Origin of the sequence: Proteus sp. GOKU (assembly GCF_015475555.1) — a bacterium.
Lineage (GTDB): Bacteria > Pseudomonadota > Gammaproteobacteria > Enterobacterales > Enterobacteriaceae > Proteus > Proteus mirabilis_B.
Genome location: NZ_CP034105.1, coordinates 1153427 through 1268769, shown reverse-complemented (window position 1 = coordinate 1268769; position 115343 = coordinate 1153427). Strand labels below are relative to the sequence as shown.

Genomic DNA, 115343 nt, shown 5'->3' with positions numbered 1-115343 from the left:
CCAAAAGTAGATTTTTAGCATCAGGCAATACAGATTCACTTTCCATTGCCGCCATCACTAAAGCGTGATTGGTAATAACCACATCCACTTCATCAATTTCACGACGAGCAATAAAGAAAGGACAGCGATGATAATATTGGCAATTTCGCCCTAAACAGTTCATTTTATCCGTGCTGATCTTGCGCCATAAACTATCGGTTAGTGCACGTTTATGGTGATCACGCAAACCATCCCAGCCAAAACTAGTGAAATCATTTTTAAGCTCTTGGCAAATTTCTCTTTCTGCACTCGTCGCCACATCAACTTTATCTTCAAGCAAAAACATTAAGTCAATCTGCTCGCCTTCTGTTGCACAAATCGCATCTAAATTGCGGGGGCATAAATAACGTCCACGACCAAAAGCGCCAGTAAACGTGAGATCAGGAATGATTTTTTTAAGTAATGGAAGATCTTTGCTATAAATTTGATCTTGCAGTGCCACATTTGCCGTACTGATTATCAGTGGTTTTTTCTCATCGCGGCTAATAGCAATACCTGGAATAAGATAAGAGAGTGTTTTACCCACACCAGTCGGGGCTTCTATCACTAAATGACGTCCCATTTCATCAGAAAAAGTCTTAGCCACCTCAGCGATCATTTCACGCTGTGGCGCACGCGGAATAAACCCTTCGATATGCTCTGGTAGGGCTTTATACCACTGACTTATTTGATTTTTAACTGATTGAGAAAGGGACATAACCACTCTGTAACTGATTTTAAGAAAGGCGCTATTGTCTCATAACACTGTATAAAAATCAGTAGTTACCTTCATTTGCTCTTCTTTTTCATCAAAGAATGGATAACACCTCGAAATTATTGAGCTTTGTTATAGATTATTAATTCAACTCTTCATAGTATGAGTATTCATTACGTAACATCTAAAATAGTCTTATAAAAAATATGATTTATTGGTTTTATTAAACACAACACCAGTTAAGAGATATCTATAATGACCTCCGCAAAACGCCCTATTTTTAACTTAGAACTTGATTTGCTCCGAACCTTTGTTGCTGTTGTCGATGGAAATACCTTTGCAGCGGCAGCTGAATCTGTTTGTCGTACACAATCTGCCGTAAGCCAGCAAATGCAACGACTTGAATCGTTGATAGGCAAAGAGCTGTTTGCTCGCCAAGGGCGAAACAAAACACTGACAGAAGCGGGTACACAACTGCTTAATTACGCTCGCCGTATTTTGCGTCTGAATGATGAAGCCTGTCTTTCATTGATGCATGAAGAAATTGATGGGATCTTAAAAATTGGCTCTCCAGATGATACGGCAAACACGATTTTACCTGATCTTCTCGCGCGTTTTTCTGGAGCCTATCCTCGCCTTATCATGGAAATTATTGTTAAACGTAGTCCGTTTTTAATGTCTATGTTAGAAAATAACGAGCTTGATTTAGCCATTTCCACTGAAGAACATGTGGGTTATCCCAAAATTGTATTACGTGTTTCTCCCTCTTTATGGTATTGCGGAAAACATTTCAGATTTGATCTTGATGAGCCCTTACCATTAGTTGTATTAGATGAACCCAGCACATACCGCGATATGATGATAAATCACCTTGATCAACAAGGCATTCGTTGGCGAATCGCTTATGTTGCTACAACACTTTCAGGCGCCAGAGCCGCAGTACGAGCAGGCTTAGGCATTATGGCGCGTTCAATTGAGCTTTCAGGTGATGATTTGCGTATTTTAGGCGAAAAAGAAGGCTTACCGGCTTTACCTGCTATTAGTTATAACCTATATCTCAATGCCAACAGCCCTGGAAAAGCAGCCCAAATACTGTTTGATTCATTAAAAAATGAACAAAATGAAGTGATTAATCATGCCGACATAACACTTCAACAAGAGTAGAGATTTTAAAGCCCTTAAATCGTGTAGATAACCAAAGTAATAAAAGATTAAAACCATAAAACAGGACACCGATTATGACCCAATTTCATGGCATTTTTCCTTACCTTGTTTCACCTGTTGATCAAACTAAAGGTACTATCCTTGAAGCTTCATTACGTCGATTAGTCGAACATTTAATTTCGTGTGGAGTTCATGGTTTAAGTCCATTAGGTAGCACAGGTGAATACGCGTATCTCTCTCAAGCGCAACGCAATGAAATTGTGCGTATAACGGTTGATCAAACCGCAGGTCGTGTTCCTGTTATTGCGGGTGTTGCAGGCTTTTCAACCGCAGATGCCTGTCATCAAGCTGAACAATTCGCTCAATTAGGCGTAGATGGCATGGTATTGATTTCACAAAAAATGTACCCGTTAAGCGAAACCGCACAAGCTGGCTATTTCCGAACTATCGCCGAAGCGTTTCCTGAAAAATCCATGACAATTTATACCAATCCGGGGCTTTTGGGCGATGTTCTTCCTATCTCTTTATTCAATGAACTTAGCTATATCCCGAATATTGAATATATTAAAGATGCCTCAAGCAATACAGGTCGCCTACTCACCATGATCAATACGTTTGGTGAGCGCGTTAAAATCTTTAGTGCTTCAGCTCATATTCCATTGTTAGTGCTAAAACTTGGTGGTGTAGGTTGGATGGCAGGTCCTGCATGTGTGTTGCCAAAGCAATGTGTTGAACTGTATGAGCTAGCAACAAAAGGCGATTTTGATACAGCTTTAGCAAAACAAAAAGAGATGTGGCAAATCAATGAAGCGTTTACAAAGTACTCGCTCGCATCATGTATTAAAGCATCCCTAAATATTCAAGGCTTCGAAGTGGGCTCTCCTATTTTACCGCAAGAGCCTCTAAATGAAGCAGCAATGAACGATCTACGCCAAATTATTGCTCGCCTTGATTAATAAACGATTCTTATTTAGAAATAACAAAGGCTAGATTTTTCCTATTCTGGTCTTTGTTATCTGTTTAACTCAATTTTCTCATCTAAAATACAGGTCAATGCTGTACGATCTTGAATAAGAATGAAATAATAACCGCCGTTGTTGTAAAACGAGTCTGCCCTATCACCATAACGAGGAGAAAATAGATGCCCATTTCCGTCAGTGAAATAATGGAAATATTGCCTCATCGTTATCCATTCTTATTAATTGATCGCGTTATTTCTGAGCCAGATGAACTTGCCAGTGGCAAATTAACCGCTATTAAAAATGTCACAACCAATGATACGGTTATTTTTGGTGAGTTCTATCCACCTTTATTACTACTTGAAAGTATGGCTCAAGCTTCAGGCGTTCTTGCACACTATTATCTTTCACCAATGGGTGAAGATCAGCAATGTTATTTTGCCAGTATAAAAAATGCGCGTTTTTATGATGTGGTAAAAGCAGGCGATCAGCTACATATTGAGATCCAATTTCGCCGACAACGACGCACCATTGTTAGCTTTTCGGGTACGGTGAGAATTGGTGAGAAGATAGTTTGTACATCTGAATTTATGTGTGCGAGACAATAAGTAAAGGATTGGTAGTTAAAACCAATCCTTCACAATCATCTTGTTTATAATATTTCAGCCTAACCTTCTATTTCTTTAATACGTAATAATTGTGTTACTTCTGAAATAGTGACACTGTCGAAATGCAGTATTTTTTCAACTAATTGTGCTGATTGTTCTGCTTCTATCGCCAACGATGCATTATCGTAAAACTTACTGATCACATCTTTATCTGTCATTGGTTTTTTCGGATTACCATATTGAATATCTAATCTCTCTGTGATCTTCTCGCCATTTTTTAATGTCACGAAAATTAATCCAGGAAAATAGGTAGGAAATGGGATCTCCCCTTTTTCGGGATAACGATAACTTACACGCTTCGCAAGTGACTGAATATCTTCCCGTTGTAGGTTTTCAGGTAATAATGAAGAGAGCGTTAAAGCATTATCTAGAAAACCCGCAGCAAATAACCACGGTAAACTAAATTTAGCGCCATACGCGGTTTGAGGCGCCCATTTTGTTTCAGGTGGCTCGCAAATCAAAGCAGCCGCTACTGGATCGACAACGCACTCAACACTATCGATATCATCAGCCGTGATCCCTTTTTTCAGCAAATTACGCCCACAATCCACAGTCGCATGAGCAAAATGGCACACCGGATAAGGCTTAATGGAAACATTTAAAAATTCCCATACATCACCTAATCCTGATGCCACTTGTTCTGGTTGTGCTTGCTCTTTAATACCATGTGTTTGATAAAGGCTATAACGACCTTCAAATATTGTTTCAGGGCCTGTCATTCCGCCTTTTGCTAATGATGCTGCGATAATACCTGATTGTGCAGCCCATCCCGCATGAAAGCATTTAGAAGATGAACTGTTAGTAAGATATTCTGCCACGCCTCCTGCTTGGCTTCCTGTTAGGCCTATTGCATTCACAGTTTGTTTTGGCGTTAACTTTAATAGTGAAGCGGCACAAGCCGTAGCGCCAAAAATTCCTGCAATTGCTGTGGCATGAAAACCTCGCTGATGAAATCCACTATGGCTTGCTAAGCCGACTCTAGCGGCAACTTCCCAGCCAATCACCCACGCCGTTAGAATATCTTTTGATGACGCACCAATTGACTCACCCAATGCAAAAGCAATCGGCGTTAATACTGCGCTACCATGTGCAATCGAATCAGTGTGTGTATCATCAAAATCCAAGGCATGTGATGCAATACCATTTGTAAGTGCCGCCACCGTAGTACTTACTGTGAGCGAACTTCCCCAAATCGGAATGTTGCCTTGGCTATCAGGTAAAAAAGCCACACCTTGACGGCTTTGAATAGCACTTTGTTGCACACTGCCAGCAAGTGCGACACCTAATGTATCTAATAAATGAATTTTGGCTCGGCTAACAACTTGAGCAGGTAAATCAGAGAAAGTGGTTGTCGTAATAAATTGGGCTAACTGCTGACTCAATGTCATAAACACCTCGAAATAGATAAGAAAAAGCCAGTAATATCACCGGCTTTTAGATAATAAGAAGGTTGGATGTAATTAAGTCACTTAGTCATTTAACCAGCCAGAGGCTTTGGTTTGTGCGACAACACGATCAACTTGGGCAGGTGCATTACCGACATATGTCGTTGGATCTAAAAGTGCATCAAGCTCTTCTTGAGTAATGTGATCACGAATACGGGTATCACGGTTAATCGCTTCAACGAAAGTTATGCCTTCTTCTTGTCCAGACATTGATGCTTCATACACAATTTCATGCGCGGTTTGTTTACCTGCTTTATCAGATAATGCAAACATCACACGCTCTGCCAGCATAAAGCCACCCAGAATATCCATATTTTTGCGCATTTTCTCAACATGCACATTTAGCCCGCCTATTACTGTTTTCATATTGTCGAAGATAACAGACAACATCAGGCACATTTCTGGCATGATCTTCCATTCCATTTTCCAGATTGCACCATCGCGCTCATGTTGGTGTTTCATCATATCCGTTAAAACAGAAAGATTCGCTTTTAGGGTATTACTCACACAGGCCGCATTTTCAACAATGGCAGGGTTACGCTTATGTGGCATAGTCGAAGAACCCACTTGTCCTTTGCTGAAAGGCTCAGATAGCTCATCAATTTCGTTATGCGCTAACAATAGGATTTCATTGGCAATTTTACCTAAAGTTCCGCTGATTAAGCCCATTAGCATGCCATACTCACTGAATCTATCACGCGCAGGTTGCCATGAAATTTCAGGTACACCTAAGCCTAAGCGTTTTAATACACGGGCTTCTAATTCATCAGCTTTATCACTTAAAGAGGCTTTTGTCCCCACAGCACCAACAACACTACCCACAAATAAGCGAGGTTCGATCTCTTTAAGACGTTGATAATGACGCGCTAACTCAGTTAGCCAAATTGCGGTTTTATGACCAAATGTAATTGGCAGAGCTTGTAAGGCTAATGTACGTCCAACCATTGGTGTGTTGCGATGTTGTTCACTTAATGAAAGCAATGCACGACCTAATACTTTGATATCACGTAAAAAAGTATGATGAGCATCTTTTAGTTGTAGTACAAGGCCTGTATCAATAACATCTTGTGTTGTTGGACCAAAGTGAACATATTCCCCATAGTGTTCTGGGCAAGCATGTTCTAAGCCACGAATTGTTGGCACTAATGGATGGCGAGTAAGACGCACTTGTTCTAATACATAATCCATATCGAGCTTTTCAAGTTTCGCAGTATCTGCAATCACTTTTGCAGCCTCTTTTGGGATCAAACCTAATTCGGCTTGTTCAATCGCTAATGCCGCTTCATAATCAAGCCAATTTTGCATTCTGGTTTTATCAGAAAAAATAGTTCTCATCTCTTCTGTTGACCATAAATTCTTTAATAAAACCGAATCAAAAACGCTGGTTCCCATAATTATTTCCCCTGTTCAAAAAATAATAAAAAAATCGTTTTCTTAATCAAACGACTTGTTAGATTGTTATTTTATTTATGCAATATAATCTCAAAAAAAACACTTTGATAATTTTAATCTAATTTCAAATATTTCTAATCAATTAAAAAATAACATTAATTCAATATGTTATAAATAACTCTTTATTTATTAGTTATAACTTTTGAATCTTAAATAACATTTAAGATTTAATTAGAATAATTAATGCTAAAAAGTTAGAGGAAGATCATCATTTTTAGAAAATAGCTATTTTAAAAATAAATAAGTTTGTTATAAATAATAGAAACAAAATAAGCGCAAACAGTAATTAATCCTTTTATTTAATTACCGGGGAACTCTATTTCTATATTTGGAGATATTAATAATGAAACAAAATAAACAAACAAAACTGATACACAGTGGACGCCAAGAAATCAAAACGTCAGGTCCCATTAATCCACCCGTAATGAGAGCCAGCACCATCGTTTTTGATTCTATTAAAAGTTGGCGTGATGTTCGTGATCGTCGTGCAACAGAGCGTGTTTTAAGCTACGGCGCACGTGGTACAGAAACCGCATTTGCCCTTGAAGCTTTAGTAACCGAATTAGAAGGCGGTCATCGTGCGCAGTTATTCCCTACCGGATTAGCGGCTATTGCGGTCACTATTATGGGATATGCCCGCAGTGGTGGACATGTTTTATTTGCTGATTCTGTTTATGAGCCTGTTCGTAAAATCGCATCAGCTTTTCTTGAGCCTAATAACATTGCTTATAGTTTCTTTAAAACCGATGGTTCTGATTTTGAACAAAAAATTCAACAAAATACACAGCTTATTTTTGTCGAATCACCGGGCTCATTACTTTATGAAATGCTCGATTTACCTGAAATTTGCCGTATTGCTCATGAGAGAGATATTCCTGTTGGTGTTGATAATACTTGGGGCTCTGCATGGCTTTATAACCCGCTGGAATTAGGCGCAGATGTCTCTGTTATCGCGGCAACTAAATATTTATGCGGTCACTCTGATGTGATGATGGGCATTATGGTTGCGAATGAAAAAGCATGGAAAAAAATTGGTGCTTTACCTGAAGCATTAGGTCAAGCCAGTAGCCCAGATGATGCAGCATTAGTTCTTCGTGGTATGAGAACCTTAGGCCAACGCATCGCAGCACATGGTAAATCAGCACTCGCTATTGCACAGTGGTTAGAGACTCGCCCTGAAGTTGAAAAAGTCTGGTTCCCTGAATTACCTAATCACCCTCGTCATGATTTATGGAAACGTGACTGCAAAGGCAGTAACGGTCTATTAACCATTGAATTTAAACAAGAATACACCACTAAACAATCAGAACAATTTATTGATGCGCTTGAACTTTTTGGTATCGGTGCTTCTTGGGGGGGATTTGAAAGCCTCGCTTTACCTGCCAATGTTGTCGGTGCGAGAACAGCATCTGATTGGCGTGAAGGTCATGGTCCTTTTGTCCGTTTACATGTTGGTCTTGAAGCAACGGATGATCTTATTGCAGATATTACACAAGCTTTTTCAGCATTAAACCAATAACAAAAAATATTGCATCATTACCGGGGAATTCACTATGACAGGTTTAATCATTGCCGCGCTGGTAACAGCGTTGGTGGTTTATTTACTGGCGCGAGGTTATAAACCTCAGCCAGTATTATTACTCGGCGGATTATTGCTATTGCTCTTAACAGCATCTCTCGACCTTAATCCGTTATTGCCAGAAAATAAGTCTACTCAATTTAAATATTTTGATATTTTCCAAATCTTTACGGATATTATGAGTTCTCGCCTAGCGGGTCTTGGTTTAACATTAATGGCAATTGCGGGTTTCTCTCGTTATATGGAACACGTTGGCGCAAGCCGTGCTTTATTCGCTATTTTTGAAAAACCATTAAAAGCGATAAAATCGCCTTACTTATTATTAGTGATCTCATTTCTAGTTACTCAAATCTTGGTTATCTTTATTCCTAGCCATGCAGGTTTAGGTATGCTGTTAATGGTCACCATGTATCCGATATTAATTCGTTCTGGTATTAGCCCACTTTCTGCTTTAGCCGTTATTGGATGCTGCCAATTTATCGACCATGGTCCCGGCTCTGGTAACGTGATTATGGCGGCAAAAACAGCAGATATTGAACCGGCAGTCTATTTTGTTCAGCACCAGCTACCGATCACAATTCCTATTATTATTGCCGTTGCGATCACTCATTTCTTTATTCAACGCTGGTGGGATAAACGTGAAGGATTTGTTTTTGACCCAACAACCATCGATGCAGTAAAAGAAGAAGGCAATAAAATTCCACTGTCTTATGCCTTATTACCGGTGATCCCTTTAATTCTGATTATTGGCTTCAGCCCTTTGCTACACCCGTATATTAAATTAGAAGTCACCACAGCAATGATTATTAGTACCGTGATTGCACTTCTTTTTGAATATGTTCGCTTACGCGATGCAAAAGCCGTAATGAATAGCTTTATGTTGTTCTTTGAAGGAATGGGTAAGCAATTTGTCTTAGTGGTATCGTTAATTGTGTCTGGTGAGTTCTTTGCCAATGGTTTACTTAAAAGTGGTGCCGTCGATACGCTAATTAGCTCCGCTCAAGACGCAGGTTTTGGTATTGCAGCGATGATCATTGTAATGAGTGCCATTCTTGCATTAGCGGCATTTTTAATGGGTTCAGGTAATGCGGCGTTCTTCTCATTTGCTGCCTTAACACCCAAAATTGCCGCCTTCTTAAAAGTCGATGTCATTACTTTAATTTTACCAATGCAAATAATGACCAGCTTTGGTCGTACTGTTTCACCCATTACCGCAGCCATTGTCGCCATTGCAGGTATTGCGAATGTCTCTCCTTTCCAAATAGTTAAACGTACCGCCATTCCTATGGCTGTCGCGGCTATTGTGAACTTAGCAATGACATTCTGGTTTTTATATTCCTAATTAAGTTGCGTTACCCTTACCCTTAAACTCATTTACTCCTGAGTTTAAGGGATTTTTTCTTATCATTGACTGTAACCTTTGATTGAAATAATTAACGTCAACATTAACTCTACTCAGGCTATTTATAAAAAGTAAATAGCCTGTTTATTTATCTATCCACCCCTTTTTTTGCCTAAAAATAAGACGTTCTAGCTACTATCATTTGCTGATTAAACCGACTTAGTACTTGTTTCAACTTCATATCTCGATATACTTTTGCGCAACATTCATCTGCAAATGAACATTATGAAAAAAATAATTATTGTGATTATCGCGCTACTTGCCTTTGGTTCTATCGGTGGTGTTTTCCTTGCGGGCTTAAATATCTATACACGCTCCACGACACCAATAGAAACAGAGCAGACTCAACCTGAAACATCACCTACACAGCAATTTCCGGCTATCCCAGACAGCTCACCTTCTGCTAAATAAATGAGGTCGCACCGTGGAATACGATTACTTTGTTACTCCCCAATGGTTATTTGAACATCAAAATGATGCTGATCTTGTGATCCTTGATGTAAGCGCACCAATGCCAACTCAACAGATTGACTATCAAGCGCTTTACCTTGAACGTCATATTCCACATGCCCATTTTTTTGATCTTGATGAAGTCGCAGATAAAACCACGCCACTACCACATATGCTCCCTTCTGATGCACTGTTTTCAGAAACACTGACGCAATTAGGGATCTCCAATACTTCGACCGTAATTATTTACGATCAAGGTAACTTATTTTCAGCACCAAGAGGTTGGTGGACATTAACAACACTAGGTTGTCGTAATGTGCGTATTCTTGCTGGAGGTTTACAAGCATGGATTGATGCTGGATTTACAACAGAACAAGATGAGGCAATAAAAGTACCTGCTCAGTCTCCTTTTGTGGTTGAACGTCACGCACAACGTTATGCCAATAAACAGCAACTTCTTGATAATTTAGAGACTAAGCAAAAACAGATGATCGATGCTCGCTCTGCTGATCGTTTTTATGGTAGAGCGCCGGAGCCTCGCCCGGGCTTGCGCAGTGGACATATTCCCGGCAGTAAAAACGTTCCGTGGAATGAGTTAGTCATTAATGGGCAATTAAAACAAAAAATTGAATTAAAGCAGATATTTGAACAAGCTGGTGTTGATTTATCACAGCCTATTATTGTTACCTGTGGCTCAGGTATGACTGCGGCAATTTTATTTTTAGCGTTAACTGTATTGGGTTGCCAATCTATTGCACTCTATGACGGCTCTTGGGCGCAATGGGGTGCTGAAAGTGCCCTTCCTTGTGAATGCTAATTAATCTGTTGATGCTTTAAAAAAGTAAACCCGCATTATGCGGGTTTATTATCAATATCTATTGGGTGTGAAGGTATTAACTTGCGAAGATTTTTGCAAGATAGAGCACGACAATGGCACCGATGATAGCAACCACAAAGCTACCAAAGTTAAACCCATCAACTTTACCTTTGCCAAAAAAGTTACTAATCGCACCACCAACAACAGCACCCACAATACCCAGAATACAAGTCCATATCAGACCAATATCATAAGAGCCTGGCATTAAGAATTTCGCCAAAATACCTGCGATCAGACCAAAGATGATCCAAGCAATAATTCCCATATTTCCCCCTAAAAATAGTCATGATATAAACAACATATCCAAAAATGTCACTTATTGAGTGTAAGTCGAAAGAGTGATTTTTTCCAATTATTAGGAATGAATTACATAATATTTAGGATAAATAGATGGATTATTTCTTAATAAACAAAAATAGCGCTGATTAATTAGCGCTATTTTTTATCGGATAAGATTATTTTTAAACTATAACGCTTCTATTGCCACAGCGATTTCTGGTGAGGTTTTTAGTGTCCTAATTTGCCTAAATAACTCATCTGCTTCTGGATACTCTTTTCGTAAATAGCTAAACCACTGCTTAATACGTGATGCATGATAAATCGTCGTATCTCCACGCTTTTCTAATCGAACATAGCGCTTTAATAATTCAATAACCTCTTGCCAAGGCATTCTCGCTTCTATGCCTTTTACGACACGGCTTAAATTAGGGGTATTCATCGCACCGCGACCAATCATTATCGCATCGCAACCTGTTGTGGCTAAGCAGGCTAATGCATCTTCACGGTTCCAAATTTCGCCATTAGCAATCACTGGTATTGAAAGTCTTTGGCGTATATCACCAATTGCCTGCCAGTTAATTTTTTCGGCATTATAGCCATCTTCTTTTGTTCTGCCATGTATGGTGATTTCCGTAGCACCACCTTGCACCACTGCATCCGCAATCTCATGGCTATACGCAGAAGAATCCCAGCCAAGTCTCACTTTAACAGACACAGGTAACTCTAAAGGCACGGCATCACGCATTGCTTTTGTTGCTTGATAAATCGTTTCTGGCTGTTTTAGAAGTGAAGCACCACCACCGCTGCCATTAACTGTTTTTGAAGGGCAACCGCAGTTTAAATCAACTCCCCAAGAGCCCAAAGAAACGGCTCTAAAGGCATTTTCAGCCAACCATTGCGGATGTTGTCCTAATAATTGCACTCGCACCAGTGTTCCACTTTTAGTACGGCTTTCTGTCTGCAATTCAGGACATAAGCGGTAAAAGGCTTTCGTGGGCAGCAATGAATCTACAACTCGTACAAACTCTGTAATACAGAGATCGTAATCGTTAATCGAGGTGAGTAATTCTCTCACAAGGGGGTCTAAAACCCCCTCCATTGGCGCTAATAGAACTCGCACTTTTTAACCTCAAAACTCTTTTCTAGCTTTCGACCAAGGGCTTTGATTATCACTACTTTCATCACTTTTACGTGAACGACGAGGCCCTAATTTTCCGGTACGAGAACCATCTTTATTACGGTAGTTTTCTTTGCTTTTATTACGTCCAGACTCTTTACCTTCGCTATCGCCGTCTTTACGACTGTTGTTGCGATTGTCTTTACCACGAATATCTGCACGACCACCACTTCTACGCGGTGCATTATTCTTTGGTTTTTTATGCAAAGGTGCTGCTTTAATTGAAGGATCAGGATCGTAACCTTCTAATGCTAAACGTGGAATTTCGCGTTTTAATAAACGTTCAATATCAGCTAATAAACCATGTTCATCAACGCAAACAAGTGAAATAGCCTTACCCGTTGCGGCAGCGCGACCTGTTCTACCAATACGGTGAACATAATCTTCTGCGACTTGCGGTAATTCAAAATTGACAACATACGGCAGTTGGTCGATATCAAGACCACGAGCGGCAATATCTGTTGCAACTAATGCTTTTAATTTACCATCTTTAAAATCAGCTAATGCGCGAGTTCTTGCACCTTGGCTTTTATTTCCGTGAATAGCGGCTGATTTAATACCATCTGCATTTAAATGTTCAGCAAGTTTATTCGCACCATGTTTAGTACGGGTAAAAATCAGCACTTGAGACCAATTTTCTAAACCAATTAAATGTGATAACAGCTCGGTTTTACGCTTTTTATCAACTAAATGCACATGTTGATCAACAGATTCAGCAGCTGAATTTCTTGGTGCAACAGAAATACTCACCGGATCATTTAATAGCGAATTGGCAAGACCAGTGATCTCTTTAGAGAATGTCGCTGAAAATAGTAAATTTTGACGTTTTTTCGGTAATTTATTAATTACACGGCGAATATCGTGGATAAAGCCCATATCTAACATGCGGTCAGCTTCATCAAGCACTAAAACTTCAACGCGAGAAAGATCAACCGCATTTTGATGTTCAAGATCGAGTAAACGTCCCGGTGTTGCAATCAGTACATCAACACCGCCGCGTAATTTCATCATTTGTGGATTGATGCTTACTCCACCAAAAACGACTAACGAACGAATTGGAATATAACGGCTATACGCTTTTACGTTTTCAGCAATTTGAGCCGCTAACTCACGCGTTGGTGTCAAAATCAGCGCTTTAACGGGTTGACGGCCTTTTGTTTTTTCTGCTGATTGAGACAACTTTTCCAATATTGGTAATGTAAAAGCTGCTGTTTTACCTGTGCCCGTTTGTGCACTCGCTAATACGTCTTTACCCGCCAAAATCGGCTCAATCGCCTGCTGTTGAATAGGGGTTGGGGTTTTATACCCTTGTTCATCAATAGCGCGGAGAAGCGCCTCACTTAAACCAAGCGATGTAAAATCGGTCAAAACAGTAGTCTCCTACAACCAGAACGTATAACACGGTGATTGAAATTAAAATGACGGGCTTTCATACTGTCAATCTATAGGTAATATTACTCTATAGGTACTATCATTTCTCGATATAGACAGTGATGAAAGAGAATGAACCTTGTTAGGTTAACCTAATAACCCCTATTCTAACAGTTTTTGCTGTATTCAGAATACAAAAATAATTTTCAATAATAGATTGCACTTTTTTTATTACACATCACCTTTATTCGATTATTTATCACAAATTTTCCCTATTGTTCAATATCATCTAATATAATACGCCTTGTTATCGCTGTTTTTAATATCATTGGTTTTGTTACATTTTACTTAAGTAAGGTATCTTCTATTATGTCAGACACCCAACAGAAGACGACGCGCGGTGAACTAGCAAAACGACAATTATTGGAAGCGGCATGTGAGATCTTTGGTAAAAATGGGCCAGATGCCGCCACAACACGCCAAATTGCACAAGCTGCTCAACAAAATATTGCCGCTATCGCTTATTATTTTGGTTCCAAAGAAGGGTTGTATCTCGCCGTTGCACAACATATTGCTGATCTTATTCGCCTTGATTTTGAGCCTACCGTTGCCATTCTTGACGAATTTCTTGAGCGGCCCAATCCCACAGAGCATCTACCATTGCTACAAACGCTGATCACAGATAGCTTTTTACAATATGCTCAACTGGTACTTGATAAAGCCAATATTCATCTTAGCCGCATTATGGCAAGAGAACAGCTTGTTCCAACCGAAGCATATTCCTTGATCCACCAGCAAGCGTTATCGCCTCTTTTAACGCGTGTAAACAAACTATTAGCTATCTATATTGGCTTAGATGCCACACTACCTACAACAATGTTACATACTCACGCTATATTGGGAGAAGTGTTATCATTTCGTTTAGTTAGGGAAACTATCCTAAGACAAACTGGATGGGATAGGATTGGTAAAAATGAGTATCAGATTATCTCCAACACCTTAAAAACTCATATTACTTTATTACTCAATGGATTAAGAGAGATTTACACTAACACTCATCACGCATAAATAGAGTTATTATGAAAACTAAAAAAGTCAGTTTCTTTATTATCTTAATGATTATTATCGGTATTGTTGCAGGTATCTATTATTACGAAGAAAACAAAGAGTCTGAATTAGTACTCTATGGCAATGTCGATATACGTACAGTCAACCTTAGTTTTCGTGTTGCTGGAAGATTAGACACATTACAAGTTGATGAAGGTGCTCCTGTCCAAAAAGGGCAATTATTAGGCAAGCTTGATGATGCGCCCTATCGCAATGCACTAAATAAAGCTTATGGTGAGCGTGATAGTGCCATTGCCTCGCTATCTTTAATGGAAGCGGGATATCGCACTGAGGAAATCGCACAAGCTCAATCTGATGTGTCATTAAAACAAGCCGCTTGGCAATACGCGGATAACTTTTATAAACGCCAGCAAGATCTTGCTAACCGAAAAGTAATCTCAGCCAATGATTTAGATAGCGCAAGAAATAACCGCAATCAAGCAGCAGCCGCATTGAAGGCGGCACAAGATAAGCTAAATCAGTATCAAAATGGTTATCGAAAAGAAGACATTGATGCAGCGAGAGGACAAGTTATGCAAGCTAAAGCCGCTGTTGCTCAAGCTGAATTAAACCTCCAAGACACGCAATTAATCTCTCCATCACAAGGTACTGTATTAACTCGAGCAGTGGAGCCAGGGACGATATTATCCGCTGGAAGCCCTGTATTTACGGTGTCATTAACTAACCCTGTTTGGGTCAGAGCTTATATCAGCGAAACTCATTTAAGCGAAGCCGTTCCTAATCGAGAAGTTTATCTATACACCGATGGGCGTAAAGATAAGCCTTATCACGGTACAATTGGATTTGTTTCACCAACAGCTGAATTTACCCCAAAAAGTGTTGAAACACCGGAGTTAAGAACGGATTTAGTTTATCGTCTCAGAGTAGTTGTAACGGATGCTGATGACGCTCTGCGCCAAGGTATGCCTGTCACCTTAAAATTTGCCTCCTCTCATTAAGTGTGGGGGGAAAAATGGAACACACTGATTACACTATTGAGCTTCAAGGCGTTGAGAAATGCTTTGCAGGACTGGAAAGCCCCGCAGTTTCGTCATTAACAGCCACCATTACCGGTGGCTCTGTGACGGGGTTAGTTGGTCCTGATGGTGCAGGAAAAACAACCTTAATCCGTATGCTTGCAGGTTTATTAAAGCCTGATGCGGGTGATATTCATATTTTAGGAATGGACCCGCAAAAGCAGAGTATTGATGTCAGAGCTATTCTTGGCTATATGCCGCAAAAATTTGGTCTTTATGAAGATTTAACGGTATTAGAAAACCTCAATCTTTATGCTGACTTGAAAAATGTTATCGGTGATGAGCGCGAAAAAATTTATCACCAACTGCTCACCTTCACCGATCTCACTCGCTTTACCTCTCGTCTTGCAGGAAATCTTTCAGGAGGGATGAAACAAAAGCTGGGTCTTGCTTGTACTTTATTAGGTAGCCCTAAAGTTTTGCTTCTTGACGAGCCTGGCGTAGGGGTCGATCCCATTGCACGCCGTGAATTGTGGCAAATGGTACATGCTTTGGCCAGCGATGGCATGTTGATACTATGGAGCACCTCTTATCTTGATGAAGCTGAGCAATGTAAAAACATTCTCTTACTTAACAAAGGAGAGCTGCTTTACAGTGGTATTCCTCAAGATCTAACAGCAAAAATGGCAGGCCGCTCTTTTCTACTCAATGTTGAAGGTCATCAGCGTAGAAAAGTATTGCAACAAGCAATTATTCAACCTCAAGTCACAGATGGCGTTATTCAAGGGCAATCCGTTCGTTTGATCTTGAAAAAACAGAGTAATCAAACTGAACTACTGAACGCTTTGGGTAAACCTGATGCGAAGCTTATCTCCGCTACACCACGCTTTGAGGATGCTTTTATAGATTTATTAGGAGGCGGTCCTTCTCATAAATCTGAATTAGCTGAAATTATGCCTCAGATCCCTCCTGCACCTAATGAAACGGTCATTGAAGCACAGCAGTTAACCAAAATGTTTGGTCAATTTGCAGCAACCGATCATGTTGATTTCCAAGTTAAACGAGGTGAAATTTTCGGTTTGCTGGGCCCTAATGGTGCGGGTAAATCAACAACCTTTAAAATGATGTGTGGTTTATTAGTTCCCACTAGTGGTAAAGCACTTGTGTTAGGTATGGATTTAAAAGAGAGCTCAGGTAAAGCACGTCAACATTTAGGTTATATGGCACAAAAGTTCTCACTTTATGGCAATTTAAAAGTGGGACAAAACTTGAAATTCTTCTCTGGTGTCTATGGCTTACATGGCAAACAACAACGAGATAAAATCAACGATATGATAACTGCCTTTGGCTTACAGCCGATGGTAAATCAAATCACTGAAACCTTGCCTTTAGGTTATAAACAGCGCCTTGCCCTTGCGTGCTCATTAATGCACGAGCCTGATATTCTCTTTTTAGATGAACCCACATCAGGCGTTGACCCACTAACGCGACGAGAGTTTTGGCTACATATTAATGGCATGGTTGATAAAGGTGTGACCGTGATGGTTACCACTCACTTTATGGATGAAGCAGAATATTGTGATCGTATTGGTTTGGTTTATCGCGGAAAAATCATTGCGGCTGGCGAGCCCGATTCGCTCAAAAAAATGGTCGCCAGTGACGATAATCCAACCCCTTCAATGGAAGATGCCTTTATTGGTTTAGTGCTGGATTACGATAAAAAACTTGAAAGTGAAAATGATAAAGGGAGCGAAAAATATGCGTAATTCAGCTCAATCATCTCATGCCCGCTTTTCTTGGCGACGTTTATATGCCCTATGCTTAAAAGAAACAAAGCAAATTACTCGTGATCCCAGTAGTGCCTTAATTGCTATTGTTATCCCACTTACTTTGCTGTTTATCTTTGGTTATGGCATTAATTTAGACTCAAGCAAATTAAATATTGGTATTTTAACTAATCAACAAAGCCAACCTGCGCAAGAGCTGGTTTATACTTTCACTAATTCACCGTATATCAATGCAACTATTAGTGATAATCGACAATTACTCATTGATAAAATGCAGGCAGGACAAATTCGAGGCATTGTGGTTATTCCTGTTAATTTTGCTGAATTACTCGCTCGACAAGATACTAAAGCCCCCATTCAAGTGATCACTGATGGCAGCGAGCCCAATACCGCAAACTTTGTTCAAGCTTATACTAAAGGAGTTTGGCAAATTTGGTTGCAACAGCAAGCTATCAGTAAAGGAATTGATACTACGCCATTAATTGAAATAGAGCCTCGCTATTGGTTTAACCCAGCAGCAATTAGCCAGCATTATATTATTCCGGGTGCTGTCACTATTATTATTACGGTAGTGGGCGCTATTCTTACCTCGTTAGTGATTGCTCGCGAATGGGAAAGAGGCACTATGGAAGCCCTACTTTCCACCCAAATAACACGCACGGAACTCTTACTTTCAAAGCTTATTCCTTACCAAGTGTTAGGCAGTTTTGTCATGGTGTTATGTATGGTCGTCACCGTGTTTGTGCTTGGCGTGCCTTATCGAGGTTCATTGTGGATTTTAGGCGGGATCACATCGCTCTTTTTGGCTACTGCTTTAGGGATGGGATTACTTATTTCCACACTAACGCGTAATCAATTTAATGCCGCGATGATTTCGTTAAATGCCGCGTTTTTACCCGCAATTATGTTATCAGGCTTTGTTTTTGAAATTGATAGTATGCCCATCTTTATTCAAGTGGTGACCTATTTTATTCCTGCGCGTTATTTTGTGAGTAGTTTGCAAACGCTATTTTTAGCTGGCGATATTCCGTTGATATTGATGCTAGATATGTGGCTATTAATTGTATCGGCAATATTTTTTATTGGATTAACGGCGTTAGCAACACGTCGTCGATTAGATTAAAGGGAGAGCTTTTATGTTTTATCGCCTTCTCACCCTGATAATGAAAGAGTTACAGTCATTATTACAAGAGCCTCAAACGCGTATTATTTTAATAATGCCAGTTATCTTTCAGATGATCTTATTCCCTTTTGCCGCAACGTTAGATGTTACCAATGCCTCTATTGCCATTTTTGATGAAGACAATGGTAAACAATCTATTGAGTTAACCCAACGTATCGCCAAAGCGAGTGCATTCTCTCAAACTCTTTTACTTAAAAATGAACATGAAATAAAAGAGACGATTGATAACCGCAAAGCGCTTTTATTAGTTCGTTTTCCCCAGAATTTTAGTGCTGAACTAGAAAGCCATGTTCCTGTTAAATTGCAAATAATCCTAGATGGTCGAAATTCTAATAGTGCTCAAATTGCCGCTAATTATGTGCAACAAATCGTACAAAACTATCAAACTGAATTAGCAGGTAATACACCTTCTCTACTGAATAAAACAGAACTTGTTGTTCGTAATTGGTATAACCCGAATTTAAATTACAAATGGTTTATTGTGCCTTCTTTAGTGGCGTTGATTATTACCATTGGCGTGATGATAGTCACTTCACTTTCTGTTGCTAGAGAGCGCGAACAAGGCACATTAGATCAACTGTTAGTTTCGCCACTATCAACATGGCAAATCTTTGTTGGCAAGGCAGTTCCAGCAATGGTTGTTGCCGCTGTTCAAGGTACCATCGTATTAATTATTGGGATATTCGGTTATCAAATTCCATTTTCAGGTTCATTAGTCCTATTTTACTTTACCATGCTTATTTATGGCTTATCGCTGGTGGGTTTTGGCTTATTAATATCGGCATTAAGTTCGACCCAACAGCAGGCTTTTATTGGTGTCTTTGTATTTATGATGCCAGCAGTTTTATTATCGGGTTATATTTCACCGGTAGAAAATATGCCCGTTTGGCTACAACATGCCACATGGATAAACCCAATTCGTCATTTCACTGATATCACAAAACAGATTTACCTTAAAAATGCTGATATCACCGTTATATGGCACAGTTTATGGCCTTTATTGGTGATTGCCGCAGGTACTGGTACTTTTGCATATTATCTTTTTCAAAGAAAAATAGCTTAAAACGATAGCCATTAATTTATTAAACAAAAAAATCCCACAACTTATAAAGTTATGGGATTTATTTTTTATGCTGTTTTTAAACTACGTTTATCCGCAAATATCGTTAAAATTAACGACGGTCGCCTAAAATACGCAGTAACATTAAGAACAGGTTGATGAAATCTAAATAAAGCGTCAATGCACCCATAATTGAGTAACGGCGCATATTTTCTTTATCTTCTTGGTTAATCTCATTACCCATATCTTTTAATTTTTGTGTGTCATAAGCAGTTAAACCTGCAAAAATTAACACACCTGCGTAAGAGATAACCATGCTCATCATTGAGCTTTGCATAAAGATATTAACGATAGAAGCGATAATGATACCGATAAGCCCCATAAACAGGAAGCTACCCATACCCGTTAAGCTACGCTTAGTCGTATAACCGTAAATGCTTAATGCGCCGAACATTGCCGCACAAATAAAGAATGTGCTCGCAATTGAAGATGCGGTGTAAAGCAGTAATACGCTTGAGATAGTCACGCCCGTTAACACGGAATAGAGCATAAATAATGAGGTTGCCATTGCACCACTCATTTTATGAACCATACCTGATAACACGAAAACTAACCCTAATTGAGCAATGATCAGACCAAAAAAGACGATCTTGCTTGAGAAAATCATTGATAATAATGCTTCGCTTGATGCAACGTAGAGTGCAACAAACGCAGTTAATAACAGACCTACAGTCATCCAACCATAAACCTGAGCCATAAAGGTTTGTAGGCCAGAACCTGTGCGCTGTACGATTGAATCATTTGAACGTGAAAATCGATCCATGATGATTACCCTTTAATCATAGTGATAACGTTAGGTTTAACGATAACGTTTATTTCAGTAAAGAGCCCATTATGGGCTCATTAGAATTTAATTTTATCACACTGATTTTACATTTCCATGAAATAAACTGTATGAAATGTCACCATAAAATAAATTTAGGTAAAGTAATGTAGTGTTTAATTGAGTGTGGTGATTTATTCCCAGCGCTCAGCCGAGTCATAATCACTTTGACGTGCATCAACCCATCTCTCGTTATTTTCAGAAAGCCCTTCTTTTTTCCAAAATGGCGCGCGTGTTTTTAAGAAATCCATAATAAATTCAGCGGATTCAAAGGCGCTATTACGATGAGAACTGGTTACACCGACAAACACTATCTCTTCACCAATATGCAAAGTTCCTACGCGGTGAATAACACTTACACGCTGTAGAGGCCAACGAGAACGGGCTTCGTTTACAATATCCGTCAGTGCTTTTTCAGTCATTCCTGGATAGTGCTCAAGCGTAAGCGTGCTCACTTCATCACCAAGATTATGATTGCGAACTTTACCGGTAAATGTCACAACAGCACCATCACTGTCGCACTCTGAAAGCCATTGGTATTCATCACCAACGCTAAAATTTTCGGTTTGTACTGAAATACGAGTTGATGCGCTCATCTTATCCTCCTGTAACAGGTGGGAAAAAGGCGATTTCATCACCATCATTAATAACGTGGGAGCCTTGAACAAAGGATTGGTTTACCGCAGAGAGTAACTTGCCATCTTCTAATGCGAGTGACCAACGTTCACCTTTGGTGATTAATGCTTTACGTAAATCATCTACTGTGTGGTATTCACAATCTAACTCAAGAGAATCAACGCCGACTAATTCACGAACTTGAGCAAAAAAGAGAACTTTAATCATGCTTCCACCTTAAAGTGACCAGATTTGCCACCTGTTTTTTCTAATAAACGTACAGGCCCAATCACCATATCTTTTTGAACAGCTTTGCACATATCATAAATGGTCAATGCTGCTACTGATGCCGCAGTTAATGCTTCCATTTCAACGCCTGTTTTACCCGTTAAACGACAAACAGACTCAATGCGTACACGGTTAGATTCAGTGAGTGCTTCTAAACGTACTTCGACTTTAGTTAATAACAGCGGATGGCATAACGGGATTAATTCCCATGTTCTTTTTGCGGCTTGAATACCTGCAATTCTTGCCGTTGCAAATACGTCACCTTTATGGTGTTTGCCTTCGGTGATCATGCTTAATGTTTCTGCTGACATTTCAACAAAGGCTTCAGCACGCGCTTCTCGCACTGTTTCAGCTTTAGCGCTAACATCCACCATGTGAGCTTCACCGGCAGCATTAATATGAGTTAGTTGAGACATGCACAACTCCTGAAATTAACGAAATAACAGAGCGAAAAACTATCCACCAATAACAGATAAGTTCGGTGTAATACCGCTATCGCCTTGATGAAGAAAATGGGTTTCTCGTTTATGAAGAAGACCACCCTGAATACGCTGTTGTAATGCTTCTTGTTGACTATCATCAGCAAGTAAGTCGCGTAGAGGAATACCATTTTCACCAAATAGGCAAAGATGGAGATTACCAATAGCGGAAACGCGTAAACGGTTACAAGTTAAACAAAAGTCTTTTTCATAAGGCATGATAAGACCAATTTCACCTTGATAATCAGGATGGGTAAATACTTGAGCAGGCCCGTCACTACGAGCGCGAGGAATTTGTAACCAACCTTCATTAAGTAAGCGTTGGCGAATAACTTCACCAGATAAATGAAAGCGGTTGAAAATATCACTACCGTCACCAGTTTCCATTAATTCGATAAAGCGCAGTTGGATAGGTCTGTCTTTGATCCAATTAAGAAAATCAGGGAGGTTTTTATCATTCACATTGCGCATTAGCACAACGTTAACTTTTACTTTTTCGAAACCCGCAGTAAATGCAGCATCAATCCCTTCCATCACTTGGCTAAATTTATCTTGCCCAGTAATAGCATGGAATTGACGAGGATCGAGGCTATCAACACTCACATTAATTGCACTTAAACCCGCATCACGCCATTGGGCAACATCTCGAGATAAACGATAGCCATTGGTTGTTACTGCAATTTTTTTGATAGACGCATTGTCTTTAATGGTTGCGATAATATCAGTAAAATCACGACGCATTGTAGGCTCGCCACCTGTTAGGCGAATTTTTTCTGTCCCTAATGCGGCAAAAGATTGTGTCAGTCTGCTGATTTCATCTAACGAAAGAAATGATTTATGACCGTTAGGCTTATAACCATTAGGTAGGCAATAAGTACAACGAAAATTACACACGTCTGTAATTGAAAGACGTAAATAGAAAAATTTGCGGGAAAACGCATCAACGAGTTGTTGCATAGTAACACCTTTCCAAATCGGGAGATGCTGGCATTTCTACCTTGCACCCTGGTGACTTGTTTCGTCACGGCCAGAACATCATATCTTGTAAACACACGACTTAGACGTTAAGGCTAGGAGTTAATCTTTACCTGTTTTTCACAGGTTTCTAATACCTATATATTTATTGTGGATTCTACCTGCTAATTTTTCAAAAAGCGAACAATGTTTTCGCTATATAATTTATAATACAACGACTTACGACACTTTAGTCACTCTAATAACATAAGTAAAAACACTTTCATTGATTAAATATTAGGCTATCAAAAGTAAAATTAAACTAGGAATGTGATGAAATCACGTCGTGATCATAGGCTTAAAATTTAATTGTGATAAATTAGCGGCAAATTTTTAAAGATGAGTAGAACAAATATGCGAAATCGCACGCTAAGTGATTTAGATCGTGTTGTTGCCCTTGGTGGTGGTCATGGCCTTGGACGTGTGCTTTCAGCACTCTCCTACTTAGGCTCTCGTCTTACTGGTATTGTTACAACAACAGACAATGGCGGTTCTACTGGCCGTATTCGCCAAGAAGAAGGCGGTATTGCGTGGGGAGATATGCGCAACTGTATTAATCAGTTAATTACAGAGCCTTCCGTTGCTTCTGCGATGTTTGAATACCGTTTTTCTGGTACCGGAGAACTGGCTGGGCATAATTTAGGTAATCTAATGCTTAAAGCACTCGATAACTTAAGTGTTCGCCCTTTGGAAGCCATTAATCTTATTCGTGGATTATTAAGAGTGAATGCTCACCTTATTCCTATGTCTGAACAAGCCGTTGACCTTATGGCGATAGACGACCAAGGAAATGAGATTTATGGTGAGGTCAATGTTGATATTTTACCTAAGATCCCCCAAAAGCTTGATCTCTACCCTAAAGTTCCGACTACTCGAGAAGCCATTGAAGCGATTGAACAAGCAGACTTGATCTTAATTGGTCCGGGTAGTTTTTTTACCAGCTTAATGCCTCTGTTATTACTGCCAGAACTGGCACAAGCATTGCGCCGTAGCAGTGCAACAACGATTTACATTGGTAATTTAGGCAAAGAGCTAAGCCCTGCCGCTGCCAGTATGACGATGTCTGATAAAATCGCCATGATGGAGAACTATATTGGTTTACAAACAATAGACGCGGTGATCATTAGCCCTGAAACTCAATATGAATCGATGAAAGGTCGATTAATTGTACAAGCGCAATTGGAAGCCAAAGATATTCCTTATCGTCACGACCGCCATCTATTAGGTAAAGCTATTGAGTTAACGTTGCAACAGTTAGGGCAACGTAATGCATCAGCTCAAGCCGTTAAATAGAATTTAACTACCTATTTCCATTAAAAAAACCGCATCTGCTATAAACAGCAAGTGCGGTTTTTTGTTGGTAAAAAGCAATATCGCTATTGGTTTTCAGCGCGTTATTAGCTATTAAGCTGTTTTAATGTAATACGCTGACTAATTGCTTCTTCAATTTCATCAAGTGTCATTGGTACATCATTTTTCATCAGACCAAGGCCTGCAACAGTACGAGAAAACGACATTAAATCTAATGGCGGTAAATCCATGATCCAATTCTCTTCTGTTGCCAGTGTATCTTCAGCATTTAGAATATTTTGTATTACATCCGTAAAAGCTTGATGAGAAGATACCCAGTCTTGATCACCACTCGCCCAAAACCAACGAGCAGCAATAAAGTTTCTCCACATATCTTCCCAACCATCATAAATTCGACGCAACATTGATGCGCTCATTAATGACCATGTTTGGGCTTCTTGTTGAGTAATATAACCTTGTTGGCAACCTTCTAAACAGAGCTTGTTAAAACGACAGAGATCCCAAATTAGATATTTCACATTTTGGATATTCATGCGATTTGTGCTCATCATATCGATTTGCCATAAACGCTCATTTTTATCGTGTTCAGTTAACTCAGAAAGCAAAATGTCATTTTTTAATGATTGAACATCGTCTTCTTTGCCATCTAAAATTTGGTCACGTAGCTGATAAAAATCATTGGTGTGACCTTGAGTAAGCAACCAAAATAGTTGATAGACTAAATCCCAACGGTCGTTAATTCCCCAACCTGCTGATAGTCCACCATCATCTTTACCTTGATCGTATTCGTTATATGCCCACTCATTCATTGCGGCATAAGGCGCTGCAACATATAAACCCCATTCATTGGGCAACAACTGACCTGACGTATTTTCTGCTTCAGATAAAATGGGCTCCTGCCCTGCTGTTGATGGTTTTTGCAACTCACTATCTTGTACAGCAAATTTGCGTAGCCATTTAAAAAGCATAATAAGAAGAATAACACCAAGAATTACCCCTGCAGAGCTGGGAAACCCTGCATAAACATAACCACTCATTCACTGTCCTTAATGTCTTTTTTATCTTTGTAAATAATTGACGCTTTGTTTGTTGTGGTATTTAAACAGTTGAACGCCATTAAGGGAATATCAAATAAGGCAAAAAATGGAAGATAGAAGATAAAAAGGGATAATCCCTGTAAAAATACGGATATCCCTTTATCAATTTATGAACTTAATTTCTCTGATCAAGAGTTAGCAATAAACTGAGCGCGTAATGCCTGCAACTTATCACGAGTGCTTGCTGCTTTCTCAAATTCAAGATCTTTTGCATATTGATACATTTCAGCTTCTAAGCGTTGGATCTCTTTTTCCAATTCAGCCGTTGATAGCAATGGATAATTTTCATGAATATCCGCTGCCTTATGCCCTTTCTTATTACGTCCTTGAGAAGGCTGACCAATCTTAAGGATATCGCCCACTTTCTTATTTAACCCTTTAGGCACAATGCCATGCTCAAGGTTAAATTGTTGCTGTTTCTCACGACGGCGTTCTGTTTCACTGATGGCTCTCGCCATTGAATCAGTAATTTTATCGCCATATAGAATCGCTTTACCTTCAAGGTTACGAGCGGCACGACCAATTGTCTGAATCAATGAGCGCTCTGAACGTAAGAAGCCCTCTTTATCAGCGTCTAAAATCGCCACCAAAGAGACTTCAGGCATATCCAAACCTTCTCGAAGTAAGTTGATACCCACTAAGACATCAAACTCACCGAGGCGCAAATCACGAATAATTTCGACACGTTCAACAGTATCGATATCAGAGTGTAAATAACGAACACGCTCGCCATGCTCTTCAAGATATTCCGTTAAATCTTCAGCCATTCGTTTTGTCAGTGTTGTCACCAGCACACGTTCATTTTTTGCCGCACGAATACGAATTTCAGAAAGTAAATCATCGACTTGAGTGGCAACAGGTCGCACTTCGACAATGGGATCAAGTAAACCTGTTGGTCTTACAACTTGCTCAACAATTTCATTACCCGATTTTTCAAGCTCATATTTACCCGGCGTCGCTGAAACATAAATTGTTTGTGGTGCTAATGCCTCAAACTCTTCAAAACGTAATGGACGGTTATCAAGCGCAGAAGGTAAACGGAAGCCATATTCAACTAAGGTTTCTTTACGGGAGCGGTCGCCTTTATACATTCCACCAATTTGAGGGATAGTAACGTGTGATTCATCAATCACTAATAAACCGTTAGCAGGAAGGTAATCAAATAGAGTTGGAGGTGGTTCACCGGGACCTCTCCCTGACAAATAGCGGGAATAGTTTTCGATACCAGAGCAATACCCCAATTCATTCATCATTTCGAGGTCAAATTGAGTACGCTGTGTCACGCGTTGCTCTTCAACCAGTTTATCGTTAGCTAAAAGCACTTTGCGTCTATCTGCGAGTTCTTTTTTAATTTCTTCCATCGCTTCAAGAATACGCTCACGCGGGGTGACATAGTGCGTTTTGGGGTAAACAGTAAAACGAGGCACATTGTAGTGAATTTGCCCAGTTAAAGGGTCAAACAGTGAAAGACGTTCGACTTCCTCATCAAAGAGCTCAACACGTAATGCATAATCATCAGATTCAGCAGGAAAGATATCAATCACTTCGCCACGAACACGAAATGTACCGCGCTGGAAGGCTTGATCATTGCGAGTATATTGTAAATCAGCAAGGCGACGTAAAATGGCACGTTGGTCGATTATCATGCCGTTAGTCAGATGAAGCATCATTTTTAAATAGCTATCAGGATCACCCAAACCGTAGATAGCAGAAACCGATGACACAACAATAACGTCTTTACGTTCTAGCAAGGCTTTAGTGGCTGATAGACGCATTTGTTCGATATGTTCGTTAACAGAAGCATCTTTTTCAATAAAGGTATCAGAGCTTGGAACATACGCTTCAGGCTGATAATAATCATAATAAGAAACAAAGTATTCCACTGCATTTTCAGGGAAGAATTCTTTCATTTCACTATAAAGCTGTGCTGCCAATGTTTTATTTGGCGCCAACACCATAGTCGGACGATTTAGATTGGCAATCACATTGGCAATCGTAAAGGTTTTTCCTGAGCCTGTTACCCCTAAAAGAGTTTGATGAGCAAGACCATCATCTAATCCTTCACAAAGTGAGGCAATAGCGGCAGGTTGATCACCACCCGGTTTAAATTCAGAATGCAGTTTAAAATCTTTGCTCATATTTTCTTCTCCTCGCTGACACTCCTTATAATACTGGATAAAAATCCAGCTTCAATCTCTATCTCATAAAATTTGTCTGAATAATTAGCATAAGTTATCCCCAGTTTTGGAACTGGAATTTTTTCAAAAAGCAACCCCCTTTTTTGTGAATTATTCAAAGAGACACACTGACACCATTCGCTCTATTGATTTTATTTAATTAATTGATATATAAGAATTAAAAATAAAAGTTGAGAATAACGCCAATCTTTAGCAATGCCTTGTATTCTCTCTATTCAGAGTATTTTTATAATGGTAATACACAAGGTTATCCACAGGAATAGTGGATAACTACACAAAGTTGTTATCTCTCGGTAGGTTACGTCTTTTTTTCCACCTTAAAATATCCCCCAAAATTGACGAAATTTATTTTTTTTATTTTTTTATTGGTATAAAAAATAGACTTTTATAATTTACTTAATAACGACCTATCAACTTAGTTTTAAACAGGAAAGATCGAGGTAAGGAGTAAAATCATGCTCTTTTACTTCGTTTAAATAGGGTATTTTGCCTAAGAATGGCGCTTTAATATGCTGTTTTAATGTTGCCAGATACTCTTTCTGATATCGCCCTGCTGGCTCAACTTCATTCGCAACCCAACCCGCCAATGTTAAACCAGACTGAATAATTGCTTGTTGCGTTAATAACGCATGATTAATGCAACCCAATTTAACACCTACAGTCAAAATAACAGGTAGCTTTTCATTGATAACCCAATCAGAGAAAAATTGGTTTTCTGATAATGGCGTAAACCAACCACCTGCCCCTTCGACTAAAACCCAATCGGCTTGCTGTTTTAAGTAAGACAACCCTTCTGACATCACATCAAAATCAATAGGCTGGCTCATTTCTTGGCTAACAATATGGGGCGATGTAGGAGTTTCAAAACAGTAAGGGTTAACACGCTGATAATCTAATTTTACCGTACTGAATTTTTGCAATGTGAGTGCATCTGAATTACGTAAACCTTCATTTAGCCACTCACTTCCCGAAGCAACTGGTTTATAGCCCGCAGTTTGATACCCTTGATGCGCCGCACATTGTAATAGAGCGCTACTTACCACGGTTTTCCCTACTTCTGTATCGGTACCTGTTAAAAACCATGTCTTAGCCATGTGATATTTTTCCTATAACAATTTGATAGGTAAGTAAATATTTACCTGATTCTGTTTTCCACACATTTTCTAGTGCACGAAATTTCTGTCGTGTCATTAACCCTTTTTGTCGATCACCCTGCACAAAATTAGCACCAACCCCCTTCAAAGAAGCAAAGAGCGCATGTAATGAGTCGTATTGTTCTGTGACAGTTTCAGTAGAAAATTGACAATGAAAACCACGACACGCTTTCTCAATATCGTGAAGCGATAAAAAAGGATTTACATGAGGGTGTTTATCAAGAGATTGCCAAGCATCTCTGACTTCTTGCAGTGTCAATGTAGTGAGTGTTGAGAAATAAAGTGCACCTTTTACATTGACTGTATTCATTAATGTTTTAATAGCACCAGATAAATCCTCACACCATTGCATCGCTAAATTACTAAATACAATGTCCACACTTTGTGGTGCAATCGCGCAATGTTCGATATCACTTTGTAAGTAACCATCAGCTCGCTGTTGTTGTTTTGCCACCTGTAGCATGGAGTGTGACAAATCCAGTGCAATAACAAACTTGCCTTGCTGTTTCCATTTTTGGCTGAAATATCCTGTTCCACATCCAGCATCTAACACAATATTGCCACTATCATGATGCGCTAAATCCATTAATTTATTGCCACTGTAGCGCTGAATATTAGCGTGATTATCGTAATGAACAGCGGCTTTACCAAAGGTTTGAGCTATACGTTGTTTATCTGTTTTGACTGAAGAAAGCATGAAGCGTCTCGATTAACAGCTTAATATCTGAAAGATGATGGCGAGTAGTTAACGTTATTCGTAAACGTGCACTTTGAGGAGGTACGGTAGGTGGGAAAATTGCTTTTACCCAAAGTCCTTTAGATTGCAGATAATCTGAAAGTGTTTGGCACAATTGTTCATCACCAATAACTAATGGCTGAATAGCGGTTTTTGAAGGTAATAATTTAACCGGAAGTGAAATTACACCTTGGCGAAAAGTATCAATTAATTGTTGAAGATATTCTCGCTCATTATCCGCTTGCTTAATAACATTTAGAGCAGAATTTAAGGCTATAGCTTGTGCCGGTGGCATTGATGTACTGTAAATAAGGTGACGAGCATATTGTTCGAAAAACTCTGCGGTTAGTTTATTACAAAGCACAGCCGCCCCGCTGACACCAAACGCTTTACCAAAAGTGACTACTAATATTTCAGGTTTAATCCCTGCTTCATCACAACTGCCTCGGCCTTCTTTACCTAAAACACCAATACCATGCGCATCATCAACCATTAACCATGCATGATGTTTTTGGCTTATTGTTGCTATTTCTCTTAATGGTGCTTTATCTCCATCCATACTAAATACCCCTTCTGTTACCACAAAGGTTTTATTAGCTGACGTTTTATTTAGTCGTTGAGATAAAGAATCAGGAGAATTATGTAAAAATCGCCATAATGTCGCGGGTGATAATACTGCGGCTTCCATTAGTGAAGCATGACAAAGTTTATCTGCAATAATTGCATCGTCTTTTTCAAGTAATGCCGAAATGACACCTTGATTAGCACTGTAACCGGATGAAAATAACAGTGCATTATCGTAACCTAACCAATCTGCAAGGTGCTGTTCTAATTGCTCATGAGCTTGTGTAAATCCTGTGATATGCCCTGATCCACCGCTACCTACACCGTATTCATCGGCACCTTGTTGCCATGCTTTAATAACGTCTGCATGCTGGCTGATGCCTAAATAATCATTGCCTGAAAAATTAAGGTATTTTTCATCTGAAATGGTGATCAAAAAACGCCCATCCGCTTGTTTGATCACTTTGCGTTTTCGCCATAATGGCGTATTTCTACGCGCATTAAGTTGTTCATCTAAATAGGTTTGCCAGCTCATTACAGTGCCGCATTGTAAAATTGTTCAGTGTCTTTATTGGCAACAGCTTGTATCAAAGCTTCTTCTTGCTGATTGTCACCCATAGATACTGCTAATCGTTCAGGATTTAAGCCTAATTTACGGAATAACTGGTGATCTTTGTCTTCGGTTGGATTCGTTGTCGTTAATAATTTACAACCATAGAAAATAGAGTTAGCGCCGGCCATAAAGCAAAATGCTTGTGTTTGTTCACTCATTTGCTCACGTCCAGCAGAAAGACGCACATAAGAGCGTGGCATCATGATACGGGCAACGGCGATAGTGCGAATAAAATCAAAAGGGTCGACATCTTCATTATCTGCAAGTGGTGTCCCTTTTATTTTGGCAAGCATATTGATCGGCACACTTTCAGGAGGCTGTGGCAAATTAGCTAATTGCACTAACATTGCAGCTCTGTCTTTAACTTCCTCGCCTAACCCTAAAATTCCGCCAGAACACACTTTAATGCCAGCATTACGTACTTTATCAAGCGTATCTAAGCGATCTTGATAGGTACGTGTCGTCACAATACTGCCGTAAAATTCAGGTGAGGTATCAAGGTTGTGGTTATAAAAATCCAACCCAGCATCTGCTAAGCGGTTGGCTTGTGAATCATCTAATTTGCCAAGTGTCATGCAGGTTTCCATACCCAGCGCTTTAACTTCTTTAACCATTTGCTCAAGGTAAGGCATATCGCGTTCATGAGGATTTTTCCATGCGGCTCCCATACAAAAACGTGTTGAACCTGCTGCTTTAGCTTTTTTCGCAGATTCAATCACTTGCTGCACTTCCATTAAGCGCTCTTTTTCTAATCCCGTTTTATACCGCGCGCTTTGAGCACAATATTTACAATCTTCAGGACAAGCCCCTGTTTTAATAGAAAGCAACGTACTCACTTGGATTTGAGAAGGGTCAAAATGTTGACGATGAACTTGTTGTGCCTGAAAAACCAAATCTAAAAATGGCATATCAAACAGTGCTCTGGCTTCTTTTAGTGTCCAACGTTTTAGTGCGCTCACAATACAATCTCCTTTTTAAAAGTGATTGCCAGTTTAAATAATAGGGTTATCATGTCAACTAAAATTGATCACCATTGGTTTACATGATTAAGTGAAAAATATAATGACACCTGAAGATATCGCTTTCGATTTACGACACATTTGGCACCCATACACTTCGATGAGTAATCCGTTGCCTGCTTACCCTATCGTCAGTGCAAAAGGCGTTGAATTAGTCTTGGCTGATGGTAGAAAATTGATTGATGGAATGTCTTCATGGTGGGCTGCAATTCATGGATATAATCACCCAGAACTCAATAATGCCGTCACCACACAGCTAAGCAATATGTCTCATGTGATGTTTGGCGGCATTACTCATCCACCAGCAATATCACTTTGTCGAAAATTATTAGCGATAACACCAGAACCTCTCGAATGCATATTTCTAGCGGATTCGGGTTCAGTTGCCGTTGAAGTCGCGCTGAAAATGGCATTGCAATATTGGCAGGCTAAAGGTGAAAAACGTCAACGTATTGTGGCGTTAAAACAGGGTTATCATGGCGATACCTTTGGTGCTATGTCAGTGTGTGATCCGGATAATTCCATGCACAGTCTGTACAAAGGTTACTTGCCTAATCATCTCTTTGTGGATGCACCAAAAACAGGTTTTTATGAAGAATGGGAGCCGGCTGATATCAACTCATTACGCTCAACATTAGAGCAACATCATCAAGAAATTGCTGCCGTTATGCTTGAACCGATTGTTCAAGGTGCGGGTGGAATGCGAATTTATCATCCTCAATATTTAAAACACGCAAGAGCCCTGTGTAATGAATTTGATGTGTTATTAATTGCAGATGAAATAGCCACTGGTTTTGGTCGAACAGGTAAGCTGTTTGCCTGTGAACATGCTGAAATATCGCCAGATATAATGTGTGTAGGTAAAGCATTAACAGGTGGATATATGACTTTATCAGCCACTTTAACTACACGCCATATTGCAGAAACTATCAGCCAAGGTGATGCGGGATGCTTTATGCATGGCCCTACTTATATGGGAAATCCTTTGGCTTGTGCTGTTGCTGATGCCAGTTTATCTCTATTAGCAAAAGGCGATTGGATAAACCAAGTTGCAGAAATTGAAAAACAACTAAAACGCGAGCTATTACCGTTAAAACAGGTTAAAAGTGTTAAAGATGTACGGGTTTTAGGGGCGATTGGTGTGGTCGAAATGAACGAGCCCGTCAATATGGCAAAATTACAAAAAATCTTTGTTGATGAAGGAGTTTGGATCAGACCTTTTGGCAAACTGATTTATATTATGCCACCGTTTATTATGCCACCAGCAAGCCTCTCAAAACTCACTCAAGCTATTGAAAAAGTGGTTAATCTCTCATAAACCTTTCATAAAAATAAACCTCTAGCAAGGTAATATTCTGCTAGAGGTTCACAGTAGTTTTTATACTACGACAGTTATTTCGTCACAACGGTAACCCACATTGCGCCTTTGCCTACTGGGTAACAGGCTAATTCAGTTAATGCACCAGTGTGTTTATCAATACGAGAAACAGAAGCAAAATCTGATTTTTGACCACAAGAAATCAGGTAATTACCTGTGTTATCAAGATTAAAACCACGAGGCTGTATTTGCGTTGGGTAATAACCCACAGGTTGCAGGTAATCGCCCGCCTCTGAAATTGCCATCGCACAAATAAAGCTTTCTGAGCGCTCGCTCGCATAAAGGAAACGACCATCAGGAGTGATATGAATATCTGACGCCCAACGGGTACTGTTAAATGTTTCTGGGACGATATCGACCGTTTGCATTAAACGATATAAATCCCCCATATGACGGTATACATTGATTGTCGCATCTAATTCATTAAGGCAATAAAACACATCCCCATTAGGATGAAATGCCATATGACGAGGGCCTGCATTTTGTGCGGTTGTTAGCTCTTCAGTGCCCGCTTCTGTTAAATGACCGTCTTCTGATAAATTAAATAAACGAATATGATCTTCACCTAAGCAAGGAACAATCAGTTGTTTATTATTCCAATCGATATTAGATGAATGAGGCTTATTTAATCCTTCAATAATTTGAATAGGTGATTGAGGGACCCCCATCTCATTAATAGGTAAAACAGCCAAATTGCCTTGATGATAGGAAGGAACAAATAAGAAACGCCCTGTTTTATCTAAACATAAATGAACAGGAGTACTTGGAATGGAAGTGATAGCCTTTTGTTCTAATTGACCATCGACAGCAATCGCAAATGTCACCACACTAAAATGAGGACGAATACCTACATAAAGGTATTTTCCATCTGCACTCGCAATCATCGGTTGTACTTGCCCTGCAACCTCAACAACCTGCAATAAATCCATCTCACCTTCAGTGTTTAATGCATAAACATGGATTTGCTGACTCTCTGGACTTGCTACGTAGACTACCTGTTTCATCCCTTCTCCTTAAAACAGATTACCCATTGATTTATAAAGAATAATAGAACAACTAACGACAACCTGTCACGATTAAGCTAGTTTATCTTTTATTGGTTAACGTGTACCATCAACGACATTGCATCTTAATACTATCAAGGGGCTTATTTATGTCATATCGCGTTATTGCTTTGGATCTTGATGGCACACTGCTTGATGACCAAAAACGTATCCTGCCAGAATCTTTAGAAGCACTCAATCTTGCAAGAAAAGCAGGTGTTAAAGTCTTAATTGTAACAGGTCGTCATCATGTTGCTATTCATCCATTCTATCAAGCACTCGATCTTGATACCCCTGCGATTTGCTGTAATGGGACTTATCTTTATGACTATATTGGTAAAAAGGTACTGGAATCCGATCCATTAACTACCCAAGAAACTAGCGCAGTATTAGATCTCGTTAAACAAACAGATGTACATCACTTAGTTTATGCTGATGATGCAATGATGTATGACCAACTGTCAGCCCCTGTACAACGTACTTTGAAATGGTCAGAAACATTGCCTACCGCACAGCGTCCAAATTTAATCAAAGTCGATGATTTTTATAAAGCTATGCATGATGTTAATGCTATTTGGAAAATTGCGACAACAACGCCTGATCATGATGAATTACGCGCTTTAGTTGAAAAAATTGAGCAACAAGTCGGTTTAGAGTGCGAATGGTCTTGGGTTGATCAAGTTGATATCGCCAAAAAAGGCAATAGTAAAGGCCGCCGTTTACAACGCTGGGTTGAAGCGAATGGCATGAATATGAGTGATGTTATTGCTTTTGGTGATAACTTTAATGACCTTAGCATGTTAGAACATGTGGGCTTAGGTGTTGCAATGGGTAATGCTTCAGATGAAGTGAAAGCTCGCGCTAAAATGGTCACAAAGGTGAATTCACAGCCGGGTATTGCTGAGACTATTCATAAATATATTCTGTCTTAGTCCTATTTTCACCTTTCCCAAAAGACAAAACCTCATCAAAGATGAGGTTTTTTTATCAACAAAGACAACAAATAAATCAAAGATGACGACTTAGCGAAATACTCTTTATTTGCGCATAAAGCCACTGCCCTTCTTGAATATTCAATTCATCTTTTGCCCAAGGCGTGATCCTCGCCCATAAATAATTACCATCATTGACAAGTTTCACATCAACTTGACCATCATTTTTAATGGTTTCAACCACTTTCATATGCAAAATATTACGAATACTGCTATTTGATGGACGAGTCGTTGTTAATGACACATCAGAAGCATCAATACGGACACGCACATCACGACCAATTTTAGTCTCGATTTGAGGCAACCACAGCACTTGGTTACCGAAAGCCGTTGCTGTCATATCGTAATGGCTATGATGTTCTACCACCATCACATTCGCGATACTGCTGAGTGTCTCTTTTTGTAACCACGGACGTAGTGCACTACTTGCCCATACATCTTCCAGCTTGCCTGTCGCCTTAATTTTTCCTGCATCCATCACAATGACGTTATCTGCAAGTCGAATAATTTCATCAAGGCTATGGCTCACGTACAAAATAGGAATTTGTACATCTTGTGAGAGCTTTTCTAAATATGGCAGTAACTCACGTTTACGCGGTAAATCAAGCGATGCTAAAGGCTCATCCATTAGCATAATATCGGGTGCTGTTAATAACGCTCGCCCTATGGCAACACGCTGTTTTTCACCACCTGATAATGTTATCGGAAAACGTGGGAGTAAATGTTCGATACCTAACAAATGAATAATGCGATCAAATTGCACTTTCATTGTTGGAGACATACCGTAAAGCAGATTTCCTTTTACTGTGTAATGAGGAAACAGTCGTGCATCTTGGAATACATAACCCACTTTACGTTTTTCAGGTGGCAGATAAATTTTCTTTTCGGTATCCACCAGTGTGTGATTATTTAATACAATCCGTCCTGAATCTGGCTTGGTTAAGCCACCAATCACATTAATCAGTGAGGTTTTACCGGCTCCAGATAAACCAAAGACGGCGGTAATACTTTCTGTTGGTAGTTCAGTATTGACTTCCAGACGCAGTGATCCTAGCGTCTGTTTAAAATTCATCTCTAGCATACGCCCCCCAATCTTTTACGACCCCAACGAGTTAGCCACTCTGAAGCCATTAAAGAGACGAGCGCCAAAATAATTGCAATAACACATAAACGGGCGGCATCCATTTCCGCACCCGGTGTTTCAATCAAGGTATACATTGCCAGAGGAATAGTTCTTGTTTCCCCCGGAATATTGGAGACGAAAGTGATTGTTGCGCCAAATTCTCCCAATGAGCGCGCAAATGCCAACACAATCCCTGCGATGATCCCTGGCATAGACAAAGGTAACGTTATGGTAAAAAAGACGCGTATCGGTGATGCCCCTAAGGTTCTCGCCGCTTGTTCCATACGTTGATCGACAGCTTCTAATGCTAATCTGATAGCTCTTACCATCAGTGGGAATGCAACGACTGCGGATGCAAGTGCTGCGCCTCGCCAACTAAAGGTAAAGCTAAAACCAAACCAGTCATACAGCCATTCACCAATAAATCCACGTCTCCCCATACTGATCAGTAAAAGATAACCAACCACAACAGGAGGTAGAACTAAAGGTAAATGAATAATGCTATCAAGCAATGATTTACCGGGAAAACGTACCCTAACTAAAAGCCAAGCCATAAAAATACCAAAAGGTAGACTGATAATAACTGCAACAGTCGATACCTTAAGGCTTAGTATGATGGCTTGCCATTCGTATTCACTTAACATCTCCAAAAGTATAATTCCTACAGTGGGCTAAAGCCGTATTTCTTAAAGATTTCTGCGGCTTGAGGTGTTTTCAGATAGTCATAAAAATCACGAACTGCTTTATTGTCCTGACCTTTTACAACTGCCATTGGATACTCAACAGGTTTGTGGCTATCAGCTGGGAATACGCCGACCACTTTCACTTTATCACTCGCAACCGCGTCAGAACCGTATACGATACCTAATGGTGCTTCATCACGTTCAACCAGCGCCATACCGCTACGCACGTTATTAGTACGCGCCATATCTGGGCTTACTGTATCCCATGCACCTAAATATTCTAATGATTCTTTTGCATAGATACCAACAGGCACATGGTCAGGATCGCCAACAGCTAGTTTTCCGCCATTAAGTAAGGATTTCCATTTAGTTTCCTTATTAATAACAACGTCATTTAATTTACTATCTTTAGGGGCAATGAGTACTAAATCATTACCTAATAGTGTATGACGTGAATCTGCAATCATTAAATTTTTATCGATTGCGTAGTCCATCCATTGCTGATCTGCTGAAATAAACAGATTTGCAGGTGCACCTTGTTCAATTTGGCGAGCCAGCGTTGAAGAAGATGCATAAGATGCAACAACTTCAGTTTGCTTTTCTTGCTTATATTGTGCCGAAATTTCATTAAGAGCATTGGTAAGAGAAGCGGCAGCAAATACCGTTACTTTTTCCGATGCAAAACTTTGGCTTACTAAAGCAAAAGAGATAACTGCGCCAGCAAGTAACTTGCCTGATAATTTTTTCATGTTCTAATTCCACTTAAATTAAAGGATGACACGCTGTATATACCAAGATACAGCGTAAAATGAAAGGATTAGATGTTAGAAACTGGTTATATATCAATAAATATAACCATTAAAAAGAAACAGAAAATGAAGATAGATAAACTTATATACTCTAAATAATTCAAGTCATAGCTAGGCGACAAGTGAATGAGTCACTAGGAGCATACACAAGTATGTGACTAGTGCGAATGAACGCAGTCAACAACGCTGTGGCTTGAAGTATGACGAGTATCATGAGTATAAAAAAACAGCCCTTTAAATAAAGGGCTGTTCTAAATCAGGGAGGGAGAAATTATGATTTTTTGTCTGCTTTTGGCTGACTTGGTGAAATCAAGTTAAACACTTCACCTAAACCATAAATGATGCCCATAATCAGTACCATTACAACAGGTACCATCAAGAGAGCAAACCCTAAACTTTTCAATAATTCAAGCATGATAACCTCTTTATCATGGTATATTCGGAAAGCCAGAGTTGGCATTTCTTCACGAATGACGAATAATAACGCTATAGATGTATATATTCTAGAGAATTATCGCTTTGTGTCGGCACAAAAAATGCGATAAACACACAAAAAAAGAAGAAGCCTATCATTATGCAAGCAGAAATATTATTAACTCTTAAACTTCAAGATAAGCTCTTTGCCGATCCTCGCCGCGTTGCGCTGTTAAAACAAATCAAAGCGACGGGTTCAATTAGTCAAGGGGCAAAAATGGCGGGCATTAGTTATAAAAGTGCTTGGGATGCCATTAATGAAATGAATCAACTCGCAGACGAACTTCTTGTTGATAGAGCAACAGGCGGTAAAGGTGGCGGTGGTGCAACTCTTACACATTATTGTGAGCGCTTACTTCAACTTTACGATCTGCTCGGTCAAATTCAGCAAAAAGCCTTTGATGTATTGAAAGATGATTCACTCCCTCTGGATAGTCTTTTAGCCGCTATTTCTCGTTTTTCATTACAAACCAGCGCTAGAAACCAATTTTTTGGTACGATTATTGAGCGTGACAACCTGCAAGTTCAACAACATGTTAATGTGCAACTTGCAGATAGAAAAACGACCATTCGTGCTGCTTTAACAGAGAAAAGCGCTGATCGCCTAGGGCTTAAAAAAGGTAAAGAAGTACTGATTTTAATTAAGGCACCTTGGGTCAATATTGAAAAAGGAACTTCTTTAACACAGCAATATGACAATGCGCTTTCAGGCACACTCACTCAAATTGAGACGGGTAGTGAAAACAGCGAATTAGTGGTGACATTAGAAGGTGGACAAGAAGTTTGTGCCACATGTTCTAATCAGCATGTTAAAGAGCAAAAACTGCATATTAATGACAGCGTAACGGCTTTATTTAATGCTGATCAGGTGATTGTCGCAACACTGTGTTAATCATTAATATGATTACTTTTAAATAAAAAATAAAACCATCACTTAGTTATTATTTTAACAATAATATTAAGTGATGGTTTTTAATTGATAAAATTATAAAAAGTTACCTTACACTTGGTTGATATAAGATGATTTTAATATCCATTTAAACTTTTCGACTAACACAACGTGTAAATGCTTCTTTTATTGAGGCACCTAAAACCTCATCACTACAATTGCTTTTTAACGTAATAATTGCGCTATCAGGTATTTCCTCGCCGACCCAATGATCCATACGTAAATGGTTTAGAGGACTAATAGTAATTTCATCATCTGTAAGCTCTAAGCTACATCGATTCATATTATTAAAAAGTGCTGTTTTATTTTTATAATCATACTCTTTAATTATTTTTTTTATCCAGTCTTGATAAGTTTTTTTATCATTATACATTTGATTAAACTTATCTGAACTTCCTTTAATTTGTTCACTTTTAATCAGAGCGAGTTTTGCATAACAACCTAATTCTTCATCAAGAATATCATTAGGTAAAACTTTATAGCCTTTTTTTAGATCCATTATATAGATAGAATGACCAGAAAAAGTTAATAAAATATAATGAGCGTCATTATAATAAACACTTGCTCTTAATTTATTATTTTTTAATTTAAATATTAATTATTCCTCAATAATCGTAATATTAACTTTTATATTTTTTGAAGATGCATTTTTGATAGAGTCATTAATAGCATCCCATTGTTATTTAGTGGTTTTTTCTGGAACTCCTAATTCTAATGTTTTTAATTTTACATCTTTTTTAGAAATTTCTGTAGTTCCACGTCCATCGCCACTATATTTATCCATAGTTGAAATATATGTATTTTCTATTGATTGTGAATTTTTAATCCTTGAGGCTGTTTGGGTATTTAATGTCTTTACACTAATATATTCACCTGTATTAGCATCATAATAGTCGAAAGTTTTAGCATTAAGATGTAATCGCGTAAGTCGTTTATTTGATAGACCAATGTAATTCTCAAATGTCATACCTTGCTCTACTATTGTACCTTGATACATCCATTTCATTGTGATTTTATTTCCTGATTTGCCAATAAAATAAATATCATTTATTGGTATAAACTGCGTTTTATTGGCATTAAAACTTATAGGACCATAAATTCTTCTAGTGATTGTTCTTTTTTAGCTTTAATATCAGCAAATATTCCTTTTAGGAGGATTAATTGTTAATTTTCCGCCAATATAAAGTTCAGGTAATTACTACTATCCTTTATTAATTATTAACATAATTAGTTTTATTAAAAATAAAACCAGATAATATAATTATATTTTTATTTAGACATATGATAAAAAATCACCTTACCCACAATTAGAATAAGGTGATTTTATTTAGCACCCATTTAAACCATATAATTTCATATCATTAAATTTCAATCAATTCACCAATAAAATCATATTTTAAAATGTTATTTATATTCTTTTTTGTTGATTTATCAATTAAATATTTTAGATAACCATTAAAATCCCAATGAGTATTTTTTATCACTTCTTCATTTTCATCATACTGATAGACTTTATTTGGATTATCTGAATAAGTTAATAAAAATAGATGTTGCGTTTCTGACTCTATCGAAAAAAAGAAAGGTTTCTTATTTAATAAATCGTGTTTTTGTATGCCACAAAGTTCAGAACAACTACCTATTTGAAACTGCACATGATCTCTGACAGAAAAACTATTACGGTAAAATAACAAAGAAGAATCACCAAAGAAACCGCCACTGCAACGCCCCATACAACTTAGAAAATCATATAGTTGTTCTGTTACGTTAATACGATATAAACGTTCAATTTTTTTTATCTCATCATCAGAATACCCCTTTATTTTATGAATGTTGATAGGAAGCTCTGGATAGACAGTATGTAAATAATTTATTAATTGATTTTTTTTCATGGGTTAGTTCCTGTTGTTCCATGGTATATAGTTATATCATAGTTTCGATTTAATTTTGCAAAGTCTAAACTCATTTTATTACAACCAATACACATCCCTGATAATTCTGTGGAAGTATTTTGTACAGATAATATTATTTTTTTATTTTCCCCATCATTATTTTTATGTAAATAATCAAATATTTTCTGTTCCGCATGATTATAGTTATTATCTATTTTTAATGCACTAGGTGTCATTTCTTTATCTGGTATAATTACTTTATATTTTATTCCATTAATATTAATTAACTTAGGTGATGTTCCACTCCATGCCTTCCCACTAACAGCAATAAGATATTCAGTTTCATTATCTCTAGTAATAGCTGCAATAGCATAAGAAACAGCGAGTTTATTATCTTTATATTTTTCTTTTAAATATATTTGTGTTAAATCACGAATTACATTAACATCTAATGCAGACTCATCAAGTTTACTTAAATCAAATACTCGATAATTGGTTAACACAGGTTTTCCAGCTATAGTTGCATTTCGTAGCTCTTGCGCTGTATATCTAAGAACCTCTTTAGCACCTTTAGCATCAACCTTAGCAACTTCATTAAACGTAGTAACAAGTTCTTCCGCCTGATGAAGCACATTTTTTATTTCATGCGCATTTTTGGAGGCAATATAAAATGAACCTGTAGTTGCGGCAGGTGCCGCTACCGTTGCTTCTGCTCCAACAACGTTATATAGGTGAACAGAGGTATTATTAAAACAAATCAAAGGTGCTTCTTTGCAAGTACTAATTATCGTTTTAACTGTTGCTAATGATTGAGGAGCAACGGCAATTACATATGTTCCTACATAAAGAACTGAATAACCAAGAGCACCAACTGTTAATGAAAAAGTTAATGCTTCTTTTCGTGCATCAACTCTTTTTTGTGCCTCTTTATCACCTCGCATTGCGAGATATAAATCTTCACCTGCTTCTATATCAGATGGGCTTATATAATGTGTTTCGTCATTAAATCGATAAACAGTCTCCGCACTATTGGCTCCACTATATGCACCTTCTGGTTTATTAGTGGCTAGAGCACCTGCTAGCCCACCAATAAATCTAACAATCTGGGGATTAAATTCAGAATTACTTTTAAGAAATTTATTAAATTCATATAGTTGTTTATTTGATTCGCTTTCAAATTGAGGCTCAAATAATTTACTTTGTAGCGATATCGCCGCTATCTCTGCCGCCAACGCACCAGCAACCGCACCTGTAACACTACCTCCTGCAATTTCTGCACTAACACCTGCTACTACCGAATGACTTAAAACCTTTCCTGCATGCCCTAATACCGCGCCATTATCACCAATTAAATTGGCGCCTTCGGCATGAAGCTGACTACCGATATTGCTTAATAGCGCGGTTTTAAAATTATCAATAAAACTGCCACCTTGAATGGCAGTGCCCAATGTTGAACTGACGACTGAATGAGAGGCAACGCGTTGTGCAACTTGATTCCATGTTGCGCTATCGGTCGCAAGTAACTTGCCTGTTGAAGGTAATGTTCCACCTTGGATTGCCTGATCCCAACCCATAAATTGGTCAAGACCCTGAAGTGCCCCCGCAACCACCATACTCGTCACCACAGACTTGACCGTGTCACTACGCCCCAGTGATTCAAGTGTTTTAGAGATATTGCCTTGGTTTTCAGCTAAAGAGACCGCCGCTTGCGAAACTAAAGAGGCAAAACCTGCTTGTGCTGCAACCGATGCCGTTGAAGCCACGCTTGCTGAAGCGCCCGCCGCAATGGTTGCTTTACTTGCCATTCCACCAATAGTCGCCGCCGTTGCTGTACCGTAAGTGGCAACTCCCACTGCAATAGCGATAACCGCACCAACAACAGGATTTAATTGTTTTGTTTCATCATCCCAATCAGAATAGGTATCTTTAACTAAATTCCAATTGACGTTTTGATGATGTTGAAGATCTTTAAGCCATGCATATTCTGGAGTGTTACCTAAAACTGTTAATGCTTGTTCTAGTGATTGTCCTTTTTGAGCTTTAATATCAGCAGATATTCCTTTAGGAGCATCAATAGTCAGTTTTCCACCAATATAAAGTGTCGGTAATGCCCAACTCTCTTTGATATAACCCTGATCTCGCTGAGTAATATAAATATCTTTTGAATTAGTAATAACTTGCTTAAATGCTGTATTTTTAACTGCTTTAAAATTAACTTTTCCTGTTTTACTGGTTAATTTTGCATTCTTCGCTGTTTCTAGTTTGCTCGCTTCTAAGGTAATATCATCTTTAGCAAATAAATTAATATCGCCATTAGCGATAAACTCGGTAACTTTATTATTTGTATTATGACGTTTTTTCGTGTATTTCTTTTTGGTAGTACACAAAGTCCACCAATTACATTTTTTCTTCTCTTCTTCGTAATAACTCGATTCTTCCATCGCTTGTGCTTAAAGAAATCCACCTTTAGCAGCAATATCTATCTTTTTATTGGCAGTTAATTTTGATGCCTGAAATAAAATACTACCTTCAGATAATAGAGTTAAATTATTGCCACTATTAATTTCAGTACTAACTTGTTTGCGAAGTTCTTCTAACTTAGAACCCGACTCTTTACGTAAATGTGTTTTTACCGATCCCAATTGAATATTTCCACCACTGGATATCGTAATATCACCATCTGATTTGAGTGAGCTTCCTTCTGTTATTAACGCACCTGATAACGCAATAGAAACGCCTTTATTTCCTATAATAGCCGCTGTGCTATACTGAATATCTTGAGCATCTTCGTGGGGATCTTTGATGGCAGAATAAGCATTTGCACCCAGCTTTATATTCCTACCTGCTAATACAATGACTTTATCTTTTGAATTTAATACTGTTGAACTTAAATCAATATCACGCGCTGCATTTAAGATAAGGTTATTGTCTGAAAATAACTTAGATTGTAATTGAGGATAATGAATATCACTAAAAAAAGGATCGGCTTCTTTTATTGATTTTGAGGCAAGGAAAATATCCTGCCCTGCATTAAAGGTTATAGCTTTATCGCTGTGATATTTTATTCCTTGACTAATAATATCTTTACCTGAAGTAAAAGTTATATTATTACTTTCCAAAATCCCCATGTTAATTAAAAATGCTGGAATATACCCACTATCTCTAATAAAAGGTGCTAAATTAAAAAGAAAAGATTCATCACGATTTATTTTAATATCTTCTAGCGCAGATAAATTTAACTCATTGGATTTATTAATTATTACATTTGAAATATCAATATTTTTCCCAGAATTAAAATATATTTTTTCAGGAATATCAACATATGGTGATTTAATACCTTTTAGAGTATAAAATTTGGTAGGATTAAATAAATGACTAATATTTCCCTTTTTAGTTATAGCAGAAAAATATTTTGCTGTTACATCTATATTCTCAAATTTTATAGTATCTATCGATGTCAAACTTATATTTTCATCAGCTAGCAATTTTGAATTATTTATGTTTATACTTTTATCAGCAATAATAGATAAAGAATCGTTTGCTGTTAAATTTAAAGAAACATTCACATTATTAGCATTTAATAATATATTTTTAGCTAATATAGTATTTTCAAAATCTGATAACCCTCTGAATTTTTTTATTTCTTTTTCTGTAAATGGAAGTTTACGCTCTAAATCTATACTATTTTTAAAATCTAATACTAAATTATTACCTGCTTTTATTATATAATCAGAGACATCATTTACAGAAAATTCATAATGACTACCCGTTTTCACAAAAGGAACAAAATGACTTGTCTTATTAAACTTAGCTTCATCAAGCTTATATTTTATTATATCATCCCGATAATAAAGATGAGCATTATCATTAGAATAACGTTCCCATTTATTAAGATATGCAGAACGATAATAATATAATCTTGCACTGCTTCCTGTTGCAATTAAATTATTATCTGCAATAATTATAGATTGGTTATTAATAAAATCATTAGATTGTACATATAAATTATTTCCTGAAGAAATAATACTAGGAACATATTTATTACTTTTTTCAAAATATGAACGTTCTACATTAACTCCTCCATTATTTTTTAAATCTAAAATATCAAACCATTTTTTATAAGAGAAATTTTTTAACTCCGGAAATGCAATAACTAAAAGAAAATCATCAGTAGGACTTCTAGATGGAAGGAGGAGGTGATTACCAATATTTATAGAGAGTTTAGAATCAGGTTCTTGTTTTATCTCTTTAAATAAAGGTGTTATAGATTCATTAACTAATTTCTTAGTTCGAATAATCAAGTCACCCTTTTCTGTTTTTATCGTGGCTGATTGATTTTCAATTAACGTGTTTGGGTCACCCTGCGCATTTTTCTGTATCCATAAATTATCTTTCGCTTGAATAATCGCTTTTTCGCCTTTATTCGTGAGTTTATCTGCGAATAAACGCATATCTTTCTCTGAGATAACTTCACTATGATTAATCAGCGTATTAGTTGCTAAAGTAATATCTCTTTTTGCTTTTAACTTTGTATTACTATTAATTTGCAGTTCTTTACTACTAACATTAATATCTTGATCAGATTGAATATTGCCATTAAAAGTAATTTTTCCATCAACGGTTAAATTCACACTGTTTTGATTTGTCTGAATATTACTTAAATTAACACCAACACCTTTTTCTGTACTGACTAGACGGATTTGATTGGCATACATTCCACCTAGCGCTTTAGTATCAATAGAAAGTATGGGTTTAACGCCTTCACCATTAATGCTATTTACTGTACCTTTATCAAAATCAATACGGTTATTTCCTTGCATTAAAGAAAGGTTTTTAGCGTTAATTTTTCCATTTAACTCAATACTACGGCTGATAATGTCGGCATAATCCTGAGCTTGGAGATCTATACCTTGCGTGCCAATAACAACACCGCCTTTTTTCACTTCTATTGCCGAATAGGCGCCTTGAGGATTAAAAAGAGGTTTTCCTGTTGTGAGCGTAATTACTGGGGTATTTATAAACGAACAACCATCACACGTAATGCCATTTGGATTAGCAATAACAACTTTCGCTTGTTCTCCTGCAACTTCCAATTTTCCTTGTAATTGTGAGCGCCCATTTCCCACCACTTCATTAATAATTAAATGAGCAGCACTACCTTTTAAATGGGTATTGGCATTCACTTGTTTGGCTAATTGTGTGTTAACAGAAGTTGTCGCATTATTAAGTACAACACCTTGCTTGCTAACATTGAACGAATGAAACTTATTATGAGAAATACCTAGATTATTAGGTGTTGAAATATTAATAATTGGAACAGTATTTTGTTGATTAACTTTAATCGTTTTATCGGATGGCGTAATTGCTGAGCTCCAAGCTGGATGTAATGGATAAATAGCAATTACATAAGCTATGCCATAACTTATTAAACGTTGTTTCCAAGAAATATCCTTTTCACACATAAAAACTCCTAATATTTAAATAGCAAGAGAAATGGACCAATAAAAAGACCAGCAATCTGGCTTTAATGATCTGGGATAAAACATAGGTTTATTAATTAATATCTGAGAAGAAAAAGTGGAATGATAGAAAGAAGCACCTATTGCACTTCCAATTATTTTATTCTTTTCTGTTTCATATTGATCTGAATGGGCGACGCCATAATCAAGTGCAAAAATAAAATTCCACTTACTTAAAAATGAAGTTATTGGTGATATATTTATTTCATTGCGCCAATAAAACCCACTATTAGCATTAAAATTTATTTCTTTATATCCACGAACAGCTTTTATTCCATCTATTGCTATTTTTTCCGAACCATAAAGATTATCAGGCGTATATTGACTATGAAATGAAGTGAGATAGGAAAACTGATCAGTCAATAAATATTGATAGCTTAAATTTAAACTCAATTTTCGATAATGACTTCGAGGTGAATTATCAGCAATATAATCAGATGTCGCACCAAAAAGAGAGATCCCAAACTCAGCAGTTGGATTAATGATTAAATATCCATTATGTAAACTTAAGGTATATTCAGGGCTAAATGATAAAGAAGTCAATGTGGGACTATTTATTAATAATTTTTGTTGTGCTAACTGCGTTTTTGCTTTCTTATGCTTTAACGCTCCCTTTAGTGTTACTCGTTGTTTATTATCTCGATAGACTAAACGACTAATATCAAATTGCTGATCTTTATTTTTGTTTTTATAAATATATTTGTGATTATTTTGGAAGAAATAAGATGAACTACTATCAGATAACTGGTATTGATAAAACCAATAGCCATAAGGGATATTAACACTTGCAGTATAAACACGAGAATAGTGAGCATGAGGGAAATCTGTATTTGTTTTTAGTGAAAAAATCCACTGCTCACCCAAGCCAAACAAAGAATCTATTGTTGTTGTATTAGTAAGTAAGATCTTTCCTGTTGTTTCTGTTCCCGAATTATCAATTGTTAATCGATTCTTTAAAGGAAGTTTTTTAGCTTTTCGATTAATGGTTACAGATGAATATCCCACACTATCGCTTGGTTGAATATCCAATGTATATTGCGTTGTTGTTAATCGATTAAGCTGTTCTAATCCATGTTCTAAATCTCGTAAGTTTAAAATTTTTTCTTTAAAGGAAGGAAAAATAATATCAATTAATCTAGATGAAACACCATTGATAGAAATATCTTTTATTCTACCTTCAATAATCTTTATTACTAACTTATGATTAGAAAGATCCTGCTCTGGAATAATAGCTTGTGAGGTTACATAACCTTTTTTAATATAATTATTAGTAATTGATTTAGCGACCTCATGCATATCATTTAATGTTAGACATTTTTGTAGATACGGTGAAATTAATTTAGATTTCTTTCTATAATCTAATAAAGTATTTCCTGTAAGATCAACTTTATCAATAAGAAAGCAATTACTATTTACATTTTTATTATTCAAAGAAAAACTATTTTTGCTAATGAGTAAAAATATAAAAAAGAATAAGTTTATTTTTTTAAATTTATGCATATATAAGTCATCCTTAAAGAGATGTTTATATATTTACATAGGAAACGCATTTTAAAGGTTATCATTAAATAGTAGGTGTATAAGACTTTTGGAAAAAGTTCTTTCAGCAAATATTGACAAGTTTCTATTAACCCTATATTGCTAGATACTTAACTTGCACTTAGCTTACATTAAAAAAATAAGGCTAATAATAATGAAACACTTACAACTCAACAAAACACAATTTCGCTTAAGCGATAAACTCTGTTTACAAATTGACAAATTAGCCATAAATGAAGGTGAAAGTTGGGCATTTGTAGGCAGTAATGGAAGCGGCAAAACCGCCTTAGCAAATGCATTATGCCAAGAAGGTATTTTGCTCTCTGGTGAATTTATCAGCACATTTTCTCGTCCAATTAGTCTCTCTTTTGAAAAACAGCAAAAAATGATTGAAGAAGAGTGGCGTCGGAATAACACAGATTTATTAAGTGAAGGTGAAGAAGATACTGGCTTAACTGTTGCTCAAGTTATTCAAATGCAGGTAAAAGATGATGACAGATGCTTTTTATTAGCAAAGCAATTTGGTGTTGAATACCTTTTATCAAGACGTTTTAAATATCTATCTACCGGTGAGTCTCGAAAAATATTGCTTATTCAACTTTTAATGAATAAACCTGATTTAATTATTTTAGATGAGCCTTTTGATGGATTAGATGTTGATTCTCGCCGTGCTTTAAATGAATTGTTAACACTATTACATCAACAAAATCTGACTATCGTACTCATTCTAAATCGTTTTAATGATATTCCTGATTTTATTCAGTATGCAGGTCTACTCATTAATTGCGAATTAGTCGCCAACGGTGAGAAAGAACAGGTTTTATCTGACTCTGTTATTGGGCAATTATCTCACAGTGAAACTCTTGAAAATCTCACATTACCTGAACAAGATTCGCCTGATGCCATTCCTCAATTATCACCGACACTTTCCCCTATCGTGCTAAAAGATGGAGTAGTGAGCTATAACGATAAACCTGTTCTTCACCATTTAAGCTGGGAGGTAAAACCTCAGCAACATTGGCAGATTTTAGGCCCTAATGGTGCAGGAAAATCGACATTATTAAGTTTAATTACGGGCGATCACCCTCAAGGCTACAGCAATGACTTAACGCTATTTGGTCGTAAAAGAGGAAGTGGTGAAACAGTATGGGAAATTAAACGCCATATTGGTTATGTCAGTAATGCCTTACATCAGAGTTACCGTGTTTCTTCAACGGTAAAAAATGTCATTATTTCAGGTTTCCATGACTCTATTGGCATTTATCAAGCGATTACAGATAAACAGCTAAAACTTGCTGATGAATGGTTAGCGTTAATTGGTTTAACTGCACATGCTAATCATCCATTTCATGCCTTATCTTGGGGTCAGCAACGCTTAGTGTTAATTGTTAGAGCATTAGTTAAACACCCTACCTTACTTATTCTTGATGAGCCATTGCAAGGATTAGACACAACGAACCGGCTCTTAGTACAGCGTTTTATTGATATCATGATAAGCCACAGTAATACGCAACTTTTGTTTGTGAGCCACCATCAAGAAGATGCGCCATCGTGTATTACTCATCGATTGACTTTTATTAAAGAAGGCGAAATTTATCGTTACCAGCAAGAAATTTGTTAAATGTTCATTTTTACTGTCATAATCAGGGCAATGATTTTAGAAATTAACGCTAAACTTAGATCTGAATTTTTATTTAAATCGACATTTTCTTGCTTATTATTTGAACAATAATAAATAAAGGATCTGTCGTTTTTACGGGCGACATTTTCGTCTATTTTTCATACAAAACGGATATTTTGTTTTTTTACGCCGATCCCGCTAGATTAATAGCTTGAACGATTAAGCAAAAGGTGTGACAACTGTGCAATAATTCATCGAACAAACGACATTTTTGACTTAATCCCCCTTGTTTTGTCACTTATGTTTGGCGTTCTTGTCGATGATCCATATAATGATTGAAGTGCTAATTTTAAACTTATATTAAGAAAGTAATTATAGGAGTCTAAACTATGGCAGTAACTAAGCTTGTGCTAGTTCGACACGGTGAAAGTGTATGGAACAAAGAAAACCGTTTTACAGGCTGGACTGACGTTGAGCTGTCCGAAAAAGGCCGTAATGAAGCGCAAGAAGCAGGTAAACTGCTGAAAGCTGAAGGTTTCGTTTTTGACTATGCATATACTTCTGTTCTGAAACGCGCAATTCACACCCTGTGGAACATTCTTGATCAAGTTGATCAACAATGGCTGCCAGTTGAAAAATGCTGGAAATTAAACGAACGTCATTACGGTGCTCTGCAAGGCTTAAACAAAGCTGAAACTGCTGAAAAATACGGTGACGAGCAAGTTAAACAATGGCGTCGTGGTTTTGCTATCACTCCACCAGAATTAACTAAAGACGATGAACGTTTCCCAGGTAAAGATCCTCGTTATGCATCTTTAACTGCGGCAGAACTGCCATTAACAGAAAGCCTAGCATTAACTATCGACCGTGTAACACCATACTGGGAAGAAGTTATCAAACCACGTGTTGCTTCTGGTGAGAAAGTTATTATTGCAGCTCACGGTAACTCACTGCGTGCTCTGGTTAAATACCTAGACAACATGAGCGAAGACGAAATTCTTGAGCTGAATATCCCAACAGCTGTACCTTTAGTTTACGAATTTGATGAAAACATGAAACCAATCAAACGTTACTACTTAGGTAATGCTGACGAAATCGCAGCAAAAGCAGCCGCTGTTGCTAACCAAGGTAAAGCAAAATAATTTTGCGTTAAATCTATTAATTTAGGTTTATATGATAAATACCGCTAGAAATAGCGGTATTTTTTTATATTAAATTTCTAAATTTCAATTTTTTCATATTACTTTTTATTTTATATAAAAAATATAATATTTAACTCGATAGTATTAATTAAAAAATATTAAATTATCACTTACAGTTATTAAATATTTAATATATTGTCACCATTGGATTTTAAGTCATTTAATTATTTATAAATATAAAACGCTTATAACAAACGTATATTAAAATAGGGATATTTTATGTCTGAGTGTAATTATAACTCTTATGGAGCTTGGTGGTATTGTTCTCCAGAAGGGCGAATTTTAGAACTTCATTATTAGAAATGGCAACTAATAACAAAGGTGATGATTTATCAATATTTTTAATAAACTCTATTGGATGATAGGATACATTTTAATTTTTTAATCCTTTAATTATAATAACCTTAAATATACAACTATAATAAAACATTAAAAATCAAATAAAGAATAGGGATATTAATATGAAATTAAAAATAGTTACCATTCTATTTATTATTATTATGTTTATAATAATGTTTGTTTTATTTCCGTTTAAGGAGGATAAAATAAATAATCCTTCTCCCTCTCTATTTAAACAAAGCCTTTCACATTATCAGCTTTACTTAGGCGATATTTATTTTGATAAGAATGATAAAAACAAAGCCCGCAAATTTTATTTATTATCTGCTTATAACGAGAATGCGGAGGCTCAAGCAAAAATAGGTTCTTTCTACATTAATGGAAATTTATATTTCCCTAAAGATTATGAATTGGCCATGAAGTGGCTACTAAAATCGTCTAGTAAAAATAATCCTACTGCACAGTTTTATATAGGATATATGTATGATGATGGTTTAGGTGTTATACAAAATTACTATATAGCAATTGAATGGTATTTAAAATCTGCAGAGCAGAATTTTAGTAGAGCACAGAATAATCTAGGTCTTTTATATTTAGATGGTCTTGGTACTAAACAAGACTACGAAAAAGCAATGGAGTGGTATTTAAAAGCAGTTAGTAATGGGCATATCAAAACAAACAATAATATTGCTTATTCATATCAACATGGCTTAGGAGTTGAGCAGAACTATCAGAAAGCAATGACCTTCTATTTAAAGGCGGCTGAAGATAATGATCCCTCAGCTATTTATAATATCGGTTATTTATATGAAAAAGGATTGGGTGTCATTGCTGACAAAGAAAAAGCATGTGAATGGTATCAAAAGTCATATGAGCTTGGATTTAAACCCGCTAAATTCAGACTTGATCTATTAAAGATGCATGACTAACTTACTTTCTTTTCCATAAAAATACCGTTGATTAATTATCAACGGTATTACAGTTTGTGTACTAATATAATATCAGTTAACCGCGACGAGCAACAACCGCATCTGCTAGTTGACGTAACAGTATTTCAGTATCATCCCAACCAATACAAGCATCGGTGATACTTTTACCGTAAACCAATGGTTCACTGCTTTCTAATGACTGGCTACCTTCCACTAAATGACTCTCAATCATAACGCCGATTAATGCTTTTTCACCTGAGCTAATTTGTTGGCAAATATCAGCACCAACTTCCATTTGTTTCTCAAATTTCTTGCAACTATTGGCGTGACTGAAGTCAACCATCACGTTTTGTGGTAAACCTGCTTTTTTAAGCCCTTCTTTTACCGCTGCTACATGTTCAGCGCTGTAATTTGGTTCTTTACCACCACGTAAAATAATGTGGCAATCACCATTACCTGCTGTGCGCACAATGGCTGAATGGCCCCATTTAGTGACAGAAAGAAAACAGTGTGGCGATCCAGCTGCATTGATTGCATCAATAGCAACTTTAATAGTCCCGTCTGTACCATTTTTAAAACCAACAGGACAAGATAAACCAGAAGATAGCTCACGGTGTACCTGAGATTCAGTAGTACGAGCGCCAATGGCACCCCAACTCATTAAATCAGCAACGTATTGAGGCGTTATCATATCTAAAAACTCACCGGCAGTTGGCAAGCCACTATCGTTGATAGTTAATAAAAGATCACGAGCGATACGCAAGCCTTCATTAATATCAAAGGTATGATCCATATGAGGATCATTAATTAAGCCTTTCCAGCCTACTGTTGTGCGTGGTTTTTCAAAATAAACACGCATAACAATTTCAAGTTTATCTTTAAGCTCTTCTCTAATGAGGCTTAAACGTTGCGCATACTCCAATGCAGCTTTCGGATCATGAATAGAACAAGGTCCAATTACCACTAATAGACGATCATCTTTTCCAGCTAGGATTTGATGAATAGCTTCACGGGCATGACGAACTGTAAAAGCCGCATTATCAGTTGCTGGAAACTTTTCCAATAAAGCAACTGGCGGTAAGAGTTCATTAATTTGTGTTATTTTAAGGTCATCATTTTGATAATTCATTCCCGTGTATCCACTCTATGTTATCTAGTCAATGTTATTATTGCTTTTCCAATCTAACCATTCGTTTTCTATCTGTAAACACCCTTTCAACCTAAAGCACCTATAGTCACCTTTCTAAAAATTCCAATATAAAGGGAAATAGCGCACTTAAGCAAAATAATGATTCAAAATTGCGTTAAGGATAAGAATAAAAATAATGAATAGTAAGGCTGGAGAGAAAGATAACTCTGCCAGCCTTTTTTATTAGGAGAGATAATTATTTCTGCTAGAGCGTTTTGCTGTTTTGATCCACAAACGAGAACCATTAATAGCGATAGCCAGTAAGATAATATATTCAACAGACATTGCATAAACGCCTTGTTTGTAGAATATAACAATACTAATCACATTAATAACTGACCAAACTAGCCAGTTTTCAACTAATTTCCGCGTCATTAAGATCATCGCTACAATAGAAAGAACCGTCATTGTAGAGTCCCAGAACGGGTAAGCATCAGGTTCAAGAACTGGCGTAGCTAAACTTGCACCAAAGACATTTAATATATCAACAGCAACAACGGCTAAATAACCAAATACAGTATCAATATTGAAAGTAAGAGCAGCAATAGCAGCTATCGAAACAACGATTAAGAAGAGACGATGACTCGATTTTAACCAACGTATTCTCAACGTAGCTTGTTCAAAGTCATTCACTCTGCTCCATGCATACCATCCATAAATATTAGCGGCAAAGAAAAATATTTGAAGGAGTAAGCTTGCGTATAGCTGAATTTGGAAAAAAATAATGGCAAACAAGGTGACATTAATAAGTCCAAATAAATAGTTGATAATTTTTTCCTGGCTTGCAAGCCAAATACACAATAGACCAGCGATGGTGCCAACAGCTTCAATCCATGAGAGTGGATATCCACCGTCTCCGAGTGGGATATTGACTAAAATATTATTGATACTAAACCAACTCATCACATCCATTTTTACAACCCCGACTTAATCATAGAAAAAACAAAGAAAATATGGGTTATTGCGACATCTTTGCAAAGTAGTAAAGATATATTATAAATTCATATTTATAATGGTACTTAGTTTTTAATATTAAACATTATGTTTCTGATTTAGAAAAATAACAAACAAATGTTTTATATACTAAACAAATTATTCTAATTTTACTTTTTAAACAATAAAAACGACAAATAACTTTATTACATTTTACTTATTAGAGAGAAATATGGAGCCAACAACACGTTTAATCGATCGCATGCTATCTTTTGCTCTCCTCGATCCTAGAATTGAGGCTGTAGTACTAACAGGATCGTTAGGACGCAATAGAAAGATAGACAGTTATTCTGATATTGATATAGAGCTTATCGGTTATGGTGCGACAGAGCTCGCAAAAAACCAACATTGGTTATCACAATTCGGTGATGCTCTTGTCAGCTTACAGTTGGAGTGTGAAGATCCCAAAAGTAAGTTTTGGCCTATTTATTTACATGTTTTAGCTCAAGGTCGCAAAATAGACATTATGATGGCAGAGCCTGAGCGTATTTTTAACATGAAAACTGAGGGACTTAGCCCAGTTTACCAGCGTGGATATCAAATCTTACTTGATAAAACGAGTTTATGTGACGGGCTTCCTGAAATTAGCACTATAACGCCTCCTACGCTTTCAAAAGAGAAGGCATGTAACAATGCTCAAGAATTCTGGTTTGAGGCGACACAAGTCGCTATAGCCATTCTACGTCATGAATTTTGGTCTGCTAATTATCGTATGAATGATATGCGTGAATGGCTGATGGCATTACTTGAACAAGTTGCGCTGCTCGATACCCCAACACAAGATGTTTGGTATCAAGGGAAAAACTTAAAAGAATGGCTACCTAAATTTTATTCATTGCGTTCATTGGAAAGCACTCTTGCAATGAGTACCCCCTATGAAGCAGCAGCAACACTTTCCATTATGATGGCATTTTTTCTCGATGCATCGAAACGCCTCAATCACCCTATTGATACAGCAATAAAAACACAAGAATTGGTCAGTGATTGGTTAATCGATAATGAATTTTTGACTGAAAATGAATACACCCAAATCACGTCATCAATTATTTGTCATTACTGATTTGAATGTCATTTTAGATTAGGGCTAGGTAGTTTTTTCAATTTTGAGAAAACTATCTTACTTGTTTAATAAAACAATGATTGCACTATCAAAAGAGAGAAAGGTTACTAAGAATTTATTTATTGTCTAAGGGATGGTAGATATATAGAAAGAGGTTTTGAAATGGTGGGTCGTGGGCGATTCGAACGCCCGACCAATTGATTAAAAGTCAACTGCTCTACCGACTGAGCTAACGACCCATTTCAATAAAAACGGATTGGTATTCGAAAATGGTGGGTCGTGGGCGATTCGAACGCCCGACCAATTGATTAAAAGTCAACTGCTCTACCGACTGAGCTAACGACCCTTTTTCGAACTCGCCACATTCTCTGTGGCAACGGCGGGTAATAATACTGATTTAATGTTTTTGTGCAACGTTTTTTTTCAAAAAAAAGTTCAACCGTTGAAAAAACAATCATTTAACCCCGAAAATGCAACATTTTACATTACGGGGTCAATAATTAGAGTGTTCCTAGCTGCTTTTGCGCTAATTTAGCGCCAGCGCTATTTGGATATTGCTTAATCACTTGTTGGTAAACAGCTTTAGCATTATCCTTTTGCCCTTTCTCTTGCATGATCAAACCAATTTTATAAAAGGCTTCACTTGCTTTTTGAGATTTTGGATAGTTTTTAACAACGATAGCAAACGTGCTTGCAGCCTGATCCTTATTACCTTTTAGATAATACATCTGACCCAACCAAAATTGTGCATTTGATTGATAGCTAGACTTTGGATAGTTATTGATAAAGTTGTTTAATTCAACAATTGCCTTATCGTAATCTTTAGAATTCAATACGATATCAATTGCTGCATTATAATCGGCCTTCTCATCACCTTGTCCTGAGCTAGTTGCAGCAGGTGGTGTTGAAGAAGCAGTATTATCAGGTTGAGTGGCTTCTGTTGATGTTGAAGCTCCGCCACCAAGGCTATCTAACTGTTGATAGATATTGCGTTGGCGTTCAACAACTTGATTTAACTGGTATTGATTTTCCTGAATTTGACCACGTAACATATCAATATCACGCTGAGAATCAGCGAGTTGTTGCTGTAATTGGGTCAAAAGCTGGCTGTGAGCATTTGAAAAACGCTCAAGTTGGGCGAGTCGTTCATCGGTCGAACCTGAACCGATATTACTGATTGGCGCTTGGGCAATAGCGGCTACTGGAGCCGCTACGCCAACCAGTAACAACAGACTCATCAAGAAAGGTCTGAAGTTACTGTTGTTCATGCCGTTCTCTTAGTAATCCAGTACTGCACGACGGTTTTTCGCGTAAGCGGCTTCGTCATGACCCAGTACAGCTGGTTTTTCTTTACCGTAAGAAACGATTGACAGTTGATCAGCTGATACGCCTTTACCTTGCAGGTACATTTTCACAGCGTTAGCACGACGTTCGCCCAGAGCGATGTTGTATTCTGGAGTACCGCGTTCGTCAGCATGACCTTCTACAGTGATACGTACTGATGGATTTGCACGCAGGAATGCAGCGTGTGCGTCTAACAGGTTAGCGTAGTCTGAGCTAATGTCATATTTGTCAAAACCGAAGTAAACGATGTTTTGTTGTTTCAGTTGTTCTAATTGCTGACGTGCTAATTCTTCAGCAGTAGGACCTTGTTCAACAACTGGTACATTGTTTGTATCAGCTTGATCGTCGTTTTTGTTTGAGCTACATGCTGCAACAGCAACGAGTGGTAATGCTAACATCAACCCTTTAAACACTTTGTTTAATTGCATCTCTATTTGTTCCTTTATTTGTTTGCCATACATAATTTTTATGCATCACATAAACGGTGACCAGGCAGGTGCTTTAACCTGACCATCAGTCGCCGGAAGACGCGCTTTGAAACGTCCATCAGTCGATACTAGCTGCAAAATGGTGCCTAAGCCTTGTGTAGAGCTATAAATAACCATTGTGCCGTTAGGCGCGATGCTTGGCGTTTCATCCAGAAACGTATCTGTTAGATATTGTACGGAATTCGTTTCCAGATCCTGCTTAGCGATATGTTGCCTACCGCTTTCAGAACTCACCATAACTAAGAAACTACCATCTGAGCTTACTGCTGGATTCTGGTTTTGTTTACCTTCCCAAGTAATACGCTCTGGTGTTCCACCGTTAATATTAACCTTGTAAATTTGTGGGCGTCCACCTTGATCTGAAGTATAGACTAAGGTTTGTCCATCTGGCATCCAATTTGGCTCGGTATTATTACTTCTGCCATTGGTTACCTGTGTCATATTCCCACTCGCTAAATCCATAACATACAGATTTAAGCTACCGCTCTTAGAAAGAGCAAATGCAAGTTTAGAACCATCAGGTGAAAACGAAGGTGCACCATTATGTCTTGGGAATGATGCAATTTGGCGAATTTCACCTGTTGCTAATGTTTGTACCACTAAAGCAGATTGACCACTTTCAAAAGTCACATACGCTAGTTTAGCACCATCTGGCGACCATGCTGGTGACATTAATGGCTGTGATGAACGATAAACACGATCTTGGTTAAATCCATCATAATCTGAAACGCGCAATTCATAAGGATATGCGCCACCATTTGTCACAACAACATAAGCAATACGTGTACGGAATGCACCACGAATACCTGTCAGTTTTTCAAAAACTTCATCACTAGCGGTATGTGCAGAGTAACGTAACCATTTAGATGGCACTTTAAACTCACTTTGAGATAAAACTGCACCCGGTGAGCCAGCAACATCCACTAACTGATAGCTAACTAAATATTGACCATCCGCTGATGGTTGCACACGTCCAACAACAACAGAGTCAATACCTAATGCAGTCCAAAGTGCAGGTTGGACTTCAGAAGCAGTAACCGGTTGTTGAGGTATACGAGATACATCAATCGGATTGAATTTTCCGCTATTTCGTAAATCAGCTGCAATGATACCAGCAACATCTTCTGGCATTTGACCAGTACCTTCCCATTTAAAAGGAACGACACCGATAGGGCGTGCAGTATTCACCCCTTGTGTAATTTCAATTCGAACTTCAGCGTTAGCCAGAGTGGTTACGCATAATATTAAAAGTCCGAAAATAACATTTAATGCCTGCTTCATCATGTCTCCCTTTTATTATTGCGGTTATTACGCAATAACGCACAGAATAGTAACAAACGCTTTTCAACAACACCATACAACGCATCAATAACATTCTAAAATAGCTATAAATTAGTGTATGTTTTCCTACAATCAGACAGTTTTATGGTTTAAACTCAATTACTGATGATTTTACTTGCTCGTAAACATCTTTCGGTGGCTTAGGTAATTTAGCGGTATTCGCTGCTCTTAATGCCACTTGACATAAAGAAGGATCGCCCCCTACAACCTTCGCACTGATTAACAAGCCATCAGGTGCAATACTGACTTTTAGTTCACAAGTTCGCCCTTTATACAACTCAGGGTCAATAAACTTCTGTTCAATAGCCGTTTTCACTTGTCCAATATAAGTAGCAACACCTGCATTATTGGCACCAGTGCGATTTCCACCGCCTTGACCAGCTGCAGATGCACCGCTTTGTTTGTTACCATCAGCCATTAAACCATCAAGTAAACTATCTACTGCTTTACTTTGCTGTTGTGCTGCCGCTTTTGCTTTAGCCTCTGCTGCGGCTTTGGCTTTTGCCTCTGCAGCGGCTTTTGCTTTAGCATCCGCTTCAGCTTTCGCTTTTGCATCGGCCTCTGCTTTGGCTTTAGCATCTGCTTCAGCTTTAGCTTTTGCCTCTTCCGCTTTTTGTTTCGCTGCTAAATCGGCTTGTTTTTTTGCTTCGGCTTCAGCTTGTTGTTTAGCGTCAGCTTGTTCTTTTAAGATGCGATCACGCTCTGCTTTCGCTTGCGCGGCCGCTTCTTCTGCAACTTTTTGTTCTTCTTTTGCTTTCGCAGCAGCTAATGCAGCTTCACGTTTTTGAGCTTCTGCCGCCTCTTTCGCTTGTAAACGTTCAACTTCTAACGTTTTCAAACGTTCTTGTTCTTTCATTTGTTGCTGACGCAACTCTTCTTCTTGTTGCTCTGCACGCTCTTTACGCACTTGCTCGGCTTTTTGGACATTAGCTTGTTGTGCTTTCTGCTGGTTATACTGTTGTACCACAGCATTAGGATCGACCATAATAGCATCAATAACTTGCCCGTCTTCTCCACCGCCACCACCTAAATCCCATTTCTGAGTTAATGACCCCCAGATAAGCAATGCGACAACGAGTAAATGCAAGGCGGTAGACAAGATAACTGAACCGCTCAATTTACTTCGGATTGGTTTCGTCTTCTTTCCCACGCTATCATCCAAACTTATTTCAACCTAATTACATAGGCTGAGTCATTAAACCTACAGATTTAACACCTGCTTGACGTAACATGTTGAGCGCTTTAATTATCTCATCATAAGGAACATCTTTAGCACCGCCAATAAGAAATACAACTTTCGGATTTTTTTCCAATTGTCGTTTGGCTTCAGCCATAATCTGTTCTTGTGGTAATAATTCTAATACTTCCTGATCAACACGAATGTTGTATTGCCCAACACCTGCAACTTCGACAATCACAGGAGGGTTATCGCTACTTGAAACAGTTTGTGTCTCTGTTGCTTCAGGAAGATCAACCTCAACACTTTGCGAGATAATAGGTGCCGTTGCCATAAAAATAAGTAACAGCACTAATAATACGTCTAGCAAAGGAACAATGTTAATCTCTGATTTTACGCCTCGGCGGCTACTGCGACCCCGTGCCATCAGCTCTCTCCTTCTGCGTTAACTATTTCTTTTCTGCGGAGGCAAAAGCTTGGCGATGTAAAATCGTCAGGAACTCTTCCATAAAGTTATCGTAACTTTGTTCCAGTTTATTTACACGCTGCGTAAACCGGTTATAAGCCATAACTGCGGGGATTGCCGCAAATAAACCGATAGCTGTTGCAATTAGAGCTTCAGCAATGCCGGGTGCGACCATTTGTAATGTTGCTTGTTTAACACTACCTAATGCAATAAATGCGTGCATGATCCCCCAGACTGTACCGAACAGGCCAATATATGGGCTGATAGAACCGACAGTACCAAGGAAAGGAATATGATTTTCTAAAGATTCTAATTCACGATTGAAAGAGACACGCATTGCCCTTGATGCACCATTAACAACTGCATCAGGCGCATGAACGCTTGCTTGATGCAAACGTGCAAACTCTTTAAAGCCAGAATGAAAAATCTGCTCTGAGCCAGATAACTCATCACGACGAGCTTGGCTATCTTTATATAAACGTGCCAAATCAGTACCTGACCAGAATTTATCTTCAAAATCTGCAGCTTCACGATCGGCGGCATTCAGAACTTTAGTTCGCTGAATAATAATCGCCCAAGATGCAATAGAAAATCCGATTAAAAGCAACATGATCAACTTGACTAAAAGCCCTGCTTTTAGGAAGAGATCGATAACATTCATGTCAGCCACTACTTAAACTCCGCGATAATGGACTTAGGAAGCGCTACTGGCTTCATTTTTGATGAATCTACGCAGACAACGAGCACTTCTGCGCTACACAATACACAACCATCTTCATTAATAATCTTTTGAGAAAATGTCATTGAAGCACCACGCAATGTGGTAATTTCACTTTCTACTTGCAAAAGATTATCAAGTCGAGCTGGCGCAATATATTCTATTGATAATTTACGTACAACAAATACAACATGATCATACTCCCGTAAATCATGCTGATGAAAACCTTTTTCTCTGAGTAGTTCAGTTCTAGCGCGTTCAAAATATTTCAGATAACTGGCGTGATAAACAACACCACCGGCATCAGTATCTTCATAATAAACACGAACAGGCCAAAGAAACTGCATATTACCTTCCTTACATTTCCCGAGTTAAGTCCATAAATAATGTAGTTATAAGTTACCTAACTATACTTAAGAGGTCGCTCTAAGGGAATCGTAGTAACGTAAAGAATAGAAAACGCAGTTTTCAGCCGCCAATCATAAACTCTTCTTTGCAACACGCAATATGCTTTGTGCTCTGAATAGAAAAAATATTTTTATTAAGACAGCATAAAAATGCTTGCTAATTAGAAATTCATAGATTGTCTTATTTAGTAGTATTATTTTTAATGACAGAAAAAAACCAGTTAAAAAACTGGTTTTCCATATAAATCAATCAATTATTTGAGATTGGAGTTTCATGAAGATAGTGCCACTGCCAACACTCATCATGAGAATTACGTCTCAATAACACCACAGATTCGCGCATAAGAATTTTCTTATTTTCACTGTGTGTTTCTTGATATCTGACAAGCGCCAAACAATCAGACTGATAAATTATTTTATAATCGTCCGTTTTTATTTTCAGACTACTTCTTTTTCCTGCATTTTGTCTGAACATCGCGATAACGTCATCATAACTCACTGCTTTTCCACTGATCCCTACCATTGAAAATTCTTGAGATAAAAGATTTTCTATTTTTGTAATGGCATCGACTGATAGGGGATATTGCGTAAAAACCGTTTCAATCTCATCATGCAAAGATTTAATGCTTTCTATAATTGAGTCAGTATTAAAATTCATCTTGTATTTCCTGTGTAATAACTTTTTTCTTTAGTGTAAATAATAAAGTAAGAGGTAATATGCCTATCAACGCACATATTAAAAAAGTCATGCTATAAGCTGTTTGTGGTAAACAAAAAAGAGAAAGAATATTAAATAACATAGCAACCATAGTTGCCCCGACACTAAAAACAACCTGTCTATTAATATTCCAAATAACACTTGCTTGAACTAATTTTTGTGCACCGAAATCATACAATGCCGTGGTTTGTGCGGTGTTAGCGCCAATCCCGCCACCTACGCCGATAATTAGATAAGCAATAATAAGTAATGGAATATCGCTACTGCTATTTACAAATGTTAATAAAGAAATACCAATACTGTGTAATAGCAATGCAATAATAAATAAACGTTTCATCCCTAACTTATTATAAAGCGCACCACTTATTGTCATTGAAATAAAAGCACCTAGTGCATACAACAACATAAAAATACCTGTACCTTGACCTGTAAATTTCAAATATTGTTGTAAATAGAAAATAGCGAGAATATTTACTCCAGTAAAAACACCGGGAATACAGTAATAAATAAAAATAGAGAGTGATAGATTTCTATTTTTTAATAATGCTAAATTAATAACTGGTGATGAATGGTGTCGATAATGGCAATAGTAAAGTACAGCAAAAATTATTGAGAATACGGCAATCGCTAAAGCGAGTAATGTTGAGTGGTATTCGCCATAAGCAGATAACGCGAATAACCCAGATACAATGATCAGACTAATAAGAATGATACCTTTAATATCAGGCATAGCGTTTTCTTTAGGTAAAGGCTCTTTTACCCAGATAAAAGCTAGAAATGCGGTTAATAATGAGAATGGAATATTGCTATAAAAAACCCAACGCCACGAAACAACATCAACAATAAATCCACCTAATGTCGGCGATATTGCAGGTGCAATTAAGGCTATTGCCATAATTAGCGTAGAGATTTTACTTCTCTCATGTCCTTGAAAATATTGAAAGGTTAATGCTTGCCCAATTGGGATTAACAATCCACCACTCACGCCTTGAATAAAGCGCCAAAAAATAAGCTCATTAAAAGAGTGAGAGTATCCCACTAATGCAACGGATAAGCTAAACATCAACATTGACGTTACCATCAATGCTTTAATTCCAAAACGTTGAGATAACCAGTGGCTCAATGGAATAATTAACGTTAATCCCAAAATATAACTATTTGAAACCCATGTAACAGAAACGATAGAGATCTGCATATCATCGGCAATTGCAGGTAATGCAATGGCTGACATAAAAATATTAATACAATCTATAAAGAAACCCAGCAGAAATATAGATGCAATTCGATAGCGGTAAGTCATAAAAATCCTCCGCACATAGAGTACGGAAGATTGACGAATTTCGTCTATCTGACAAAATAGAATTTATTGTTTAATCAGAGTAAACAATCATGCAAAACCAAATTGATCGAATTCGCTCTTTTATTGCTGTTGTTGATACAGGATCATTTACTCAAGCCGCAAAATATTTACGCCTTAGTAAATCGATGGTAAGTATTCATATCAAAGCGTTAGAAACAGAATTGGATGTGTCATTACTCAATCGTAATACTAGACGATTCTCACTCACTGAAACAGGTGAAATGCTTTATCAAGATTTCCGCCTCGTGTTAAGTCAGTTAGAACAAACATTAGATAAGGCACGATTAGGACAACAAGAATTACAGGGATCGTTGCGATTAAGTTCGACTGCGGAATTTGGTGAACACTATATTTTGCCGTTACTTAATCAATTTATGCAATTACACCCAAAGCTAAAAGTACAGTATGCGTTTAATTCTTCTATTGAAGATTTAATAAATCATAAACTTGATCTCGCGATCCGCCTCGGCACATTGAAAGACAGTAATTACCGATCTACAAAGCTGGCTGATTATGAGATAAGTTTAGTTATCTCTCCTGATTTATTGCAGAAGTTCTCAATAAAAGCTATCGATGACTTGAGTGCTATTCCTTATTTAGCAAATAGTAATTTGCGTCAAAGTAAACTTTCATCATCTTCAGAATTTAATAACCTACTCTCTCAGTTAGCTCAAGATGCTTATTTTGAAACCAATACCATTGCGGCATTAAAAAAAATGGTACTCGCGCACTCTGGGATGACTATTTTGCCTCATTGGTACATTCAGCAAGAGTTATTAGAAAAAGAATTAGTTGTGCTATTCCCTGAAGTTTCCCTGTTAACGCAATCCGTTAATATTATTTTCCCTTATAGCGAATATATTCCAAGAAAAACACGTCTTTTTATTGATTACTTAAAAGAAAATATCCGGCTATAACGCTAGATGTGTGAAGGAATTTAGAAGAGAAATTTGAAAAAAATAGTTAGGAGATAAAATACCTTATTTCTTTCTCATGCACTGAGCAGAAATAAGGTATTTTCTTAGAAGAAAAAGTAACTTAGCCCAACAACTAAAATAATAATTGCAGGGATTGGATGTAATAAACATTTTGCTACAACATGTTTAGGGCGAAATGCTAGACCAAAAGTTGCGCCAGCACACACAGACCAAATAAGAAGGATGCCTTGCCAAATTGCAAGTGAACTCGTGTTCGCTGCAAATCGGCTAGGGTCCCACATGACACAAAATGCCATTACCAACGCCATGATTAAAACAAGAGCCCTAATAGGGCCCTTGTCTAGTAGTTGGTAGCTTTTATCCAACATTATTCTTCACTTGCTGAAGTTTTTTTCGCTTCAGCGTGCTCGAAAGCCAGTCCTGCGATCACCGCAATACTACAAGCGAAGAGCGTTCCGAGAAGCCATGCAAAATACCACATTCTCTATGCTCCTTAGTACAGAGTATGATTATTGCCTTCGATAAATTTCTTATCGAGGCGACCATGCATTTTCCAGTAACACCAGATGGTGTAAAGGAGAACGATAGGTACGAAGATAATCGCAACAACTGTCATTACCTGAAGAGTAAACAGGCTAGAAGTTGCATCCCACATTGTTAAGCTCACATCTGGGAAAGTGCTTGAAGGCATCACAAATGGGAACATAGTCACACCACAAGTCAGGATAACACAAGCAATTGTCAGTGAAGTGAACAGGAATGCCCAGCCACCTTTATTTGCTTTAGTTGCAACAATCGCCAGTAAAGGACATAACAGACCTAATGCAGGCAGAGCCCATAATACTGGATAATTGTTGTAGTTATTCATCCAAGCACCAGCTTCGTGAGAAACGGTTTTCAGTAGTGGAGATGAAGGACCTGCAGTATCAATAGCACTTGTAATAACGAAACCATCAATACCATAAATTAACCACACACCTGCTAATGCAAAAGCAACGAAAGTGATTAAAGAGGTAATGTAAGTTGTTTTACGAGTACGCTCGTGTAACTCACCAGTGGTACGCATTTGAAGATAGCTTGCACCATGTGCAACAATCATCATTAAGCTAACAACACCTGCTAATAAACCGTATGGGTTTAATAAGCTTAATAGGTTAATAAGTGCGTTAGTTGTACCATTATAAGATACACGTTGCATGCTATCGACTTCTAATGGAACACCTTGTAATAGGTTACCAAAAGCAACACCGATAACTAATGGTGGAACGAAGCTACCAATAAAGATACCCCAATCCCACATGCCACGCCATTTTGGTGATTCTAATTTAGAACGGTAGTCAAAACCTACTGGACGGAAGAATAATGCCGCCAATACGAAGATCATACCAAAATAGAAACCAGAGAATGCCGCAGCATAAACCATTGGCCATGCAGCGAATAATGCACCACCTGCTGTGATTAACCAGACTTGGTTACCATCCCAGTGAGGTGCAACAGAGTTAATTAAAATACGGCGTTCAGTGTCATCTTTCGCGATAACGCGTAGTAACACACCGACACCCATATCAAAACCATCGGTGACCGCAAAGCCGATCAGTAAGATACCAACCAGTAGCCACCAAACAAACCGCAATACTTCATAATCAAACATAGTGGACTCCTGTGTTACTTACTTTGAGAAGAAGCTGTCTTCTGTTCAAAGTGATAGCGACCCGTCTTCAGGCTACTCGGCCCAAGGCGACCAAATTTGAACATCAGGAACATTTCAGCAACTAGGAACAGTGTGTACAGACCACAGATAAGACCCATAGATACTAGGATATCAGCCTGTGTCAGTGAAGAAGTTGCTACAGCCGTAGGCAGGATTTCACCAATCGCCCATGGTTGACGTCCATATTCTGCAACAAACCAACCGGCTTCAACTGCGATCCACGGTAATGGAATACTAAACAGAGCAGCACGTAGTAACCATTTATAGTTACCAATGCGGTTAGACAGAACTGTCCAGAAGGAAATCGCAACAACCAGTAACATCAGGAAGCCTGCGGCAACCATGATACGGAATGACCAGAACAGTGGTGCGACATTAGGAATAGTGTCTTTTGCAGCAGCTTTGATTTGTTCTTCTGTTGCATCAACAACTTTATCAGTATAACGCTTCAGTAATAAGCCGTAGCCTAAATCTTGTTTAGCGTCATTAAATGCAGCACGGATAGCAGGATCAGTATTACCTGCGCGTAATTCGCTTAATAATTCGTAAGCTTTCATACCGTTACGAATACGAACTTCATGCTGACCCATCAGATCGTTAAGACCTAATACAGGCGTATCGAAAGAACGTGTTGCAATAATACCCATTACATAAGGAATTTGTATTGCAAACGAGTTTTCCATTTTTTCTTGATTAGGGAATGCAATCATATTGAACGCAGCTGGAGCTGGTTCTGTATGCCATTCACCTTCAATTGCAGCCAATTTGGTTTTCTGTACGTCACCCATTTCGTAACCAGATTCATCACCCAGTACGATAACAGATAATACAGCTGCGATACCAAAAGTAGCAGCAACCGCGAAAGAACGTTTTGCAAAACCGATATCACGACCTTTGAGCAGGTAGTAAGAGCTGATACCCAGAACAAAGAATGCACCAGTACAGTAACCAGCAGCAACGGTGTGAACAAATTTAACTTGAGCGACAGGGTTTAAAACCAGATCAGCAAAACTCAACATTTCCATTCGCATGGTTTCAAAGTTGAAGTCTGCAGCGACAGGGTTTTGCATCCAACCATTCGCAACAAGGATCCACAGAGCAGAGAAGTTAGAACCGAAAGCAACTAACCAAGTTACCATCAAGTGCTGCTTCTTACCTAAGCGATCCCAGCCAAAGAAGAACAATCCGACGAAAGTTGATTCTAAGAAGAACGCCATCAGACCTTCGATTGCTAAAGGCGCACCGAAGATATCACCGACGTAATGAGAGAAATATGACCAGTTAGTACCAAATTGGAACTCCATGGTCAACCCAGTTGCGACACCCAGAGCAAAGTTAATACCAAATAACTTACCCCAGAACTTTGTCATATCTTTGTAAACTTGTTTACCCGACAGAACATATATCGTTTCCATGATTGCCAGCATAAACGCCATACCCAGCGTTAATGGGACAAACAGGAAGTGATACATCGCTGTTAAGGCAAACTGTAACCGTGACAGTTCGACAATATCAAACATCTTGACTCCTTGCTCCTAGCAGGAAGACACCGACTTGCGGCAACCCGACTTTATTAAATTATAAAGCCTCATAACTACCAGCAATAAATGCCTCTAAAAACAACAACGAATATTAAAGACCAAAAACACAATACCTTACAAATAGTACGCTTATATTTACATATAATAAATATATTTTGCGTGACCCAGATTTGAATTCTGAGCTTAGGTCAACAATACGACTTTTAGGTTTGTAACAGCATATTTGATCGTGTGCCAATTTAAGCATATTCAGAAATTTTTGCCACAATTAATAACTTGACCAACATCAAAAAAACACTTTAATGTTAACTAGTTGCGAATAAATTACCCAATAGTTACCATTGTGTTAATGCAATGTTGTTTTTATTTTTAAGTGTAATTTACCTCCTTATATTTTCCATAATAAAATTAACTTTTTATTTTCATAAAAGACTTAAAAATAAACACTTTTAATTGTGTTTTATTAATTTTAATATTAATTCCATTTTTTTGCAGGTAAATAATAAATATTTTAAAAAAATAATCTATTAATTAATAAGTTGAAATTTACAAAAATGTAAATATAAAAAAACACTCTTAATTATTTTATCCAATAAAGATACATTAAAAGTCTAATCTTGATTATCAACTTTTAATATTATTTATTTTTTTATTTCTTTTTTATTCTAGATAAATGAAGTGCAATAAATCTGTATTTAACAAATAAAACGTAAATCCATTATTAACATAAAAAACATATTATCAGTAAATTCAATGAGATAACAAAAAAAGAATAAATCATTTATGGAACACAGCAAGAAAAAGTAACAAAATTTTTTATTGGATTTTTGTATTTAAACAAAGTGTTTTTCAAGATACTACCCAACATCTTATTATCAATTTTTACAGTGATAAGGAGATCATAATTCCCCTTTAATCGTCATTTTGATGTTCTAACATAATAAAAAGATATACTTTACTATCAAAGCGCTTCCCTCCCCTCTTTTTTAACGCATCCATTAACATGTTTAAAAGTCTATCTCCTTAGTAAAAATCAGTGTTACAGCGTGATCCTTGTATAAATTTAAAGCTAATTATTACGATATTTATAGAAGTACCTATATTGAAAACCGTACAAAATAAGTGTTCATTTTTTCTTGTGAACACTCTTTTTTACTAAAAACATGCATTTAAAATATTATTTTTAACAATTCAGGGTATCTATTCATAGCTTATATCATTACTTTTAGACGCCACAAGAAAGTTAATAAATAGAAAAATGATGTTTCGTATACAGATCAATTTTCAAAAAAGACAATATAAAACAGATTATTAGAATAAATTCAGGTGGGGTATTAATGCGTTAATGACAATAATAGCTATTGATATAGCCTTTTAAATGAAACTAGAAATAAAAAATGCCAGCTCCTTTTTTAGAAACTGGCATTCTAGATAGTATCAATCCGAAATTATTAACAGAATTGTTACTTACTTGATCAGTGATTTAATCGCTTCACCGATATCTGCTAAGCTACGGACTGTTTTAACACCTGCAGCTTCAAGGGCAGCGAATTTCTCATCCGCTGTACCTTTACCACCAGCAATAATTGCACCCGCATGTCCCATACGTTTGCCTTTAGGCGCTGTTACACCAGCGATATAACCGACGACAGGCTTAGTGACATGATCCTTGATATAAGCAGCCGCTTCTTCTTCTGCTGTGCCACCAATTTCACCGATCATCACAATCGCTTCTGTTTGTGGATCTTCTTGGAATAATTTCAGAATATCAATAAAGTTAGAACCCGGAATTGGGTCACCACCAATACCAACACAGGTTGATTGACCTAAACCAACATCTGTTGTTTGCTTAACAGCTTCATAAGTTAATGTACCTGAACGAGATACAATACCTACTTTACCCGGTAAGTGAATATGACCAGGCATAATACCAATCTTACATTCACCCGGAGTGATAACACCTGGACAGTTAGGACCAATCATACGCACGCCAGCTTCATCTAATTTAACTTTAACAGTCAGCATATCCAGTGTAGGAATACCTTCTGTAATAGTAATAATTAGTTTAATGCCTGCATCAATCGCTTCTAAGATTGAATCTTTACAAAATGGTGCAGGTACATAGATAACTGTCGCAGTTGCACCAGTTGCTTCAACGGCTTCACGTACTGTATTGAATACAGGTAAACCTAAGTGCGTAGTACCGCCTTTACCCGGCGTAACACCACCAACCATTTGCGTACCGTAAGCAATAGCTTGCTCAGAGTGGAATGTTCCTTGGCTACCAGTAAAGCCTTGGCAAATTACTTTGGTGTTTTTATCAATTAAAATAGACATTATTTTGCCTCCGCTGCTGCAACAACTTGTTTCGCGGCATCCGTTAAGCTTTTAGCAGCAATAATATTTAATCCACTATCTGCTAATTTTTTGGTGCCTAACTCTGCATTGTTTCCTTCAAGACGAACAACCACAGGAACATTAACGCCAACTTCTTCAACTGCGCCAATAATACCGTCTGCGATTAAGTCACAACGAACAATACCGCCGAAAATGTTGACTAATACAGCACTGACATTTTCATCTGACAAAATAATCTTAAATGCTTCAGTTACGCGCTCTTTTGTTGCACCACCACCTACATCGAGGAAGTTTGCAGGCTCGCCACCGTGAAGTTTAACGATATCCATTGTACCCATCGCTAAACCTGCACCATTAACCATACAGCCAATGTTGCCATCTAATGCAACGTAGTTCAGTTCCCATTGTGCCGCTTGTGCTTCACGAGGATCTTCTTGTGATGGATCGTGCATTTCACGCATTTCTGGCTGACGATACAACGCGTTGCTATCTACGCCTAATTTGCCATCAAGACAAATCAGATCGTCTTCTTTAGTAATAACCAGTGGGTTAATTTCGATTAAAGCGAGATCACGCTCTAAGAAAATAGAGGCTAATCCCATAAAGATTTTAGCGAATTGACTAACTTGCTTGCCTTTTAAACCCAGTTTAAATGCTAATTCTCTTCCCTGATAAGGCATTGGGCCTGTCAGTGGATCAATAATTGCGCGATGAATAAGTTCTGGCGTTTCTTCAGCCACTTTCTCAATTTCAACGCCGCCTTCTGTTGATGCCATAAAGACAACGCGACGGGTACCACGGTCAACAACCGCACCAAGATAAAGCTCTTTAGCGATATCGGTTGCTGCTTCAACCAAAATCTGTGTAACAGGCTGACCGTTAGCGTCTGTTTGATAAGTGACTAAACGTTTGCCTAACCATTGTTCAGCAAATGCGCGGATCTCTTCTTTAGATTTAACGACTTTTACGCCGCCCGCTTTACCACGTCCACCCGCGTGAACCTGACATTTCACGACCCAAGGGCCTTGACCGATTTTTGATGCAGCTTCTTCTGCCTCGCGCGGTGTGGAGCAGGCGAAACCAGCAGGTGCTGGTAATCCATACCGTGTGAAAAGCTGTTTTGCCTGATACTCGTGTAAATTCATGATGTTCTATCCATAATCTTGTTGAAAGTCGGGCTTTCTTATTTTTTTGACTATAAGCCAGAGAAATCTGGCTTCACGAACACACTGTACTTCTTTGATGCTTGTGTCTGTTGCTAAGTAGGCAGGAGGAGCATCTCCTGCCTAAAAGCGATATTTATTACCTATACATCCAGTAATAAACGAGCTGGATCTTCTAGCATCTCTTTAACGGTTACTAAGAAACCGACAGACTCACGACCATCAATTAAACGGTGGTCATAAGACAGAGCCAGATACATCATTGGTAGAATAACAACCTGACCGTCTACTGCCATTGGGCGATCTTTAATTGCATGCATCCCTAAAATGGCACTTTGTGGTGGGTTGATAATCGGAGTTGACATTAATGAACCGAAAACACCGCCGTTTGTGATAGTGAAGTTACCGCCAGTTAAGTCTTCAACAGTTAACTTACCATCACGACCTTTTACAGCTAACGCTTTGATGTTTTTCTCAATATCCGCCATGCTCATTGCATCTGCATCACGTAATACTGGTGTTACCAGACCACGAGGTGTTGATACTGCAATACTGATATCGAAGTAGTTGTGATAAACCACATCAGTGCCATCAATAGAAGCATTCACTTCTGGATAGCGTTTCAGTGCTTCAACAACCGCTTTAATGTAGAAAGACATAAAGCCTAAACGTACACCGTGGCGTTTTTCGAATGCTTCGCCATACTGAGCACGTAAATCTTTGATTGGCTGCATGTTGATTTCGTTAAACGTTGTCAACATTGCAGTGGTGTTTTTCGCTTCTAGTAAGCGCTCTGCTACACGTTTACGTAAACGTGTCATTGGTACACGTTTTTCGCTACGGTGAGATAACAGAGCTTGAGGAACTTCTGCTACCGGTTGTGTCGTTGATTTATTCGCAACATGGCCTTCGATATCTTGGCGAGTTAAACGTCCGCCTACACCACTGCCTTTCACATCCGCAGGGTTAATATCGTGTTCAGCCACTAAGCGACGAGCCGTTGGACTTAATGCATCGTTATTGCCTTTTTCAGCAATATCAGCACTTTGACGCTGTGCTGGAGTGCTATCTTGAGCTGGTTTCACATCAGCAGGAATGCCTGTGCTATCACCTAAACGAATGCGACCTAGTAATTGGCGTGAACCAACAGTAGCACCTTCTTCTTCAAGAATACTTTCTAAAACACCTGCTTCACTTGCAGGTACTTCTAAAACAACTTTATCTGTTTCGATTTCAACCAGCACTTCATCGCGTTGAATGCTATCACCAGGTTTTTTATGCCAAGTTGCGACCGATGCGTCAGCAACTGATTCAGGGAGATCCGGTACTAGAATATCTACACTACTCATTTTCTATCCTTATTTATTCAACTTTCAGTGCGTCTTCAACCAGAGCTTTTTGTTGCTCCTGATGAACAGAGGTATAACCAACTGCTGGAGAGGCTGATGCAGGGCGTCCTGCATAACGTAATGTTGCGCCAGCTGGAATAGCATCACGGAAGTTATGCTGACTACAGTACCAAGCACCTTGATTCAGAGGCTCTTCTTGACACCAAATAAACTCTTTTACATGAGCATAAGGTGCGAGAATTTGCGCAATATCTTCGTGTGGGAATGGATACAGTTGTTCAATACGAATAATGGCAACGTTGTTTTGCTCATTAGCACGACGTTGTTCTAATAAATCGTAGTAAACCTTACCGGAACACATCACAACACGTTTCACATCAGCAGGTTTTAAATCATCCATTTCACCAATGACAGGTAAGAATTTACCATTTGCTAATTCATCCAATTCAGAAACCGCTAATGGATGACGTAACAGTGACTTTGGTGACATTACGATAAGTGGGCGACGCATACCACGTAACGCTTGACGGCGTAACATATGGTAAACCTGAGCCGGAGTTGATGGCACACAAACCTGCATATTTTGTTCTGCACACAGTTGCAGATAACGTTCTAAACGTGCAGAGGAGTGCTCTGGGCCTTGACCTTCATAACCGTGTGGTAACAGCATAACTAAACCACACATACGACCCCATTTTTGCTCACCAGAGCTAATAAATTGGTCGATAACGACTTGAGCAACGTTTGCGAAGTCACCAAATTGTGCTTCCCAAATTGTTAACCCACGAGGTTCCGTTGTGGCATAACCATATTCAAATGCAAGTACGGCTTCTTCTGTTAATACAGAATCCCAGACATTAAATTGTCCTTGAGCATTATGAATATTGGCTAATGGTACATAAACAGAACCATTTGTTTGGTTATGAATAACAGCATGACGATGGAAGAATGTACCACGTCCCGCATCTTCGCCAGAAAGACGAATGGTGATACCTTGGTCAACTAAAGTCGCATACGCTAATGTTTCTGCCGCACCCCAATCGAGTAGTTTCTCACCTTCAGCCATAACAGCACGGTCAGCATAAATTTTCTCAACACGAGATTGCATCACGATTTCTGAAGGAACGGTACTCACACGACGCGCTAAATCTTGTAAACGCGCTTTTTCTACTTTATGTGGGTACTCTTCATTCCATTCATGATTCAAATACGGTTCCCATGTGTAAGAATGCAGACCCATAGGGCGGTATTCTTCAACAACACAATCACCACGATCCAGCGCATCACGATAAAGATTAACCAGTTCAGTCACATCATTGGCATCAAGTAGTGATTGAGCAACCAGTTTATCCGCATAAATTTTACGTGGTGTTGGATGTTTTTTGATTTTTTGATACATCAGAGGCTGAGTCGCATTTGGCTCATCCGCTTCGTTGTGGCCATGACGACGGTAACAAACGAGATCAATCATAACATCGCGTTTAAAGGTATTACGGAAATCCAATGCTAAGCGAGTCACAAAAGCTACCGCTTCAGGATCATCTGCATTAACGTGGAAAATTGGCGCCTGAACCATTTTCACAATATCAGTACAATATTGTGTTGAACGGGCATCTTTTGGATTTGAAGTCGTAAAACCAACTTGGTTATTGATAACAATACGAACTGTACCACCTACTTCATAACCACGCGCTTGAGACATGTTCAAGGTTTCTTGTACAACACCTTGACCTGTCACTGCCGCATCACCATGAATAGTGATAGGAAGAACCATATTGCTACGCGCTTCATCTAAGCGATCACGACGAGCACGAACAGAACCAATTACAACTGGGCTAACAATCTCTAGGTGAGATGGGTTAAAGGCTAATGCGAGATGGACTTGAGCCCCTTCAGTCGCAAAATCAGATGAGAAACCTTGGTGATATTTAACGTCACCGGTTCCCAAATGTTCTTTATGAATACCCGCAAATTCATCAAATAAATCAGCCGGTTTTTTACCTAGGATATTAACCAGAACGTTTAAACGTCCGCGGTGCGCCATGCCAAGAACCACTTCACGAGTGTCTTGTTTACCTGCATGGCGAATTAAATCTTTTAACATCGGAACTAATGCATCACCACCTTCTAAAGAGAAGCGTTTTGCACCCGGGAATTTCGCACCTAAATAGCGCTCTAAACCTTCAGCTGCTGTTAGCTCTGTCAGGAAGCGTAACTTTTCTTCTTTAGTGAATTGGTCTGCAACATTCACTGATTCTAAACGTTGTTGTAGCCAGCGTTTTTCTTCAGTATTAGTGATATGCATATATTCAGCACCGATTGAACCACAGTAAATGCGTTTCAGTGCTTCATATAAATCACCTAATTTCATCGTTTCTTTGCCGATAGCAAAGGAGCCGACGTTGAAGGTTTCTTCAAAGTCTTCTTTAGTTAGATTATGGAAAGCAGGATCTAAATCTGGAACAGATTCTTGTTTCCATAAACCAAGCGGGTCGAGATTAGCGTTTTGGTGACCACGAAAACGGAAGGCATTGATGAGCTGCAAAACTTTAACTTGTTTTGAGTCCATTGCCGGATCGCTTACCGAGGTATGATATCGAGTGGATTCTTTTGCGAGGCGTCTGAAGTAGTCGCGGGTTTGAGAATGCGACTGTTCTATGCCTTGACTTGCGGGCAGTTGTTGAAAAATCTCTCTCCAACTTTCGTCAACAGAGTTTGGGTCAGTTAGGTAATCTTCATAGATATCTTCTATGTAAGACTGATTCTCTCCTGCTAGAAAAGTTGATTCTAGCCAGTCCTTCATTGCGCCGTTCTGCATTATGATCCCTTAAGCTATACAGCTTTAGTTCGCCGTGGATAACTAATACCGTGATTAAACGGTGTCGATTGCAAGGTTCTCTTATGACCCGCTATCTCGCAGGTTCTTTAAATATGGAGCTTTAGCTCTCAAGGAACCTTTAAGCACTGTCTTACAGTGTTTAAAGGTGCCTTACTATTTTTACCGCAAACGTCTAACTTAGTTTTTCCATTAACCGCCCTAACTATTTTAGGGCGGTTATTATTTTATGCACTACGTTTTAACAACATTGACTTAATATGACCAATCGCTTTTGTTGGATTGAGTCCTTTAGGACATACGCTGACACAGTTCATGATGCCATGACAACGGAACACACTGAACGCATCGTTAAGATCATCAAGACGAGATTCAGTCTCTGTATCACGACTATCAATCAAGAAACGATAAGCCGCTAACAATCCAGCTGGCCCGATAAACTTATCTGGATTCCACCAGAATGACGGGCAAGAGGTTGAACAACAAGCACAAAGGATACAATCGTAAAGTCCATCAAGCTTTTCACGCTGTTCTGGTGACTGTAAGTTCTCACGAGCAGGAGGATTTTTGCCATTATTAATTAAATACGGACGAATTTTCTCATACTGTGTATAGAACTGAGTCATATCCACTATTAAATCACGAATTACTGGTAAACCGGGTAACGGTCTGATCACAATTTTCTTACTTCCTTTCTGTAAAGATGAAATAGGTGTGATACAAGCCAAACCATTTTTACCATTCATGTTCACGCCATCAGAGCCGCAAACACCTTCACGACAAGAACGACGGAACGATAAGGTAGGATCTTTTTCCTTTAATTGAATTAATGCATCCAACAGCATCATGTCACGCCCTTCAGGAACTTCGAGGGTGTAATCTTGCATATGCGGCGCATTATCAACGTCGGGATTGTAACGATAAATCGAAAATTCAAGTTTCATATTTAAGTCTCCGCAACTTCAATAACACCGCTAATTAATATGTACGCACTTTTGGTGGGAAGGCTTCACGCAGTTTCGGCTGCATATTGACTTCACGTCGTGTCATTGTTTCGGTTTGCGGTTGATATAATGTATGGCATAACCAGTTCGCATCATCACGCTCTGGGAAATCGAAACGGCTATGAGCACCACGGCTTTCTGTACGGAAGTTTGCAGACACCGCAGTGGCATAAGCAGTTTCCATCAGGTTGTCCAATTCTAAGCATTCAATACGCTGTGTATTAAACTCACTTGAATTATCATCCAGTCGTGCGTTTTGTAAGCGCTCACGAATAACTTTCAGTTCTTCTAAGCCTTTTGCCATTGCATCGCCTTCACGGAATACCGAGAAGTTATGTTGCATACAAGATTGCAGAGCTTTACGGATTTCAACTGGATCTTCACCAGAACGGTTGTTTTCCCAGCGATTTAAGCGTGTTAATGCCGCTTCAACATCAGAATCGCTCGCATCACGCATTGTGCCTTGTTCCATCAGTGACTCTTTTAAGTGAACCCCTGCTGAACGACCAAATACCACTAGGTCTAACAATGAGTTACCACCTAAACGGTTTGCACCATGAACAGATACACAAGCAATTTCACCGACTGCGAACAATCCAGGAATAACAACATCTTCGCCTTTCTCGTTCACACGAATAGCTTGACCCGTTACTTTTGTTGGAATACCCCCCATCATATAGTGACAAGTAGGTATAACAGGAATTGGTTCTTTAACTGGGTCAACGTGTGCGAAAGTACGAGAAAGATCAAGAATACCCGGTAAACGAGACTCAAGAACCTCTTTACCCAGATGGTCTAGTTTCAATTTCGCATGAGGACCCCAAGGGCCATCACAACCACGACCTTCACGAATTTCAATCATGATTGAACGTGCAACCACATCACGACCAGCAAGGTCTTTGGCGTTTGGTGCATAACGTTCCATAAAGCGTTCACCGTCTTTATTCAACAGATATCCGCCTTCACCACGACAACCTTCGGTCACCAACACGCCCGCACCCGCAATACCTGTTGGATGGAATTGCCACATTTCCATATCTTGCAGAGGAACACCTGCGCGAACCGCCATACCTACACCATCACCGGTGTTGATATGCGCATTTGTGGTTGACTGGTAAATACGACCTGCACCACCAGTCGCTAAAATTGTCGCGTTTGCTTTGAAATAAACGACTTCACCCGTTTCGATGCAAATTGCAGTACAACCGACAATATCGCCATCTTGATTTTTCACTAGATCCAGTGAATACCACTCTGAAAAGATGGTTGTGTGATTTTTCAAATTTTGCTGATAGAGGGTATGTAATAATGCATGCCCAGTACGGTCAGCGGCGGCAGCTGTTCGTGCGGCTTGTTCACCACCAAAGTTTTTTGACTGACCACCAAATGGACGTTGATAAATACGGCCATCATCTAGACGAGAAAATGGAAGTCCCATATGTTCCAGCTCTAAAATTGCTTCAGGGCCGGTTTTACACATATATTCGATAGCGTCTTGGTCACCAATATAGTCGGAACCTTTTACCGTATCGTACATGTGCCATTCCCAGTTATCCTCATGGGTATTACCTAGTGCAACAGTAATACCACCTTGAGCGGAAACAGTATGAGAACGAGTAGGAAAAACTTTAGAAATCAGTGCACAAGACAGACCCATTTGAGAAATCTGTAAAGCGGCACGCATACCTGCACCACCCGCACCAATAACAACAGCATCAAACTCTCTTACTGGCAGATTCATTACACACCCCACACCACAATTGTTCCATAAATAAGATAAACCAACAGCGCAACAACAATAATCAGTTGTAAAGTCAGGCGTAATGCCAGCGGTTTAATATAGTCCGTTAACACTTGCCACATTCCGATCCACGCGTGAATAAGAATCGAAAGCAAGGTCAAGATGGTGAACACTTTGGTTAAGGATGAGCTAAAGAATCCGCGCCATACCTCATAGGTTATTTCTGTTGTAGCAATAAATCCCACAAGATAAAGAACATATAAAACGATAATAATGGCTGAGGCACGAAGGAATAACCAATCCTGTATGCCAGTACGGCCTAAAGTAGAAGAATTACTTACCATACTAATACCCCCGCCAATATTGATAAAATAACGGTAATAACCATTGATGCAGCCGCTGAATTGCGACCTACAATCAAGGTTTCATCAATAAAGCCGAAGTCCATTAACATATGACGAATACCACCACAAATGTGATACGCCAATGCCGTTAGGATGCCCCACAAAATAAATTTCGCGAAGAAGCCAGTCATAATTTCAGCAGCTTGCTGAAATCCTTCAGGAGAGGAGAGAGAGGTGCCAAGTAACCACAGTAAGATGCCAACTGCGACTAACATGATAACCCCAGAGACACGATGCAAGATCGATGCGATAGCAGGGAGTGGAAACTGTATCGTCTGTAAATCCAGATTGACAGGTCTTTGTTTTTTCACAATTTATGCCCACACAGCTTTTATAATTTTTCCTTCCTCCGGACCTGGATGGAAATCAAACAGCGAATGGGGTACAAAGGCACATTTTAAGTAAAATGTTAAATCCGTCTATTTTACAAAAAGTGTGGATTCGTTACGCTGGTTCTCCATACAACAACGGTTCCGGAGACCTGCGCGCAGTATAAGTGCTTCACAAACTTATTACAATTACCACACAACTTGTGTGCCCGACATTTGCCTCGAACAGTGAGAGGGATCACTATTTAATACATCTGATGCAAAAATGATTATCATTTTTGACACATACACAACATTTTTCTTACATTTACTGCATTATTTTAATGTTTATGTTTTTTTTGTGCGCAAACACGCTTCCAGAAACCTCAAACTTATGTAAAAGTGATAGCAGTACTAATTCTAAGTGCATTGCATAAAAAAGCACCTAAAAAAACATAACATCAAAAGCTCCTTAACATAAGTGACACACTATAGACCTAGACATTACGGGCATTAAATAAAACTCGGCTGGGTACCTTACATCAACTATAGTTTCACTATCGAAGTGCATCTTTATGAAGATACCCTCGACTTTGTTAGGAGACATATAAGCGCTAAGGAGATTATAAATGGCTGATAACAAAGCTAAGCTAACGATTGCTGAAACATCTGTAGACTTGGACGTTCTATCCCCTACACTCGGTTCCAAAGTTATTGATATTCGTACTCTCGGCTCCAAAGGTTATTACACCTATGATCCCGGCTTTACCTCAACCGCCTCTTGTGAGTCAAAAATCACTTTTATTGATGGTGATAACGGTATCTTACTTCACCGTGGTTTCCCTATCGGGCAATTAGCGACTGAATCAACATACTTGGAAGTCTGTTATATCCTGCTGTACGGTGAAGCACCGACACAGGAGCAATACGATAAATTTAAAACCACAGTAACTCGTCACACCATGATCCATGAACAAATTACTCGACTGTTCAATGGCTTCCGTCGTGACTCGCACCCAATGGCAGTACTGTGTGGTGTTACAGGGGCTTTAGCTGCGTTCTATCACGATGCATTGGATGTTAGTAATCCAGTTCACCGCGATATCACGGCTTATCGCCTACTATCAAAAATGCCAACAGTGGCAGCGATGTGTTACAAATACTCGATTGGTCAACCTTTCGTTTATCCAAGAAATGACCTCTCCTATGCTGGTAACTTCTTGCATATGATGTTTGCAACACCATGCGAAGAGTATGTCGTTAACCCAGTACTTGAACGCGCAATGGATAGAATTTTCATCCTTCACGCCGATCACGAGCAAAATGCGTCAACCTCAACTGTACGTACTGCGGGCTCTTCTGGTGCAAATCCATTTGCCTGTATCGCGGCGGGTATCGCGTCACTATGGGGACCTGCTCACGGTGGTGCTAACGAAGCTTGTCTGCGTATGCTGGAAGAGATCAAAACGGTTGAACACATTCCTGAATTTATTAAACGCGCAAAAGATAAAAATGACTCCTTCCGTTTAATGGGCTTTGGTCACCGTGTTTACAAAAACTACGACCCTCGTGCAACAGTAATGCGTGAAACCTGTCATGAAGTGTTAAAAGAATTAAACCTCAATGACAGCTTGCTTGAAGTGGCAATGGAATTAGAACGTATTGCTCTAAACGACCCGTATTTTATTGAGAAAAAACTGTACCCTAACGTTGACTTCTACTCTGGTATTATCCTGAAAGCGTTAGGTATTCCATCCAATATGTTTACTGTTATTTTTGCTATTGCACGTACAATTGGCTGGATCGCTCACTGGAATGAAATGCATGAAGATGGTCTAAAAATTGCGCGTCCTCGTCAGCTTTATACCGGTTATGATGAGCGCGATTTCAAAAGTGAAATTAAAAAGAAATAATTGATTTTTATTAATTATTTATCTTGCTAAGCCCCGTTTAAGTCGGGGCTTTATGTTTTAAAATTATCGATAAAATTCAATCAGCTTTTCAAATATTCTTGCGGTGTTTGCCCTGTCATTTTTTTGAAAAAGGTAATAAAGGCACTGTCACTGGCAAATCCTAATATCTGGCTAATATCAATATAGCGATGGTGGGTAGCTAATAATTCAATGGCTTTCATTAATCGCCACTGTTGACGCCATTGTTGATAACTCAGTCCCGTCTCTTTGTAAAATAAGCGTGTGATCGTTTTTTCACTCGCCCCTACATACTTTGCCATTTCTTGTAGTGCTGGCGGTAAATCATCAAAGGATAAACGACTTAGCCGTCTATCTTTAGGCATAAATAAATGATTAGGTTGCCGCGGTGCTTGAGCGATTTCATCAAAAAAAACGGCCAATAAATTTGCGTAGCGCCCTTCTTCCCATTGAGTATCAAAATCAGCAATAGAAATTCGTTCTAATATTTCTCGTAAAAGAGGTGAAATCGTTAAGATCTCGCTCTCATTTGGAAAATTATCATGAAATTTATCACTAATATAAACAGAACGATATCCAACAGAGGCATACATTTCGACTCGATGTTCAAGTCTCGGAGGGATCCACGCAATCCTCATGGGAGGTAATACAGAAACACGAGAAGCCAAAGTAATTCGCATACACCCTGACTGCGTGAATAATAACTGCCCTCTATCATGAGAATGAAACCCTGAGTCGTGCTTTCCCATTTCTGCCGCAATACCAACGACTGATGCAAGATGCTCTTCTGGCACAAAGTGGTCGTATTGATTAAGCCAAGCCATCACTTGTCCTATTTGAAAAATAATATGTCTTTATGTTTATAACAAGACATTCATTATCTCTGTATTCTGTTCATCAAGATTTAAGGATGTAGGATAAAAAAGATGAACAAAAAACTCTCTTTATGGTTAGCAATTGCGTTAATGATGTTTCCACAAATTGCAGAAACCATTTATAGCCCAGCACTTACTGATATTGCAAACGGCTTTCATGTCGGTGCAAATGAAGCTGGACAAACACTTTCGCTCTATTTCTTTGCGTTTGCATTGGGCGTCATTATATGGGGTCGATTATGCGATGTCATTGGTCGTCGTCCGACAATGTTAGCTGGATTGTTTATTTATGCAGTTGCTTGTCTTGGCGTTTTTATGACACAAGATTTTTCAGTATTACTTGGATTGCGTATGCTTTCTGCTTTTGGTGCGGCGGTAGGCTCAGTAGGCACACAAACTATTATGCGTGATGTATATAGTGGCGATGAACTAGCTAAAGTTTTCTCTGTGATGGGAGCGGCTATTGCCCTAAGCCCAGCAATTGGTATGTTAAGTGGCTCATTATTAGTGAGTTATGCTGGTTACCAAGGTGTGTTTAGTGGTCTTGCCCTCCTTGCTGTGATTTTACTGTTATGGAGTACTTTTACATTACCTGAAAGTCGCCCTGAAACAATAAAAACAGCACCGTTAGGAGAAACTGCAATAAAAATGCTTAAGGATAAGCAAATTGCTAAAACAGTATTATTAATAGCTTTTTTTAATATCAGCCTTTTTGCCTATTATCAGTTAGCACCTTTTATGTTTGATAAACAAGGCTATAGCGCAAGCACCTTTGGTTATAGCGGTATTGTATTAGCAATAGGTGTCGGTATTGGTTCTTATATTAATAAAGCACTCTTAAACCACCATTGGCAATGTGGAAAACTGGTTTTACTCGCGAGTTTTATTGCATTAGTTAGCGCCGTGGGTGTTTATTTATTACGTAACCACATTAGCTTTATTATTCCAATGATGACGAGTGTTGTTGCTTATGGCATTGCTATTCCAAATATCTTAGCCACAGCATTAGCACAATATAAAGACAGATTAGGTACTGCGGGGGCATTATTAGGCTTATTCTACTATTTGTTAATTGGTGGTGGGCTTGCACTTGCAGGATGGGGACAAAGCTTAGCAATCACTTTACTAATTTGTAGTCTAGGTTCATTGCTACTCTCTTTTTCTCGTCAAACGACAAAATAATAAACCCAAAAGAGCTCCTTATGTTTAATGTGAGCTCTTTTTATTTTGCTCTTTTTATATAAAATCAGGAGGTGTAGAGTTAAAAAATGAAAAATAAATAAGGATAAAATATGTCAAATGGAATAAGTGCCGCTCAAAAAAATCTTGAAAAAAAATTAGCCCTATATAATAACGAAAATAATCATTATCCACTTGAATTGCCTAAATTAACTCAACTTAAAGACACTCTCTTACCTAATAATATTTATGAGCACATTGTTCACTCATATAAAGAATTATTAAAAGAGATGAAGCAAAAGGCAATTAATGAGAAAAATTGGAATAAGCACTCTTCATTTGTTCATAAAAAGGCACAAGAGTCTTATGAAGAATTATCTCAATACAATGAAACCAGCCTGAAAAATATTTTAAATCAGCTTAATTCGCCTAAAGGCTCACTCAATGAATTAGATCGTGAAATTATTAAGTATGAAAATATTATTACAAACTTACCTGAATTCACGATTTTTCATCTTATTCGCTCAATAGATGATTATCTTAAACCTCAATATATGTCGAGTTATGCGATTAATCACTATAACGCTAAGCATATTTTCGAGCATATTGAATTACGTCATATTGAAGAGATCTTAATTCAGCGAAATTATTCTGATCCATCGCGTATTATCGCCAGTTTTTTTCTTGGACAATATGGTATTGAGGATTTATCAAAACCAGAGCAAATATGGCCTTTTTATTACCAACATCCCGAATATCTCGCAGAAGCCTTACAACTGATACCTAGTCAAAGTAATACTAATAATGACTTTTTTAGCCTTGATAATGCAATTCGTGTATTAAAAACCTACCCTGTTATTCCATCACAATTTATTCCTAAAATATTACAACTCGCTTTAGGTGATATACAAATTTATCGCTTTGATGCACAAGAGCTTATTGAAAAACTTCCTGAGCCTCACTTATTTATTCAAGAAGGTCTGACATCAAAGAAAAAAAATGCTCGAGTAATTGCAATAAATTGGCTAACTGAACTCAATAATCATGATGCTGTTCCAGCACTAGTCGCCTTATTAAAGACAGAAAATGACGAAGTTGTTCGCACGCTTTTAATTACTGCTCTAGAACATTTTGGTGAAGATATTTCAGATTTTCTCGATCCTCTTACTTTACTTGCAGAGGCTGAAATTGGCTTAAAAAATAAGATCCCAGATAATTTATCTTGGTTTGATTTTAATGCCGTACCTCAACTCACGTGGAAAAATGGTAAAGTCGTTGAACCTAAAATTATTCAATGGTGGATAGTGCTAGCAGTAAAATTAAAACTTCCAGCAGGTAATACGCTATTACACAACTATATCAATTTACTTTCATTGAAAAGCCAACAAGCTCTCGCCCAATTTTTGTTAATTAAGTTTATTACTCAAGATGTTGATACACCATCTGAAGATAAAGTTTATTTGAGTTCAGGATTATCTTATTCCGCCCCTATGTCAGCCATAAAAGAAAAAGGTATGTTAGGGCTTATTTTTGCCATTGAAGGCTATATTGCCGTACCTTTATTGCGAAATTATATGCGTGACCATTACGAGCGCCGAGCACAAATAGAAGCAATGATTGACGCTATTGGTGCAAGTAACGATCCAATTATTATTCAGTTTTTACTCTCTATTTCTCGTCGTTATCGTGCCGCATCTATTCAAGCTAAAGCACGACAATTAATTACCCAGATAGCACAACGTAATAATTGGACTGAAGATGAACTGGCAGATAGAACCATACCAACAGCAGGACTTGATGATTCAGGTGTACTGACTTTAGATTATGGTGAACGCACATTCACTGCAAAAATTAACGATAAACTGCAATTTGTCCTATTTAATACCGAGGGTAAAGTAATAAAAGCATTGCCAGCGCCTCGTGTTAATGATGACAGCACACTAATTAAAGAGACAAAAAAATACTTCACATCAAGTAAAAAAGAGTTAAAGCAGATCATCGAATCACAGACATTACGTTTATACGAAGCGATGTGTATTCAACGCCAATGGTTAAGTGCTGACTGGCAAGAATTTCTTCAAACTAATCCGATTATGCATAAATTAATGGAGCGATTAATTTGGCAAGAAATTAAAGATGACAAAGTCATTAATACATTTCGCCCTTCAAATGATGGTGCTTTATTAAATATCGAAGATGAAGAGATTACCTTACAAAGTGATTCGTCTCTGCGTTTAGCGCACCGTGTACTTTTAAATGAAGATGAAAAACATGCTTGGCTAGCACATTTTAAAGATTACAAAATGGCGTTTTTATTTTCCCAGATAGAGCATGACACACCAATATTAGAAGATAAGCAAACTCAGATCGCAGAGAAAAAAGGTTGGTTAACGGATGCCTATACCTTGAGAGGTGCCATGACAAAATTAGGCTATCAACGTGGTTCGGTAGAAGATGCAGGGTTTTATAACTGTTATTACAAATATTTTTCTGGCTTAGATCTCAGTGTCATTATCAACTTCAGTGGTAATTGTGTGCCAGAAGAAAATGTTACTGTCGCGCTATTAGAGCTAGTTTTTGAAAAAGGTCGCCAAAGTGGATTAGATAGACATAAATTAGCAATTAAAAATATCCCACCGATTTTATTGGCAGAAAGCTACGCTGAATACCTAAAAATTGCAGATGCCTGTGCTGGTTTTTCTCCTGATTGGGAAAAGAAATTACCTTGGTAGACACTATTCACTGATGATTTTCTTATCCCGTACTCAATTAAAAGTACGGGATTTTTTCTTACAATATTCAGCCCATCTTTTACTGTTAATTTTTTAATTAATTTAGCTAAGTGTTAACGCTTATTTTGCTTAGCAGACAATTCTTAAACTTTTTAAATGCCACAAAAAATGCCTTTATTATCATTTATTCATTTTTAGCACTTTTTCCTGATATACCTCTTTATATAAAGCCAAATTGAATATTAATAAAGTTCAATTAGCTTTTTTAGCGTTTACCTCTATAAATTTGACAAATGGTACGCGTTGATTTTATTTTCGCCAGTGATAATCAAATTGTTCGTTACGCCGTTTCATGGTAAAAAAAACTGTTTATCCATACATAGCTTAAGGAACTGGCGTGATAAAAAAAATCTTAGACATTTTCCCTCTTTTTGGGAAAAAAGACGTCGCAATTACCGAAAAACATCTCCAAGAATCACTGGTATTGCTTGCAGTATTTGATGAGAGCTTACCTAAACGTACATTAAATTATGTACTTACAGGTGAAAATCCGGAGATCCTTTTCGAATTAAACAAGCTGGATGCTTCAAAAGCGGCGGTTTATTTTGATAAACCAGGTACTCTAGAGTGGTGGTATGCACACAATAATGTGAATACTGGCCAATATAGCAAAGTGATCACTCAAGGGCTGAACGCACGACACAAACTCTATTCTAAAGTCGGCGATGGCTTTTCATCAGAACAAGTAGCGCGTTTCGGTAAAGTCCTTGCGGCTGCTTGCCAAGATGTCAATATTAAAGTTATTACAAAAGAAGTACCAACTTGGGTGCTTTATCTTTTAATTGATGTGTTTTACAACACTTATGAAAATGCGCGTAATCTCAATTTAGAGCATCGCAAACATTGGAATATGGAATTTATCGCTAATATGGTCGAAAAAGAGGCCAATATTGCGGGTGAAAATGCCTTATTCGCGGTGTTTGATAGAAAAGATGTTTCTGAATACTATGCATCTAATCTGAAGCGTATTTATGAATTAAGTGATTTAAAAGATTACCTACTTTCACATCAAGAGTTTGTTAGAACAGAATTAATTGAAAAACTGTCAGCAAATGGCTTAGTTGAGTTAATTAATTATCTTAATAAAAACACTGTGTTACGTGATAATTTTGCTGACATTATCGTGTTACTTGCCACCAGCAGCTTAAAAACTGTTAAAAAAGCCGCAGAGCCAATTTTAGTTACTTTACCGCCTGAAATTGTTAAAGAAAATCTTACTCATGTTTTAATGAATGGTACGCCAAAACAACGTACTCAAGCAGCCGATTTATTTGCACGCCAAGGTGAAAATCGTGAGGTACTTGAAGAAGCGTTAAAACATGAAACTTCAAAAGCGGTCATGAAAAGTATTGAAAGCGCCCTACTACGTTTTAATGTTGCAGATGATGCCAATACCGTAGAGGCTATTGAGGCTCCTGATTTCACACCATTAGAAGACACTCCATTACCTGATAGCGTTCGCGATATGATGGTCAATAACTTCAATGAGATATTGGTCAAAGCCAAAGAAAATGCTGAACGTGAAATTGAAGAAAATAAAACGGCTAAACACACTTATAATTGGGCACAGCGCCATTTAAAAGATTTGAATAAGATTGATGAAAAACAGTGTCGCGCATTAGTTGATAAACTCAATAGTGGACAAGGTTCGATCCAATCAAATGAAATTCAAATCATTAAACATAAAAATCGTGTTTTAAACTTGCCTGAATATACGCTATTCCACGCTGTGCGTGTGATAGTTAATAATCGCCAACATGCCGATCACTTCTCTTCTCACTATTTTAATGGCGAAATTCCTGAACGCTTATTTAGTGATATTGAATTACGTCACCTTGAAGATGTATTGCAACGTTGCAACTTTAAAAATGCAGCCCGCCTGACTGCTGCATTATGTTTAGAATCTTATGAAGATGGTTTAAAACGCTTCCGTAGACCGGAGCAAGTTTGGCCTTTCTTCTCTCAACATACCGATTATATCGCTGAAGCCCTGAATTTAATGCCAAGTCAAAGTGAGCGTCGCTATCGCCAGTTTGAGATTTCACAAGGTATTAAAGTATTAGGTCGTTTCCCTACCATTCCAGCACAATTCGTGCCTCGAATTATGGAACTGGCATTAGGTGAAAATAAAATGCACCGTGTTTCAGCGCAGAATTTACTTGAGACACTGCCAAATATTCATACAAGTGCTCAAGAAGGTTTATCTTCTGCAAAACAAGAAATTCGCGTTACCGCTATTGAGTGGTTGGCACGTTTAAAAAATCCAGAATCATTACCTGCACTGAATGCCTTATTGAAAAAAGAGAAGCGCGAAGTTGTACGTGCCTCTTTATTAACGGCGTTAGAGCAACTGGGTGAAGATATCTCAAGTTATTTATCACCAAAAACCTTATTAGCTGAAGCTGAAAAAGGCCTTAAAGCCAAAGCTCCAGCAAGCCTTGCTTGGTTTAACTTTGATGCTATTCCTGCATTGACATGGGAAAACAAGAAAGCGGTTGACCCGGCGATTATTCGTTGGTGGATTATTCTGGCAGTGAAATTAAAAATGCCAGGAGGAAACGCGTTATTACAACGTTATATCGGTCTGCTCTCTACTGATAGCCAGCATAAACTTTCAAGCTTTATTCTGCATACCTTTGTTGCTCAGGATATTAAAGGTCCATCACTTGAAGAAGCAATGGTCGAAGCACAACGTGAAGCTCCGGGGCGTTTAAGCAACTATCAAAACTGGGCGAAGCGTTATCCTGAATATTACGCTAAATATGAAAACTACACGTTAGAGCAAGTGGTTGAAGAAATTAAAAACGAGGTGTTACGTCGTTATTTAGGCTCTGCAATCAGCGATAAAGGCATGTTAGCGCTTATCTGCGGTATTGAAGGTCATGTTGCAGTATCTGTATTACGTAACTATATGCGTGATCACTATCAGCGTCGTGCTCAAATTGAAGCCATGATTGATGCAGTAGCATCAAGCAATGATCCAATTATTATTCAGCTTCTTCTTTCATTATCACGCCGTTATCGCACGGCATCTGTTCAAGAAAAAGCCCGTAATTTAGTCACGCAAATTGCTGAACGTAATGGTTGGAGCTCAGATGAATTAGCAGACAGAACTATTCCGACTGCTGGCTTTGATGATACGGGTACATTAGTACTGGAATATGGTGAGCGTATCTTTACTGCGAAGATGGATGCAAAACAAAAACTGGTCTTGTTTAATCCGGAAGGTAAAGAAGTTAAAGCCTTACCTGCTGCGCGTAAAAATGACGATGCTGAGCTTATCAAAGAAGCGAAAAAGCTCTTCACTTCGAGCAAAAAAGAACTTAAACAAGTTATTGAGCTGCAAAGTGTACGTTTATATGAAGCCATGTGTGCTCAACGTCAGTGGTTAAGCGCGGATTGGCAAGAATATATCTTAGCTCATCCAATCATGCATAAACTGATTGAACAATTGGTTTGGCAAGAAGTGAAAGATGGCAAGGTTATCAATACATTCCGCCCTTCTGATGACGGTGCATTGCTCAATCTTGAAGATGATGAAGTGACTTTACAAAACGATTCGTTGATCCAACTTGCTCACGCAGCATTGGTTAATGAAGATGAGCGTAAGGCATGGATTGCTCACTTTAAAGATTACAAAGTGAAATTCTTGTTCTCTCAAATGGAGCATAAAATCCCAGAATTAGATCTGAAACAAACAGAAGTGGAAGATAGAAAAGGCTGGATCACAGACACCTTCACTCTACGTGGTATTTTAACCAAAATGGGTTATCAACGAGGCCCAGCAGAAGATGGTGGCTCGTTCTCTCACTATTACAAATTCTTCTCTAGTTTAAACTACTACGTGAATATCGGTTTCAGTGGTAGTTATGTTCCAGAAGAAAACATTCCAGCTGTCTTATTTGATTTAAGTTTTGAGAAAAATCAGCAAGATTACTGGGATCGCAATAATGTTGAGCTAAAAGATGTACCACCTATTCTATTAGCAGAAAGCTATGCGGATTATCTAAAAGTCGCTGAAGCTTGTGCAGGATTTGATCCTGAATGGGAAAAGAAAACACCTTGGTAAAAGATAGGGATAATTAGGAAAGAATATGGCTAAAAAAGCACCCGCAGATCAACAAGCAATTAGGGAAAGTGCTGAGGTTCGATTTGCTCAAGAGTTAGAGCGTTTAACAAAAGCTGATGCTAATAATCCTAAACCACAAGGATGGCTTCGCTCACCCCGTGCTGTACGCCAATTTATTTTAGGTGATGATGCATTAGGCATCACACCTAAGTTTTTCGGCGATGATGCATTGGTTGATCGTGCAATTGTCACATTATTGGGTAAACAAGGTTTAATGTTGGTCGGTGAACCGGGTACGGCAAAATCAATGCTCTCAGAGCTTTTTGCTGCTGCCATCAGTGGTGATTCAGGTTTAACCATCCAAGGAACAGCGGGTACAACAGAAGATCATATTAAGTATTCTTGGAACTATGCATTGCTATTAGCAGAAGGCCCAACAGAACGCGCTTTAGTGGGTTCGCCGCTTTATCAAGGTATGTTACAAGGTAAAATTGTTCGCTTTGAAGAGATAACCCGTTGCCCTCCTGAAATTCAGGATGTGCTGGTTTCCTTAATGTCAGAGAAACAATTAATGATCCCTGAAATGGGTGATGGTGCGCGTATTAGTGCAAGACCGGGATTTAACCTTATCGGTACAGCAAACTTACGTGATCGCGGTGTTCATGAAATGTCGGCCGCATTAAAGCGCCGTTTTAACTTTGAAACCGTGAAACCTATTCGTGATCCCGCATTTGAAATCAGCCTGATCCAATCACAGCTTGAGAACGAATTAGGCTCTTTAGCCAATGAAGTCACTGTACCGGCGGATGTTGTGGAATTACTGGTCACAACATTCCAAGAGTTGCGCTCAGGTAATACGAAAGATGGTGGCAATATCAAAACACCTGATGCGGTTATGTCGACCGCAGAAGCCGTGAACATTGCTTACGCTTGTGCCTTAGAAGCACATTATTTAGGTGATGGAGTGATGAATGCAGGCGCAATTGCTCGCCAATTAATCGGTGTTGTATTAAAAGACAATGCTGATGATATCAAACGTATTCGTTATTACATGGACAACGTAGCTAGAGAGAGAGCAAGAAACAGTAAAGAGTGGAAAGCTTTCTTTGATGCATCAAAAGAGTTCTGGCAATAAAACGCTAAGACTTGTGGCTACACATTAAAATACGTTATTTATCTATTAAAGGCAGAGTTAACTTACTCTGCCTTTTCACCCAGAAAAGGGATCGACACGGTGACGCTACCTTCAATACCTTTACCAGAAAGAATTGACCAAGCACGACTGAAATGGACGTCGTTACAGCAACAACATCTCTATTTTGCCCCTGTACGCCACCATAGCCCGGCTTGTGCTTATGCGGTTTTATCATTAATTGATTCTGTAAAACCTGATTATATTTTAATTGAAGGCCCAGATACCTTTAATTCACTTATTCCTAGCCTAACAGATAAAGATACCCTGCCTCCCGTTGCGATTATGGGGCAAGCTGAGTATTTGCATAATGATGGAAACCAAGAAGAGCGTGAGAAATCACTGCACTCTGCCTATTTTCCATTTTGTGAATATTCGCCTGAATGGCAAGCTTTGCGGGGTGGTTTGCGCATCAATGCCAAAACACGTTTTATTGATTTACCTTGGGCTGCACAAGTTAATAACGAAGAGTATAGCGACTCGCAAAGTCGAAGCTTACAAAAAGAACGTTATTTAGCACATAGCCAGTTTATCGCGCAATTAGCTAAAAAATGTCACTGTCGTGATCATGATGATGTTTGGGAGCATCTTTTTGAATTACGTAGTATTGAGGCCTTAGCTGATTGGCAAACACTTTTTAATGACACCTTTATTTGGTGCGCACTTGCACGTCTTGATTATGAACCAGAAGTGCTTGAATCTGAGGGCTCTTCACAGCGTGAAGCACATATGCTCGCTCATATTCAAACCATCAAACAGCAAGAGCCTAATGCTAAAATTTTAATCGTCACAGGGGGATTCCATACCCTTGCATTAATTGAAGGTCTAGCTAACTCACAATCTCAATTTTTCGCCATTTCTAGCACAGAACAAAAGCAATTCACTAAAATGCAAAAAATGGGCGAAAATGAGCAAGCTTGGCTTATTCGCTACAGTTTTGACAGACTAGATGCACTTAATGGTTATGCTTCAGGTATGCCTTCTCCTGCATTTTATCAACAAGCTTGGCTAAGTTTGATGCAACAACATCATGATAAATTAGAAAATAATGATGTTGCCAAACAGCCAACCCAAGTTTATCGCAATAAAATGGGGATTGCTTTTCTAAGCTCTGTGGCTCAGGCGATTAGAGAAAAACAATTTGATAATCCACCGAGTTATTTAGCTGTAAAACTCGCAGCCGAACAGAGTTTACGCCTCGCTTTATTAAGAGATCACGCAGGTACAGGTCGCTATGATTTGCTTGATGGTTTACAAAGTGCCTTTATTAAGGGCAGTTTAGATGATAGTCAAAGCGAATTGTGGGCTGAAATCAAAACCTGCTTCTCAGGCTATCTCTTAGGTAAAATTCCATTAGGTACGGCAACACCTCCTTTAGTTAATGAGACTTATGAGCGAGCTAGAGCGTTTCGTTTCAAACTTGATGATACTTTAGCAAAAACAACTAAATGTGATGTTTATCGTAACCCACAACATCGCTTAAGAAGCCGTTTTCTACATTTATTGGCTTTCTTAGAGATCCATTTTGCACACCGTGTAAATGGTCCTGATTTTCTTTCTGGTCATCAATTAGATCTGTTATTTGAAGAGTGGCAATACGCTTGGACACCCAATGTAGAAGGCGAGCTGATTTCATTATCAGAGAAAGGCTCTCAACTCGAAGCTATCGCCTTAAATAAGCTGTTATCAATGGAGAAACAGCTTGAAGAACAAGGGCAAAGTCGTTCAAGTCAGAGTGCTGTTACATTATTAATCCAAGCCGCATTAATTGGGCTCCACCAGCGCATTCCATCACTCTTTAAACTGTTAGATAGCTATATTCAGCAAGATTTTCGTCTTGAGTCACTGACTCAGTGTGGACATAAACTGATCCATTTATGGCGAGGTCGCCAATATCTTGATATTACTGATGAGCTTTCACTTGAAAATCGCCTACATCAAGTTATTCCGCAAGCTTTCTTTTGTTTAGAGCAATTGGCTCAAGGTGATGAACAACAACAAGAAAGCAATTTACAAGCTCTACTCTCTTTACGTGAATTGATTGAATTTATGCCATCGCTCAATAATCAGCATGATTATAAAAGTGATTTCTATCAGCAACTCAATCGCCTTGATGGTCAATTAGATACAGTGCCTTTATTAAAAGGTGCAGTAGATGCCTTACGTTATTTAGGTTCATATATTGATGAAAATACGTTGGTCACCGCGCTAAATACGACCTTCAGTACAGGCAGTTCTCCTGAACATGCCATTGGTTATTTCGTTGGTATGATGCGAACAGCACCAGAGTTAGTTATTCGCCTTCCGTTATTGGTCGATCACTTAAATACCTTGCTACAGCAATGGGATGAAGAGCGATTTATTCAGATCTTGCCTGATCTGCGTTTTGCCTTTAGCCAACTTAATCCCAAACAAAATGCAGAGCTGGCGCAATATATTGCCAACGATATTGGTTTAGATACCCAAGCGTTATCTTTATGGCAGTCAGAATTTAGTGCTAAACAGATGCTTGAAGCCACTAAACTCAATCAAAAATTACAACAGCGAATAATGGAACAAGGCATGATTTCTTGGTTTGACGCTAAGAAAATAGAGAAAGGAGATACGACTCATGAGTCAGCATAATGACGATATGCCTGAAGATAAAATAAAACAAGCAAAACGTTGGCGTCTGATTTTAGGTCAATATGCTGATGATGCCCTTGGGCAAGCGACTTTTAATGCTGATGATTTAAAAGTGGAGCGTACACTCGACTTTCTCTACCGCCGAGAATATCAGCGCCGAGGTCTTCGCCAAGAGCGAGGACGTCATGGATCACTCGATGCATCGCAACTTACTGCGGTAAACTGGCTAAATCAAGCGCGTAAGCTATTTCCTAATAGCACCTTTGAACGTATGCAATCACAGGCTATTGAACGTTATCAAATCAGTAGTTTTCTTAAAGATCCCAATACGTTAAAAGCGATGGAGCCAACAAAAGCGTTAGCGAAAACATTATTAAGTTTACGTGGACGCATGAGTGAAGAAACGCGAGATGCAGTTAAAACGATTATTCGTAAAGTGGTCGATGATATTTTGCGTCAAATTCGCAATAACTTTCGCCAATCATTAACAGGTCGCCGTAATCGTTTTAGACGCTCTTTAGTGCCTAATAGCCGTAATTTTGATTGGCGTGCCACCATCGCTGCAAACTTAAAACATTACGATACTCAAAATCGCCGTTTAGTGATTGAAACTCCTTACTTTAACTCACGGATGCAACAACATTTTCCGTGGGATGTCATTCTTTGCGTTGACCAAAGTGCGTCAATGTCTAGCTCAATTATGTATGCGGCTGTTTGTGCCAGTATTTTAGCCTCTTTACCTGCTGTTAATGTCTCTTTAGTAGTTTTTGATACCCAAGTTGTCGATTTATCGCATTTAGCAGACGATCCCGTTGAAGTCTTAATGACCGTACAATTGGGTGGCGGTACTGATATTGCAGGTGCAATGCAATACTGTGAAAGTTTGGTCAAAAACCCTAAACGCACAGTTATTTCACTTATCAGTGACTTTGAAGAAGGTGGCTCATTAAACCGTTTATTAGATTGCACGCAACGTCTTAATAGCCAACAAGTTAAATTATTGGGTCTTGCAGCACTTGATGATGAGGCTCAACCTGCTTATGACTCTGCTATTGCACAAAAACTTGCAGATAGAGGCATGCAAGTTGCAGCGTTAACACCTGAACATTTCGCACAATGGTTGGCAGAGGTAATGCAATGAGTTGGCAAACTGTTTACTTTCATTACGATGAAGATGCGCTCACTGTATTTGCTAATGCAGGATTATTAAGACGCGCAAGAAAAGATGTTGATAACGAAAAAGTTTCTCTCACTGATGCCAATACTGGGCAATTTAGCAGTGATGGACAAAATGTTGTTTTACACGAAGCGGGTATCCAACAAGCCAGTTGCGATTGCTCTGCATCTGGTTGTTGCAAACATATTTTAGCCGCTGTTTTATGGCTACAAGCTAACAATAGCGCTGATAATTCAAATGACGATAATAGTGGAGAAACATCATCAGAGGCTATTATTGAGCCTGTTGAAATCTCTCCACTGTTACCTACGCTATTTACACTTGATCCGGAAGCATTAATCAAAAAGGCAGGAAAACCAGCCTGTCGTGTGGCGATTAAATTAGTTGAGCAGTGGGAAACAATAACATTGAATTTAGAAGACACAGGGACACAGTTAAAAATTCAACTCCCTGATGTTGATGAGCCCGTTATTTTCTTACAAGGTAGTGGTTACGATGGCATGTTATCGCCATTTTCTGACTCACAGAAAAAAGCATTCCACCTTGCTATTGTGGCTAAAATATTTGAACAACATGCTCAACCATGGAGTTGGCCTGAAGATTTAATCATTGTGCAATCTTCAAAGCGCCCTCTCAATGAAGAAGAAACAGCGTTAATTACGACGGTTGAACAATTTATTTATGATTTATTGCGCCAAGGGCTATCACATATCAGCTTGAGCAGTGCCACACAATTACACTTATTGAATATGTCCGCTCGAGCAGAAGGTTTACCTCGTTTGGCATCTTATTTACGAACATTGAGCACTCAAGTCAAACTGTTGGCAGAAAGACATTTCACTATGGATGAAAGTAATGTCTTGCGCTTGTTAGCTCATATTTCAGCCTATCTATTTCAATTATCCAGTGCGACGCCAGAACAGCTAAAAGTGTTACGAGGACAACTTCGCCGTCAATATGACGATAAAAAAGCGAGCCTCTCTCTGATCCCTGTTGGCGCAAATTGGTGGACAGCGCAAAGTGGTGCATTAGGCGCAACCTTTACCTTTTGGGATAAAGAAGAGAAACAGCTATTACAAGCGACTCAAGCACGCCCTAATCAACTTGATACTCTGTTTAATCGTTATAGTGTTTGGAATAGTTTATCGTTATGGAAACAAACATCCGATAAATTAATGCGTCGTCCTTTTTTATTACAAGAGCCTCGTATTTCTGATGAAGGAAAACTGGCAACTATTGGCGAAAGCTTCGCACAAAGCCAAACTGATTTTCTTGATATTACCGATTATCACAATCTACAAACTGAATTAGGGATCAACAATTGGCAAGAGTTACCAGACTATTTTGCTAATCAGCCTGAAGGGTTTCTTTCCCCTCTCGTCTTACATATCAAAAGCTATAAACCATTAATTTGGTATGAAATAGAGCAATGCGTTATCTGGGATGTTTCAGATAATCATGATAATTCAGCCTTCTTACGTCTTTATTGGGAAGGAACAATGCAAAATAATCTGGAAGAATTACGTTATCTCACTAAGCGAGAATTAGAGATAGTTGCAGTCACCGTGCAGCCTGTTCGACGTGATTTAAATATGGATTTATTGCCAACGACTATTTGGCTCAAAACCGAAAAAGGCATTGAAATGTTTTATCTCGATTTTGACCAATTTCCACGTAAGAAAAAACAATCAGGATTTATTAGTCGTATTCAAGAATATATGGCTAAACGTAAGCAACAAACGGCAATGCATCACAGTGAACCGACATTAGCACAAAAGTTCTGTCGCCCTATTTTGTCTGTATTAGAAGCCCAAGCATGTACCGGACGGGAATTGCTTTCTGAAATGCAAAAAGAGCAGTTAGAAACAAGTAAACATACTGCTGACGATTTGGGAATGACATTAATTGCCAACCAATTAGCTCGTTATCTGGCATTAACTACGCGTGACTCTCAGGCTTTATTACAGTTAATTTGGCTATGTGATAATCTGCAACAATTACAAAGTCCATTACCCATTCAGCTTAATGAGTAATAAATATCTCCCGATATAGCTGAGGATGTATATATACAAAAAAGCTATCTCTCTTTAATTAGAGAGATAGCTGATAAAATAAGAATAAGTAGGCTTATGCTGGATTATCAATATCAACAAACGTCACATCGAAGTGATGTGTTTGAGCAAGCCATTCACCTAATGCTTTAATACCATAACGCTCTGTCGCATGGTGTCCCGCTGCAAAAAAATGAACGCCCATTTCTCTTGCGATATGAATAGTCTGTTCCGATACTTCACCCGTTACAAAAGCATCCACACCCTGCTCTGCTGCATCTTGAATAAAGCCCTGCCCGCCCCCCGTGCACCAAGCAATATTACGAATAGTTTCAGGGGCATTATCACCACAATGTAATACCTTGCGTTGTAACGCTTTTTCTAAACGTTCTTTTAATTCAAGAGGCGTTAAAGGCAAATCAAATACACCTTTAGGCACTAAAGGTAATATTTCACCTTCAACTTTAACGCCCATTTTTAACGCTAATTGAGCATTGTTTCCTAAGATTGGGTGGGCATCTAACGGCAGGTGATAACCAAAAAGATTAATGTCATTACAAAGCAATGTCTTTAAGCGATTACGCTTCATTGAACGAATAACAACAGGCTCATTTTTCCAAAAGTAACCGTGGTGTACTAAAATTGCATCAGCGTTTAATCGTACAGCTTCATCAAGTAATGCTTGGCTTGCAGTCACACCCGTTACTATTTTTTGAATATGAGGGCGTCCTTCGACTTGAAGTCCATTAGGCGCATAATCTTGAAAGTTCTCAATGCTTAACTTCTCATTAATCACTAATTCCAGATCAGTATTCTTCATTTCATTTATTTCCCTGTTATCACGAATGCCACTATTTATATAACAATAAGATAAATAGCAATAGGTTAATGGCTTTCGTTTAAATGACTCATTACTGTTTATTGTAACGTAAAAATTGAAGATTATTTGAGGATAAGAAAAAACAAAAAGATAGCACAGGAAAAGTGCTTAAAGCGGGATAAAAATAACGCCTACTTTTGCAGGCGTTATTTTTATATTCTGTTATTTGTGACTATTGAGTGCCACTTCTGATTTTGCCAGCCAAACTGGTTTATCACTTGTTTTAGACCATACACGGTGTATATAGCTATAAAATTGTGCGCGTTTAGGATGGAAAATCATAACAGGAAATGCCACAACACCTAGCGCAACAGCACCAGTACGACGGGCCAAAACATGTTTTTTTGTATATTCGTTATAAGCTGGCATAGTGCTCTCCTGTATAGAGATTAATTTGATGACTGAAATTTTACCTCATTTGATGAAATTTTACTACTGATCAGACCACTCAATTCGTGCGAAAAATCACCTTTATTTTGCTTGATATGTAATTAAATTTCAGAATGGAAACAAAAACGAAACATAAGTAACATAATTATTAACAAAATTAGATCGGTATTTTTACTTAATGAAAGTTGTAGTAAATAATTTTGAGGATAAATTATCAAAAAAGAAAAAAATCAAATAAGAGAAGAGAGGTAGGATATTCAAGAATGCGGGTTTTAGTATTAATAATATAGATCTATTGCTAAATAATACACAACTGAATAATACATTTAGCAGTGAGTAATGAAATACTTATTCAGGGAAATCAAGAAAATCCACATCCATCGAATGATGGATAAGGCGAGCGATAAATAAGGTATCATTTTTTGGTAGATAATAAATTGAGTGTTTTTTAAACTCAAATCGTCTCATACCGTCACACACCCAATTACACTCTCGCCCAATCCAAGGTGCTCGAGCAAGTAGCTCAAATGTCTGTTTTAACTCATTATGATATTTTTTTGCCTGAGTTACACCAAATTGCTGAATGGTATAACGTGCAATTTGATAAATATCTTCTTCTGCTAATTTAGAGAGTTTATACATTTAAGTCCTTTTCAGCTCTTGCAAAAATATCATCCATGTTGTTTTCACTTTCTGGTGAATTCACACCATCTAGTACCATTTTACGAACTATTTGGATCCGTTCTTCTCTGATTTCCATCATACGTAAAGCATCTCTGATTACCTCGGAGGTATTTCCATAACGTCCTGAATTAATCATTTCACCAACAAAACCATTAAAATGTTCACCCAAAGTTACGCTAGTTACTCGTGCCATAAATCCTTCCCACATTGTATTACTTAGTAATACAACAGTAGCAATAAATTTATTAATTTGCCAGCTAATACCATAAAAAAACACCCCAATATTGAAAACCAATTTTGGGGTGTCATCAGTAAATAGAGAATTTTATGGCTTAAAATACCCTGAACTTATTTCTTAACTGCTTTACCTTTACCACGCAGGGTTTCGGTTAATCCTTTCAGGAAGTATCTTACAAGCTGATCGCCACAGTTACGGTAGTTTTTATGTCCTGGTTTACGAAATACAGCACTTAATTCAGGCTTAGAAACACGGAAGTCCGCAAGCTCATAAATCTTTAGAATATCCACATCTTTTAATTCAAAAGCGACACGCAGTTTTTTTAAGATAATGTTATTTGTAATACGCTTTTCAACTTCAGGTGCTGGGAAGTTTTCATCTTTTCCGCGACGATAAAAAATTAGACCATTTAAAAAATGCCCCATTGCATTATCGTCACACTCGACAAATTCAGGTTCATCGTCTTTTTTCAGCCAGCTATTTACTAACTCTTTTGTAACTGTGTAATCAGCCAGTTTCATGATTTCAACAACATGTGCATCACTTAGATCCAGCATGTAACGTACACTTCGTAAAACAAAATTATTTTGCATTGTATTGATTATCCACTCTATTTTTAATTCTAAATCAACCTCAATGATGGATATCAATGCTGTGATCTAAAAATATTCAATAATTAAAAAAATACACTCTACCTTTGGGTAGAGTGTATTCTATATAAATAGTTTATTGCACTAACTTATTTGTTAGCAAAAACATTATTTACTATTTCAATCGCTTCTTTTTCAATTAATTCACGATGCTCAGGGCCTCGGAAGCTTTCACAGTAAATCTTATATGCTTCTTCAGTGCCAGAAGGACGAGCCGCAAACCAACCGTAATCGGTCATCACTTTTAAGCCACCAATAGATGCGCCATTACCTGATGCATGTGTTAAACGTGCAGTAATCGGGTCTCCGGCTAATGTGCTTGCGGTTACCATTTCTGGTGATAAGCGAGACAACAGCGCTTTTTGTTCATGAGTTGCTGATGCTTGAATACGGTTATAGCTTGGTGAACCAAAGCGTTGTGCCAATTCGTTATAATGCTCTTGCGGATCTTTACCTGTGACGGCTTTCATTTCAGCAGCTAACAGACATAAAATGATGCCATCTTTATCGGTTGACCATGGTTTGCCATTAAAGCGTAAGAAAGATGCACCTGCACTCTCTTCACCACCAAAGCCAAATTCACCACTAAATAAGCCTTGAACAAACCATTTAAAACCAACTGGCACTTCAACAAGTTCACGACCTAAGTCAGCGACAACACGGTCAATCATTGCACTTGAAACCAGTGTTTTACCCACTTTTACATCTTTAGCCCATTGTGGACGATGACGGAAAAGATAGTTAATTGCAGCCGCTAAATAGTGGTTTGGATTCATTAAACCAGACGGTGTCACAATACCATGACGGTCATAATCAGGATCGTTGGCAAAGGCTAAGTCAAATTTATCACGCAGTTGTAATAAACCTTCCATTGCCCATGGTGACGAACAGTCCATACGAATAACGCCATCATGATCAAGCGTCATAAAACGGAATGTCTGATCAACTTGATCGTTAACTAATTCAAGATCAAGGCCATAATACTCACCAATACGTTTCCAGTACTCGATACCGGAACCACCTAATGGATCAACACCTAATTTTAAGCCTGCTTTCTTAATAGCTTCCATATCAACAACGTCACCTAACGCTTTGACATAAGGCATAATTAAGTCTTGAGCTTCAATATAACCGCTTGCTAATGCTTCATCATAAGAAAGACGTTTGATGCCCGCTAAATTGCTTTCAAGCAGTTCATTGGCACGTTTCTCAATAACTGAAGTTAAATCTGTATCCGCAGGTCCACCATTTGATGGATTATATTTAATACCGCCATCTTCAGGTGGATTATGAGATGGTGTTATCACGATACCATCAGCAATATCTTGATGTGCTTCGTTGTATGTCAAAATAGAAAAAGAAACTGCCGGTGTTGGTGTATAGCCATTATTTTCTTGAATAATCACCTTAACTTTATTGGCAGCAAGTACTTCTAAAACAGAAATAAATGCAGGCTCTGACAGTCCATGAGTATCTTTACCCACGTAGCATGGCCCTGTTACTCCATTTTTAGCACGTACTTCAGCAATAGCTTGTGCAATTGCCAAAATATGCGCTTCATTAAAGCTATGGCGATTTGCACTTCCGCGATGACCAGATGTACCAAATTTCACACGATGAGCGTTATTGCTAGCTTGTGGTTTAAGTGAATAATATTGAGACGTTAATTGCGCCACATTAATCAGATCACTTTGACGAGTATGCTGCCCTGCTCTTGGATGAATTGCCACAAATCTTCTCCTATTTGACATCACAATCACGCTTTAAACAAAAGCCTTTGCAATGCATCAATTAACAATAGTGGTTAGATAGTTCCACACACCTTATCAATCTCATTTGCAGGAAATTGCATATCCTGCATGATGCTTTGTACCATCGTTCTCTTACGCTCTGTGTTCGAGTTAGTAATAACCCAAAACGGCGTGCCTGAAATATGGCGCGGTTTTGTATGACGTCCACTATCGAGTAATGTTTGTTCATCACCAGCAAAATAGATACGTGTTCGTCCATGTACTGTTTCAGCAGATTGAGTAAAAGTAGCGCTATCTAGGCTATATAACGTAGAAAGGATCTGTAAAAAACGATCAACTGATTTTGTTTTTTCTGCATAACTGTCAGATAACAGCAGTTCTCGCATTTCACGGATCGGATTTTTTGCTGGTGTAATAGCTGGTGTTATAGGTGTAGGTTCAGCTTCCTGTTTAATAACAGGCGCTTGTACTGACTCAGTGACAACGACTGGTTGTACGGGCTGTTTGGCATCGAGCTTCAGTAGACGCCTTAAAATATCTGAAGCGCTTTCACCGATATGTCTAGTTTCGCTAGCAATATAGCGGTAAAGTTCGTCATCAATTTCTATCTTTTTCATTGCTACCCAGTACTATTTTCAAAAAAAAGTAATTAGGATTATAAGATATAATCTTTAAAAACAAAATAGGTAAAATTTCAATAACTTAAAGAGGATCTATTCAAGATCCTACCGTTTTAAAGGCTAAGCTCGGTATTTATCCTATTGTTTATCTCGGTATCATCTTCTATTCTTTGAACTTATTCGCACAAAGCCAGCTTTAAATTCCACTATATCACACCACTCCAGCCCCCAAATAATATAAAATTCTAATTATTTATTTTTGAGCAATGTCAAGATTTCAACTTTTTAAATAAGTTTGGAATATATACCTAGACAATAGTGCTTTTATAGTTTTTTATAAATTTCTCTTATCAATTATTTCTGAACTTCATCACTCTTTCATATTATTACGATAAGTTGGCTTAGCACCTCGTGCATGTCATCATAGAAGAAAATCGCAATTATTTTGGTCATTAATATGAAACTCAATACATTATTAAATTATCAATTACACCAACCTGAAACGACACCTGCATCCAGTTTACCTATCGTCTTGATCCACGGCCTTTTTGGTGATCTGAATAATTTAGGTGTTTTAGGTCGCGCACTTCGCCAAGATAATACCGTGATACAAATTGATGTGCGTAATCATGGGCATTCTCCTCATAGTGAAAGTATGAATTATCAAGATATGGCGCAAGATGTGCTTACATTGCTTGATAGTTTAAATATCCCAAAAGCCATTATTATTGGTCACTCAATGGGAGGCAAAATTGCGATGGCGATGACAGCATTAGCCCCTGAGCGTATCGCAAATATTGTTGTGATTGATATGTCACCTGTTGCCTATAATGTTCGCCGTCATGACAAAATCTTTGCTGCACTTGAAGCTGTAACTAAAGCCCAAGTCACGCGCCGTCAAGATGCGGTGGAAATCATGCGTCCTTTTATTAAAGAAGACGGTGTGATCCAATTTTTACTTAAATCATTCAAAAATGGTGAGTGGCTATTTAATTTACCTGCAATACAAAATGCCTATTCAGACATTATTGGCTGGCAAGAAGTACCAGCTTGGCATCAACCTGTATTATTTATTCGGGGAGGTTTATCACCTTATATTTTGGATGAGTATCGTGAAAACATAGCTCGTCAATTCCCTCTCGCAACCGCCTTTGTTGTTGCAAACACGGGGCATTGGGTGCATTCAGAAAAACCAGATACCGTCATTAAGGCAATTCGTCGCTTTTTAGAGAAAGCTTAGTGAATAAATTTAACTGCTTAAAATAACGCCACTGAAAAAATGATAACTTAATAGAATGTATAATTATTGTACTTAAAAACAGTATCTGTTGATAAAAAGACCAAATCACAATAGGTTAAAGTCAGGAAGCAGTGGCGAGACATCACTATGTGGGGTATTATTGGGCGTTTCGCAATTTAGTCATTGGTATACGCCCTTTCACAGCAAAATTTATGGCAAAAGAACAAACTGATCGCACCACACTGGATTTGTTCGCAGATGAACGCAGACCTGGGCGACCTAAAACAAACCCGCTTTCTCGGGATGAACAGCTTAGAATTAATAAACGCAATCAATTAAGACGTGACAGAGTTAATGGCTTACGTCGAGTTGAGTTAAAATTAAATGAAGATGCTGTGAATGCTCTCAATGAGTTGGCGACAGAAAGAAACGTCAGTCGTAGTGAGCTTATTGAAGAAATATTACTAGAGCAATTGGCGCAAAATCACGCCTTAAAAATGCATCAAAACAAAAATAGCTAGCAGATAAACCACACAAATTCGACAGAATTAGCCTGCTATTTTCGTCAAAATACGTTTTTAGTTTTCTATTATGAAAACACAATGCTTATCTTTCACTAGTAATTGTTCAAACACAGACAAATATACTCTAAATATTTTGAAGTGTAGCTAGGTGACAAGTGAATGAGTCACTGGAAACATACAAGAAAGTATGTAACTTGTGAAAATATACGTAGTCAATAACGCTACAATTTGAAATATAACGAATTTAGAATAAAAGAGGTTATCTCACTTTATGGCAATCATAGGAATATTCTTCGGCAGTGATACTGGCAACACTGAAAATATTGCCAAAATGCTTCAAGAAAGACTGGGCGCTGATAATGCCGAAGTTCATGATATTGCAAAATCCAGTCAAGAAGACATCGAAGCGTTCGATATTCTGTTACTAGGTATTCCTACTTGGTATTATGGTGAAGCACAATGTGATTGGGATGACTTTTTCCCAACACTAGAAGATATTGATTTCAATGGTAAGCTTGTTGCACTATTTGGTTGTGGTGACCAAGAGGACTACGCAGAATATTTCTGTGATGCAATGGGTACTATCCGCGATATTATTGAGCCTCGTGGCGCAGTTATCGTAGGTCATTGGCCAACAGAAGGTTATCATTTCGAAGCCTCTAAAGGGCTTGCAGATGATAATCATTTTATCGGTCTTGCGATTGATGAAGATCGTCAACCAGAATTAACCGAAGAGCGTGTTGACGCTTGGGTTGCTCAAATCAAAGAAGAAATGAGCCTAGACGAAATTCTGGGATAAAATAAATACTCAATATTGAGAATGATAATTATTCAATGGTGTGCTAAGATAGTGTGATAGGTGGGGTGTTTATTTTTAAATATCATGCCTATAATCAATGAGGTTATTTATTCACCCGAGTATTAATGAATAAAACCTATTTGTGAGCACAAAAATTAAATTCACCATTAGCAACAGGATTAAATCCGCATGACCGACAATAATAAAGCGTTAAAAAATGCTGGGTTAAAAGTTACACTTCCTCGCTTAAAGATCTTGGAAGTGCTCCAGGATCCTGAGTGCCATCATGTCAGTGCTGAAGATCTCTACAAAAAACTCATCGATATCGGTGAAGAGATTGGTCTGGCAACAGTGTATCGCGTCTTAAACCAATTTGATGATGCTGGTATTGTTACCCGACATAATTTTGAAGGTGGTAAATCAGTATTTGAATTAACTCAACAACACCATCATGACCACTTAATTTGTCTTGATTGTGGTAAAGTTATCGAGTTTACAGACGATGCAATTGAATTACGCCAAAGAAACATCGCTGAACGTCATGGTATCAAGCTTTCCAATCATAGCCTTTACTTATATGGCCACTGCGCTGAAGGCAATTGCAAAGAAGATAGCCACGCACATGATGAGAAATAATTCATTCTGGATAATCTCTCAGTAAAAAAAAGGAACTGTTCACAGTTCCTTTTTTATTGCCTAAAATCCGAGGATAACTCTACTTAGCCACACTGATACTGTGCTTAATATGTTTTAAATGAACCACAATGGTAAATGTGACAATAACCAATAGTGACCAAGAGCCCCATTTGCCTGCATGTACAGCAGACCAAGCACCAATTTGGTTAGGATATTGCCAAACACCAAAAAATGTACCGAAATTCTCAGCAAGCCAAATAAAGAAACCTATTAGAACAAAAGCGAGTAATAAAGGCATTTTTCGCTCAGTATCATAAGGAGTAAAATAAACCACACTACGAGCATAAAGACCTAAAATAAAGGCAGTTAAATACCAGCGATAATCACCGATAAAGTGATGAGAAAAGAAATTAATATAGATAGCGAGAGCAACCAAAGTTGCCATCCAATAAGGTGGATAATGTTCAATTCGTACTTTTAAAAAACGCCATGCTTGAATTAAATAACTTCCTACCGCAGAGTACATAAACCCTGTAAACAAAGGGACTTCCCACAATTTTGTATAAGCAAAATCAGGGTATTTCCACGATCCAATTGCCGCTGATGTTTTAAATAATTCCATCACAAACCCAACAATGTGGAAAAAACAGATCGCTTTTAATTCATCCCATGTTTCTAGCTTTCCCCACACCATCCATAATTGAAAAGCGATAGCGAGAATAAGAAGCACGTCATAACGAGGTATACCAAAGATACCTTTACTTGGTGTTGCAAATAAAATAAAAAAGAAAAATCCGGCAAATAAACAAGAACGCGCCTCTTTTACACCAAAAAAAAGAAATTCAACAATAAATCGTTTTATACCTTTAAAGGGTTTCAATGGCGGTTCTAATAAAAAATCATCCAATCGCTTTAACATGCTTCTTCCTGAAAACTCGCATTATCGAACAGCATTCAATGCAGAATAATAAATAAGGTGAGATAAAATGAATGGCAAGAAATTTGCCATAGAATAAAAAAACCTACAAGGATGAAAAGGACGAAAAAGAAAGGAATTAAAAAATAAAGGTATTTACCCCCCACTACGATACCCACTCTGACTTCCTTTACTTAGGGTAAATACCTTACGCAAATTTTGCGAAATAACTGAAGCACAGGAGATAAACATAACCCACTCACATTTATCTCAGACGACATGACATGACGACTTTACTTCATTACTTTTACTACATACTGCGATTTTAAAACGACTCTTTACTGCTTTTACTCTTTTACTCTTTTACTTCTACTCTTTTACTTCCACTTTTTACTACTGCTGACAACTTCACTTTATTAACGAGGCTTATTTGTAAGGCTCTTCTTAATTACCGCATCCCTACCTTTCTACTACTTATTTTTACTTATCGTAATCGTATTTAGCTTTTTTAGTTTTATTCAGGATAAAGTGCAATTAATACACTTTATCCTTATGCTGATATTAGAAAATAGTAAATGGCATTATCACGTTAAACTTAACGTCTTTTTCATCTTGGAAAATATTACCAAAACCACCTTCATAACTTGGAATATCGGAGTGGTTATCATAACGGGTATAGTGAAGCTTAAAGAGAGTGCCTTTAGCGCGACCTTCTTGAACCGTATACATAATATCCGCATTCCATGCACTTTCTCTGATACGCTGACCTTGGTCATAAATAGCTTTACCACTTGGCTTAGCATCCCATGCGTAAACATAAGAAGTACCTACTGCCCAGCCTGACAGATCCCAGTTTTTCAGATCATACATAACGCCAGCATAAAGTGCTTTTTCACCATTGGCGTTAAAGTCAGAACGACCATCCCACCAGACATCAAGACGACCATTAGAGGTTGCCCAGCCCGGAGTCATACGTTGTAAGAAATAACCTTGATTACCTTCAGCTTTAACCCACGTTCCTTCTACTTTGAAGTCAAATACATTGTAGGTATAACCAAAAGTCAGTGCTTGTAACCATGCCAGCCCATCATAAACGTCATTAACGCCACCACCGGTAACTTTATCTTTAGCACCGTAGAATTGGTAAGACGTTCTTAATGCATTGTCAGCAATTGGGAAATCATAAGAAACTTTACCAAAATACTGATCGATATAACCATCAGCCTGACCAAATGCAGCTTCTAACACTAAGCTGTTTTTAAAATCATATTTAGCGCCGAAAGAGTGAAGATAGCTGATATTCGTTTCTAGATCAGCTTTACGGAAATTGTACATATTCCGATACCATGGTGCTTTATATTCATCTGTCCACATATAGGAGAAAGATAATTCACCACTTTTATCGAAATCAAAGACAGCGCCCGCTTCAGCACCGCGGTAAGTTCCCGGTAAGAAGCTCCAGTGTGGACGCAATAAGCTTTGGCCTTTAGGTTGAATATATCCACCTTGAGCCCAGAAGTTACCTAATTTGAATTTCGCAGCCGCTTTATAAACGCTCATGCCACTGCGATCGCCAGTCCATTTTTCATCCCAGCGACTTTTTGCATCACTAAAACCGATTTCATTAGGTGCCGCAGGGCCACTGTTATTCAATTCAGCCGCACCAAAGGCAGCTAAATCAATACCAATAAAATCACCAAGGTAACCTGATGAGAAATCGAGATTAGCGTTGAAAGTAGAATGGTGTAAGTTAGCTTTGTATTTGCCGTAATCAGGGCTATTTGGTGTTAACTCTTTTCTATCACGGTCACGTTGCCAATAAAAAAGACCGCCTGTTAAGGTTGAGTCATCAATAAACCCTTCAGCATGAGACATTTTTGCAGGTAGTGCAGTTACAAGCAATGCGCCCATAACGGCAAGTGCCACCCTGCCTGGTTTAGCATTTTGCATAACCATAGCATTGTTTCCTCTTTGACTTTGACTAAAAAAGAAATAAGCACAATGCCTATTTCCAAATATAAAACCCCAAGTGGGGAAAAAACCTAAATTAGGTTATAAACAGCATATTTTTCGCGACGCGAATTATCAACCAAAAAAAAAGAATTTTTATCAAAATATGACAAAGGGCACATAACTAAATGATCGTTTCATTTTCTTTCTTTTATAAAGATTGGTTAAAAATAAACATAATCACTTGATTTAATTGTATTTTATAAATCAATCTTTAAATGATATAAAATTTCGTTTTTATAGAAAGGAATAATAAGTAGTATTTATAAATAATCTTTTTTAATGATGTAAAATATGTGGTGTGAATCACACTTTTCTTATTACAGTGTTATTTAGCGTGATGATATGAAAAAACAAAAGAATAAAGTGATAGTGAATAAACTATTTCAAACGAAATAAATGAAAACTTATCACCTAAAAAAGATAAAACGAGAGGCTAATCAAATTAAGAATAGTAAATATTTAATATCAATAGATGAAAAATTAGGCAAAATAAGCTGTAAAACAGATAAAAAAATGCTCGATAAATAAATTACCGAGCATTTTATTCATTAAGGCACTAATGTGACTTAAAGCACGTCAAATTAGCCTTGTTGAGAAATCTTCGCCCAAGTGTCACGTAAGCCCACAGTACGGTTAAACACAAGTTTATCCGCCGTTGAAAGCTTATCAGCACAGAAGTAGCCTTCACGCTCAAATTGATACGCTTTCTCGATAACCGCATCTTTTAAGCTACGCTCTACAAAACCTTCACGAATAACTAATGATTCTGGGTTAATTGTTGATAAGAAATCATCTTCTGCCGCCGGGTTTGGTACGCTAAATAAACGGTCATAAAGACGGATTTCAGCTGGGATCGCATGTGGAATGCTTACCCAGTGAATAACGCCTTTTACTTTACGTCCATCAGCAGGATCTTTATTTAAAGTCTCTGCATCATAGGTACAGTAAATAGTCGTAATTTCGCCTTGTTCGTCTTTCTCAACACGTTCAGCTTTAATAACATAAGCATTACGTAAACGTACTTCTTTACCTAGCACTAGACGTTTATATTGACGGTTTGCTTCTTCTTTGAAGTCAGCGCGATCAATATAGATTTCACGGCTAAATGGCACTTCTCGCGTTCCCATTTCTGGTTTATTTGGGTGATTTGGTGCAACAAGAATTTCTTCACCTTCTGGCATATTTTCAATCACTAAACGAACAGGATCGATAACAGCCATTGCGCGTGGTGCATTTTCGTTTAAGTCATCACGAATACAAGATTCCAGAGCTGCCATTTCGACGTTGTTTTCTTGTTTCGTCACACCAATACGTAGACAGAATTCACGAATAGATTCTGCGGTATAACCACGACGACGTAAGCCTGAAATTGTTGGCATACGAGGATCATCCCAACCATTCACAATGTTTTCTGTCACAAGCTGATTCAGCTTACGTTTTGACATCACTGTGTATTCAAGGTTAAGACGTGAGAATTCATATTGACGAGGATGACAAGGGATAGTGATATTATCCAGCACCCAATCATATAAACGGCGGTTATCTTGGAATTCTAAAGTACATAAAGAATGTGTGATATTTTCCAGTGCATCAGAGATACAGTGGGTAAAATCATACATTGGATAAATGCACCATTTATTTCCAGTTTGGTGATGTTCAGCGAATTTAATACGATAAAGCACAGGATCACGCATAACAATAAATGGTGATGCCATATCAATTTTCGCACGTAAGCACGCTTTACCTTCTTCAAAGCCACCAGCACGCATTTTTTCAAACAGCGCTAAGTTCTCTTCTACGCTACGTGAGCGATAAGGGCTGTTTTTACCTGGCTCTTTTAATGTACCGCGGTATTCACGAATTTCTTCAGCGCTTAACTCATCAACGTAAGCTAAGCCTTTATTAATCAGCTCAATCGCATATTGATAAAGTTGATCAAAATAATCTGAGGAGTAATGAATGCTACCTTCCCATTGGAAACCTAACCACTGAACATCTTTTTGAATTGAGTTGATGTACTCAATATCTTCTTTTACTGGATTGGTATCATCAAAACGTAGATTACATTTTCCCTGATAATCTTTAGCAATACCAAAATTCAGGCAAATTGATTTCGCATGGCCGATATGAAGATAGCCATTAGGTTCAGGTGGGAAACGCGTTTGAACGCTATTATGTTTCCCAGTAGCCAGATCTTCGTCAATAATTTGACGAATAAAGTTCGTTGGGCGGGCATCTGCCTCATTCATGGTCATTTTTTCCTCAAAGCAAAACGCATAATTAACCCACTATAATCCAATAAGCAGGTTTCATAAATACCTTAGCTAAATACACCCCTGAGATATTTATCAAAATAGAGATAAAAAAACGGGAAGTTTGAAAGACTCCCCGTTTTATCGTCTTATTTAACCATCTCTTTATAGAGGATTAAATATCTAGATAGAATTTATTTTAACACGTTGTAGATAACCGTTTTATTTCCGACCACAACACCATCAACTTGTTCAGCAATCTTATCAAAATCATCGATATTGCTAACAATGACAGGGCTTATCATCGATTTGGCATTAGCGTTCAGATATTCAAGATCTAATTCTAAGATAGGTTGACCGACTTTAACGTCTGCACCTTCTTCAACTAAACGCTTGAAGCCTTTGCCACCTAATGCAACGGTATCAATTCCCATGTGTACGATGATTTCAACACCATTGTCAGTCTCGATACAAAATGCATGATTAGTATCAAAAATCTTAACAACAGTACCTGTTGCAGGTGCCATCACGATATTAGAGGTTGGTTTGATTGCTACACCATCCCCAACAACACCACTAGAGAACGCTTCATCAGGCACATCTTTCAATGCCACGACCTCACCATCAAAAGGCGCAATCATTTCAAGTAACACTTTTGCATTTGTGTTGGCTTGTTTTACAGGTGCTTTTTCAGTAGAGACTGTTGAGGCAGCTGACGCTTCATAAGCTGGCACAGGGCCTTGAGTCAATACATCACGCATAGCGTTAGCGACTAATTCAGCACGTGTACCTACAATCACTTGAACACTTTGTTTGTTTAAGCGAATAACACCTGATGCACCTAAGCGTTTTGCATAGGCATCATTAACAACAGTGGCATCTTTTACATTTAAGCGTAAACGGGTAATACAAGCATCAATACCCGTTAAATTATCAGAACCACCGATAGCTGCGATATATTGACGAGCTTCTTGTTGAATACCTTCTTTACTATTTGCTGGCGCTGTTTTGATATCTTCATCATAGCCATCAGCAGTTTCATCACCCATCACATCATCTTCACGACCCGGAGTTTTCAGGTTAAATTTTGTGATAGTGAAACGGAAAATACCGTAATAGATAAAGAAGAAAACAATACCTTGAACAATCAGCATGTACCAATGAACAGCCAGTGGGTTACGTGAAGATAAGAACATATCCACTAAGCCCGCACTAAAGCCGAATCCTGAAATCCACTCCATGCTTGCTGCGATATAAACAGAAATCGCCATTAAGAATGCGTGAATAACATAGAGCACAGGCGCCACAAACATAAAGGAGAATTCAAGTGGTTCAGTAATACCTGTGAAGAAAGCAGCAAATGCACCTGCAATCATGATACCCGCAACTTTTGCTTTGTTCTCTTTACGTGCGCAGTGATAGATAGCAAGCGCTGCACCCGGTAAACCAAACATCATTACTGGGAAGAAACCTGCTTGATAACGACCTGTTACACCCACAGTTGCTAAGCCAGAATCAATAGCTTGCTGACCTGCAAGGAAGTTAGGAATATCGTTAATACCGGCAACGTCAAACCAGAATACAGAGTTCAACGCATGGTGTAAGCCAACTGGAATTAATAAACGGTTAAAGAATGCGTAGATACCTGCACCTAATGCGCCCATATCTTTAATGCTTTCACCGAAGCTGACTAATCCGCCATAAATCACAGGCCAGATATACATCAGAATAAAGGCGACGATGATCATTAAAAATGAGGTTAGGATAGGAACTAAACGGCGACCACTAAAGAATGACAGTGCGCGAGGCAGTTCAACGCTACTAAAGCGGTTATAAAGCTCGGCAGAAAGTACACCAACCAAGATCCCAACAAACTGGTTATTTATTTTACCAAAAGCAACTGGAACCTCTTCTAAAGGTAGGCCTTTGATCATTGACACCGCAGCTGGAGAGCAAAGCGTTGTCACGACTAAGAACCCAACAAATCCTGTTAAAGCGGCAGCACCGTCTTTGTCTTTCGACATACCATAAGCAACACCAATGGCAAACAAGACTGACATATTGTCGATGATGGCAGCACCAGATTTGATAAGTAAGGCAGCAAGCGCGTTATCGCCACCCCAGCCTACTGGGTCAATCCAGTAGCCAATCCCCATCAGAATTGCTGCTGCAGGTAATGTAGCAACAGGCACCATCAGCGCCCGTCCTATCTTCTGCAGATAACTTAAAATATTCACAAACTCCCCCTTGGATAGCCCCTATGCGGGATCTTATTCATACTCATTCATATTTTATAATAAAATTGATGAGCTAATTATTTAATTCCATTTTTAGTCTAAAAAAATTATTTCGTATCGCAAATTAATTAGTCATAGTTTGTGATTAAAGTCACTAATATCGTATAATTTTTAGCTGAAATGCTGGCTAAGTCAGAAAGCTTATTTTATGATTAAAAATATCTTTTGGCGGGACATTTCGATCATCAGCTAAAAATGAAAAGAAATTCGTGTTATAGATGAGCCACTGATAATCACACGATGAAATAACACGTTACTGAGTTATCAGATTTGTCTTTTTTCTATGAGGTTACTATGAGGTTAATCCCCCTATCCACGGCAAAACAAGTTGGTAAGTGGTCTGCAAATTATATCGTTGAGAAAATCAACGCGTTTAATCCAACCGCAGAGCGCCCTTTCGTACTTGGTTTACCGACTGGTGGCACGCCATTGGCGACATATAAAGAATTAATTGAATTGCATCGTGCAGGAAAAGTCAGCTTCCAACACGTTGTGACGTTCAATATGGATGAATATGTTGGTATTCCATCAGATCATTCACAAAGTTATCGTACTTTTATGTATGAAAACTTCTTTAATCATATTGATATTAAAGATGAAAATATCAATTTATTAAATGGTAATGCTGAAGATCCACAAGCAGAATGCGAACGCTATGAAGCTAAAATCAAGTCTTATGGCAAAATCAATCTGTTTATGGGCGGTGTAGGTAACGACGGTCACATTGCATTTAATGAACCTGCGTCTTCACTCTCCTCACGCACTCGAATGAAAACGCTAACTGAAGATACACGCTTAGCAAATTCACGTTTCTTCGACAATAATGTTAATCATGTCCCTAAATATGCACTGACAGTCGGTGTAGGCACATTATTAGATGCTGAAGAATTAATGATTTTGGCGACCGGTTTTAATAAAGCGCAAGCAGTACATGCAGCAACAGAAGGCGCTGTTAACCATTTATGGACGATTTCCTGTGTTCAACTTCACCCTAAAGCAATTTTAGTGTGTGATGATCCTGCAACAATGGAATTACGTGTAAAAACATTGCGTTATTTCCAACAGATTGAAGCGCAAGAGTGTCAGAAATACCAAGACTAAGTTTAGTAAAATAAGTACCTACTGATTAAGTAGCGGAAAAGGCTAAGCTCTCTTACTTATCAGCCAGAATTTGCTGGCTGATATCGGCTTTTTAGATTGACTTCCCTTATCAGGAGACAAAGGTATGTTTGCCTTAACAAATGCTGTTATTTATACAGGTTACGACCGTTTAGAAAACCACGCCATTATTATTAACGGCTCCCGTATTGAGCAGGTTTGCCCACAGGATCAACTGCCAAAAGATATCACTGTTCGTGATATGAAAGGTGCAATTGTCTCTCCTGGTTTTATTGATTTACAGGTTAATGGTTGTGGCGGTGTGCAATTTAATGATACTCCTGAAAATGTCACCGTTGAAACGTTAGAAATTATGCAAAAAGCGAATGAACGCTTAGGTTGCACTAGCTATTTGCCAACGCTAATTACCTGTTCTGATGAATTGATGAAAATAGGCATTGAAGCAACTCGTGCTTATATGAAGAAACATGAAAATAAAGTATTGGGATTACATTTAGAAGGTCCATATATCAATGTGATTAAAAAAGGGACTCATGATCCACAATTTATTCGTCAACCAAGTGCTCAGATGATTAGCTATTTGTGCGATAATGCTGATGTCATCGCCAAAATCACCCTCGCGCCAGAAATGGTTGATGAAAAGTATGTTCGTCAATTAATCAAAGCAGGTATCATTGTTTCTGCGGGTCATTCTAATTCGACTTATGAAGAAGCACGTAAAGGATTCCGTAATGGTATCTCATTATCGACTCACCTTTACAACGCAATGCCTTATATTACAGGCAGAGGCCCAGGGCTTGTAGGTGCCATTTATGATACACCTGAAGTTTATGCTGGTATCATTGCTGATGGTTTACATGTTTCATGGGCAAATATTCGTAACAGTAAGCGTTTGAAAGGTGAAAAATTACTTTTAGTCACAGACGCAACTGCGCCAGCGGGGCTTGATCCTAGCAAAAATGAGATGGATAGCTTCGTTTTTGCCGGTAAAACCATATATTATCGTAATGGTCTTTGTGTCGATGCAGATGGCACATTAAGTGGATCATCACTAACCATGATTGGTGCAATTAAAAATAGCGTGATCCATGTAGGTATTCCATTAGATGAAACATTGCGGATGACAACTCTATATCCTGCTCGTGCAATTGGAATGGAAAAAGAATTGGGAACAATTGAAGCTGGAAAAATTGCTAACCTCGCTTCTTTTGATAAGGACTTCAACCTTTGTACAACGTTTGTCAATGGTATCGAAATAACTGAATAACTAATGGATGTATATGCTGATGAGTCATAACAACACTGAAACGCAAATTGGCAATATCGATCTTGTTAAACAACTTAACAGTGCGATTGTGTATCGACTGATTGATCAACACGGGCCAATTTCCCGTATCCAAATAGCCGAACAAAGCCAGCTAGCACCAGCCAGTGTGACTAAAATTACTCGTCAGTTGCTTGAACGAGGCTTAATTAAAGAAGTTGATCAACAAGCATCAACAGGTGGACGTCGCGCAATTTCTATTATTGTTGAACACCGCAATTTTAATACAGTCAGTGTGCGATTGGGGCGTAATGATGCCACTGTTGCTCTTTATGATCTAAGTGGAAAAGTCATCATTGAGCAACACTACCCTTTAGAACAAAGTACTCAAAATGAAGTTGAAGCGCTGCTTATCAATGCAATTGATGATTTTAT

Annotated in this window: 99 protein-coding genes, 2 tRNA genes, 1 pseudogene and 1 riboswitch (2 of these 103 running past the window's edge); of the genes and pseudogenes, 36 read left to right on the top strand and 66 right to left on the bottom strand. The window is 38.2% G+C overall.

Translation table 11 applies throughout. The features are described from left to right. Positions 1-736 carry the start of an ATP-dependent DNA helicase DinG gene (dinG, locus tag EHE21_RS05825; RefSeq protein ID WP_194952096.1) on the bottom strand. Its footprint begins 1373 nt before the window's first position, so the window shows 736 of its 2109 coding nt (coding positions 1-736); it begins with the start codon at positions 734-736; the stop codon falls past the left edge of the window. Positions 737-988: 252 nt separating this feature from the next. Between dinG and EHE21_RS05820 the strand changes: the two genes are divergently transcribed. The 3 genes from EHE21_RS05820 (at position 989) to fabZ (ending at position 3464) form a co-directional block, all read left to right on the top strand. Then, a complete protein-coding gene (locus EHE21_RS05820) occupies positions 989-1897 on the top strand; it encodes a LysR family transcriptional regulator (protein WP_088493359.1) in 909 nt (302 codons plus the stop codon). Positions 1898-1971: 74 nt separating this feature from the next. Then, positions 1972-2853 (top strand): dihydrodipicolinate synthase family protein, encoded by an 882-nt coding sequence (locus EHE21_RS05815; RefSeq protein ID WP_194952095.1) that lies wholly within the window; start codon positions 1972-1974, stop codon positions 2851-2853. A gap of 185 nt (positions 2854-3038) precedes the next feature. Then, positions 3039-3464, top strand: a complete 426-nt coding sequence (gene fabZ / locus EHE21_RS05810) for a 3-hydroxyacyl-ACP dehydratase FabZ (RefSeq protein WP_194952094.1) — start codon at positions 3039-3041, stop codon at positions 3462-3464. A 59-nt stretch (positions 3465-3523) separates the two neighbouring features. Here fabZ and EHE21_RS05805 read toward each other — a convergent pair whose 3' ends face one another. Both EHE21_RS05805 and purB read right to left on the bottom strand, forming a co-directional pair. Then, entirely contained in the window at positions 3524-4912 is a 1389-nt protein-coding gene (locus EHE21_RS05805) for an MmgE/PrpD family protein (protein WP_194952093.1), read from the bottom strand. 81 nt (positions 4913-4993) lie between these two features. Beyond that, positions 4994-6361 carry an adenylosuccinate lyase gene (gene purB, locus EHE21_RS05800; RefSeq protein WP_088493363.1) on the bottom strand — a complete coding sequence of 456 codons (1368 nt, stop codon included), beginning with the start codon at positions 6359-6361 and terminating at the stop codon, positions 4994-4996. Between the two features lie 403 nt (positions 6362-6764). Here purB and metC point away from each other — a divergent pair, with 403 nt between their 5' ends. From metC to sseA, 4 genes are all read left to right on the top strand, one after another. Beyond that, complete coding sequence (metC, locus tag EHE21_RS05795; RefSeq protein ID WP_194952092.1) at positions 6765-7940, top strand: cystathionine beta-lyase; 1176 nt, start codon at positions 6765-6767, stop codon at positions 7938-7940. 34 nt (positions 7941-7974) lie between these two features. Further along, positions 7975-9342 (top strand): C4-dicarboxylate transporter DcuC, encoded by a 1368-nt coding sequence (gene dcuC / locus EHE21_RS05790; RefSeq protein WP_099075077.1) that lies wholly within the window; start codon positions 7975-7977, stop codon positions 9340-9342. Positions 9343-9627: 285 nt separating this feature from the next. Continuing rightward, positions 9628-9813 carry a hypothetical protein gene (locus EHE21_RS05785; protein WP_036912140.1) on the top strand — a complete coding sequence of 62 codons (186 nt, stop codon included), beginning with the start codon at positions 9628-9630 and terminating at the stop codon, positions 9811-9813. A gap of 13 nt (positions 9814-9826) precedes the next feature. Next, positions 9827-10669 (top strand): 3-mercaptopyruvate sulfurtransferase, encoded by an 843-nt coding sequence (gene sseA / locus EHE21_RS05780; protein ID WP_194952091.1) that lies wholly within the window; start codon positions 9827-9829, stop codon positions 10667-10669. Between the two features lie 76 nt (positions 10670-10745). Here the strand turns inward: sseA and EHE21_RS05775 are convergent, their stop codons facing one another. From EHE21_RS05775 to rhlE, 3 genes are all read right to left on the bottom strand, one after another. Next, entirely contained in the window at positions 10746-10994 is a 249-nt protein-coding gene (locus EHE21_RS05775) for a GlsB/YeaQ/YmgE family stress response membrane protein (protein ID WP_088493367.1), read from the bottom strand. Positions 10995-11195: 201 nt separating this feature from the next. Beyond that, complete coding sequence (gene dusC, locus EHE21_RS05770; protein ID WP_194952090.1) at positions 11196-12128, bottom strand: tRNA dihydrouridine(16) synthase DusC; 933 nt, start codon at positions 12126-12128, stop codon at positions 11196-11198. Positions 12129-12137: 9 nt separating this feature from the next. After that, the gene (rhlE, locus tag EHE21_RS05765; RefSeq protein ID WP_194952089.1) at positions 12138-13553 is read right to left on the bottom strand and encodes an ATP-dependent RNA helicase RhlE; all 1416 of its coding nucleotides are present in this window, start codon (positions 13551-13553) and stop codon (positions 12138-12140) included. A 372-nt stretch (positions 13554-13925) separates the two neighbouring features. Here rhlE and cecR point away from each other — a divergent pair, with 372 nt between their 5' ends. Genes cecR through EHE21_RS05740 form a run of 5 tightly spaced genes read left to right on the top strand, consistent with a single transcriptional unit; the run spans position 13926 to position 19673 of the window. After that, the gene (gene cecR / locus EHE21_RS05760; RefSeq protein WP_088493370.1) at positions 13926-14624 is read left to right on the top strand and encodes a transcriptional regulator CecR; all 699 of its coding nucleotides are present in this window, start codon (positions 13926-13928) and stop codon (positions 14622-14624) included. Positions 14625-14635: 11 nt separating this feature from the next. Then, positions 14636-15622 (top strand): secretion protein HlyD, encoded by a 987-nt coding sequence (gene hlyD / locus EHE21_RS05755; RefSeq protein ID WP_194952088.1) that lies wholly within the window; start codon positions 14636-14638, stop codon positions 15620-15622. Between the two features lie 14 nt (positions 15623-15636). Beyond that, positions 15637-17406: an ATP-binding cassette domain-containing protein gene (locus tag EHE21_RS05750; protein ID WP_194952087.1), complete on the top strand. Its 1770-nt coding sequence runs from the start codon at positions 15637-15639 to the stop codon at positions 17404-17406. Then, positions 17399-18550 carry an ABC transporter permease gene (locus EHE21_RS05745; RefSeq protein ID WP_088493373.1) on the top strand — a complete coding sequence of 384 codons (1152 nt, stop codon included), beginning with the start codon at positions 17399-17401 and terminating at the stop codon, positions 18548-18550. The genes EHE21_RS05750 and EHE21_RS05745 overlap by 8 nt, the downstream gene beginning before the upstream one ends. Before the next feature lie 13 nt (positions 18551-18563). Continuing rightward, positions 18564-19673, top strand: coding sequence for an ABC transporter permease (locus EHE21_RS05740; protein WP_194952086.1), 1110 nt, complete (start codon positions 18564-18566; stop codon positions 19671-19673). A gap of 109 nt (positions 19674-19782) precedes the next feature. Here EHE21_RS05740 and EHE21_RS05735 read toward each other — a convergent pair whose 3' ends face one another. The 5 genes from EHE21_RS05735 to moaA form a co-directional block, all read right to left on the bottom strand. Further along, positions 19783-20493, bottom strand: a complete 711-nt coding sequence (locus tag EHE21_RS05735; RefSeq protein WP_109398111.1) for a Bax inhibitor-1 family protein — start codon at positions 20491-20493, stop codon at positions 19783-19785. Positions 20494-20687: 194 nt separating this feature from the next. Next, positions 20688-21149: a molybdopterin synthase catalytic subunit MoaE gene (gene moaE, locus EHE21_RS05730; protein WP_194952085.1), complete on the bottom strand. Its 462-nt coding sequence runs from the start codon at positions 21147-21149 to the stop codon at positions 20688-20690. 1 nt (position 21150) lies between these two features. Continuing rightward, complete coding sequence (gene moaD, locus EHE21_RS05725; RefSeq protein ID WP_023581222.1) at positions 21151-21396, bottom strand: molybdopterin synthase sulfur carrier subunit; 246 nt, start codon at positions 21394-21396, stop codon at positions 21151-21153. After that, on the bottom strand, positions 21393-21872 hold the full coding sequence (gene moaC, locus EHE21_RS05720) for a cyclic pyranopterin monophosphate synthase MoaC (protein WP_072062889.1): 480 nt from the start codon (positions 21870-21872) through the stop codon (positions 21393-21395). Before moaC ends, moaD begins: the two co-directional genes overlap by 4 nt. Before the next feature lie 39 nt (positions 21873-21911). After that, positions 21912-22892, bottom strand: a complete 981-nt coding sequence (moaA, locus tag EHE21_RS05715) for a GTP 3',8-cyclase MoaA (protein WP_194952084.1) — start codon at positions 22890-22892, stop codon at positions 21912-21914. After that, positions 22882-23024: riboswitch (molybdenum cofactor riboswitch) on the bottom strand. (Overlaps the previous gene by 11 nt.) A gap of 279 nt (positions 23025-23303) precedes the next feature. Here moaA and yvcK point away from each other — a divergent pair. Then, entirely contained in the window at positions 23304-24242 is a 939-nt protein-coding gene (gene yvcK / locus EHE21_RS05710) for a uridine diphosphate-N-acetylglucosamine-binding protein YvcK (protein WP_088493380.1), read from the top strand. 104 nt (positions 24243-24346) lie between these two features. On the opposite strand, the gene EHE21_RS05705 is transcribed toward yvcK, so the two are convergent. The 6 genes from EHE21_RS05705 to bioB all read right to left on the bottom strand — a co-directional run bounded on the left by EHE21_RS05705 (position 24347) and on the right by bioB (position 31581). Beyond that, on the bottom strand, positions 24347-25297 hold the full coding sequence (locus tag EHE21_RS05705; protein ID WP_194952083.1) for a DUF1266 domain-containing protein: 951 nt from the start codon (positions 25295-25297) through the stop codon (positions 24347-24349). Between the two features lie 188 nt (positions 25298-25485). Continuing rightward, on the bottom strand, positions 25486-27495 hold the full coding sequence (gene uvrB / locus EHE21_RS05700) for an excinuclease ABC subunit UvrB (protein ID WP_194952082.1): 2010 nt from the start codon (positions 27493-27495) through the stop codon (positions 25486-25488). Between the two features lie 470 nt (positions 27496-27965). Further along, a complete protein-coding gene (gene bioD, locus EHE21_RS05695; protein WP_194952081.1) occupies positions 27966-28649 on the bottom strand; it encodes a dethiobiotin synthase in 684 nt (227 codons plus the stop codon). Next, positions 28642-29406, bottom strand: coding sequence for a malonyl-ACP O-methyltransferase BioC (bioC, locus tag EHE21_RS05690; protein WP_194952080.1), 765 nt, complete (start codon positions 29404-29406; stop codon positions 28642-28644). Before bioC ends, bioD begins: the two co-directional genes overlap by 8 nt. After that, a complete protein-coding gene (gene bioF / locus EHE21_RS05685) occupies positions 29381-30544 on the bottom strand; it encodes an 8-amino-7-oxononanoate synthase (protein WP_194952079.1) in 1164 nt (387 codons plus the stop codon). Before bioF ends, bioC begins: the two co-directional genes overlap by 26 nt. Next, on the bottom strand, positions 30544-31581 hold the full coding sequence (gene bioB / locus EHE21_RS05680; RefSeq protein ID WP_098943836.1) for a biotin synthase BioB: 1038 nt from the start codon (positions 31579-31581) through the stop codon (positions 30544-30546). The genes bioF and bioB overlap by 1 nt, the downstream gene beginning before the upstream one ends. 103 nt (positions 31582-31684) lie before the next feature. Here bioB and bioA point away from each other — a divergent pair, with 103 nt between their 5' ends. Continuing rightward, positions 31685-32959 (top strand): adenosylmethionine--8-amino-7-oxononanoate transaminase, encoded by a 1275-nt coding sequence (gene bioA, locus EHE21_RS05675; RefSeq protein ID WP_194952078.1) that lies wholly within the window; start codon positions 31685-31687, stop codon positions 32957-32959. A 74-nt stretch (positions 32960-33033) separates the two neighbouring features. Here the strand turns inward: bioA and pgl are convergent, their stop codons facing one another. Further along, positions 33034-34023 (bottom strand): 6-phosphogluconolactonase, encoded by a 990-nt coding sequence (gene pgl / locus EHE21_RS05670; RefSeq protein ID WP_194952077.1) that lies wholly within the window; start codon positions 34021-34023, stop codon positions 33034-33036. A 149-nt stretch (positions 34024-34172) separates the two neighbouring features. Between pgl and EHE21_RS05665 the strand changes: the two genes are divergently transcribed. Then, a complete protein-coding gene (locus tag EHE21_RS05665; protein WP_088493388.1) occupies positions 34173-34994 on the top strand; it encodes a pyridoxal phosphatase in 822 nt (273 codons plus the stop codon). 76 nt (positions 34995-35070) lie between these two features. Here EHE21_RS05665 and modC read toward each other — a convergent pair whose 3' ends face one another. The 4 genes from modC to EHE21_RS05645 all read right to left on the bottom strand — a co-directional run bounded on the left by modC (position 35071) and on the right by EHE21_RS05645 (position 38084). Continuing rightward, a complete protein-coding gene (modC, locus tag EHE21_RS05660) occupies positions 35071-36135 on the bottom strand; it encodes a molybdenum ABC transporter ATP-binding protein ModC (RefSeq protein WP_194952076.1) in 1065 nt (354 codons plus the stop codon). Then, entirely contained in the window at positions 36129-36821 is a 693-nt protein-coding gene (gene modB / locus EHE21_RS05655; protein ID WP_036938363.1) for a molybdate ABC transporter permease subunit, read from the bottom strand. The genes modC and modB overlap by 7 nt, the downstream gene beginning before the upstream one ends. 17 nt (positions 36822-36838) lie before the next feature. Beyond that, positions 36839-37609, bottom strand: a complete 771-nt coding sequence (modA, locus tag EHE21_RS05650) for a molybdate ABC transporter substrate-binding protein (protein WP_194952075.1) — start codon at positions 37607-37609, stop codon at positions 36839-36841. Positions 37610-37940: 331 nt separating this feature from the next. Further along, positions 37941-38084, bottom strand: coding sequence for an AcrZ family multidrug efflux pump-associated protein (locus EHE21_RS05645; RefSeq protein ID WP_071788544.1), 144 nt, complete (start codon positions 38082-38084; stop codon positions 37941-37943). 159 nt (positions 38085-38243) lie between these two features. Here EHE21_RS05645 and modE point away from each other — a divergent pair, with 159 nt between their 5' ends. Further along, positions 38244-39035 (top strand): molybdenum-dependent transcriptional regulator, encoded by a 792-nt coding sequence (modE, locus tag EHE21_RS05640; protein WP_075672736.1) that lies wholly within the window; start codon positions 38244-38246, stop codon positions 39033-39035. A gap of 145 nt (positions 39036-39180) precedes the next feature. Here modE and EHE21_RS05635 read toward each other — a convergent pair whose 3' ends face one another. The 6 genes from EHE21_RS05635 to EHE21_RS05615 form a co-directional block, all read right to left on the bottom strand. Continuing rightward, the gene (locus EHE21_RS05635; RefSeq protein ID WP_194952587.1) at positions 39181-39687 is read right to left on the bottom strand and encodes a contact-dependent growth inhibition system immunity protein; all 507 of its coding nucleotides are present in this window, start codon (positions 39685-39687) and stop codon (positions 39181-39183) included. An 84-nt stretch (positions 39688-39771) separates the two neighbouring features. Then, complete coding sequence (locus EHE21_RS18880) at positions 39772-40098, bottom strand: hypothetical protein (RefSeq protein WP_228766737.1); 327 nt, start codon at positions 40096-40098, stop codon at positions 39772-39774. Positions 40099-40453: 355 nt separating this feature from the next. After that, positions 40454-40981: a hypothetical protein gene (locus EHE21_RS05625; RefSeq protein WP_194952074.1), complete on the bottom strand. Its 528-nt coding sequence runs from the start codon at positions 40979-40981 to the stop codon at positions 40454-40456. Next, a complete protein-coding gene (locus tag EHE21_RS18875) occupies positions 40978-43422 on the bottom strand; it encodes a DUF637 domain-containing protein (protein ID WP_228766736.1) in 2445 nt (814 codons plus the stop codon). Before EHE21_RS18875 ends, EHE21_RS05625 begins: the two co-directional genes overlap by 4 nt. Positions 43423-43431: 9 nt before the next feature. Beyond that, positions 43432-46443, bottom strand: a complete 3012-nt coding sequence (locus EHE21_RS18870) for a filamentous hemagglutinin N-terminal domain-containing protein (RefSeq protein ID WP_228766735.1) — start codon at positions 46441-46443, stop codon at positions 43432-43434. Positions 46444-46458: 15 nt separating this feature from the next. Next, the gene (locus EHE21_RS05615; RefSeq protein WP_194952073.1) at positions 46459-48000 is read right to left on the bottom strand and encodes a ShlB/FhaC/HecB family hemolysin secretion/activation protein; all 1542 of its coding nucleotides are present in this window, start codon (positions 47998-48000) and stop codon (positions 46459-46461) included. Between the two features lie 193 nt (positions 48001-48193). On the opposite strand from EHE21_RS05615, the gene modF reads away from it, so the two are divergent. Together modF and gpmA are read left to right on the top strand one after the other, a co-directional pair. Next, positions 48194-49660 (top strand): molybdate ABC transporter ATP-binding protein ModF, encoded by a 1467-nt coding sequence (modF, locus tag EHE21_RS05610; protein WP_194952072.1) that lies wholly within the window; start codon positions 48194-48196, stop codon positions 49658-49660. Between the two features lie 389 nt (positions 49661-50049). Further along, positions 50050-50802: a 2,3-diphosphoglycerate-dependent phosphoglycerate mutase gene (gpmA, locus tag EHE21_RS05605; protein ID WP_036938379.1), complete on the top strand. Its 753-nt coding sequence runs from the start codon at positions 50050-50052 to the stop codon at positions 50800-50802. Between the two features lie 343 nt (positions 50803-51145). Here the strand turns inward: gpmA and EHE21_RS18865 are convergent. Then, positions 51146-51235, bottom strand: a pseudogene (locus EHE21_RS18865) (type VI secretion system tube protein Hcp); the annotation flags it as partial. 88 nt (positions 51236-51323) lie between these two features. Between EHE21_RS18865 and EHE21_RS05595 the strand changes: the two are divergent. Then, a complete protein-coding gene (locus tag EHE21_RS05595; protein ID WP_194952071.1) occupies positions 51324-52130 on the top strand; it encodes a tetratricopeptide repeat protein in 807 nt (268 codons plus the stop codon). Positions 52131-52206: 76 nt separating this feature from the next. Here the strand turns inward: EHE21_RS05595 and aroG are convergent, their stop codons facing one another. Both aroG and pnuC read right to left on the bottom strand, forming a co-directional pair. Further along, positions 52207-53259, bottom strand: a complete 1053-nt coding sequence (gene aroG / locus EHE21_RS05590; RefSeq protein WP_194952070.1) for a 3-deoxy-7-phosphoheptulonate synthase AroG — start codon at positions 53257-53259, stop codon at positions 52207-52209. A gap of 243 nt (positions 53260-53502) precedes the next feature. Next, positions 53503-54231 carry a nicotinamide riboside transporter PnuC gene (gene pnuC / locus EHE21_RS05585; RefSeq protein ID WP_088493401.1) on the bottom strand — a complete coding sequence of 243 codons (729 nt, stop codon included), beginning with the start codon at positions 54229-54231 and terminating at the stop codon, positions 53503-53505. A gap of 253 nt (positions 54232-54484) precedes the next feature. On the opposite strand from pnuC, the gene EHE21_RS05580 reads away from it, so the two are divergent. Continuing rightward, positions 54485-55372: an aminoglycoside 6-adenylyltransferase gene (locus EHE21_RS05580; protein ID WP_194952069.1), complete on the top strand. Its 888-nt coding sequence runs from the start codon at positions 54485-54487 to the stop codon at positions 55370-55372. A 163-nt stretch (positions 55373-55535) separates the two neighbouring features. Here EHE21_RS05580 and EHE21_RS05575 read toward each other — a convergent pair. The 11 genes from EHE21_RS05575 to EHE21_RS05525 form a co-directional block, all read right to left on the bottom strand. Continuing rightward, positions 55536-55611: transfer RNA gene (locus EHE21_RS05575), tRNA-Lys, on the bottom strand. Positions 55612-55642: 31 nt separating this feature from the next. Then, a tRNA-Lys gene (locus EHE21_RS05570) sits at positions 55643-55718 on the bottom strand. Positions 55719-55872: 154 nt separating this feature from the next. Further along, positions 55873-56640, bottom strand: coding sequence for a cell division protein CpoB (gene cpoB / locus EHE21_RS05565; RefSeq protein WP_088493403.1), 768 nt, complete (start codon positions 56638-56640; stop codon positions 55873-55875). A gap of 9 nt (positions 56641-56649) precedes the next feature. Further along, positions 56650-57144 (bottom strand): peptidoglycan-associated lipoprotein Pal, encoded by a 495-nt coding sequence (pal, locus tag EHE21_RS05560; protein ID WP_075672729.1) that lies wholly within the window; start codon positions 57142-57144, stop codon positions 56650-56652. Positions 57145-57189: 45 nt separating this feature from the next. After that, positions 57190-58485: a Tol-Pal system beta propeller repeat protein TolB gene (gene tolB / locus EHE21_RS05555; RefSeq protein WP_194952068.1), complete on the bottom strand. Its 1296-nt coding sequence runs from the start codon at positions 58483-58485 to the stop codon at positions 57190-57192. A 142-nt stretch (positions 58486-58627) separates the two neighbouring features. Then, positions 58628-59695 (bottom strand): cell envelope integrity protein TolA, encoded by a 1068-nt coding sequence (gene tolA / locus EHE21_RS05550; protein ID WP_194952067.1) that lies wholly within the window; start codon positions 59693-59695, stop codon positions 58628-58630. 28 nt (positions 59696-59723) lie between these two features. Then, positions 59724-60149 carry a colicin uptake protein TolR gene (gene tolR / locus EHE21_RS05545; RefSeq protein WP_023581195.1) on the bottom strand — a complete coding sequence of 142 codons (426 nt, stop codon included), beginning with the start codon at positions 60147-60149 and terminating at the stop codon, positions 59724-59726. Positions 60150-60171: 22 nt separating this feature from the next. Further along, on the bottom strand, positions 60172-60858 hold the full coding sequence (tolQ, locus tag EHE21_RS05540; protein WP_075672726.1) for a Tol-Pal system protein TolQ: 687 nt from the start codon (positions 60856-60858) through the stop codon (positions 60172-60174). After that, positions 60858-61253: a tol-pal system-associated acyl-CoA thioesterase gene (ybgC, locus tag EHE21_RS05535; protein WP_006537646.1), complete on the bottom strand. Its 396-nt coding sequence runs from the start codon at positions 61251-61253 to the stop codon at positions 60858-60860. The genes tolQ and ybgC overlap by 1 nt, the downstream gene beginning before the upstream one ends. Positions 61254-61563: 310 nt before the next feature. Next, entirely contained in the window at positions 61564-61971 is a 408-nt protein-coding gene (locus tag EHE21_RS05530; protein WP_088493406.1) for a DUF4440 domain-containing protein, read from the bottom strand. After that, a complete protein-coding gene (locus EHE21_RS05525) occupies positions 61961-63331 on the bottom strand; it encodes an MFS transporter (RefSeq protein WP_194952066.1) in 1371 nt (456 codons plus the stop codon). Before EHE21_RS05525 ends, EHE21_RS05530 begins: the two co-directional genes overlap by 11 nt. An 89-nt stretch (positions 63332-63420) precedes the next feature. Here EHE21_RS05525 and EHE21_RS05520 point away from each other — a divergent pair, with 89 nt between their 5' ends. Continuing rightward, positions 63421-64308, top strand: coding sequence for a LysR family transcriptional regulator (locus EHE21_RS05520; protein WP_194952065.1), 888 nt, complete (start codon positions 63421-63423; stop codon positions 64306-64308). 104 nt (positions 64309-64412) lie between these two features. On the opposite strand, the gene ybgE is transcribed toward EHE21_RS05520, so the two are convergent. From ybgE to sdhC, 12 genes are all read right to left on the bottom strand, one after another. Then, complete coding sequence (gene ybgE / locus EHE21_RS05515; RefSeq protein WP_075672722.1) at positions 64413-64697, bottom strand: cyd operon protein YbgE; 285 nt, start codon at positions 64695-64697, stop codon at positions 64413-64415. Then, complete coding sequence (gene cydX / locus EHE21_RS05510) at positions 64697-64810, bottom strand: cytochrome bd-I oxidase subunit CydX (RefSeq protein ID WP_088493409.1); 114 nt, start codon at positions 64808-64810, stop codon at positions 64697-64699. Before cydX ends, ybgE begins: the two co-directional genes overlap by 1 nt. Before the next feature lie 12 nt (positions 64811-64822). Next, positions 64823-65980: a cytochrome d ubiquinol oxidase subunit II gene (gene cydB / locus EHE21_RS05505; RefSeq protein WP_194952064.1), complete on the bottom strand. Its 1158-nt coding sequence runs from the start codon at positions 65978-65980 to the stop codon at positions 64823-64825. 14 nt (positions 65981-65994) lie between these two features. Next, positions 65995-67560 (bottom strand): cytochrome ubiquinol oxidase subunit I, encoded by a 1566-nt coding sequence (gene cydA / locus EHE21_RS05500; protein WP_194952063.1) that lies wholly within the window; start codon positions 67558-67560, stop codon positions 65995-65997. Between the two features lie 1488 nt (positions 67561-69048). Beyond that, positions 69049-69918, bottom strand: a complete 870-nt coding sequence (gene sucD / locus EHE21_RS05495; protein WP_006537657.1) for a succinate--CoA ligase subunit alpha — start codon at positions 69916-69918, stop codon at positions 69049-69051. Beyond that, positions 69918-71084, bottom strand: coding sequence for an ADP-forming succinate--CoA ligase subunit beta (gene sucC / locus EHE21_RS05490; RefSeq protein ID WP_075671649.1), 1167 nt, complete (start codon positions 71082-71084; stop codon positions 69918-69920). Before sucC ends, sucD begins: the two co-directional genes overlap by 1 nt. A 161-nt stretch (positions 71085-71245) precedes the next feature. Next, positions 71246-72451: a 2-oxoglutarate dehydrogenase complex dihydrolipoyllysine-residue succinyltransferase gene (gene odhB, locus EHE21_RS05485; protein ID WP_088493413.1), complete on the bottom strand. Its 1206-nt coding sequence runs from the start codon at positions 72449-72451 to the stop codon at positions 71246-71248. 13 nt (positions 72452-72464) lie between these two features. Next, a complete protein-coding gene (gene sucA, locus EHE21_RS05480; protein WP_194952062.1) occupies positions 72465-75269 on the bottom strand; it encodes a 2-oxoglutarate dehydrogenase E1 component in 2805 nt (934 codons plus the stop codon). Between the two features lie 245 nt (positions 75270-75514). Continuing rightward, the gene (locus EHE21_RS05475; protein WP_006537662.1) at positions 75515-76231 is read right to left on the bottom strand and encodes a succinate dehydrogenase iron-sulfur subunit; all 717 of its coding nucleotides are present in this window, start codon (positions 76229-76231) and stop codon (positions 75515-75517) included. Positions 76232-76265: 34 nt separating this feature from the next. Further along, the gene (gene sdhA, locus EHE21_RS05470) at positions 76266-78032 is read right to left on the bottom strand and encodes a succinate dehydrogenase flavoprotein subunit (protein WP_023581183.1); all 1767 of its coding nucleotides are present in this window, start codon (positions 78030-78032) and stop codon (positions 76266-76268) included. Continuing rightward, on the bottom strand, positions 78032-78376 hold the full coding sequence (gene sdhD / locus EHE21_RS05465) for a succinate dehydrogenase membrane anchor subunit (RefSeq protein ID WP_006537664.1): 345 nt from the start codon (positions 78374-78376) through the stop codon (positions 78032-78034). The genes sdhA and sdhD overlap by 1 nt, the downstream gene beginning before the upstream one ends. Further along, positions 78370-78750, bottom strand: coding sequence for a succinate dehydrogenase cytochrome b556 subunit (gene sdhC / locus EHE21_RS05460; RefSeq protein ID WP_129586864.1), 381 nt, complete (start codon positions 78748-78750; stop codon positions 78370-78372). The genes sdhD and sdhC overlap by 7 nt, the downstream gene beginning before the upstream one ends. A 623-nt stretch (positions 78751-79373) precedes the next feature. Here sdhC and EHE21_RS05455 point away from each other — a divergent pair. Continuing rightward, complete coding sequence (locus EHE21_RS05455) at positions 79374-80657, top strand: citrate synthase (RefSeq protein WP_194952061.1); 1284 nt, start codon at positions 79374-79376, stop codon at positions 80655-80657. Positions 80658-80737: 80 nt separating this feature from the next. On the opposite strand, the gene EHE21_RS05450 is transcribed toward EHE21_RS05455, so the two are convergent. Further along, positions 80738-81499 (bottom strand): AraC family transcriptional regulator, encoded by a 762-nt coding sequence (locus tag EHE21_RS05450; RefSeq protein WP_194952060.1) that lies wholly within the window; start codon positions 81497-81499, stop codon positions 80738-80740. A gap of 102 nt (positions 81500-81601) precedes the next feature. On the opposite strand from EHE21_RS05450, the gene EHE21_RS05445 reads away from it, so the two are divergent. The 7 genes from EHE21_RS05445 (at position 81602) to EHE21_RS05415 (ending at position 96617) form a co-directional block, all read left to right on the top strand. Further along, positions 81602-82732 carry a multidrug effflux MFS transporter gene (locus EHE21_RS05445; protein ID WP_194952059.1) on the top strand — a complete coding sequence of 377 codons (1131 nt, stop codon included), beginning with the start codon at positions 81602-81604 and terminating at the stop codon, positions 82730-82732. A 110-nt stretch (positions 82733-82842) separates the two neighbouring features. Next, entirely contained in the window at positions 82843-85461 is a 2619-nt protein-coding gene (locus EHE21_RS05440; RefSeq protein WP_194952058.1) for a DUF4132 domain-containing protein, read from the top strand. Between the two features lie 397 nt (positions 85462-85858). Beyond that, entirely contained in the window at positions 85859-89590 is a 3732-nt protein-coding gene (locus tag EHE21_RS05435; protein ID WP_194952057.1) for a DUF4132 domain-containing protein, read from the top strand. Between the two features lie 25 nt (positions 89591-89615). After that, the gene (locus EHE21_RS05430; protein WP_088493422.1) at positions 89616-90725 is read left to right on the top strand and encodes an ATP-binding protein; all 1110 of its coding nucleotides are present in this window, start codon (positions 89616-89618) and stop codon (positions 90723-90725) included. A gap of 99 nt (positions 90726-90824) precedes the next feature. Further along, the gene (locus tag EHE21_RS05425; RefSeq protein WP_194952056.1) at positions 90825-93407 is read left to right on the top strand and encodes a DUF5682 family protein; all 2583 of its coding nucleotides are present in this window, start codon (positions 90825-90827) and stop codon (positions 93405-93407) included. Next, positions 93394-94548, top strand: a complete 1155-nt coding sequence (locus tag EHE21_RS05420) for a VWA domain-containing protein (RefSeq protein WP_194952055.1) — start codon at positions 93394-93396, stop codon at positions 94546-94548. Before EHE21_RS05425 ends, EHE21_RS05420 begins: the two co-directional genes overlap by 14 nt. Next, positions 94545-96617: an SWIM zinc finger family protein gene (locus EHE21_RS05415; protein ID WP_194952054.1), complete on the top strand. Its 2073-nt coding sequence runs from the start codon at positions 94545-94547 to the stop codon at positions 96615-96617. Before EHE21_RS05420 ends, EHE21_RS05415 begins: the two co-directional genes overlap by 4 nt. Before the next feature lie 94 nt (positions 96618-96711). On the opposite strand, the gene EHE21_RS05410 is transcribed toward EHE21_RS05415, so the two are convergent. The 7 genes from EHE21_RS05410 to seqA form a co-directional block, all read right to left on the bottom strand. Beyond that, positions 96712-97455, bottom strand: coding sequence for a type 2 GTP cyclohydrolase I (locus tag EHE21_RS05410; protein WP_194952053.1), 744 nt, complete (start codon positions 97453-97455; stop codon positions 96712-96714). A 222-nt stretch (positions 97456-97677) separates the two neighbouring features. After that, entirely contained in the window at positions 97678-97884 is a 207-nt protein-coding gene (locus EHE21_RS05405) for a YbfA family protein (protein WP_036912074.1), read from the bottom strand. A gap of 369 nt (positions 97885-98253) precedes the next feature. Next, positions 98254-98547: a type II toxin-antitoxin system RelE/ParE family toxin gene (locus EHE21_RS05400; protein ID WP_194952052.1), complete on the bottom strand. Its 294-nt coding sequence runs from the start codon at positions 98545-98547 to the stop codon at positions 98254-98256. After that, positions 98540-98782, bottom strand: coding sequence for a type II toxin-antitoxin system ParD family antitoxin (locus EHE21_RS05395; RefSeq protein ID WP_194952051.1), 243 nt, complete (start codon positions 98780-98782; stop codon positions 98540-98542). The genes EHE21_RS05400 and EHE21_RS05395 overlap by 8 nt, the downstream gene beginning before the upstream one ends. A 155-nt stretch (positions 98783-98937) precedes the next feature. Then, positions 98938-99420 (bottom strand): DUF1456 family protein, encoded by a 483-nt coding sequence (locus EHE21_RS05390; protein ID WP_036938475.1) that lies wholly within the window; start codon positions 99418-99420, stop codon positions 98938-98940. A gap of 146 nt (positions 99421-99566) precedes the next feature. Continuing rightward, the gene (pgm, locus tag EHE21_RS05385) at positions 99567-101207 is read right to left on the bottom strand and encodes a phosphoglucomutase (alpha-D-glucose-1,6-bisphosphate-dependent) (protein ID WP_194952050.1); all 1641 of its coding nucleotides are present in this window, start codon (positions 101205-101207) and stop codon (positions 99567-99569) included. Between the two features lie 74 nt (positions 101208-101281). Beyond that, positions 101282-101845 carry a replication initiation negative regulator SeqA gene (gene seqA, locus EHE21_RS05380; protein ID WP_194952049.1) on the bottom strand — a complete coding sequence of 188 codons (564 nt, stop codon included), beginning with the start codon at positions 101843-101845 and terminating at the stop codon, positions 101282-101284. Positions 101846-102305: 460 nt separating this feature from the next. On the opposite strand from seqA, the gene ybfF reads away from it, so the two are divergent. The 4 genes from ybfF to fur all read left to right on the top strand — a co-directional run bounded on the left by ybfF (position 102306) and on the right by fur (position 105047). Continuing rightward, positions 102306-103088, top strand: coding sequence for an esterase (ybfF, locus tag EHE21_RS05375; protein WP_194952048.1), 783 nt, complete (start codon positions 102306-102308; stop codon positions 103086-103088). A gap of 212 nt (positions 103089-103300) precedes the next feature. Next, positions 103301-103609 carry a LexA regulated protein gene (gene ybfE / locus EHE21_RS05370; RefSeq protein ID WP_036912278.1) on the top strand — a complete coding sequence of 103 codons (309 nt, stop codon included), beginning with the start codon at positions 103301-103303 and terminating at the stop codon, positions 103607-103609. 274 nt (positions 103610-103883) lie between these two features. Continuing rightward, positions 103884-104411: a flavodoxin FldA gene (gene fldA, locus EHE21_RS05365; protein WP_004244384.1), complete on the top strand. Its 528-nt coding sequence runs from the start codon at positions 103884-103886 to the stop codon at positions 104409-104411. A 189-nt stretch (positions 104412-104600) separates the two neighbouring features. After that, positions 104601-105047, top strand: coding sequence for a ferric iron uptake transcriptional regulator (gene fur, locus EHE21_RS05360; RefSeq protein WP_023581171.1), 447 nt, complete (start codon positions 104601-104603; stop codon positions 105045-105047). A gap of 79 nt (positions 105048-105126) precedes the next feature. Here fur and EHE21_RS05355 read toward each other — a convergent pair whose 3' ends face one another. The 4 genes from EHE21_RS05355 to nagE form a co-directional block, all read right to left on the bottom strand. Beyond that, positions 105127-105966, bottom strand: a complete 840-nt coding sequence (locus EHE21_RS05355) for a DUF817 domain-containing protein (protein ID WP_194952047.1) — start codon at positions 105964-105966, stop codon at positions 105127-105129. A 558-nt stretch (positions 105967-106524) separates the two neighbouring features. After that, positions 106525-107919, bottom strand: coding sequence for a chitoporin ChiP (gene chiP / locus EHE21_RS05350; RefSeq protein WP_088493431.1), 1395 nt, complete (start codon positions 107917-107919; stop codon positions 106525-106527). A 638-nt stretch (positions 107920-108557) separates the two neighbouring features. Continuing rightward, the gene (gene glnS, locus EHE21_RS05345) at positions 108558-110225 is read right to left on the bottom strand and encodes a glutamine--tRNA ligase (RefSeq protein ID WP_088493432.1); all 1668 of its coding nucleotides are present in this window, start codon (positions 110223-110225) and stop codon (positions 108558-108560) included. A gap of 197 nt (positions 110226-110422) precedes the next feature. After that, positions 110423-112465: an N-acetylglucosamine-specific PTS transporter subunit IIBC gene (nagE, locus tag EHE21_RS05340; protein ID WP_194952046.1), complete on the bottom strand. Its 2043-nt coding sequence runs from the start codon at positions 112463-112465 to the stop codon at positions 110423-110425. A 354-nt stretch (positions 112466-112819) separates the two neighbouring features. On the opposite strand from nagE, the gene nagB reads away from it, so the two are divergent. The 3 genes from nagB to nagC form a co-directional block, all read left to right on the top strand. Continuing rightward, positions 112820-113626, top strand: coding sequence for a glucosamine-6-phosphate deaminase (gene nagB / locus EHE21_RS05335; protein WP_075671607.1), 807 nt, complete (start codon positions 112820-112822; stop codon positions 113624-113626). Between the two features lie 124 nt (positions 113627-113750). After that, positions 113751-114911, top strand: coding sequence for an N-acetylglucosamine-6-phosphate deacetylase (nagA, locus tag EHE21_RS05330; RefSeq protein WP_194952045.1), 1161 nt, complete (start codon positions 113751-113753; stop codon positions 114909-114911). 13 nt (positions 114912-114924) lie between these two features. After that, positions 114925-115343: the start of a DNA-binding transcriptional regulator NagC gene (gene nagC / locus EHE21_RS05325; RefSeq protein WP_088493435.1), read on the top strand. The gene runs 814 nt beyond the window's last position; 419 of the gene's 1233 nt are visible here — the first part of the coding sequence; its start codon is at positions 114925-114927; its stop codon lies beyond the right edge, outside the window.

Coding starts and splice junctions, on each gene's coding strand:
- hlyD (WP_194952088.1), top strand. CDS start 14,636: ATGAAAACTAAAAAAGTCAGTTTCTTTATTATCTTAATGATTATTATC.
- sucA (WP_194952062.1), bottom strand. CDS start 75,269: ATGCAGAACGGCGCAATGAAGGACTGGCTAGAATCAACTTTTCTAGCA.
- EHE21_RS18870 (WP_228766735.1), bottom strand. CDS start 46,443: ATGTGTGAAAAGGATATTTCTTGGAAACAACGTTTAATAAGTTATGGC.
- modF (WP_194952072.1), top strand. CDS start 48,194: ATGAAACACTTACAACTCAACAAAACACAATTTCGCTTAAGCGATAAA.
- EHE21_RS05665 (WP_088493388.1), top strand. CDS start 34,173: ATGTCATATCGCGTTATTGCTTTGGATCTTGATGGCACACTGCTTGAT.
- gpmA (WP_036938379.1), top strand. CDS start 50,050: ATGGCAGTAACTAAGCTTGTGCTAGTTCGACACGGTGAAAGTGTATGG.
- EHE21_RS05820 (WP_088493359.1), top strand. CDS start 989: ATGACCTCCGCAAAACGCCCTATTTTTAACTTAGAACTTGATTTGCTC.
- dcuC (WP_099075077.1), top strand. CDS start 7,975: ATGACAGGTTTAATCATTGCCGCGCTGGTAACAGCGTTGGTGGTTTAT.
- odhB (WP_088493413.1), bottom strand. CDS start 72,451: ATGAGTAGTGTAGATATTCTAGTACCGGATCTCCCTGAATCAGTTGCT.
- EHE21_RS05815 (WP_194952095.1), top strand. CDS start 1,972: ATGACCCAATTTCATGGCATTTTTCCTTACCTTGTTTCACCTGTTGAT.
- fur (WP_023581171.1), top strand. CDS start 104,601: ATGACCGACAATAATAAAGCGTTAAAAAATGCTGGGTTAAAAGTTACA.
- fabZ (WP_194952094.1), top strand. CDS start 3,039: ATGCCCATTTCCGTCAGTGAAATAATGGAAATATTGCCTCATCGTTAT.
- nagA (WP_194952045.1), top strand. CDS start 113,751: ATGTTTGCCTTAACAAATGCTGTTATTTATACAGGTTACGACCGTTTA.
- EHE21_RS05430 (WP_088493422.1), top strand. CDS start 89,616: ATGGCTAAAAAAGCACCCGCAGATCAACAAGCAATTAGGGAAAGTGCT.
- cecR (WP_088493370.1), top strand. CDS start 13,926: ATGTCAGACACCCAACAGAAGACGACGCGCGGTGAACTAGCAAAACGA.
- bioD (WP_194952081.1), bottom strand. CDS start 28,649: ATGGCTAAGACATGGTTTTTAACAGGTACCGATACAGAAGTAGGGAAA.
- metC (WP_194952092.1), top strand. CDS start 6,765: ATGAAACAAAATAAACAAACAAAACTGATACACAGTGGACGCCAAGAA.
- EHE21_RS05740 (WP_194952086.1), top strand. CDS start 18,564: ATGTTTTATCGCCTTCTCACCCTGATAATGAAAGAGTTACAGTCATTA.
- EHE21_RS05705 (WP_194952083.1), bottom strand. CDS start 25,297: ATGAGTGGTTATGTTTATGCAGGGTTTCCCAGCTCTGCAGGGGTAATT.
- modA (WP_194952075.1), bottom strand. CDS start 37,609: ATGAAAAAATTATCAGGCAAGTTACTTGCTGGCGCAGTTATCTCTTTT.
- seqA (WP_194952049.1), bottom strand. CDS start 101,845: ATGAAAAAGATAGAAATTGATGACGAACTTTACCGCTATATTGCTAGC.
- sdhD (WP_006537664.1), bottom strand. CDS start 78,376: ATGGTAAGTAATTCTTCTACTTTAGGCCGTACTGGCATACAGGATTGG.
- cydB (WP_194952064.1), bottom strand. CDS start 65,980: ATGTTTGATTATGAAGTATTGCGGTTTGTTTGGTGGCTACTGGTTGGT.
- EHE21_RS05745 (WP_088493373.1), top strand. CDS start 17,399: ATGCGTAATTCAGCTCAATCATCTCATGCCCGCTTTTCTTGGCGACGT.
- ybgC (WP_006537646.1), bottom strand. CDS start 61,253: ATGCAGTTTCTTTGGCCTGTTCGTGTTTATTATGAAGATACTGATGCC.
- EHE21_RS05395 (WP_194952051.1), bottom strand. CDS start 98,782: ATGGCACGAGTAACTAGCGTAACTTTGGGTGAACATTTTAATGGTTTT.
- cydX (WP_088493409.1), bottom strand. CDS start 64,810: ATGTGGTATTTTGCATGGCTTCTCGGAACGCTCTTCGCTTGTAGTATT.
- fldA (WP_004244384.1), top strand. CDS start 103,884: ATGGCAATCATAGGAATATTCTTCGGCAGTGATACTGGCAACACTGAA.
- EHE21_RS05390 (WP_036938475.1), bottom strand. CDS start 99,420: ATGCAAAATAATTTTGTTTTACGAAGTGTACGTTACATGCTGGATCTA.
- EHE21_RS05445 (WP_194952059.1), top strand. CDS start 81,602: ATGAACAAAAAACTCTCTTTATGGTTAGCAATTGCGTTAATGATGTTT.
- pgl (WP_194952077.1), bottom strand. CDS start 34,023: ATGAAACAGGTAGTCTACGTAGCAAGTCCAGAGAGTCAGCAAATCCAT.
- aroG (WP_194952070.1), bottom strand. CDS start 53,259: ATGAATTATCAAAATGATGACCTTAAAATAACACAAATTAATGAACTC.
- EHE21_RS05580 (WP_194952069.1), top strand. CDS start 54,485: ATGGAGCCAACAACACGTTTAATCGATCGCATGCTATCTTTTGCTCTC.
- EHE21_RS05615 (WP_194952073.1), bottom strand. CDS start 48,000: ATGCATAAATTTAAAAAAATAAACTTATTCTTTTTTATATTTTTACTC.
- EHE21_RS05450 (WP_194952060.1), bottom strand. CDS start 81,499: ATGGCTTGGCTTAATCAATACGACCACTTTGTGCCAGAAGAGCATCTT.
- EHE21_RS05475 (WP_006537662.1), bottom strand. CDS start 76,231: ATGAAACTTGAATTTTCGATTTATCGTTACAATCCCGACGTTGATAAT.
- EHE21_RS05645 (WP_071788544.1), bottom strand. CDS start 38,084: ATGCTTGAATTATTGAAAAGTTTAGGGTTTGCTCTCTTGATGGTACCT.
- tolR (WP_023581195.1), bottom strand. CDS start 60,149: ATGGCACGGGGTCGCAGTAGCCGCCGAGGCGTAAAATCAGAGATTAAC.
- cydA (WP_194952063.1), bottom strand. CDS start 67,560: ATGTTTGATATTGTCGAACTGTCACGGTTACAGTTTGCCTTAACAGCG.
- EHE21_RS05530 (WP_088493406.1), bottom strand. CDS start 61,971: ATGAATTTTAATACTGACTCAATTATAGAAAGCATTAAATCTTTGCAT.
- EHE21_RS05415 (WP_194952054.1), top strand. CDS start 94,545: ATGAGTTGGCAAACTGTTTACTTTCATTACGATGAAGATGCGCTCACT.
- EHE21_RS05625 (WP_194952074.1), bottom strand. CDS start 40,981: ATGAAAAAAAATCAATTAATAAATTATTTACATACTGTCTATCCAGAG.
- EHE21_RS18880 (WP_228766737.1), bottom strand. CDS start 40,098: ATGAAATGGATGTATCAAGGTACAATAGTAGAGCAAGGTATGACATTT.
- EHE21_RS05410 (WP_194952053.1), bottom strand. CDS start 97,455: ATGAAGAATACTGATCTGGAATTAGTGATTAATGAGAAGTTAAGCATT.
- glnS (WP_088493432.1), bottom strand. CDS start 110,225: ATGAATGAGGCAGATGCCCGCCCAACGAACTTTATTCGTCAAATTATT.
- tolB (WP_194952068.1), bottom strand. CDS start 58,485: ATGAAGCAGGCATTAAATGTTATTTTCGGACTTTTAATATTATGCGTA.
- moaA (WP_194952084.1), bottom strand. CDS start 22,892: ATGCAACAACTCGTTGATGCGTTTTCCCGCAAATTTTTCTATTTACGT.
- EHE21_RS05520 (WP_194952065.1), top strand. CDS start 63,421: ATGCAAAACCAAATTGATCGAATTCGCTCTTTTATTGCTGTTGTTGAT.
- EHE21_RS05805 (WP_194952093.1), bottom strand. CDS start 4,912: ATGACATTGAGTCAGCAGTTAGCCCAATTTATTACGACAACCACTTTC.
- bioC (WP_194952080.1), bottom strand. CDS start 29,406: ATGCTTTCTTCAGTCAAAACAGATAAACAACGTATAGCTCAAACCTTT.
- EHE21_RS05775 (WP_088493367.1), bottom strand. CDS start 10,994: ATGGGAATTATTGCTTGGATCATCTTTGGTCTGATCGCAGGTATTTTG.
- moaD (WP_023581222.1), bottom strand. CDS start 21,396: ATGATTAAAGTTCTCTTTTTTGCTCAAGTTCGTGAATTAGTCGGCGTT.
- modE (WP_075672736.1), top strand. CDS start 38,244: ATGCAAGCAGAAATATTATTAACTCTTAAACTTCAAGATAAGCTCTTT.
- EHE21_RS05440 (WP_194952058.1), top strand. CDS start 82,843: ATGTCAAATGGAATAAGTGCCGCTCAAAAAAATCTTGAAAAAAAATTA.
- purB (WP_088493363.1), bottom strand. CDS start 6,361: ATGGGAACCAGCGTTTTTGATTCGGTTTTATTAAAGAATTTATGGTCA.
- EHE21_RS05785 (WP_036912140.1), top strand. CDS start 9,628: ATGAAAAAAATAATTATTGTGATTATCGCGCTACTTGCCTTTGGTTCT.
- yvcK (WP_088493380.1), top strand. CDS start 23,304: ATGCGAAATCGCACGCTAAGTGATTTAGATCGTGTTGTTGCCCTTGGT.
- modB (WP_036938363.1), bottom strand. CDS start 36,821: ATGTTAAGTGAATACGAATGGCAAGCCATCATACTAAGCCTTAAGGTA.
- sdhA (WP_023581183.1), bottom strand. CDS start 78,032: ATGAATCTGCCAGTAAGAGAGTTTGATGCTGTTGTTATTGGTGCGGGT.
- chiP (WP_088493431.1), bottom strand. CDS start 107,919: ATGGTTATGCAAAATGCTAAACCAGGCAGGGTGGCACTTGCCGTTATG.
- EHE21_RS05355 (WP_194952047.1), bottom strand. CDS start 105,966: ATGTTAAAGCGATTGGATGATTTTTTATTAGAACCGCCATTGAAACCC.
- EHE21_RS05525 (WP_194952066.1), bottom strand. CDS start 63,331: ATGACTTACCGCTATCGAATTGCATCTATATTTCTGCTGGGTTTCTTT.
- sucD (WP_006537657.1), bottom strand. CDS start 69,918: ATGTCTATTTTAATTGATAAAAACACCAAAGTAATTTGCCAAGGCTTT.
- modC (WP_194952076.1), bottom strand. CDS start 36,135: ATGCTAGAGATGAATTTTAAACAGACGCTAGGATCACTGCGTCTGGAA.
- EHE21_RS05595 (WP_194952071.1), top strand. CDS start 51,324: ATGAAATTAAAAATAGTTACCATTCTATTTATTATTATTATGTTTATA.
- nagB (WP_075671607.1), top strand. CDS start 112,820: ATGAGGTTAATCCCCCTATCCACGGCAAAACAAGTTGGTAAGTGGTCT.
- cpoB (WP_088493403.1), bottom strand. CDS start 56,640: ATGAACAACAGTAACTTCAGACCTTTCTTGATGAGTCTGTTGTTACTG.
- uvrB (WP_194952082.1), bottom strand. CDS start 27,495: ATGAGCAAAGATTTTAAACTGCATTCTGAATTTAAACCGGGTGGTGAT.
- EHE21_RS05735 (WP_109398111.1), bottom strand. CDS start 20,493: ATGGATCGATTTTCACGTTCAAATGATTCAATCGTACAGCGCACAGGT.
- EHE21_RS05405 (WP_036912074.1), bottom strand. CDS start 97,884: ATGCCAGCTTATAACGAATATACAAAAAAACATGTTTTGGCCCGTCGT.
- EHE21_RS05750 (WP_194952087.1), top strand. CDS start 15,637: ATGGAACACACTGATTACACTATTGAGCTTCAAGGCGTTGAGAAATGC.
- ybfE (WP_036912278.1), top strand. CDS start 103,301: ATGGCAAAAGAACAAACTGATCGCACCACACTGGATTTGTTCGCAGAT.
- EHE21_RS05400 (WP_194952052.1), bottom strand. CDS start 98,547: ATGTATAAACTCTCTAAATTAGCAGAAGAAGATATTTATCAAATTGCA.
- ybgE (WP_075672722.1), bottom strand. CDS start 64,697: ATGTTGGATAAAAGCTACCAACTACTAGACAAGGGCCCTATTAGGGCT.
- EHE21_RS05420 (WP_194952055.1), top strand. CDS start 93,394: ATGAGTCAGCATAATGACGATATGCCTGAAGATAAAATAAAACAAGCA.
- pal (WP_075672729.1), bottom strand. CDS start 57,144: ATGCAATTAAACAAAGTGTTTAAAGGGTTGATGTTAGCATTACCACTC.
- sucC (WP_075671649.1), bottom strand. CDS start 71,084: ATGAATTTACACGAGTATCAGGCAAAACAGCTTTTCACACGGTATGGA.
- bioF (WP_194952079.1), bottom strand. CDS start 30,544: ATGAGCTGGCAAACCTATTTAGATGAACAACTTAATGCGCGTAGAAAT.
- moaE (WP_194952085.1), bottom strand. CDS start 21,149: ATGAGCGCATCAACTCGTATTTCAGTACAAACCGAAAATTTTAGCGTT.
- ybfF (WP_194952048.1), top strand. CDS start 102,306: ATGAAACTCAATACATTATTAAATTATCAATTACACCAACCTGAAACG.
- EHE21_RS18875 (WP_228766736.1), bottom strand. CDS start 43,422: ATGGAAGAATCGAGTTATTACGAAGAAGAGAAGAAAAAATGTAATTGG.
- EHE21_RS05455 (WP_194952061.1), top strand. CDS start 79,374: ATGGCTGATAACAAAGCTAAGCTAACGATTGCTGAAACATCTGTAGAC.
- pnuC (WP_088493401.1), bottom strand. CDS start 54,231: ATGGATGTGATGAGTTGGTTTAGTATCAATAATATTTTAGTCAATATC.
- bioA (WP_194952078.1), top strand. CDS start 31,685: ATGACACCTGAAGATATCGCTTTCGATTTACGACACATTTGGCACCCA.
- moaC (WP_072062889.1), bottom strand. CDS start 21,872: ATGTCTCAACTAACTCATATTAATGCTGCCGGTGAAGCTCACATGGTG.